The 108,484-nt window shown below is 65.5% G+C and carries 117 protein-coding genes, 1 CRISPR repeat array and 2 riboswitches (2 of these 120 running past the window's edge); of the genes, 38 read left to right on the forward strand and 79 right to left on the reverse strand.

All coding sequences use genetic code 11. The features are described from left to right. Positions 1–283 carry the 5' portion of a CRISPR-associated helicase/endonuclease Cas3 gene (locus B047_RS0109850; protein ID WP_084784985.1) on the reverse strand. 2,261 nt of this gene lie to the left of the window's left edge, so 283 of the gene's 2,544 nt are visible here — the first part of the coding sequence; the start codon lies at positions 281–283; the stop codon falls past the left edge of the window. Between the two features lie 231 nt (positions 284–514). Next, entirely contained in the window at positions 515–1,483 is a 969-nt protein-coding gene (locus B047_RS0109855; protein WP_018466794.1) for a helix-turn-helix transcriptional regulator, read from the reverse strand. Between the two features lie 178 nt (positions 1,484–1,661). On the opposite strand from B047_RS0109855, the gene cas4 reads away from it, so the two are divergent. The 5 genes from cas4 to B047_RS0109880 all read left to right on the forward strand — a co-directional run bounded on the left by cas4 (position 1,662) and on the right by B047_RS0109880 (position 8,827). Then, positions 1,662–2,234, forward strand: a complete 573-nt coding sequence (gene cas4 / locus B047_RS0109860; protein WP_018466795.1) for a CRISPR-associated protein Cas4 — start codon at positions 1,662–1,664, stop codon at positions 2,232–2,234. Beyond that, on the forward strand, positions 2,234–3,214 hold the full coding sequence (cas1, locus tag B047_RS0109865; protein ID WP_018466796.1) for a CRISPR-associated endonuclease Cas1: 981 nt from the start codon (positions 2,234–2,236) through the stop codon (positions 3,212–3,214). The genes cas4 and cas1 overlap by 1 nt, the downstream gene beginning before the upstream one ends. Positions 3,215–3,223: 9 nt before the next feature. Continuing rightward, the gene (cas2, locus tag B047_RS0109870) at positions 3,224–3,505 is read left to right on the forward strand and encodes a CRISPR-associated endonuclease Cas2 (protein ID WP_018466797.1); all 282 of its coding nucleotides are present in this window, start codon (positions 3,224–3,226) and stop codon (positions 3,503–3,505) included. Positions 3,506–3,748: 243 nt separating this feature from the next. After that, positions 3,749–4,712: direct repeats of the CRISPR family, unit length 36 nt; unit sequence GGCGTAAGCTCGAGATACTCCGTAGGAGATTGAAAC. Positions 4,713–5,049: 337 nt separating this feature from the next. After that, positions 5,050–6,585, forward strand: a complete 1,536-nt coding sequence (locus B047_RS0109875) for a S8 family peptidase (protein ID WP_026234785.1) — start codon at positions 5,050–5,052, stop codon at positions 6,583–6,585. 310 nt (positions 6,586–6,895) lie between these two features. Beyond that, the gene (locus B047_RS0109880; protein ID WP_018466799.1) at positions 6,896–8,827 is read left to right on the forward strand and encodes a DNA topoisomerase subunit B; all 1,932 of its coding nucleotides are present in this window, start codon (positions 6,896–6,898) and stop codon (positions 8,825–8,827) included. A gap of 91 nt (positions 8,828–8,918) precedes the next feature. Here B047_RS0109880 and B047_RS0109885 read toward each other — a convergent pair whose 3' ends face one another. Next, the gene (locus B047_RS0109885) at positions 8,919–11,075 is read right to left on the reverse strand and encodes a glutamine synthetase III family protein (RefSeq protein WP_018466800.1); all 2,157 of its coding nucleotides are present in this window, start codon (positions 11,073–11,075) and stop codon (positions 8,919–8,921) included. 509 nt (positions 11,076–11,584) lie between these two features. Here B047_RS0109885 and B047_RS0109890 point away from each other — a divergent pair. Genes B047_RS0109890 through B047_RS0109920 form a run of 7 tightly spaced genes read left to right on the forward strand, consistent with a single transcriptional unit; the run spans position 11,585 to position 22,755 of the window. Further along, positions 11,585–12,130, forward strand: a complete 546-nt coding sequence (locus B047_RS0109890; protein WP_018466801.1) for a hypothetical protein — start codon at positions 11,585–11,587, stop codon at positions 12,128–12,130. A 43-nt stretch (positions 12,131–12,173) separates the two neighbouring features. Next, positions 12,174–14,513 carry a hypothetical protein gene (locus B047_RS0109895; protein WP_157205880.1) on the forward strand — a complete coding sequence of 780 codons (2,340 nt, stop codon included), beginning with the start codon at positions 12,174–12,176 and terminating at the stop codon, positions 14,511–14,513. 2 nt (positions 14,514–14,515) lie between these two features. After that, on the forward strand, positions 14,516–16,894 hold the full coding sequence (locus B047_RS0109900) for an ABC transporter substrate-binding protein (protein ID WP_018466803.1): 2,379 nt from the start codon (positions 14,516–14,518) through the stop codon (positions 16,892–16,894). A 20-nt stretch (positions 16,895–16,914) separates the two neighbouring features. Beyond that, a complete protein-coding gene (locus tag B047_RS0109905) occupies positions 16,915–17,985 on the forward strand; it encodes an ABC transporter permease (protein ID WP_018466804.1) in 1,071 nt (356 codons plus the stop codon). Continuing rightward, entirely contained in the window at positions 17,982–19,394 is a 1,413-nt protein-coding gene (locus B047_RS0109910; protein ID WP_018466805.1) for an ABC transporter permease, read from the forward strand. Before B047_RS0109905 ends, B047_RS0109910 begins: the two co-directional genes overlap by 4 nt. A gap of 40 nt (positions 19,395–19,434) precedes the next feature. After that, a complete protein-coding gene (locus B047_RS18550; RefSeq protein ID WP_018466806.1) occupies positions 19,435–21,468 on the forward strand; it encodes a dipeptide ABC transporter ATP-binding protein in 2,034 nt (677 codons plus the stop codon). A gap of 9 nt (positions 21,469–21,477) precedes the next feature. Further along, a complete protein-coding gene (locus B047_RS0109920) occupies positions 21,478–22,755 on the forward strand; it encodes a S41 family peptidase (protein WP_018466807.1) in 1,278 nt (425 codons plus the stop codon). An 18-nt stretch (positions 22,756–22,773) separates the two neighbouring features. Here B047_RS0109920 and B047_RS0109925 read toward each other — a convergent pair whose 3' ends face one another. From B047_RS0109925 to B047_RS0109945, 5 genes are all read right to left on the reverse strand, one after another. Then, entirely contained in the window at positions 22,774–23,976 is a 1,203-nt protein-coding gene (locus B047_RS0109925) for an anion transporter (RefSeq protein WP_211209149.1), read from the reverse strand. Positions 23,977–24,041: 65 nt separating this feature from the next. Further along, the gene (locus tag B047_RS0109930) at positions 24,042–25,229 is read right to left on the reverse strand and encodes a glycosyltransferase family protein (RefSeq protein ID WP_018466809.1); all 1,188 of its coding nucleotides are present in this window, start codon (positions 25,227–25,229) and stop codon (positions 24,042–24,044) included. 67 nt (positions 25,230–25,296) lie between these two features. After that, a complete protein-coding gene (locus tag B047_RS16645; protein ID WP_018466810.1) occupies positions 25,297–26,589 on the reverse strand; it encodes a S41 family peptidase in 1,293 nt (430 codons plus the stop codon). Positions 26,590–26,675: 86 nt separating this feature from the next. After that, entirely contained in the window at positions 26,676–26,846 is a 171-nt protein-coding gene (locus B047_RS17925; protein ID WP_157205881.1) for a hypothetical protein, read from the reverse strand. 198 nt (positions 26,847–27,044) lie between these two features. Next, positions 27,045–28,025, reverse strand: coding sequence for a tetratricopeptide repeat protein (locus B047_RS0109945; RefSeq protein WP_018466812.1), 981 nt, complete (start codon positions 28,023–28,025; stop codon positions 27,045–27,047). Between the two features lie 43 nt (positions 28,026–28,068). Between B047_RS0109945 and B047_RS0109950 the strand changes: the two genes are divergently transcribed. From B047_RS0109950 to B047_RS0109960, 3 genes are all read left to right on the forward strand, one after another. Then, positions 28,069–29,220 carry an MFS transporter gene (locus B047_RS0109950; RefSeq protein ID WP_018466813.1) on the forward strand — a complete coding sequence of 384 codons (1,152 nt, stop codon included), beginning with the start codon at positions 28,069–28,071 and terminating at the stop codon, positions 29,218–29,220. A gap of 210 nt (positions 29,221–29,430) precedes the next feature. After that, on the forward strand, positions 29,431–31,398 hold the full coding sequence (gene thrS, locus B047_RS0109955) for a threonine--tRNA ligase (RefSeq protein ID WP_018466814.1): 1,968 nt from the start codon (positions 29,431–29,433) through the stop codon (positions 31,396–31,398). Positions 31,399–31,491: 93 nt separating this feature from the next. Continuing rightward, positions 31,492–31,660, forward strand: a riboswitch (SAM riboswitch). 47 nt (positions 31,661–31,707) lie between these two features. Further along, positions 31,708–32,955, forward strand: a complete 1,248-nt coding sequence (locus tag B047_RS0109960) for an O-acetylhomoserine aminocarboxypropyltransferase/cysteine synthase family protein (protein ID WP_026234791.1) — start codon at positions 31,708–31,710, stop codon at positions 32,953–32,955. 337 nt (positions 32,956–33,292) lie between these two features. Here B047_RS0109960 and B047_RS0109965 read toward each other — a convergent pair whose 3' ends face one another. The 9 genes from B047_RS0109965 to B047_RS0110005 form a co-directional block, all read right to left on the reverse strand. Next, on the reverse strand, positions 33,293–34,972 hold the full coding sequence (locus B047_RS0109965; RefSeq protein WP_026234792.1) for an NADPH-dependent assimilatory sulfite reductase hemoprotein subunit: 1,680 nt from the start codon (positions 34,970–34,972) through the stop codon (positions 33,293–33,295). A gap of 12 nt (positions 34,973–34,984) precedes the next feature. Continuing rightward, on the reverse strand, positions 34,985–35,734 hold the full coding sequence (cobA, locus tag B047_RS0109970) for a uroporphyrinogen-III C-methyltransferase (RefSeq protein ID WP_018466817.1): 750 nt from the start codon (positions 35,732–35,734) through the stop codon (positions 34,985–34,987). Further along, positions 35,731–36,417, reverse strand: a complete 687-nt coding sequence (locus tag B047_RS16650; protein ID WP_018466818.1) for a precorrin-2 dehydrogenase/sirohydrochlorin ferrochelatase family protein — start codon at positions 36,415–36,417, stop codon at positions 35,731–35,733. The genes cobA and B047_RS16650 overlap by 4 nt, the downstream gene beginning before the upstream one ends. A gap of 33 nt (positions 36,418–36,450) precedes the next feature. Then, positions 36,451–37,200 (reverse strand): sulfite exporter TauE/SafE family protein, encoded by a 750-nt coding sequence (locus tag B047_RS0109980; protein WP_018466819.1) that lies wholly within the window; start codon positions 37,198–37,200, stop codon positions 36,451–36,453. 1 nt (position 37,201) lies between these two features. After that, a complete protein-coding gene (gene sat / locus B047_RS0109985; RefSeq protein ID WP_018466820.1) occupies positions 37,202–38,353 on the reverse strand; it encodes a sulfate adenylyltransferase in 1,152 nt (383 codons plus the stop codon). Positions 38,354–38,431: 78 nt separating this feature from the next. Then, a complete protein-coding gene (locus B047_RS16655) occupies positions 38,432–39,142 on the reverse strand; it encodes a phosphoadenylyl-sulfate reductase (protein WP_052606096.1) in 711 nt (236 codons plus the stop codon). After that, a complete protein-coding gene (gene cysC, locus B047_RS0109995) occupies positions 39,139–39,675 on the reverse strand; it encodes an adenylyl-sulfate kinase (RefSeq protein ID WP_018466822.1) in 537 nt (178 codons plus the stop codon). Before cysC ends, B047_RS16655 begins: the two co-directional genes overlap by 4 nt. Continuing rightward, complete coding sequence (locus B047_RS0110000; protein ID WP_018466823.1) at positions 39,672–40,238, reverse strand: hypothetical protein; 567 nt, start codon at positions 40,236–40,238, stop codon at positions 39,672–39,674. The genes cysC and B047_RS0110000 overlap by 4 nt, the downstream gene beginning before the upstream one ends. 126 nt (positions 40,239–40,364) lie before the next feature. After that, positions 40,365–40,496: riboswitch (SAM riboswitch) on the reverse strand. Between the two features lie 319 nt (positions 40,497–40,815). Next, positions 40,816–42,237, reverse strand: coding sequence for a PEGA domain-containing protein (locus B047_RS0110005; protein ID WP_040779661.1), 1,422 nt, complete (start codon positions 42,235–42,237; stop codon positions 40,816–40,818). 179 nt (positions 42,238–42,416) lie between these two features. On the opposite strand from B047_RS0110005, the gene B047_RS0110010 reads away from it, so the two are divergent. Both B047_RS0110010 and B047_RS0110015 read left to right on the forward strand, forming a co-directional pair. After that, the gene (locus B047_RS0110010) at positions 42,417–43,067 is read left to right on the forward strand and encodes an FAD-binding oxidoreductase (protein WP_018466825.1); all 651 of its coding nucleotides are present in this window, start codon (positions 42,417–42,419) and stop codon (positions 43,065–43,067) included. Between the two features lie 13 nt (positions 43,068–43,080). Continuing rightward, entirely contained in the window at positions 43,081–43,956 is an 876-nt protein-coding gene (locus tag B047_RS0110015; RefSeq protein WP_018466826.1) for an alpha/beta fold hydrolase, read from the forward strand. Position 43,957: 1 nt separating this feature from the next. Here the strand turns inward: B047_RS0110015 and perR are convergent, their stop codons facing one another. The 7 genes from perR to B047_RS0110050 form a co-directional block, all read right to left on the reverse strand. Then, positions 43,958–44,356, reverse strand: a complete 399-nt coding sequence (gene perR, locus B047_RS0110020; protein WP_018466827.1) for a manganese-dependent transcriptional regulator PerR — start codon at positions 44,354–44,356, stop codon at positions 43,958–43,960. Positions 44,357–44,447: 91 nt separating this feature from the next. Beyond that, a complete protein-coding gene (gene hemC, locus B047_RS0110025) occupies positions 44,448–45,341 on the reverse strand; it encodes a hydroxymethylbilane synthase (RefSeq protein WP_018466828.1) in 894 nt (297 codons plus the stop codon). Positions 45,342–45,349: 8 nt separating this feature from the next. After that, positions 45,350–45,643 (reverse strand): hypothetical protein, encoded by a 294-nt coding sequence (locus B047_RS16660; protein WP_018466829.1) that lies wholly within the window; start codon positions 45,641–45,643, stop codon positions 45,350–45,352. Positions 45,644–45,690: 47 nt separating this feature from the next. Then, the gene (locus B047_RS0110035) at positions 45,691–46,116 is read right to left on the reverse strand and encodes a hypothetical protein (RefSeq protein WP_018466830.1); all 426 of its coding nucleotides are present in this window, start codon (positions 46,114–46,116) and stop codon (positions 45,691–45,693) included. Positions 46,117–46,172: 56 nt separating this feature from the next. Continuing rightward, positions 46,173–47,993, reverse strand: a complete 1,821-nt coding sequence (locus B047_RS0110040) for a menaquinone biosynthesis decarboxylase (protein WP_018466831.1) — start codon at positions 47,991–47,993, stop codon at positions 46,173–46,175. A gap of 51 nt (positions 47,994–48,044) precedes the next feature. Continuing rightward, positions 48,045–48,374 (reverse strand): YraN family protein, encoded by a 330-nt coding sequence (locus tag B047_RS0110045; RefSeq protein WP_018466832.1) that lies wholly within the window; start codon positions 48,372–48,374, stop codon positions 48,045–48,047. Further along, entirely contained in the window at positions 48,371–49,855 is a 1,485-nt protein-coding gene (locus tag B047_RS0110050) for a PASTA domain-containing protein (protein WP_018466833.1), read from the reverse strand. The genes B047_RS0110045 and B047_RS0110050 overlap by 4 nt, the downstream gene beginning before the upstream one ends. Before the next feature lie 156 nt (positions 49,856–50,011). Between B047_RS0110050 and B047_RS16665 the strand changes: the two genes are divergently transcribed. Beyond that, positions 50,012–50,803, forward strand: coding sequence for a class I SAM-dependent methyltransferase (locus B047_RS16665; protein WP_018466834.1), 792 nt, complete (start codon positions 50,012–50,014; stop codon positions 50,801–50,803). Positions 50,804–50,945: 142 nt separating this feature from the next. After that, the gene (locus B047_RS0110060) at positions 50,946–51,362 is read left to right on the forward strand and encodes a DUF3197 domain-containing protein (protein ID WP_018466835.1); all 417 of its coding nucleotides are present in this window, start codon (positions 50,946–50,948) and stop codon (positions 51,360–51,362) included. Here B047_RS0110060 and B047_RS0110065 read toward each other — a convergent pair. The 5 genes from B047_RS0110065 to B047_RS0110085 all read right to left on the reverse strand — a co-directional run bounded on the left by B047_RS0110065 (position 51,352) and on the right by B047_RS0110085 (position 56,645). Beyond that, positions 51,352–51,681, reverse strand: a complete 330-nt coding sequence (locus tag B047_RS0110065; RefSeq protein WP_018466836.1) for a metal-sulfur cluster assembly factor — start codon at positions 51,679–51,681, stop codon at positions 51,352–51,354. The two genes, B047_RS0110060 and B047_RS0110065, sit on opposite strands and share 11 nt — an antisense overlap. A gap of 134 nt (positions 51,682–51,815) precedes the next feature. Further along, complete coding sequence (locus B047_RS0110070) at positions 51,816–53,171, reverse strand: N-acetylmuramoyl-L-alanine amidase family protein (RefSeq protein ID WP_040779664.1); 1,356 nt, start codon at positions 53,169–53,171, stop codon at positions 51,816–51,818. Positions 53,172–53,273: 102 nt separating this feature from the next. After that, positions 53,274–54,206, reverse strand: a complete 933-nt coding sequence (locus B047_RS0110075; RefSeq protein WP_018466838.1) for a VWA domain-containing protein — start codon at positions 54,204–54,206, stop codon at positions 53,274–53,276. Positions 54,207–54,347: 141 nt separating this feature from the next. Beyond that, complete coding sequence (locus tag B047_RS0110080; RefSeq protein WP_018466839.1) at positions 54,348–56,378, reverse strand: (Fe-S)-binding protein; 2,031 nt, start codon at positions 56,376–56,378, stop codon at positions 54,348–54,350. Between the two features lie 15 nt (positions 56,379–56,393). Then, positions 56,394–56,645, reverse strand: a complete 252-nt coding sequence (locus tag B047_RS0110085; protein WP_157205882.1) for a hypothetical protein — start codon at positions 56,643–56,645, stop codon at positions 56,394–56,396. A 151-nt stretch (positions 56,646–56,796) separates the two neighbouring features. Between B047_RS0110085 and B047_RS0110090 the strand changes: the two genes are divergently transcribed. After that, a complete protein-coding gene (locus B047_RS0110090) occupies positions 56,797–57,042 on the forward strand; it encodes a hypothetical protein (RefSeq protein WP_018466841.1) in 246 nt (81 codons plus the stop codon). Here B047_RS0110090 and B047_RS0110095 read toward each other — a convergent pair. From B047_RS0110095 to B047_RS0110115, 5 genes are all read right to left on the reverse strand, one after another. Further along, positions 57,039–57,500 (reverse strand): CAP domain-containing protein, encoded by a 462-nt coding sequence (locus B047_RS0110095; RefSeq protein WP_018466842.1) that lies wholly within the window; start codon positions 57,498–57,500, stop codon positions 57,039–57,041. The genes B047_RS0110090 and B047_RS0110095 overlap by 4 nt on opposite strands. An 81-nt stretch (positions 57,501–57,581) precedes the next feature. Continuing rightward, the gene (locus B047_RS0110100; protein WP_018466843.1) at positions 57,582–58,031 is read right to left on the reverse strand and encodes a divergent PAP2 family protein; all 450 of its coding nucleotides are present in this window, start codon (positions 58,029–58,031) and stop codon (positions 57,582–57,584) included. 51 nt (positions 58,032–58,082) lie between these two features. Further along, positions 58,083–58,979 carry a bifunctional methylenetetrahydrofolate dehydrogenase/methenyltetrahydrofolate cyclohydrolase gene (locus tag B047_RS0110105; RefSeq protein ID WP_018466844.1) on the reverse strand — a complete coding sequence of 299 codons (897 nt, stop codon included), beginning with the start codon at positions 58,977–58,979 and terminating at the stop codon, positions 58,083–58,085. Between the two features lie 83 nt (positions 58,980–59,062). Then, a complete protein-coding gene (gene nusB / locus B047_RS0110110) occupies positions 59,063–59,515 on the reverse strand; it encodes a transcription antitermination factor NusB (protein ID WP_018466845.1) in 453 nt (150 codons plus the stop codon). Beyond that, positions 59,505–59,843 (reverse strand): Asp23/Gls24 family envelope stress response protein, encoded by a 339-nt coding sequence (locus tag B047_RS0110115; RefSeq protein ID WP_018466846.1) that lies wholly within the window; start codon positions 59,841–59,843, stop codon positions 59,505–59,507. Before B047_RS0110115 ends, nusB begins: the two co-directional genes overlap by 11 nt. Positions 59,844–59,955: 112 nt before the next feature. Here B047_RS0110115 and B047_RS0110120 point away from each other — a divergent pair, with 112 nt between their 5' ends. The 4 genes from B047_RS0110120 (at position 59,956) to B047_RS16670 (ending at position 64,525) form a co-directional block, all read left to right on the forward strand. Continuing rightward, positions 59,956–61,908 (forward strand): alpha-amylase family protein, encoded by a 1,953-nt coding sequence (locus tag B047_RS0110120; RefSeq protein WP_018466847.1) that lies wholly within the window; start codon positions 59,956–59,958, stop codon positions 61,906–61,908. 151 nt (positions 61,909–62,059) lie between these two features. After that, positions 62,060–62,845: a dihydropteroate synthase gene (folP, locus tag B047_RS0110125; protein ID WP_052606111.1), complete on the forward strand. Its 786-nt coding sequence runs from the start codon at positions 62,060–62,062 to the stop codon at positions 62,843–62,845. Then, positions 62,838–63,191 (forward strand): dihydroneopterin aldolase, encoded by a 354-nt coding sequence (folB, locus tag B047_RS0110130; protein ID WP_018466849.1) that lies wholly within the window; start codon positions 62,838–62,840, stop codon positions 63,189–63,191. Before folP ends, folB begins: the two co-directional genes overlap by 8 nt. Next, positions 63,188–64,525: a bifunctional folylpolyglutamate synthase/dihydrofolate synthase gene (locus B047_RS16670; RefSeq protein ID WP_018466850.1), complete on the forward strand. Its 1,338-nt coding sequence runs from the start codon at positions 63,188–63,190 to the stop codon at positions 64,523–64,525. Before folB ends, B047_RS16670 begins: the two co-directional genes overlap by 4 nt. Before the next feature lies 1 nt (position 64,526). On the opposite strand, the gene folK is transcribed toward B047_RS16670, so the two are convergent. Further along, the gene (gene folK, locus B047_RS0110140) at positions 64,527–65,021 is read right to left on the reverse strand and encodes a 2-amino-4-hydroxy-6-hydroxymethyldihydropteridine diphosphokinase (RefSeq protein WP_018466851.1); all 495 of its coding nucleotides are present in this window, start codon (positions 65,019–65,021) and stop codon (positions 64,527–64,529) included. A 266-nt stretch (positions 65,022–65,287) separates the two neighbouring features. Here folK and B047_RS0110145 point away from each other — a divergent pair, with 266 nt between their 5' ends. After that, positions 65,288–66,727, forward strand: a complete 1,440-nt coding sequence (locus tag B047_RS0110145; protein WP_018466852.1) for an NAD-dependent succinate-semialdehyde dehydrogenase — start codon at positions 65,288–65,290, stop codon at positions 66,725–66,727. Here B047_RS0110145 and B047_RS0110150 read toward each other — a convergent pair. Beyond that, the gene (locus B047_RS0110150) at positions 66,724–69,165 is read right to left on the reverse strand and encodes a glutamine--tRNA ligase/YqeY domain fusion protein (protein ID WP_018466853.1); all 2,442 of its coding nucleotides are present in this window, start codon (positions 69,163–69,165) and stop codon (positions 66,724–66,726) included. The genes B047_RS0110145 and B047_RS0110150 overlap by 4 nt on opposite strands. A 105-nt stretch (positions 69,166–69,270) precedes the next feature. Here B047_RS0110150 and B047_RS0110155 point away from each other — a divergent pair, with 105 nt between their 5' ends. Both B047_RS0110155 and B047_RS0110160 read left to right on the forward strand, forming a co-directional pair. Next, positions 69,271–70,173, forward strand: coding sequence for a pseudouridine-5'-phosphate glycosidase (locus B047_RS0110155; protein WP_018466854.1), 903 nt, complete (start codon positions 69,271–69,273; stop codon positions 70,171–70,173). A 19-nt stretch (positions 70,174–70,192) separates the two neighbouring features. Further along, the gene (locus tag B047_RS0110160; RefSeq protein WP_018466855.1) at positions 70,193–71,110 is read left to right on the forward strand and encodes a helix-turn-helix domain-containing protein; all 918 of its coding nucleotides are present in this window, start codon (positions 70,193–70,195) and stop codon (positions 71,108–71,110) included. Between the two features lie 23 nt (positions 71,111–71,133). Here B047_RS0110160 and B047_RS0110165 read toward each other — a convergent pair whose 3' ends face one another. Genes B047_RS0110165 through B047_RS0110180 form a run of 4 tightly spaced genes read right to left on the reverse strand, consistent with a single transcriptional unit; the run spans position 71,134 to position 74,288 of the window. Continuing rightward, positions 71,134–72,201, reverse strand: a complete 1,068-nt coding sequence (locus B047_RS0110165) for an ABC transporter ATP-binding protein (protein ID WP_018466856.1) — start codon at positions 72,199–72,201, stop codon at positions 71,134–71,136. After that, complete coding sequence (gene modB / locus B047_RS0110170) at positions 72,156–72,848, reverse strand: molybdate ABC transporter permease subunit (RefSeq protein WP_026234794.1); 693 nt, start codon at positions 72,846–72,848, stop codon at positions 72,156–72,158. Before modB ends, B047_RS0110165 begins: the two co-directional genes overlap by 46 nt. Beyond that, positions 72,841–73,701 carry a molybdate ABC transporter substrate-binding protein gene (gene modA / locus B047_RS0110175; protein ID WP_018466858.1) on the reverse strand — a complete coding sequence of 287 codons (861 nt, stop codon included), beginning with the start codon at positions 73,699–73,701 and terminating at the stop codon, positions 72,841–72,843. Before modA ends, modB begins: the two co-directional genes overlap by 8 nt. A gap of 56 nt (positions 73,702–73,757) precedes the next feature. Continuing rightward, on the reverse strand, positions 73,758–74,288 hold the full coding sequence (locus B047_RS0110180) for a PadR family transcriptional regulator (protein ID WP_018466859.1): 531 nt from the start codon (positions 74,286–74,288) through the stop codon (positions 73,758–73,760). Positions 74,289–74,333: 45 nt separating this feature from the next. On the opposite strand from B047_RS0110180, the gene argB reads away from it, so the two are divergent. Then, a complete protein-coding gene (gene argB / locus B047_RS0110185) occupies positions 74,334–75,080 on the forward strand; it encodes an acetylglutamate kinase (protein ID WP_018466860.1) in 747 nt (248 codons plus the stop codon). 17 nt (positions 75,081–75,097) lie between these two features. Beyond that, positions 75,098–76,138: a zinc-binding dehydrogenase gene (locus tag B047_RS0110190; protein ID WP_018466861.1), complete on the forward strand. Its 1,041-nt coding sequence runs from the start codon at positions 75,098–75,100 to the stop codon at positions 76,136–76,138. Between the two features lie 36 nt (positions 76,139–76,174). On the opposite strand, the gene B047_RS17240 is transcribed toward B047_RS0110190, so the two are convergent. After that, a complete protein-coding gene (locus B047_RS17240; protein WP_169336598.1) occupies positions 76,175–76,651 on the reverse strand; it encodes a GNAT family N-acetyltransferase in 477 nt (158 codons plus the stop codon). A 51-nt stretch (positions 76,652–76,702) separates the two neighbouring features. Beyond that, entirely contained in the window at positions 76,703–78,031 is a 1,329-nt protein-coding gene (locus tag B047_RS0110200) for a hypothetical protein (protein ID WP_157205883.1), read from the reverse strand. Between the two features lie 345 nt (positions 78,032–78,376). Here B047_RS0110200 and B047_RS0110205 point away from each other — a divergent pair, with 345 nt between their 5' ends. Beyond that, the gene (locus tag B047_RS0110205) at positions 78,377–78,949 is read left to right on the forward strand and encodes a LabA-like NYN domain-containing protein (RefSeq protein WP_026234795.1); all 573 of its coding nucleotides are present in this window, start codon (positions 78,377–78,379) and stop codon (positions 78,947–78,949) included. 11 nt (positions 78,950–78,960) lie between these two features. Next, positions 78,961–79,941, forward strand: coding sequence for a hypothetical protein (locus B047_RS16680; protein WP_018466865.1), 981 nt, complete (start codon positions 78,961–78,963; stop codon positions 79,939–79,941). Positions 79,942–80,195: 254 nt separating this feature from the next. On the opposite strand, the gene B047_RS0110215 is transcribed toward B047_RS16680, so the two are convergent. From B047_RS0110215 to B047_RS0110225, 3 genes are all read right to left on the reverse strand, one after another. Continuing rightward, the gene (locus B047_RS0110215; RefSeq protein WP_018466866.1) at positions 80,196–80,714 is read right to left on the reverse strand and encodes a ribonuclease FAU-1 family protein; all 519 of its coding nucleotides are present in this window, start codon (positions 80,712–80,714) and stop codon (positions 80,196–80,198) included. A 26-nt stretch (positions 80,715–80,740) separates the two neighbouring features. Beyond that, positions 80,741–81,760 carry an NAD(P)/FAD-dependent oxidoreductase gene (locus tag B047_RS0110220; RefSeq protein WP_018466867.1) on the reverse strand — a complete coding sequence of 340 codons (1,020 nt, stop codon included), beginning with the start codon at positions 81,758–81,760 and terminating at the stop codon, positions 80,741–80,743. 177 nt (positions 81,761–81,937) lie between these two features. Continuing rightward, positions 81,938–82,546, reverse strand: coding sequence for a helix-turn-helix domain-containing protein (locus B047_RS0110225; RefSeq protein ID WP_018466868.1), 609 nt, complete (start codon positions 82,544–82,546; stop codon positions 81,938–81,940). Between the two features lie 252 nt (positions 82,547–82,798). Between B047_RS0110225 and B047_RS0110230 the strand changes: the two genes are divergently transcribed. The 4 genes from B047_RS0110230 to B047_RS0110245 are packed head-to-tail and all read left to right on the forward strand — an operon-like array spanning position 82,799 to position 86,436. After that, the gene (locus B047_RS0110230) at positions 82,799–84,253 is read left to right on the forward strand and encodes a UDP-N-acetylmuramoyl-L-alanyl-D-glutamate--2,6-diaminopimelate ligase (RefSeq protein WP_018466869.1); all 1,455 of its coding nucleotides are present in this window, start codon (positions 82,799–82,801) and stop codon (positions 84,251–84,253) included. A gap of 60 nt (positions 84,254–84,313) precedes the next feature. Continuing rightward, on the forward strand, positions 84,314–85,060 hold the full coding sequence (locus B047_RS0110235) for a Nif3-like dinuclear metal center hexameric protein (RefSeq protein ID WP_018466870.1): 747 nt from the start codon (positions 84,314–84,316) through the stop codon (positions 85,058–85,060). Continuing rightward, the gene (tmk, locus tag B047_RS0110240) at positions 85,061–85,666 is read left to right on the forward strand and encodes a dTMP kinase (protein ID WP_018466871.1); all 606 of its coding nucleotides are present in this window, start codon (positions 85,061–85,063) and stop codon (positions 85,664–85,666) included. It abuts the gene before it with no gap. Between the two features lie 2 nt (positions 85,667–85,668). Continuing rightward, on the forward strand, positions 85,669–86,436 hold the full coding sequence (locus tag B047_RS0110245; RefSeq protein ID WP_018466872.1) for a glutaminyl-peptide cyclotransferase: 768 nt from the start codon (positions 85,669–85,671) through the stop codon (positions 86,434–86,436). Positions 86,437–86,468: 32 nt separating this feature from the next. Here the strand turns inward: B047_RS0110245 and B047_RS0110250 are convergent, their stop codons facing one another. The 4 genes from B047_RS0110250 to B047_RS0110265 form a co-directional block, all read right to left on the reverse strand. After that, complete coding sequence (locus B047_RS0110250; protein ID WP_018466873.1) at positions 86,469–87,284, reverse strand: carbohydrate ABC transporter permease; 816 nt, start codon at positions 87,282–87,284, stop codon at positions 86,469–86,471. A 69-nt stretch (positions 87,285–87,353) separates the two neighbouring features. Continuing rightward, entirely contained in the window at positions 87,354–88,259 is a 906-nt protein-coding gene (locus tag B047_RS0110255) for a carbohydrate ABC transporter permease (RefSeq protein WP_018466874.1), read from the reverse strand. A 59-nt stretch (positions 88,260–88,318) separates the two neighbouring features. Then, the gene (locus B047_RS0110260) at positions 88,319–89,581 is read right to left on the reverse strand and encodes an extracellular solute-binding protein (RefSeq protein WP_026234796.1); all 1,263 of its coding nucleotides are present in this window, start codon (positions 89,579–89,581) and stop codon (positions 88,319–88,321) included. 198 nt (positions 89,582–89,779) lie between these two features. After that, the gene (locus B047_RS0110265) at positions 89,780–90,736 is read right to left on the reverse strand and encodes a prohibitin family protein (protein WP_018466876.1); all 957 of its coding nucleotides are present in this window, start codon (positions 90,734–90,736) and stop codon (positions 89,780–89,782) included. A gap of 62 nt (positions 90,737–90,798) precedes the next feature. On the opposite strand from B047_RS0110265, the gene B047_RS0110270 reads away from it, so the two are divergent. Genes B047_RS0110270 through B047_RS0110280 form a run of 3 tightly spaced genes read left to right on the forward strand, consistent with a single transcriptional unit; the run spans position 90,799 to position 92,981 of the window. After that, positions 90,799–91,209, forward strand: a complete 411-nt coding sequence (locus B047_RS0110270) for a ketosteroid isomerase-related protein (RefSeq protein ID WP_018466877.1) — start codon at positions 90,799–90,801, stop codon at positions 91,207–91,209. Further along, positions 91,206–91,796, forward strand: a complete 591-nt coding sequence (locus B047_RS0110275) for a GNAT family N-acetyltransferase (protein ID WP_018466878.1) — start codon at positions 91,206–91,208, stop codon at positions 91,794–91,796. The genes B047_RS0110270 and B047_RS0110275 overlap by 4 nt, the downstream gene beginning before the upstream one ends. A gap of 9 nt (positions 91,797–91,805) precedes the next feature. Beyond that, positions 91,806–92,981 carry a MalY/PatB family protein gene (locus tag B047_RS0110280; RefSeq protein ID WP_018466879.1) on the forward strand — a complete coding sequence of 392 codons (1,176 nt, stop codon included), beginning with the start codon at positions 91,806–91,808 and terminating at the stop codon, positions 92,979–92,981. Here B047_RS0110280 and trmB read toward each other — a convergent pair. The 30 genes from trmB to rplD all read right to left on the reverse strand — a co-directional run. Continuing rightward, positions 92,978–93,913 (reverse strand): tRNA (guanine(46)-N(7))-methyltransferase TrmB, encoded by a 936-nt coding sequence (gene trmB, locus B047_RS0110285; protein ID WP_026234798.1) that lies wholly within the window; start codon positions 93,911–93,913, stop codon positions 92,978–92,980. The two genes, B047_RS0110280 and trmB, sit on opposite strands and share 4 nt — an antisense overlap. Positions 93,914–94,075: 162 nt before the next feature. After that, positions 94,076–94,555, reverse strand: coding sequence for a bL17 family ribosomal protein (locus B047_RS0110290; protein ID WP_018466881.1), 480 nt, complete (start codon positions 94,553–94,555; stop codon positions 94,076–94,078). 11 nt (positions 94,556–94,566) lie between these two features. Next, entirely contained in the window at positions 94,567–95,541 is a 975-nt protein-coding gene (locus B047_RS0110295; RefSeq protein WP_040779668.1) for a DNA-directed RNA polymerase subunit alpha, read from the reverse strand. Positions 95,542–95,582: 41 nt separating this feature from the next. Beyond that, on the reverse strand, positions 95,583–96,200 hold the full coding sequence (rpsD, locus tag B047_RS0110300) for a 30S ribosomal protein S4 (RefSeq protein ID WP_018466883.1): 618 nt from the start codon (positions 96,198–96,200) through the stop codon (positions 95,583–95,585). Positions 96,201–96,214: 14 nt separating this feature from the next. Continuing rightward, positions 96,215–96,610: a 30S ribosomal protein S11 gene (gene rpsK, locus B047_RS0110305; RefSeq protein ID WP_018466884.1), complete on the reverse strand. Its 396-nt coding sequence runs from the start codon at positions 96,608–96,610 to the stop codon at positions 96,215–96,217. 218 nt (positions 96,611–96,828) lie between these two features. Continuing rightward, a complete protein-coding gene (gene rpsM, locus B047_RS0110310) occupies positions 96,829–97,209 on the reverse strand; it encodes a 30S ribosomal protein S13 (protein ID WP_018466885.1) in 381 nt (126 codons plus the stop codon). Positions 97,210–97,220: 11 nt separating this feature from the next. Further along, the gene (gene rpmJ / locus B047_RS17645) at positions 97,221–97,334 is read right to left on the reverse strand and encodes a 50S ribosomal protein L36 (RefSeq protein WP_027892158.1); all 114 of its coding nucleotides are present in this window, start codon (positions 97,332–97,334) and stop codon (positions 97,221–97,223) included. A gap of 18 nt (positions 97,335–97,352) precedes the next feature. Continuing rightward, a complete protein-coding gene (gene infA, locus B047_RS0110315) occupies positions 97,353–97,571 on the reverse strand; it encodes a translation initiation factor IF-1 (protein WP_026234799.1) in 219 nt (72 codons plus the stop codon). A gap of 23 nt (positions 97,572–97,594) precedes the next feature. After that, complete coding sequence (gene map / locus B047_RS0110320; protein ID WP_018466887.1) at positions 97,595–98,368, reverse strand: type I methionyl aminopeptidase; 774 nt, start codon at positions 98,366–98,368, stop codon at positions 97,595–97,597. A gap of 9 nt (positions 98,369–98,377) precedes the next feature. Continuing rightward, positions 98,378–98,953: an adenylate kinase gene (locus B047_RS0110325; protein WP_018466888.1), complete on the reverse strand. Its 576-nt coding sequence runs from the start codon at positions 98,951–98,953 to the stop codon at positions 98,378–98,380. A gap of 81 nt (positions 98,954–99,034) precedes the next feature. Beyond that, complete coding sequence (gene secY / locus B047_RS0110330) at positions 99,035–100,360, reverse strand: preprotein translocase subunit SecY (protein ID WP_018466889.1); 1,326 nt, start codon at positions 100,358–100,360, stop codon at positions 99,035–99,037. Between the two features lies 1 nt (position 100,361). Then, positions 100,362–100,838: a 50S ribosomal protein L15 gene (rplO, locus tag B047_RS0110335; RefSeq protein ID WP_018466890.1), complete on the reverse strand. Its 477-nt coding sequence runs from the start codon at positions 100,836–100,838 to the stop codon at positions 100,362–100,364. Continuing rightward, on the reverse strand, positions 100,838–101,017 hold the full coding sequence (gene rpmD, locus B047_RS0110340) for a 50S ribosomal protein L30 (RefSeq protein ID WP_018466891.1): 180 nt from the start codon (positions 101,015–101,017) through the stop codon (positions 100,838–100,840). The genes rplO and rpmD overlap by 1 nt, the downstream gene beginning before the upstream one ends. Then, positions 101,017–101,490 carry a 30S ribosomal protein S5 gene (gene rpsE / locus B047_RS0110345; protein WP_018466892.1) on the reverse strand — a complete coding sequence of 158 codons (474 nt, stop codon included), beginning with the start codon at positions 101,488–101,490 and terminating at the stop codon, positions 101,017–101,019. Before rpsE ends, rpmD begins: the two co-directional genes overlap by 1 nt. Positions 101,491–101,511: 21 nt before the next feature. After that, complete coding sequence (gene rplR, locus B047_RS0110350) at positions 101,512–101,850, reverse strand: 50S ribosomal protein L18 (protein WP_018466893.1); 339 nt, start codon at positions 101,848–101,850, stop codon at positions 101,512–101,514. 12 nt (positions 101,851–101,862) lie between these two features. Next, positions 101,863–102,402: a 50S ribosomal protein L6 gene (gene rplF / locus B047_RS0110355; protein WP_018466894.1), complete on the reverse strand. Its 540-nt coding sequence runs from the start codon at positions 102,400–102,402 to the stop codon at positions 101,863–101,865. Positions 102,403–102,508: 106 nt separating this feature from the next. Beyond that, on the reverse strand, positions 102,509–102,904 hold the full coding sequence (gene rpsH / locus B047_RS0110360; protein ID WP_018466895.1) for a 30S ribosomal protein S8: 396 nt from the start codon (positions 102,902–102,904) through the stop codon (positions 102,509–102,511). Between the two features lie 152 nt (positions 102,905–103,056). Beyond that, positions 103,057–103,326, reverse strand: coding sequence for a 30S ribosomal protein S14 (rpsN, locus tag B047_RS0110365; RefSeq protein WP_018466896.1), 270 nt, complete (start codon positions 103,324–103,326; stop codon positions 103,057–103,059). 17 nt (positions 103,327–103,343) lie between these two features. Next, positions 103,344–103,892 (reverse strand): 50S ribosomal protein L5, encoded by a 549-nt coding sequence (gene rplE / locus B047_RS0110370; RefSeq protein WP_018466897.1) that lies wholly within the window; start codon positions 103,890–103,892, stop codon positions 103,344–103,346. Position 103,893: 1 nt separating this feature from the next. After that, positions 103,894–104,283 carry a 50S ribosomal protein L24 gene (gene rplX / locus B047_RS0110375; protein ID WP_018466898.1) on the reverse strand — a complete coding sequence of 130 codons (390 nt, stop codon included), beginning with the start codon at positions 104,281–104,283 and terminating at the stop codon, positions 103,894–103,896. Next, positions 104,283–104,651: a 50S ribosomal protein L14 gene (gene rplN, locus B047_RS0110380; protein ID WP_018466899.1), complete on the reverse strand. Its 369-nt coding sequence runs from the start codon at positions 104,649–104,651 to the stop codon at positions 104,283–104,285. Before rplN ends, rplX begins: the two co-directional genes overlap by 1 nt. Then, positions 104,648–104,941 carry a 30S ribosomal protein S17 gene (rpsQ, locus tag B047_RS0110385; RefSeq protein WP_018466900.1) on the reverse strand — a complete coding sequence of 98 codons (294 nt, stop codon included), beginning with the start codon at positions 104,939–104,941 and terminating at the stop codon, positions 104,648–104,650. Before rpsQ ends, rplN begins: the two co-directional genes overlap by 4 nt. 136 nt (positions 104,942–105,077) lie before the next feature. Then, positions 105,078–105,275 (reverse strand): 50S ribosomal protein L29, encoded by a 198-nt coding sequence (gene rpmC, locus B047_RS0110390; protein WP_157205884.1) that lies wholly within the window; start codon positions 105,273–105,275, stop codon positions 105,078–105,080. Next, positions 105,253–105,678 carry a 50S ribosomal protein L16 gene (rplP, locus tag B047_RS0110395; RefSeq protein ID WP_018466902.1) on the reverse strand — a complete coding sequence of 142 codons (426 nt, stop codon included), beginning with the start codon at positions 105,676–105,678 and terminating at the stop codon, positions 105,253–105,255. The genes rpmC and rplP overlap by 23 nt, the downstream gene beginning before the upstream one ends. A 3-nt stretch (positions 105,679–105,681) precedes the next feature. Then, positions 105,682–106,446: a 30S ribosomal protein S3 gene (gene rpsC / locus B047_RS0110400; protein ID WP_018466903.1), complete on the reverse strand. Its 765-nt coding sequence runs from the start codon at positions 106,444–106,446 to the stop codon at positions 105,682–105,684. Further along, a complete protein-coding gene (rplV, locus tag B047_RS0110405) occupies positions 106,436–106,777 on the reverse strand; it encodes a 50S ribosomal protein L22 (RefSeq protein WP_018466904.1) in 342 nt (113 codons plus the stop codon). The genes rpsC and rplV overlap by 11 nt, the downstream gene beginning before the upstream one ends. A gap of 53 nt (positions 106,778–106,830) precedes the next feature. Then, complete coding sequence (rpsS, locus tag B047_RS0110410; protein WP_026234801.1) at positions 106,831–107,109, reverse strand: 30S ribosomal protein S19; 279 nt, start codon at positions 107,107–107,109, stop codon at positions 106,831–106,833. A gap of 38 nt (positions 107,110–107,147) precedes the next feature. Continuing rightward, the gene (gene rplB, locus B047_RS0110415; protein ID WP_026234802.1) at positions 107,148–107,978 is read right to left on the reverse strand and encodes a 50S ribosomal protein L2; all 831 of its coding nucleotides are present in this window, start codon (positions 107,976–107,978) and stop codon (positions 107,148–107,150) included. Between the two features lie 149 nt (positions 107,979–108,127). Then, entirely contained in the window at positions 108,128–108,418 is a 291-nt protein-coding gene (locus B047_RS0110420; protein WP_018466907.1) for a 50S ribosomal protein L23, read from the reverse strand. Beyond that, positions 108,415–108,484, reverse strand: the 3' portion of a protein-coding gene (rplD, locus tag B047_RS0110425) for a 50S ribosomal protein L4 (RefSeq protein ID WP_018466908.1). 563 nt of this gene lie beyond the right edge of the window; the window shows 70 of its 633 coding nt (coding positions 564–633); the start codon falls outside the window, past its right edge — the gene reads right to left on this strand; it ends in the stop codon at positions 108,415–108,417. The genes B047_RS0110420 and rplD overlap by 4 nt, the downstream gene beginning before the upstream one ends.

Raw genomic sequence — 108,484 nt, forward strand, 5'->3', positions numbered from 1 at the left:
GGTGGATGGCGGGCCGGTACACCTCGCCGAAGCCCTGCCGCTCGAGCAGCTTTGCGATGTCCTTTGCCACGCTGTTGGTCAGGGCCCGCATCGGGAGGACGTGCAGCAGCCGCGTCCCCAAAAGGGCATCGCGAGCAGGGGCAGCCGGGCTGGCCGGCAATGCCTGGGTGAAGCCCAGCGCGCTCCCCACGGATTTCCCTATACCTGTAGGGGCATGGAGCAGCACCGATCTTCCACGCCTCAGGGTGTTCGCTGTCTTGGTTTGGAACTCCCGGAAATCCATCGAACCTCCGCTCTATTCAGGATGCAAAACCCCTGTCGCAGCGTCGGGCGACAAGGAACGGTTCCCTATTACAGGTAAACTATACCCAGTTTGAAATACCGGGGTTAAATGTCACTGCACAGTCCAGACGGGTGCCTCTTCTGCTACGCTGGCTCGTGATCGCACACGGGGATGACAGCCCCGCCAAGCGTGAGGGGGTGATCCCGCCGCACGACCTGGCCCGGGGACAGCTCATTGGTTCAGGTAGGCAAGCTCGAGGCAGTGCCGGCGCACCTTCTCGCGCAGGTGGTCAGGCGCGAGAACCCGCAAGCCCTTCCAGGAGGCTACCCACCACACCAACTCCTCGGTTATGGGCACCGTGAGCTTGTAGATCAGCGACCCGTCGTCCTGGGGAAGCAGCTCCCGGCTGGGGTGGCGCTGAACCTCGGCGGCCGCCTTGGCGTTGTGGGCCGGGAAGTGCAGCACGACCTCCTCGGGCTCGCCGTCGCCGCCGAAGGTTCCGAAGCTGCGCTCGACGTAGGCCTGGGGGTCGAAGTCGGGCTCGGGGAAGGTCAGGGTGTCGGGCACCTTCTGGCCCTCGCGCCAGGCTACCGCGACCTTGGCCTCGAGGATCCGGTCGAGGCGCAGGTGCATCAGGCCGCCGCCCGGCTTGTGGCTGAAAGTGTGGCTGCGGCCAGCGAGGTAGTAGTGTCCGTTCCAGAAGATGATCCGGTAGGGCTCGAAGGTGTGCTGGTTGAGGCTGCGCTTGACGTTGGTGGGTCTGTAGGTGAGCTCGAGCACCTTGCGCTGCTCGATGGCCGCCACGACCCGCTGATACACATCCGGGGCAATTTCGTCGTAGGAGTGGTAATAGACGACCGAGGAGCGCGCGAGCTTACTACCGATGAGGGTTTTGCGCAAGACCTCGAGGGCCTCAGCGGCATAGGGCGTGAGGCGGCGCACGCTCTCCACCGCCGCCACCAGGTCGTGGGCTTGCTGCGCGCTGAGGCTGAACTCGAGGCGCTCGGCGTCGCGGTTGCGGCTGGCCAACCGGAAGCGACCGCGCTCGCGCACGATGTTGTAGCCCCGGTTTTCACAGCGCTGGATCACCCGGTACACGCTGGCTCGGCTGATGCCCAAATGCTCTGCCAACTCGACCGCGCTCAGCGCCGCGCCACCCTCGAGGCGCTGGATCAGACGGATGTCGTTCTCGTTGGTCATGGCGGTCCTCACACAACCGGCAACGTGGGGCTCGAGGCCGCCCGCTCCGGCTATTGCGATCCGTTCTTAGCTAATCATGACCGATCCGGGGCCTGGACCAAGTTCATCGTTCCCGGCCGAGCTTCGCGGGGCCTCGAATTCGCCCGATGCTGCGACAAGGCTTTGCTAAAGCTGGCCTATGGACGAGGCCCACTACCTACCCGTCTCCAAGGTGAACACGGCGGTCTTCTGCCCCCGCCGGTTCTACCTCGAGTACGTCCTGGGCGAGGTCCACCGCAACCACCACGTCATCGAGGAACACCACCTACACGCTCGGGCCTATACCGAGCGGGGCGAGCGCAGCGGGGTGTGGGTCTGGTCGGACCGGCTGGGGCTGGTGGGGGTGGTGGATCGCATCGAGTACGCCGGCGGTGAGCCCGTGCTGGTGGAGTACAAGAAGGGGCGGGCCTTCCCGCAAGCCAACGACTCCGACGCCGTGCAGCTCGCCGCCCAGGCGCTGTGCCTGGAGGAGTCGCGCGGCGAGCGGGCGCGCCGGGGTGCCGTCTACTACCACGCCAGCCGGACCCGCCGCGAGGTGGCGCTCACCCCCGAGCTGCTGGGCCGCGCCGAGGTGGCCGTGGCCCACATGCGCCAGCTCCTGCAAAGCCCCAGGCCGCCGGGGGTGGCGGTGCCACCTAGCAAGTGCGCGGGGTGCAGCACCCGGGAGGCCTGCCAACCCGAGCTGCTGCGCCGGGAGGAGGGCGGGGGCTGATGGGTGTGGTCTACGTGCTCGAGGACGGCTACCTCGCCAAGGACGGCGGCACTCTTAAAGTCTCGAAGCGGGACCCGGGCGGCGGCGAGACGCTGCTGGAGAAGCCCCTGATCGGCGTGGAGGAGATCGTGGTGCTCGGCAACGCGGTGGTCACACCCGCCCTCCTCAAGCACTGTGCCGAGGAGAACATCGGCCTGCACTACGTCTCCACCAGCGGCAGGTACTTCGCGGGGCTGACCCGCACCCCCGCCAAGAACGCCCCGGCGCGGGTGGCCCAATTCGCCGCCCACCTCGACCCCGCGCGCAAGCTGGCCCTGGCCCGGCGCTTCGTGCTCGGCAAGCTTCGCAACAGCCTGACCCTGCTGCGTCGCAACGGCGCCGAGGGCTGGGAGGGGATCCGGTGGGCCATCGGCGAGCTCGACAAGGCGGCGGACGAGGGGGCGCTGCGCGGGCTCGAGGGCAACGCCGCCGACGTGTACTTCCGCTCCTACGCCGCGCTGCTCCCGGAGGGCTTCCGCTTTTCAGAGCGAAACCGCCGCCCCCCGCGCGACCCCGCCAACAGCCTGCTCTCGCTGGCCTACACCTTCCTGGTCAAGGAGTGCGAGAGCGCCCTGCAGGTTGCCGGGCTCGACCCCTACGTGGGCTACCTGCACGAGGTCCGCTATGGGCGGGCCAGCCTAGCGCTCGACCTGATGGAGGAGTTCCGCAGCATCCTGGCCGACTCGGTGGTGCTGTCGCTGCTCAACAACCGCCGGCTCACCCTCGAGGACTTCGACGACGCCGAGGGCTACCCCAAGCTCCGCAAGGAGTCGTTCCCCAAGTTCCTGCGGGCCTGGGAGGAGCGCCTCACCGACCGGGTACGCCACCCGCTGCTGGGCAAAGCCTACAGCTACCGCCAGACGGTCCTGGTGCAAGCACGGGTCCTGGTCAAGCACCTGATGGGCGAGCTACCCGCCTACGAGCCCTTCACGGTGCGCTAGGGGTGCAGCATGGAGCTCTACGCCATCGTGGCCTACGACACCCCGTCCGACTCCAGGCGGGCCAAGCTTGCCCGCCTGCTCAAAGGCTTCGGCGAACGGCGACAGTTCAGCGTCTTCGAGTGCCGGCTCCGCCGCGAGCACTGGGCGCTGCTCAAGGCCAGGATTGAAGACCTGGTGGACAAGGACGAGGACGTGCTGGCCGTCTACTTCCTCCCCCCCGAGGCCGTGGGGCGCACCTACCGCATCGGGCACGAAGCCGTCAAGCGCTTGGACGAGCCCGAGTTCATCTAGAGCCCTCGAGCGCGAACGCCACTTCACCCGACCCCGGCCCCCGGGCCGGGGTTTTTCCCGTCCCCGGCAGGCCAAATTCCATCTCGAGTGCCCGCCTCGGTCAGGTGCCGCGTGCGTCACCGTGCCCGACGGCAAAAACGGCCCCTCGAGGTCCCGCGAGGCACTGGCTCGAGGGGGCGCTCGAGGCCGCATGCGAATTCGAGTCCGAGAAGGCCGACCTGCATTTGCCTTTTTCGGGAGGCTGGCGTAAGCTCGAGATACTCCGTAGGAGATTGAAACCCGCATCCTGGCCGCCGGGAGGCGATGGGGCAAGGCGTAAGCTCGAGATACTCCGTAGGAGATTGAAACCTCCGGGAGCTTCCCGGCCTCGACCTGAGCGGGGCTCGGCGTAAGCTCGAGATACTCCGTAGGAGATTGAAACGGGGTAGCGTCCACGATGTCCACCGGCGTCACCACGGCGTAAGCTCGAGATACTCCGTAGGAGATTGAAACGTGAACTTCTTCCGGGTGCTGCGCTCTCAGCCCGACGGCGTAAGCTCGAGATACTCCGTAGGAGATTGAAACATGATACGGGGTAGCTTCAGCGGACTACGCCAACTCGGGCGTAAGCTCGAGATACTCCGTAGGAGATTGAAACTGGGTGCGGGCCGCTGAGTTCGCTGCCATGCAGTGGCGTAAGCTCGAGATACTCCGTAGGAGATTGAAACAAAAAACTGGAAAGGAGATACCGTGAGCGATAAACGGCGTAAGCTCGAGATACTCCGTAGGAGATTGAAACTGCCCTCCTGATGGGGAAGGCCGAGGGCCTGGAGGGGCGTAAGCTCGAGATACTCCGTAGGAGATTGAAACTACATCCGCCCGCCCAGGGACGACATGCCCATCAGGCGTAAGCTCGAGATACTCCGTAGGAGATTGAAACAGGATCTACGCAGACAACCTATTCGTCAAAGGTCGCGGCGTAAGCTCGAGATACTCCGTAGGAGATTGAAACGCGATCAGGATGCGCCGGTCCAGGCGGTGGGCGATCGGCGTAAGCTCGAGATACTCCGTAGGAGATTGAAACCTGCTGTGCCCGTGCTACACCCCAGGCGAGCCTTGGGCGTAAGCTCGAGATACTCCGTAGGAGATTGAAACTAGCGCCAGATCCATCCGGTTCCATATCAGTGCCCATGGCGTAAGCTCGAGATACTCCGTAGGAGATTGAAACATGGTCTGGCAGGCGCCTCGTGCCACTCGTGGGCCAGCAGCGCATAGCAGGCTATATCCACGAAGCCGTAGGACCACTTCCAGTCCTGGCGGCGCACACCCTCGAAGGTGAAACCCAGGCGCTTGGCCAGCTGCCCGCGCAATCTGCTCCTTCTGCAGCCTTTGGAAGGTGGCAAAGGCCAGCTCGAGGCTCGGTACTTTGGTCTGAGCGACGCCGTGGAAGTGCTTTATGAGTTGCATCTAAAGAGGCGCTAATCCATCGGGCAGTTGACCAAGATCCACTCAGCGGTTTAGGATCCTGGACGGGCTTCAAAACCCAAACCGTTATGGAGGTTGATATGCGTCGATTTACGCTGTTGGCCGCGGTCTTGCTGGTACTAGCTGCCTGTACCTCCAGTCCGCAGGTCGCCGAGGACACCGGGGTCCCCGTCTTGGGGCTGGACAACCCCCAGGCGATCCCTGGGCAGTACATCGTGGTCTACAAGAAGGACGCCAGTGTGCTGCCCGCACTGCAAAGCCTGAAGGCAGGCTTGAGCGCGGGCGCGGTGCAGAGCCAGGCCCTCCAGAGCCTGGGGCTCGAGGGTGCCCAAGTGCGCCAGGCCTACACTACCGCCTTGCAAGGCGTGGCCGTGCGCCTCTCCGACGAGCAACTCAGGCGCCTACGCCAGGACACGCGCGTCGCCTACATCGAGGCCGACCAGGTGATGGAAGCCTGGGCCACCCAGAGCCCGGCTACCTGGGGCCTCGACCGCATCGACCAGCGCGACCTCCCGCTGTCCAATAGCTACACCTACAACTACACCGGCGCCGGGGTCCACGCCTACATCATCGACACCGGCATCCGCCGCACCCACGCCGAGTTCAGCGGGCGCATCGGCAATGGCTACGACGCGGTGACCCCCGGCGGCAGCGCCGACGACTGCAACGGCCACGGCACCCACGTCGCGGGCACCGTGGGCGGCAGCACCTACGGCGTGGCCAAGGGCGTGACCCTGCACCCGGTGCGGGTGCTCGACTGCAACGGCTCGGGCTCCAACTCGGGCGTGATCGCCGGGGTGGACTGGGTCGCCCAAAACCACGTCAAGCCCGCCGTCGCCAACATGAGCCTGGGCGGCGGGGCCTCCAGCGCCCTCGACAGCGCGGTCAACAACGCCATCGCCGCCGGCGTGACCTTCTCCATCGCCGCCGGGAACTCCAACGCCAACGCCTGCAACTACTCCCCCGCTCGCGTCGGCAGCGCCATCACCGTAGGCTCGACTACCTCCTCCGACGCCCGCTCCTCCTTCTCCAACTACGGAAGCTGCCTCGACCTCTTCGCTCCAGGCTCCTCCATCACCTCGGCCTGGTATACCTCCGACACCGCCACCAACACCATCAGCGGCACCTCGATGGCGACCCCGCACGTCGCGGGTGTGGCGGCGCTCTACCTGCAGGCCAACCCCAGCGCCACCCCCAGCGCCGTAGCCAGCGCCATCGTGGGTGGCGCCACTTCGGGCCGGCTCTCGAGCATAGGCAGCGGCTCGCCCAACCGGCTGCTCTACTCCCTGCTCGGCGGCAGCACGCCCCCGCCGCCCTCGGGTGAGACCTACACCGGCACCCTCAGCGGCAGCGGCGCGTACAACTACCACCCTGGCTCCACCGGCTTCAGCTACAGCGGCGGCACCCTCAGGGGCACCCTCACTGGCCCCTCCAACGCCGACTTCGACCTCTACCTGCAAAAACGCAACAGCTCGGGAAGCTGGAGCACCGTGGCCCGCTCCGAGAGCTACACCTCGAGCGAGAGCATCACCTACTCGGCCAGCTCGGGCACCTACCGCTGGCTGGTCTATTCCTACAGCGGATCGGGCTCCTACACCCTGAGCGTGCAGAAGTAGGCAGAAACCCCTGCCCCACTCCCCTCGAGCCGCCCTCGAGGGGAGTTTTCTCTGTGGGACCGGGCGTTCGACTTACGACGCACCCACTTCGCCCCTATCGGAATTAGGGGCAGCCTCACGATGTGCAAAATCAATGAAGAAAGCAATCCAGGACAAGCTTCACCTCGCTACGCAAAATCATGAAGCCCGTATGCATCGACTCGAGTCCTTCCTGATCACTCAATTTTATCCCGTTTAGAAGGTCATTTTCATCATCTCAGGCAATGTTCAGTTTTATTATGTTTTTTGCGTAATATGCTATAATGTCCGGGTGAGCACTGAGATCACCGCAAACTACGACGCATCCCAGATCAAAGTCCTGAAAGGTCTCGAGGGGGTTCGCCACCGCCCCGCCATGTACATCGGCGGGACGCAGTCGGATGGCTACCATCACCTCTTCAAGGAAATCCTGGACAACGCGGTAGACGAAGCCCTGGCCGGTTACGCCACCGAGATTATCACCACCCTGCACCCCGACGGCTCGATCACGGTCGAGGACAACGGGCGCGGTATCCCCGTCGACATCATGCCCGAGGAGGGTAAGCCAGCCGTAGAGGTTATTTACACCGTCCTGCACGCAGGAGGCAAGTTCGAGGAGGGCGCTTATAAAGTCTCGGGCGGCCTTCACGGGGTGGGAGCCAGCGTGGTCAACGCCCTGGCGGAGTACACCATCGTGGAGGTCTTCCGCGAGGGCAAACACTACAAGATCGAGTTCAGCCGCGGTGAAGTGACCAAGCCGCTCGAGGTCGTGGGCAGCGCGCCGGGAGGCAAGCGCGGCACCCGCGTGACCTTCATGCCCGACCACACCATCTTCGACCCCGGCCTCACCTTTGAGGCCAGCAAGCTCAGAAACCGGCTGCGCGAGGTGAGTTTCCTGGTAGCAGGCCTGCGGCTGGTCTTCAAAGACGAGCAACACCAGAAGGAAGAGGTCTTCTTCGACAAGGGCGGCGTGGCTTCCTTCGCCCGCTTTCTGGCGGGGAACGAGGAGTTGCTCTATGACAAAGCGGTGCTCTTGCAGGGCGACGTGGAGAACGTGAGCGTAGACGTGGGCCTCATCCACTCCAGGAGCTACAACGCCGAACTGGTGACCTACGCCAATATGATCCCCACCCGCGACGGCGGCACCCACCTCTCCGGCTTCAAGACCGCCTATACCCGCGCCATCAACGCTTACGCCAGGAAGGCTGGGCTGGTCAAGGACCTCGAGCCCACCGGCGAGGACCTGTTGGAGGGCATCTCGGCGGTGATCTCGATCAAGATCCCCCAGCCGCAGTTCGAGGGCCAAACCAAGGGCAAGCTCCTCAACCCCGAAGCCCAGACCGCCGTGAGCAAGGTAGTCTACGAAAAGTTCTCGGAGTACTTGGAGGAAAACCCCCGCATCGCCAAGCTGATCTACGAAAAGGCCCAGCGCGCCGCCCAGGCCCGTGAGGCCGCCCGTAAAGCCCGTGAATTGGTGCGCCGCTCTAACCCCCTCGAGTCCGACGACCTCCCCGGCAAGCTCGCCGACTGTCAATCCGAAGACCCCGCCGAGTCCGAGCTGTTCATCGTGGAAGGCGACAGCGCAGGCGGAAGCGCCAAGAGCGGGCGTGACCGCCGTTTTCAGGCCATCCTGCCCCTACGCGGCAAGATTTTGAACGTCGAGAAGGCCGGGCTTTCCAAAGCCCTCAAAAACGCTGAGGTGCGGGCCATGGTAGCGGCCATTGGCGCGGGCATCGGCAACCGGGACGGCGAGGAAGCGCACTTCGCCATCGAGAACCTGCGCTACCACAAGATCATCATCATGACCGACGCCGACGTGGACGGCTCGCACATCCGCACCCTGTTGCTGACCTTCTTCTACCGCTACATGCGCCCCATCATCGAGCAGGGCTACCTCTACATAGCCCAGCCCCCGCTCTACGGCCTGCGCGTGGGCAAGAGCAAGGAAGTGCGCTACCTCTTCGACGACGAAGCCCTCAAGAAAGCCCTGGCCGAGATCGGCGACAAGAGCTACGAGATCCAGCGCTTTAAGGGCCTGGGTGAGATGAACGCCGAGCAACTGTGGGAGACCACCATGGACCCGGCCAGGCGGGTGCTCAAGCGGGTGAGCATGGAAGACGCCCTCTACGCCGCCGAGATCTTCGAGAAGCTCATGGGCTCCGACGTGCAACCGCGCCGCGAATTCATCGAGGAAAATGCCCGCTTCGCCCAGCTCGACGTCTGATACCAGATTCAGTCGGCCGCCCCGCTTTGGCGGGGCGGCCGACTGAAGGGAGGGCTCTAGGATTCAAAAAGATAGCCCCTTGAATCCGGTATCACTTCACGAACAGCATCTCGCGGTAGCTGGGCAAGGGCCAGTGCTTGTCGGCCACGATGCGCTCGAGGGCATCGGCGGCCTTGCGCACCTCCTGCATGGCCGGGAGTACCTTATCGCGCATGTGGTAAGCCTTCTCGTGCACGCTGTCGCCGCCCAGCTCGGCGTTCTGCGCCTTGAGCTTCTCGAGCGCGTCGGAGAGGGCATCGACAGCCTTGCTGACCTGCTCGACGGTGCGGGCGAGGGCCTTCGACTTGACCCCTACCCCCGAAAGCTCGGCCAAGTAAGCCAGGGCACCGGGCAGGATCTGGGTCTGGGCAATCCACTCGGTCGTCTCCCCCTCGATGTTGACGGTCTTGAAGTACTGGTCGAACATGATCTCCTGGCGGGCCTCGAGCTCACGCTTGTTGAGCACGCCATACTTGGTGAACAGCTCGATGTTCTTCTCGTCGGTCAGGCGCTCGATGGCCTCGAGGGCGGTACGCAGGTTCAAAAGACCGCGCTTGGCCGCCTCCTTGTGCCAGGCTTCGGAGTAACCGTCGCCGTTGAAGACGATGCGGCTGTGCTTCTTGTAGGTGGACTTGAGCACTTCCTGCAAGGCGGCCTCGAAGCTCTTCTTTTTCTTCATCAAGGCCTCGACCTCGTCGGTAAGCGCGTCGATGGACTCGGCCACGATGGTGTTGAGCACGGTGATGGGCATGGAGATGCTCTGCGAAGAACCCACCGCACGGAACTCGAACTTATTGCCGGTGAAGGCGAAGGGCGAGGTACGGTTGCGGTCGCCCGCGTGGCGGGGCAGGGGCGGCAGCACGGGGGTGCCCAGGCCCAGCAGGCCAGCCGACTTGCCCGCAATGCTCTTGCCGCTCACCAGGCGCTCGAAGATATCGGTGAGTTCGGAACCCAGGAAGATCGAGAGGATGGCGGGCGGGGCTTCGTTGGCGCCCAAACGGTGGTCGTTGGAAGCCGAGGCCACGCTGATGCGCAGCAGGTCCTGGTGCAGGTCCACCGCGCGGATCACCGCCGCGCAGAAGAACAGGAACTGCATGTTATCGTGCGGGGTGTCGCCGGGCTCGAGCAGGTTCATCCCGGTATCGGTGCCCATGCTCCAGTTGCAGTGCTTACCTGAGCCGTTGATGCCCGCAAAGGGCTTCTCGTGCAGCAGGGCCACCATCCCGTAACGGCGGGCGGTGTTCTTCAGCGTCTGCATGATGAGCTGTTGGTGGTCGGCGGCGATGTTGGAGTGCTCGAAGATGGGCGCGATCTCGTACTGGCCGGGTGCAACCTCGTTGTGGCGGGTCTTGACCGGCACACCCAGCGCATAAAGCTGGTGTTCAACGTCGGTCATGAAGGAGAGCACCCTATCGGGGATGGAGCCGAAGTAGTGGTCCTCGAGTTCCTGCCCGCGCGGGGGCTTGGCCCCGAAGAGGGTGCGCCCGGTCATGACCAGGTCGGGGCGACGGTAGTAGAACTCCTCGTCGATGAGGAAGTACTCCTGCTCGGCGCCCAGGGTCGAGGAGACCTTGTTGGCGTCGGTTACGCCGAAGAGCGCCAGGGCCCTGAGGGCCGACTTGTTGAGCGCCTCGATGGAGCGCAGCAGGGGAGTTTTGAGGTCGAGGGCCTCTCCGGTCCAGCTCGCAAAGGCGGTGGGGATGCACAGCGTCGCGCCGTTGGAGTGGCGCAGGATGAAGGCCGGAGAAGTGGGGTCCCAGGCGGTGTAACCCCGCGCCTCGAAGGTGGCCCGCAGGCCGCCGGAGGGGAAGCTCGAGGCGTCGGGCTCCCCCTGGATGAGGTCCTTGCCGCTGAACTGGGCAATGGCCGAGCCGTCGCTGGTGGGTGAGACGAAGGAGTCGTGTTTCTCGGCGGTGGCTCCGGTGAGGGGGTGGAACCAGTGGGTGTAGTGGGTGGCTCCTTTTTCCAGCGCCCAGGTCTTCATGGCCAGCGCCACGGTATCGGCGATGGCCGGGTCGATGGGAGCTCCGCGCTCCATGGTGGCCTGCAAGGACTTCCAAACCGGCTTGCTCAAGCGCTGCCGCAACTCCTCGGGAGTAAGCACGTCGCGGGCGAACACCTCGTTCACCACGTCGCTGGGGAATTGCCGGGACATGCCGTCCAAACGCCAGTTGCGCGCCGCCGAAACAACATCGAATTCGTGGTTCATGAGCTCTCCGTTCTCCTTAGCCCTCAAGCCTCGTTTATGGGTAAACCGCACAGCCCTGACAATCTGTGCATATCGTTTTCCCATATCTTGACTTAAGACGGGATTACCCATCCCACTGTGCAGCATATCATGCATTTAGAGCATTTTGTCTAGTAGTTTTTGAGCAATTGACTACTCGTTGGTGAACACCGCGCATATTTTCATGCACGGTGACGCTGGGGGCTGAAGACCAGTCACCAGTCATATGGTCGGAGCAAGCCCAGCAGCCTCAGCCTTACGTCAACGGAGAATTGTGGTAACGCAATAAGTCATTCAGCCTAACGCAGGGCGATGGTGCTGCCCTCGTCAAACCAACATCGCTCCTCGGCAGGGAGGGGAGGCCCTCAGTTACCAGACTCGGTGAGCTCGTCATCTTGAATCCGGTATAATCCACATCCACCACCCGTCTATTGCACAAGGTATTGGCCCCCCTATTTTTCCGGGCGCCAGAGGCTCTATCCTGACAACAAATGAAAACAAAGGTGGTAGTCCCATTCTTTGGGCAGGGGCTTTTCTTCAGCCTCAGCAAGTGGCTGGTGGCAGCGGGTCTGGCGGTGACGCTGGGAGCGGCGACCCCAGGGCAGCCCTCCACTCAGGCCGATCCCTCCTTCTTCGCTCAGGCGGGCGACACCGAGCGGCTGCGCAACGCGCTGAGTCAGTTGCGCAACCTGGCAGGGCCGCTCGAGGCCGACCGGCTTCTGCTGGCTGAGCTGCGCAAGGACTTCCCCGACGACATGGACGAAGCCCAGGCCTACCTCGAGCGCCTCAAGGAGCTGGCCCTCAAGTCCGATCCGGCGCGCCTGGGGCCGCTGGCGACCCGCATGGTGGAGAAATCCCCACCCTACCTCAAGTGGCGCGACAAGGAGTACACCACCGCCGAGGAGGCGGCTAGGGAGTATGCCAGGAGCGGGGCCAGGGAGTTCCAAAACCTCTTCAACCAGTTCAACAACGCCGTCTTGCAGACGGTGGTCACCCACATCGACGCCCTGCTGAGTCAGCTCGAGTCGCTGCGCTAAACCCCCAACAACCCTAACCCCCTCTGCCTAGTGGAGGTAATAAATGCCCAATCGTCTGCTTGGAGCTTTATTGAGCACCGGGGTTTTGGCTCTGGGCTTAGGGATGGCCCAAAACATCGGGGGCTTCCCTCAGGAGGTACGCGCCGGTAGCTTGCCGGGACCCGTCGACTTTCTCAAGCCCATCGGACCTCACCTCTCCGGGCGGCTTTGGCTGCTGACGCAAGGCATGGAGCCCCGCCTCGCAGCGGCGCTGGCCGGGGAGCGCGAGGGTGAGGGCTTCCGCAGCGAGTATCAGCGGGTCCTGGGCCTCTTCCGCTCCTTCACCAATCCCCTTCTGCAAGCCCCAGGCGCGGCGGCGCTGGTGCCTTACCGCGAACCCGGACCCGCCTTCAGCCGGGGGGTGCTGGTGACCCGTGACCTGGGCGATATCCCCATCCAGACCGAACCCCATTTGGCCGTCAACCCCAAAGACCCCGACCACCTGGTGATGGGCGTGATCGACTACAACATGGCCTCGCTGGTGAGCTACGTCAGCCAGGACGGTGGAGCCAGTTGGGAGGGGCCTTTCCAGGCTCCCTACCTGCTCGACGACCTGGGCAGTGGTGGTGACCCGGTGCTGGCCTTCGACCGCCAGGGTCGCCTCTACATGACCGGCATCTCCATCGGCCTGGAGGAGTTCACGGTAGGACCCTTCGCCCTGTTCTCGTTGGTCTCGAGCATGTCCGTCGCCCGCTCCGACGACGGGGGCTTCAACTTCCCCAACACCTATTCCTCTGCCCGCAGCGACGTCATCACCGACAAGCTCTCCACCGACCGCCAGGGCCGGGTGCGCGGGGAGGTCTCGGTAGGCTTCCTCGACAAGCCCTGGCTGGCCGTGGGCCCCAACCCCAAAGACCCCACCAAAGACATCGTCTATGTGGTCTACACCGACTTCGAAACCGTCTACGAGCCGCTGTACGTGGACGAGATCCTTACCCTCTCGGCCCGCGAGACCCGCACCACCATCCGGCTGGTCAAGTCCGAAGACGGGGGAGCGACCTGGAGCCAGCCCCTCGCCGTGAGCCCCACCGTGCGCGAGACCTACGGCGAGGGCGACGGCGCCCCCGGTGACGGCGAAGCGCTGGGTACCCGGCGGGTGGTGCAGGGCGGCAACGTGGCCGTAGGCCCCGACGGCTCGGTCTACGTGGCCTACTTCGACTCCACCAACGACGAGAGCTTCAAGGGGCAGGGTGAAATCTACATCGCCCGCTCCACCGACGGCGGCAACACCTTCTCTAGGCCGGTGGTGGCCTCGAGCTTCAATGAAATTCCATTCCGTGCGCGCACCAACAACTTTCGCTTCTGGGCCAGCGGCTTCCCCCAGATGGCCATCGGGCCGCAAGGGGACGTGTACATCGTCTACGCCGCGCGGCCCAGCGACAAGAGCGCCGACGACGCCGACATCTACCTGGTGCGCTCGCAGGACGGAGGCAGGAGCTTTGGCCGACCCAAGCGCCTCAATGCCGATGAGACCAGCCGGGTACAGTTCTTCCCCGCCATCGCCGTCGACCCCAAAGGGGTGATCCACGTGATGTGGGGCGACACCCGCGACGACCGCTCGCAACTGCGCTACCACATCTACTACACCCGCTCGGAGGACCGGGGCGAGAACTGGGGCTTCGAGATCAAGGAACAGAACCTCAAAAGCGGTGACGTGCGGGTTACCGACTTCCCCTCCAACCCCAACAAGGGCTTCCCCGGCGGGCAGTTCATCGGGGATTACTTCTCCATCCGGGCCACCGACGAGGACGTGTACATGCTGTGGGCCGACAGCCGGCTGGGCGAATTCGGCGGCTTCAACCAGAAGATCGGCTTCGCCCGGCTGCGCTCGCTGCGCCAGCCCGAGATCTTCGCCTCGCCCTCGGCAGGCCCCGGCGGGCAGAGCGTGACCTTGCAGGGCTTCAACTTCCAGCCCGACTCCACCATCTTCGTGCTGCTGGGCGACGGGGTGATCGCCAGCACCCGCTCGAACCTCGAGGGCCGCTTCACCACTACCTTCTACATGCCCGTCACGGGCGAGGGGCCGCAGAACCTGCGCGTGGTGGACGCCTCGGGCAACCTCGCCAGCGGCTCCTTCTTCACCGAGTTCGGCTTCAACAACGTGCAGACCCTGCTGCGCCAGCTCCAGCAACCCTCCCCTGCCGCCAACACCCCCTCCAGCGACCCCCAGCTCGCCAAGCTGCTCGCGGAGATCCAGAAAAACCAAGCCCTCTACCAGCAGCTGCTCGCCCAGATCCAGCAGCTTCAGAAGAGCAATCAGGAGCTCTACACCCAGGTAATGAAGCGGCTCGAGGCCTTGCAGAAGGAAGTTCAGAAACTTCAGCAAACCCCGCCGAGGCGATAACCATGCTGCGTAAGATGCTGCCTTACCTGACCCTGGCCGCCTTAGCGGTGGTCCTGGGGCAGGGCGGGGGATACAAACCCCCGCATCAGAAGCCAGGTCCATCGGCCGAGCGCCTGGTCTTCCGGGCCTTCAACGCCGACCGCGCACCCCTCGACCTCAAGGCCGGGCAGATGGACCTCTACCTCTTCAGCCTCAAGACCACCGCCGCCCAGGAACTGCGCGGCACTCCGGGGATCAGGCTCTACCAGGCCCCGGCCACCAGCCTCTCGCTCATCCTCAACCCCGCACCCGCTCCCCAGGGCCAGCTCAACCCCTTCTCCATCAAGGAGGTGCGCCAGGCGGTGCAGTTGCTGGTCAACCGCGAGTTCATCGCCCGCGACATCTTCCGGGGCAACGCCTTCCCCATGATCACCCACCTCTCCCCGCGCGACTTCGACTTCCTGGCCATCTACGACCTCGACCGGGGCTCGGGCATCCGCTACGACCCCGAGCGGGCCAGGAGCCAGATCGCCCAGGCCATGCGCCAGGCCGGGGCCGAGCTGGTGGGGGGTCGGTGGCAGTACCGGGGTCAGCCCATCCGGCTCAAATTCATCGCCCGCGTGGAGGACGAGCGCCGCGAGATCGGCGACCTGGTGCGCTCGGAGCTCGAGAAGGCCGGTTTCACCGTAGCCATGAGCTATCAGACCTTCGCGCCTGCCGTGCTAACGGTGTATTCCTCCGACCCCAAGGCGCTGGAGTGGCACCTCTACACCGAAGGCTGGGGCCGGGGCGCGCCGCAGCGCTACGAGTTCGGCAGCATCAACAGCTTCTATGCCCCCTGGCTGGGCAACATGCCCGGCTGGCAACAGGCTGGCTTCTGGCAGTACCAGAACAAGGAGCTCGACGAGCTGGGCAAGAAGCTCTTCACCGGCGACTTCAAAAGCGAGGCCGAGCGCAACCAACTCTACCGTCGCATGACCCAGCTCGGCCTGGAGGAGTCGGTGCGGGTGTGGCTGGTCACCGCCGTCAACACCTTCCCCGCCCGCGCCGAGCTCACCGGCATCACCGAGGACCTGGTGGCCGGGCCGCGCAACCCCTGGGCGCTGCGCGAAGCCTACGTGCCGGGCAAGGACACCGTGACGGTGGGGCATCTGTGGGTGTGGACCGAGCGCTCGACCTGGAACCCCATAGGCGGCATCGGCGACGTGTATTCCAGCGACATCTACCGCAACCTGGCCGACCCGCCGCTGTGGAACCAGCCCTTCACCGGCGAGACCAAGCCCTTCCGCGCCGACTTCAAGGTGGAGACCGCCGGGCCTACGGGCAAGCTGGCCATTCCGAGCGACGCGGTGCTGTGGGACGCCGCCAGCACCCGCTGGAGGCCCGTGGCGGCGGGCGCCCGCGCCACCAGCAAGGTCACCTTCGACTACTCGCGCTACTTCAGCAGCAAGTGGCACCACGGCCAGCGCATCAGCATGGCCGACGTGCTCTACTCCATCGCCCAGGGCTACGAGCTGGCCTACAACCCCGAGAAGTCCAAGATCGAGGTGGCCATCGCCGTCACCAGCCGACCCCTGCTCGAGACCTTCAAAGGCTTCCGGGTGGTAGAGCAAAACCGGCTCGAGGTCTACGTGGACTTCTGGCACTTCGAGCCCTCGCTGATCGCGGGCTATGCCCTGCCTTCGGGGGTGGGCACCCCCTGGGAGCTCTTGGCCGCGATGGACGACCTGGTCTTCAAGCAGCGCCGCGCCGCCTACACCGACACCGCCGCCGCCCGCTTCGACGTGCCCTGGCTGAGCCTGGTGCTCGACAAGGACGCGCGGGCCGTGGTGCGCACCCTGCGGCAGTTCAGCGACAGCGGCTACGTGCCCGAGGGCGTGTTCGAGCTTGGAGGGCGCAGCCTGGTGAGCGCTCAGGAGGCCAAGGCCCGCTACCAGGCGGCCATCGAGTGGTTCAACAAGTACGGCCACCTGGTCATCTCCAACGGCCCCTTCTTCTTAGCCCGCTACGACCCGCCCGCCCAGTACGCCGAGCTGCGGGCCTTCCGCGACCCCAGCTACCCCTACAAGCCCGGCGACTGGTTCCAGGGCGAGCCCCCCGAGCTGGCCATCACCCGCGTGGACGCCCCCAGGGTCTCCATCGGCAGGAGCGCCGAGGTCAAGGCCAGCCTGCGCGGCCCCGGCACCCTGGGCCTGCGCTATTTGCTGGTAGACCCCGCCAGCGGCAAGGTGCTGGCCCAGGGCCAGAGCAAAACGGCCAGAGCCGGAGACTTCAGCGTGACCCTGGACGCCAACGCCACCAGAGGGCTCAAGCAGGGGCTCTACCGCCTCTACCTCGCCGCCTACAGCGACAGCCTGGCCTCGGTGGCCGAGCGCACCGTGGACCTCAACGTGGCGCCGTAACCACCCCGCTTCCCATCGCAATGCTCGAGCCCTCCCTCCTCCGCCCCCTGCTCCTTCGCGCCCTCACCCTCTTCGGGGTGCTCATCGCCGTACTGGTGCTGCTGGCGGTGAGCCTGGGGGCCACGGGTTTTTCGGACAAGATCCTGCAGGCCACGGTGGGCGAGGAACTGCGCGCCCTGCGCACCTCGCTGACCCAGACCATCCGCGATCCCGACCAGCTCGAAGCCGCCCTCGAGGCCAGGCGCAAGGAGCTGCTGGCCTCGTACGGCCTGGACAGGCCTTGGTACACCCGCATCCCCGGCATGGTCTGGCGGGTGCTTACCCTCGACTTAGGCGAAGCCCGCAACCTGCGCAGCTACGACGGCTCGAGCCGCATCGCCGACATCGTGCTCGAGCGCCTGCCCAACACCATCGTGCTCCTGACCACCGCCACCGTCATCACCGCCGTCATCGGCATCCTGGCGGGGGTGTGGATGTCGACGCGGGTGGGCTCGAGGCTCGACCGCTTCATAGCCTACCTGGCCGCCGTTTCCTACGCGGTGCCTACCTGGTGGCTGGGGATTCTGCTGGTGCTGGTGCTGGCCTTCAAGCTCGAGTTGTTGCCGCCAGGTGGGATGTATAGCGCCCCCCCACCCGAAGGGGGCCTGGCCCGCTTCCTCGACCTGCTGTGGCACTCGATCCTGCCGGTGCTCACGCTGGTGCTTGCCAGCGTGGGCCCCTCGATTTACTCCATCCGCACCCTCACCCTCAACATCGCCCAGGAGGATCACGTAACCGTGGCGCGAGCCAAGGGCATGCCCGAGCCCGTCGTGCGCAACCGCCACATCCTGCGCGTGGCCGCCCCGCCCATCGTGACCGGGCTGATCCTGGGGCTCGCCGGAAGCCTGGGGGGCTCGATTTTGGTGGAAACCATCTTCGACTGGCGCGGCATGGGGCGGCTGTACTACGACGCCATCGCCGGAACCCCCGACGAGGGCCTGATCGTAGCGCTCACCTTCATGTTCACCCTGCTCTACGTCATCGCCCGGCTGATCCTGGAAGTCCTGTACGTCTGGCTCGACCCCAGGGTGCGCTACGAGGGGGGCCCGTGAGGCTGGGGTTGCGCACGGTGTTGCGAGAGTTGTGGGCCACGGGGGCCGGAAGGGCGGGGCTACTGCTCTTTGGACTGCTGGTGCTGGCGGCGCTCTACGTGACGCTCACTTACCCCCGCGACTTCGGCCCCCGGCGCTGGAGCAACCCGGCCATCTGGGGTGACTACCCCAAGGCCGCGCCCCCGGCCTGGATCAACCTGCTGGGCCCCAAGCGGCCCGAGCACCGCATCCTCGAGGCCCGCTCCCCCACCCGCAGCGAGGGCAACCGCAGGGTCTACGCGCTGAGCTTCGACTTCCAGAGCGACCAGCCCCCCACCTTTCTCTCCTTCTCGCTGGCCGACGTGACCTACCAGGCCCGCCCGCCCACCGTCGAGGCAGTGCTCATCCGGCCCGACGGGGGCAGGATCCCCCTCTATCGCACGGTGATCTCCGGCCCCTTTGTGGGCGAGAATCCACCCTACCGACGCCACCAGGACGAAGCCCTGCGGGCGGCGCTGGATAGCGAGCCCGGCGCCATCGAGGCCACCTACGACTACCTGGTGAGGCAAGCCCCCGACATCGCCTACGACGCAGTGCAGCGCCAGTTGCCGCTGGCGCTGTTCGGGCGCTGGGTGGACGGGGGCTTCGTGACGCTCAAGGGAGCCTACCGGCTCGAGGTCACCCTCAGCGTGGACGACCCGCGCGATTCGGTCGGCCTGGTACGCTTCGTCGCCGGAGGGGCAGTCTATGGCCTCATGGGCACCGACGCTCAGGGCCGCGACCTGACCCAGGGCCTGCTGTTCGGGCTGCCCATCGCGCTGCTGATCGGGCTGGCGGTGGCCACGCTGAGCACCTTGCTGGGCACCGCGCTGGGCCTCATCAGCGGCTACGCCGGCGGGCGTACCGACCTCTTGATCCAGCGGGCTGCCGACGTCGTCAACAACGTGCCGGTGCTGCCCCTCCTAATCTTCATGGTCTTCGTGCTGGGGGCGCGGCTGTGGTTGATCCTGCTGGTGCTGGTGCTCTTTAGCTGGCCCGGCCTCACCATCTTGGTGCGTTCGATGGTGCTCTCCCTGCGCACCTCGCCCGAGGTGGAGGCTGCCCGCGCCCTGGGGGCTTCGCGCAGCCGCATCATCGTCCACCACATCTTCCCCCACATCGCCCCCTTCATCTTCGCCACCCTCATCTTCTCGGCCCCCTCCGCCATCCTGGCCGAGGCCGGGCTGAGCTTTTTGGGCCTGGGCGACCCCACCCTGCCCACCTGGGGCCAGATCCTCGAGCAGGGCTTCCGCACCGGCGCGGTTTATCTGGGCTACTGGTGGTGGATCCTCCCCCCCGGCCTCTTGATCGTGCTCACCGCCATCACCTTCATGCTGATCTCGCTGGGCCTCGAGCCCATCGTGAATCCCCGCTTGCGGAGGGGGCCGTGATGAGGCCGTCGTACGGCGTAAGACCCTCCGAAGGAGACCCATGCCCCTGCTAGAAGTCCAGGACCTCATCCTGCACTACGCCACCCCTAAGGGAGCGGTGCGGGCGGTGGACGGGGTTTCCTTCACGCTCGAGGCCGGCGGGGAGGTGCTGGGCCTGATCGGGGAGTCTGGCAGCGGCAAAACCAGTTTGGGCCTGGCGCTGATGCGGCTGCTGCCCAAGAACGTGGCTCGCTACCAGGGCCTTGTGCGCTTCCAGGGGCGCGAGGTGATGACCCTCCCCGAGGCCGAACTGCGGCGCAGCCTGCGCTGGAAGGGCATCTCGATGGTCTTCCAGGGGGCCATGAACGCCTTCAACCCGGTGCTGCGGGTGGGCGACCAGGTGGCCGAGCGCATGTGGCTGGAGGGCATCCCCAGGCCCCAGGCCAAAAAAGAGGTGGAGCGGCTTTTAGAACGCGTGGGGCTGCCCGCCGAGGTCTATGGCCGTTACCCCCACGAGCTTTCGGGCGGGATGAAGCAGCGGGTGGTCATCGCCATGGCCCTGGCGCTCAAGCCCCCGCTGGTCATCCTTGACGAGCCCACCAGCGCGCTCGACGTGATCGTGCAGGCCCAGATCGTCAACCTGCTCAAGGACCTCAAGCGCGACCTGGGCCTGTCGATGCTCTTCATCACCCACGACCCCGCCCTGGCCGCGGACCTCTGCGACCGCGTAGCGGTGATGTACGGCGGGCAAATTCGCGAGCAGGGGAGCCTCGAGGCCCTCCTCACCCGCCCCCTCGACCCCTACACCCAGGGCCTCCTCGCCAGCATCCCCCGGCTGCACTCCGACACCCAGCCCGGCTTCCTGCGCGGCGCCCCGCCCGACCTGATCCGCCCGCCCGAGGGCTGCCGCTTTCAGGAGCGCTGCCCTCACGCCTTCGACGCCTGCAAGAAGCCGCCCGAGCTCCTCGAGCCCACGCCGGGCCATCAGGTGCGCTGCTGGCTCTACCACCCCGACTACCGCGTCGCCGGGCTCCCTCAGCCCACCCTCTCGGCAAGGACCCCACCCCCCCTGCGGCCCAGCCTCCCCGCTGCCCAGCCCATCCTCAGCGTGCGCGAGCTCAAGGTGTACTTCCGCGCCCGCAGCGGCTTCTTCGGCTCCATAGTGGTGAAAGCGCTGGACGGGGTGAGCCTCGAGCTCGCCAGGGGCGAGACCCTGGCGGTAGTGGGCGAGTCGGGCAGCGGCAAAACCACCCTGGGCCGGGCCACACTGCGCCTGCTCAGCCCCACCTCGGGCCAGATCTACTTCGACGGCCAGGACATCACCCGCCTGCCCGAGAAGGAGCTCATCCCCTTCCGCCGTCGCGCCCAGGCCGTCTTCCAGGACCCCTACGCCGCGCTCAGCCCCTACATGAGCGTGCGCCAAATCGTGGAGGAAGCGCTGCTGGTGCACGGGGGCTTCAGCCCGCGGCAGCGCGAAGCGAAGGTGCACGAGGCCCTCGCCCAAGTGCGGCTCTCCCCCGCCGCCGAGTTCGCCGCCAAGTTCCCCCACCAACTCTCGGGCGGACAGCGGCAACGGGTGGGCATCGCCCGCACCCTGGTGCTCTCGCCCGAGTACGTCGTGGCCGACGAGCCGGTCTCCATGATCGACGCCTCCTCCCGCGCCGAGATCCTCTACCTGCTCAAGGAGATCCAGCTCGAGCGCGGGCTGAGCTTTCTCTACATCACCCACGACCTGGCCACGAGCCGCCACTTCGCCGACCGCATCGCGGTGCTGTACTTGGGCCGCGTCGTCGAGGTGGCAAAGGCGGTGGAGCTGATCGACCGGCCCCATCACCCCTATACCCGGGCGCTGCTCGAGGCCGTCCCCGAAGCCAACCCCAAGAACCGGCTCGAGCGGCGCAACGTGGTGCAGGGCGAGCCGCCCAACCCCGCGCGAGTGCCCTCCGGCTGCGCCTTTCACCCGCGCTGCCCTCTGGCTATCCGGGGGCACTGCGAGCACGTGCGGCCCGAGCTGGAGCAGGTCGCCCCCGGGCATTGGGTGGCGTGTCATCTTTTCCCCGCCCAGGCGACGGATAATGCGAGAAAAGGGAAGTGAGGGGGAAGCATGAAGCGATTGCTGGTGCTCGTAGCACTCTTGGCAACAGCCTTCGGGTTGGGGCAGAACCATAACCCGGCAGGTCAGGCCCAGCCCCCTGCCCAGGACCCCCCCTGCGGCAGCATCGACAACTCCGGGGTGAGCGCCGAGAGCACCACCGGCTTCCCCCAGGCGCTGCAAAAAGCCGAGGACCGGGCTAATGTGTTGGATTTGCTGCTGGCAAAGATCTGGTTCTACTACCTCGACCAGGACTTCGAGGGCAAGGACTGGGAGAAGGTCAGCGCCCAATACAAGGCCCAAGCCCTTCAGGCCAAGAGCGAACGGGCTTACTACGACGCCCTGCGCGGCCTGGTGGGCGAACTCGACGGGGTGTTCCTCAGCGCGACGCAGCTCGAGGCCCAGTCCAGGCTCTCGCAGTCGCGCTCTGGGCAGGGGGGCATCGGCACCCTGATCTCCTCCTCCGAATCCCGCGAAGGCCTCACGGTGCGCTGGGTTCTGCCCGGCAGCCCCGCCGCCCGCGCCGGGATCAAGGCCCGCGACCGCATCCTGGCCGTCAATGGCCGCAACTGCCCTTCCACCGACCGCATCCGCGGCCCCGAGGGGAGCACCATCACCCTCAGCATCAAGTCGCCCGGCCAACCCCCGCGCGATGTGGTGGTGCAGCGGGCCCAGGTCAACTACCCCCCCACCATCATCGAGGCCAAGCGCCTCGAGGCCGACCCCGCGGTGGGCTACTTGTGGGTCAGCGAGTTGGGCGGGGAGCAGATACCGGCGGCGGTGGAGAAGGCCCTCGGCGAGCTTAGCGCGGGCGCGCCCCTCAAGGGCCTGATCCTCGACCTGCGGGGCACGGGGGGCTCGGGAATGCGCACCATGCGCTACCTGCTGGGCCACTTCATCAGCGGGGTCAAGTACGGCTTCGAGGGGCCGGAGTTTTACGAGCGGCGCAATATTCCCGCCCGTAAACCCGATCTGAGCCAGATTCCGCTGGTAGTACTCGTAGACCGCGGCACCACCGACTCGGCCAACATGAGCGCCGCCGTCTTGCAAATGCGCCCCAACACCACGCTCATCGGCGAGAAGACCGGGGGCGGCAACCGCTACTACCAGGGCCACGAACTGCCCGATGGCTCGGTGTTCTTCATCGCCCAGGGCCGCTTTGTGCTCCCCGGCGAGAAGCCCATGGAGCAGGAGCAGCTGACCCCGAGCGTGCTGGTGCTGCAGGACTGGCTCGAGTTCACCGAAGCCGATGACCCCTACATCAAAGCCGCGCTCGAGCGCTTGAAGTAGAAGGCCGATGCGTACCCCTCAGCGGTAAATCCAGAAGTAGGCCATCCCCAGCGTCAGCAGCGTGAGGGGTAGGCCAAAGCGCAGGTGCTCGAGGAAGCTCAGGCGCTCTCCCTCCCGGCGGGCGGCCTCGGCTACGATCAGGTTGGCTACCGAGCCCAGCAAGGTCAGGTTTCCAGCCAGGGTCGAGGCGGCGGCCAGCAGCAGCCAGCCCTGGGTGTCGCCCAGCGGGATCAGGGGGTGCAGCAGCAGCACAGCGGGCACGTTGGAGATCAGGTTGGAGAGCCCCGCCGTCACCCACAGCAGGCCCCAGGACGAAGCGGCCAGGGGTTGCAAGGGAGCCAGCATCCCCAGCAACTTTACTGCCTCGGTGACCATGAACAGCCCCGAGAACATCACCAGCAACTCCCAGTCCACCCGCAGGAAAAAGCGCTCCGAACGCAATCGGCGGCTCCACAGCAGGATCCCAGCAGCCACGAGCGCGGCTTGCGCCAACGGATAGCCGAGCACGAAGGCCGTCAGCAGCGCCAGCGTCACCCACACACCCTTAAACAACAACCCCCGATTCAACCGAAAGCGCATCTCGGGCAGGGGGGGCAGGGGCTTCGTCGAGCGCAACTCGGGGTAGAGCACGCAGAGCAGGCCCACCTGGAGCGACAGCCCCACCAGGGCCACCGGGGCCAGCGCGCCCGCAAAGTCGAGGTAGGAAATCCTGGAGAACGAACCCACCAGGATGTTCTGGGGGTTGCCGGTGAGGGTGGCGACCGAGCCCAAGTTGGTGGCTCCGGCCAGGGCCAGCAGGTAAGGCACGGCGGGCAGCCGCAGTCGCCGGGTCATCTCCAGCACCAGCGGCGTGAGCAAAATGGCGATGGTGTCGTTGAGGAAAAGCGCCGAGAGCACCCCGGTGGCGCAGGTCAGCCACACCAGCAAGCCCAGGGGGGTGCGGGCCAGGTGTACCAGGCGACCCAGCACCAGCTGGAAGAAGCCCGCGTAGCCCAGATGGGCGTTGAGCACCATCACCCCGAACAAAAAGGCCAGGGTGTTGGGATCGAGGGCCCCCCAGGCCGACTCGAGGTCGAGCACCCCCAGCACCATCAGCAAGGCCGCTCCGCTGAGGGCGATGGCCGCCCGGTTCATGCGGTAGCCGGGCAGGTAGCCCAGCCCCAGACCCAAGTAGGTCAGGGAAAGCGACAAGTAAGCCAGCCAGAGCAGCGCGGTCTCCATAGGGCTGTGGAAGAGCATGGCGTCGAGGGCTGGCTCGAGTCAATAGCGTGGCGGGACGTTCTGGCTCATCTTTCGCCCGACAAAACCACCTCCACCAACGCGTCGGCGCCGGGCCTGGCCTCGAGTTCCCTCAAGCGCTGACGGATACGGGTCTGGGAGCCGGGTTGCAGCGCCTCGAGCGCGGTGCGGGCCACGTCCTGGGGGCTGAAGATGCCGCGCAGTTCGGGGTAGAGCCGTTCGCCGAGGTACTGGTTGGGCAGGGCCAGGTGGGGGATGCGGGCCTCGAGCCGCCGCACGATCTCGTGGCGCAGCCACTTTCCACCGGGCAGCAGCCCGATCCAGTGCAGCAGGCCCTCGATGGGCACGGGGATGGCCTCGGGCTTGTGCAAAGGCAGCAGGACCACCGCCGGAAGGCCCAGAAAGCCCATCTCGAGCGTGCTGGTGCCGGGGATGGTCAGGGCCAGCTTGGCCTGGCGCATCGCCCCGTAACGCAGGTCTTCGTCGAGTACGGCCACCTCGAGCCCCCCCTCACTCACCACCCGGTCGCCCTGCAAGCTTCCGCCCACCCCACCAAACTCGCGCACCAGCCGGGCCGAGAGCCCCTCCTCGATGGAACGACGGGTCAGCAGGCGGCTTTTGACCCAGGCGAAGCGCAGGTGGGGCTGGGCGGCGGCGATGTGCTCGGCGGCGGCCAACATGAAGCCCAGCATGTACTTCACCGCGAAGGGGCGGCTGCTGGGGAACAGCAACACGTCGGCCCGGGGCCAGGAAGCCCCCGAGCGCAGGGCGTCCTCGAGGGCATCGACGACCAAGTTGCCCACCGCCTGCACCTGCTCAGGCCGCGCACCACGGGCCAGCGCCTGTTGCACGCTGCGCTCGGAGTCGAGCAGATAGGCCCTCAGGCCCCGCCGCCAGGCCCGCCCGTTGAAGCTGTAGGCGTAAGCGGGGTAGCCAGTAGCCCGCCCCAGCAGCACCGCATCGCGGGGGGCTCCGCCCAGCATCAGCACCACGCCCCGGCCTGCGCCTTTGCGCCGGGCCAGCCGGGCCAGAAACTCCGTACGACCCGAGATGGCGTCGAGCGGCAACTGCCGGGCCTTGGTCTCCTCGGTGCCGGTGGCGAACTGGTCGCGGATCAGGAACAACTCGATGCGGGCTTGCGGCACCCGCTCGCGCAGCCGCCGCAACACCGGGGGCACCCAGGTCGAGAGTTCGCCGGGGCCATTGGTCAGCAGGAGGATCTCGTCCAGCGCCATCGGGCAGATTGTATCGCCCCAGCGGGCATCTGTAGCCACCGCAGGGCCCTGAGACCGCGGGCGGGCCTCACCTTGCTAGGATCTGAACCCAGCCGGGCTGGGAGGGTTGAGGAAAAGGCGGCTCGGTCACCACGATCCCCAGCCGCTCCAGGCCAGCCTCCAGCAGCAGGTCCCGTCCCCTGATCAGCGCTTCCAGGTCGTCGGGGAGGGGTTGGTCAGGCGTCACCGCCTCGGCGTAGGGTCTGCCATCGCGGCGCAAGACCTGAGTGGTGGTGATCTGCAGGGCCCCCCCGTTGACGAGGTTGTAAAAGCCGGTCACGGTGTTGCCCACCCCGGCGGTGACCTCCCCGATCACCGGGTATCCCGCGTCTTGCAAATCGAAGGCGAAGTACTCGGCGCACGAGCCGGTGCTCTTATTGACCAGCACCACCGCCGGGCCCCTCCAGCGGGCGGGCTCGAGGGTATAGAGCACGCTGCGCTTCCCTGCGATGCTCACGTAGATCTGGCCCTCCTGGAAGCCATATTCAATGGATCCGATGGCCCGCTGTAATCGGCGGTAGGTCTCGCCGGTGAAGGCGGCAGCAGCCGTCAAGCACTCGCTCACCAGCCCCCCGCCGTTGCCCCGCAAGTCCACGATCATGGCCCTCGCTCCTGCCGCCTGAGCCTGGCGCACCAGTTCATGAACCCGCGTACCGATCACCTGCGAGCCCAGAAAGCTGGGGATGCGCAGCACCGCCACGCCCCCCTCCCGCAAGCTGAGGCTGGGCAGGCGCTGCAGGTTGATGCGGGCCGGCTGCACCGACAGTTCCAGCGGCTGATTACCCCGCAGCACGCTCAGCCACAAGGGCTGGCCGGAAGCGGTGGCCTCGCTGAGGAAGGGCGCCCGGCGGGCGACCTCCTGGGGAAAGGGCTGGCCGTCAACCGCTACGATGCGGTCTCCCCGCCGCAATCCGGCCCGCTCGGCAGGGCTGTCGCTGTACACGTCGAGCACGATGACGCCCTCGTAGGCCTCGAGGTAGCCCAGCAGCACCCCCAGGCGTGGCCTGTCGCTGGTCCCCCCGCTCAGGGTAGCCTGAAACTCCCTGTAGCGCTCAGGCGAGTAGTAGTTGGTATGACGGTCGCCCAGCTCGTGCAGCAACTCGAGCAGCACCTCTACCCCGGTCTCGTAGGCGCACTCGGTCTGATCCCTGCAAGCCGCCTCGAGGCGCAGCCGGTACTTCTGGGTCAATTCGGCCGGATTGAGCGGAGAAACCCCGTAGTAGACGGTATTGAGCAGCCCGGAGGCCTGCTCGAAAAGCTGCTGGGCCGGGCCGGCCAAGGCCAGGCCCAACGCCACAACCACAGCGAGCAGTCGGGGCATAGCCTCTATTGTATTGACCCGGCGGGGCTCTTCCACGGAAGCTGGCGCACCATGTCCTGTGTATTAAGCCGCCATCGGCTCACGGGCTACTCGTCCAACCTCGAGGCCATAGCATTGGCCGCGCCGATCAACAGCACCAGCCCTCCGCCGGCCATCGAAGCCCCCCTCAGCCCTTCGGCCAGGGAGATGGCATAAGCTCCCCCCACGATCAACCCAACACCGATCATCGCAATCAAGCGCGAAATCCACCGCCGCACGTACACCTCCTAACTCACAGCCAAGCCTAGAAGGGGCGGAGTGGTGATTGTGTGATTACTTGCCTCAATTAGAGGCGGGGTTAAGCCCAGTTAAGCCTTAATTCCCGTCGGCGGTCGAGGATCCGGGCCTAGGACCAAGGCGTATTGCGTACGACAGGCACCTTGCGTTTAGCGCTCGGTGTTCGGCTATCAACATTTTTAGCCCAGCCTAAAGGGGCTGCGCTGCCCCGCCAGGGCGATTTCGCGGGCTTCCTGGGGCGCCCAGGAGAGGGCCAAGGTGGCCTGGTAGGCCCGCAGGGCCTTCTCTCGCTGGCCCAGGGCGTCGGCCAGCTGGCCGTAGCGGGCCAGGGTGTAGCCGGGCAGGTAGGCTGGGTGCTGAAAATCGCCGTGGACGAGCTGTTCCAGCAACGCGAAGGCGTCCTCGAGCTGCCCCGCAGCCAGGTAGATTTGGGCCGCGCAGTAGGTGGCCTCGGGGCCCTCTACTTCCCCAAGTTGGCTCAGCAACAGCGCCCAGTCGTCGCCCTCCTCCAGCCGCCAGGCCCTGTCCAGCACGCTGCGCTGCCGCTCGGCCTCGCTGGGGTAGTGCTCTTTGGCAGTGAGGGCGTTGGGGACGAGCTCGAGCAGCAGCGCGTAGTCCAAGGCGTCGGCCAGCACCACGTAGCGCCCCTCGGGGAGGCTTTGCAAACAGGCGGCCACCTGCTCCATACGCCGGCGCCGGTGGCCGGTGGCCGGGCCCTCGCCAAACAGGCGGGCCAAGCTCTCGAGGTACTCCCGTAGGGGTCGGAGGACCTCGGGCTTGGCCCAGTCGGCGGGGGTCTTGGGCTGGGTCAGCACATCCCGGAGGGCGGCCTCGAGCCCGGCGGCCCGCTCGAGCAGTTCCCGGCCCTTGGGGTATTGGGCCAAGGCTTCGCGGAAGAGCTCTCCCTCGAGCTTGAGGTGCTCGAGGGTATCGAGGGCCTCGAGCGCGATGCCCCTGGCTTCGGCCCAGGGCAGCAGGTGGAAGAGGGAAAGCTCGCCCGCCTCACGCCACTTGCCGGCTGCGAGTTCCTGCGGGCCATAGGAGGCCAGGAGTATCTTGGTAGGGCTGTGGGCCTGGACCAATTCCCGCAGCGTCACCGCGTTGTAGCGCGGATGCAAGAGGTGAAAGGGACCGAGCGTGGCAAGGATCAGCGACGACATCTGGCGTATCATAGACTTCAGCGACCGCAATTACCGTCTGGCGATGCTCAATGGGTGGTTCGTCTTCCTGGGCGACGCCTTTTTCAACGCCTCCATCGTGCTATCGAGCTTCGCCGCCAAGCTGGGCGCACCCAACAGCGTCATCGGGCTACTCCCGGCCCTGCTGGGCGCAGGTTCGATGATCCCTCAGGTTTTCGTCGCGCCCTACGTGGCCCGCCTCCCGGTCAAGGTGCTGCTCTACCGCCGGGTGGCGGTGCTGCGGGTCTCGAGCCTGGCCTTCATCGCCCTGGCCTCCTTCGTGCTGGGACACCGCCCCGATTTGCTGCTCGCGTGCTTCGTGCTGGGGCTGGCCCTCAACGGCCTGGTAACGGGCTTTTCCTCGCTGCCCTTCTGGGAAACCGTGGCCAAGACCATCCCCATGGAGCGCCGGGCCGCCCTCTTCGGCGGGCGCAACCTGGTGGGGGGAATGTTGGCCTTCCTGGCGGGGCTGCTGGTGCGCTACCTGCTGGGCACGCCGTTGCCCTTTCCCATCCCCTACGCCATCCTCTTCACCCTGGGCACCTTGTCCTTCGGCGTTGGCTGGTACCTCTTCGGGCTCAGCCACGAACCCCCCGACGAGGGCCGCCCCGCCGAGCGCATCCACCTAGGCCTACCGCTGAAGGACTTCGCCTTTCGGCGCTTCCTGCGCGTGCGGGTGCTGTTTGCGCTGGCCTCCATGACCGAGCCCTTCTACGCCGCCTACGCGGTGCGCGGGCTGGGGCAAAGCAGCGAAATCGGGCTCTACCTCACGCTCTACACCCTCTCCAGCGTGCTCTCCAACCTGCTGTGGGTGCGGCTTTCCCAGCGCTACGGCTCCAAGCTGCTCATCCTCAGCGGGGCCAGCCTGGGCGTGGTGACCCCCATCCTGGCCCTCCTGCTGCCACCGGGTGCTTACGGGCTGGTGTTCGTGCTCCAGGGCACCTACCTGGCCGCGCTGGGGCTGGGCACCACCACCTACTTGCTCAACACCGCCGATCCCCAAAACCGCAGCTCCTACATCGGGCTGGCCAACACCGTCGTCGGCGTCGTCTCCTTCTCCCCCGTGCTGGGGGGCCTGCTAGCCGACCGGCTCGGCTACGCCGCACCGCTGCTGCTGGCGGCGGTCTGCTATGGCTGGGGGCTGTACGCGGGGCGCAAGCTCGAGGGGGGGGTTTGAGCAGTCGACCATTAGCTAAAGGCTATAGGACGTACGCCCCCGGCCACCGAGCCCCAATTTGACGCTAGCTCCCCCAGGCCCTACACTGGCCTGCAAGATGCCCGGTCCCGCTATCACTACCCGACGCCGGGGGGACTCCTAGGCCGCAAGGTTTCGGAGGTCCTCCCGGCTCGCGTAGAATGCGAGCCGGATTTTTTTAGCGGAGGAGTGATGAACCTAGTACTGCCCGACGGAAAACAGCTCGAGCTCCCCCAGGGTGCGACGGCCAAAGACGCCGCCCAAGCCATCGGGCCGGGGCTCGCCAAAGCCGCCATCGGCGCCATCGTGAACGGTGAGCTCTACGACCTGCTCAAGCCCTTGCCTTCAGAGGCCAGCGGCGCGAAGATCAAGATCCTCACCGAAAAAGACCCCGAGTTCGCTCAGCTCTTCCGCCACACCCTCGCCCACGTGATGGCTCAGGCCGTGCGCGAACTCTACGCCGAGCGGGGGTTCAAGCCCGAAGACGTCAAGCTCGCCATCGGGCCGGTGATCGAGAACGGCTTCTACTACGACATCGACGCCCCCACACCCCTGCGCGAGGAAGATCTGCCCATCATCGAGGAGAAGATGCGCCAGATCGTGGCGGCCGACCTGCCTCTGGAGCGCTTCGTCCTGCCGCGGGAGGAAGCCTTAAAGCGCTTCGAGGGGGTGGACCCCTACAAGACCGAGCTCATCCAGGACCTTCCCCAAGGCGAGGAGATCAGCTTTTACAAGCAGGGAGACGAGCGCTACGGCTTCACCGACCTCTGCCGGGGACCCCACGTCCCCAGCACGGGCCGCATTCCGCCACACTTCAAGCTCACCTCGCTGGCCGGGGCCTACTGGCGGGGCGACTCCAAGCGTCCCATGCTCCAACGCATCTACGGCATCGCCTTCCGCTCGAGGGAAGAGCTCGAGCACTACCTCTGGGCTCAGGAAGAGGCCAGGAAGCGCGATCATCGCAAGCTAGGAGCCGAGCTCGATCTCTTCACCATCAGCGAAGAGGTGGGCAAGGGCTTACCTCTGTGGCTGCCCAAGGGGGCTTTCATCCGGCGGCAGCTCGAGCAGTACATGTACGAAAAGGAGCAGGAGCACGGCTACCACTACGTCATCACCCCGCACATCGCCAACTCCAAGCTCTACTACACCTCCGGGCACCTCCCCTACTACAAAGACGACATGTACGCTCCCATCGAGATCGAGGGCGAGGAATACTACCTCAAGCCCATGAACTGCCCGCACCACCACATGATCTACAAAGCCCGGCTCAAGAGCTACCGCGACCTGCCCCTACGCCTGGCCGAGTTCGGCACCGTCTACCGCTTCGAGCTCTCCGGCACGCTCTCAGGGCTGGCCAGGGTGCGCGGCTTCACCCAGAACGACGCCCACATCTACTGCTCCAAGGCCCAGGTCAAGGAGGAATTCATCCGGGTGATCCAGCTCTTCGACGAGGTCTACAAGGACTTCGGCATCAGCGACTACTGGTTCCGCCTCTCCCTGCCCGACTTCGAGAACAACCCCGAGAAGTTCGGCGAGCCCGGCCCCCACTGGGACGAGGCCATCACCGCCATCCGCTCGGCGCTGGAGGAGACCGGCGCTCAGTACGTCGAAGGCATCGGAGAAGCCACCTTCTACGGACCCAAGCTCGACGTGCAGCTTCGCACCGTATTGGGCAAAGAGGAATCCATCGCCACCAACCAGCTCGACTTCATCAGCGCGGGGCGTTTTGGCCTCGAGTTCACCAATGAGCGGGGCGAGAAAGAGACCCCGGTCATCATCCACCGCGCCATCATGGGTTCTTTCGACCGCTTCTTCGCCTTCTACCTCGAGCACACCGCCGGAGACTTCCCCCTGTGGCTCTCCCCCATCCAGGCCGTGATCGTCCCCATCGCCGACCGCCACCTGGGCTACGCCCAACAGGTCGCCGCTCAGATGCGCAAAAACAAGCTCCGCGTCGAGATCGACGACCGCAGCGAGCGCATGAACGCCAAGATCCGCGATGCCGAGCTTCAGAAAATCCCCCTGATCCTGGTAGTCGGCGACAAGGAAGCCGAAGCGGGCACGGTAAACCTGCGCGAGCGGCACGTCAAGGAACAGCGCACGCTGCCGGTGAGCGAGCTGATCGCACAGATGCACAAGCGGGTGCAGGAGCGGAAGTAGGGACGCGGGGGGCGGGTCTCCGTCTTGACGCCGCCTTGCCCAACCCCTACCATCGGGGCTAACCCTGAGCTTCAGGGCCACAATCAGCACGTTCTTCTATCCAGAGCAGTCGAGGGAACGGCCCGACGACACTGCGGCAACCTGTAGCCACGCTCGCCCATCTGCGGTCGGGTACACGCCCCACCCATAGCCGAGCCGGCGGCTACGCTTGGTGCTAATTCCGCCTCAGGGCCTCACCGCCAGGCCCGGGGAAAGATAGAAGAAGGGCCTGTGCCCTTCTTCGGAAGAACGTCCGAGGAGGGGATTTTTGTGGACTTTTCAACCCTGGCCGTACTCAGCGGAATACCCGACGACCCCCATCACGCCGTGGGAGTGCCCATCTACGCGGCGGCAGCCTACAGCTTCGCAAGCCTCGAGGAGGGCGCGCACAAGTTCGCCACGGGCGAGGGCTACACCTACACCCGATTGCAAAACCCCACTGTGGCCGCGCTCGAAGAACGCCTGAGCGCCCTGGAGGAGGCCATCGGGGCGGTATGCCTGGCTTCGGGGCAAGCCGCCAGCTTCGCGGCATTGCTCGCTTTGGTGCGCTCGGGGGACGAGATCGTGGCCAGCCCTGGGCTCTTCGGCGGCACGGTGGGGCTCTTAAACCAGGTCTTCGGCCTGATGGGCCTCAAGGTGCACTTCGTCGCCCCCGAGGTGGGGGCAGTACGGGCGGTGCTCAACGAGCGCACTCGAGCGGTCTATACCGAGGTGCTGGGCAACCCCTCGCTCGAGCTGCCCGACTTGGAAGGGCTGGCCCGGCTGTGCGAGGCGCACGGCGTGGCCCTGATCGTGGACAACACCTTCGGGGCGGTGGGTGCGTTGGCGCGGCCCCTCGAGCACGGCGCCCACGTCGTCACCCACAGCCTGACCAAGTGGGCCAGCGGGCACGGCTCGATTTTGGGCGGAGCAGTGCTGGCCCGCTCGAGCGAGATCTGGCGGCGCTATCCGCAGTTCACCACGCCCGATGCCCAGGGTCGCGTTCCGTGGGAAGCCCTTGGCCCGCGATGTTTTCTCGAGCGCGTGCGGCAACTGGGCCTATCGCTGGGGGGCATGGTGCTCTCGCCCTTCAACGCCTATTTGCTCTTCCAGGGGATCGAGACCGTCGAGTTGCGGGTGGAGCGCTCCTCGAAAAGCGCCCTCGAGGTCGCCTCATGGCTGCAGGAGCAGCCCCAGGTGGCCTGGGTGCGCTACCCCGGCCTGAAGGGCGACCCGGCCCATGCCCGGGCCTCGCAGTACTTGCGGGGCGGCTTCGGCAGCATCCTGACCTTCGGCGTGAAAGGCGGGCTCGAGGGAGCCAGCCGCTTCCTGGCCCACCTCAAACTTCTCCAGGCCCCCAACGTGGGCGATGCACGCACGCTGGCGGTTCACCCTTGGACCACCACCCACTCTCGCATCCCCGAGCCCGCCCGCCTGGCCGCGGGGGTAAGGCCCGAGATGATCCGCTTTTCGGTGGGCCTCGAGAGCCCCAAGGACATCCAGGCCAGGCTGGCCGAGGCGCTGGCGGCGGTGGGCTAGGGGGGATCGTTCTACGCTAAGTACACCGTCGTAGAGACACCTGTACCCCGTACCCCACCCTCTCCGCGAATCCGGGTACCCCAGGCATCTATGCGACGGTGTACTAATACCAGATTCGGTCAGTTCGTTCCCATTCGGGAACAAACTGACCCGACCGAAGGGAGTGCTCTGGGATTCAAAAAGATAGCCTCTGGGTTTTGGTTTTGAAGAGTATCTTTTTGAATCCGGTATAAGTGCTTCGCTGGATTTTCCTGCATCTTGAACCCCCACAAGAAGCGTTTGTCCGCACGCTGATGGGAACGCGAAGCGTGGGTACTTAAACCGGAACCCTTCACTCCTACGCCGAAGCCAGATTGCCAAAACGCTCCCTGAGCGTCTCCACGCCCACGCGGTGGCAGTAGTCCCCAAAGGCTTCGCCCTCGAGCCGCTCGCGCTTGTAGGCCTCGAGGACCGGCTCGAGCCGGCGGGCAATTTCCTCGCGCCCCACGTTGTCGAGGTAGAGCTGCCCCAGTCGGGTTCCCAAGGGGCTGCCGCCCAGGTAGACGGTGTAGGAGTTCAGGCTGCGGCCCACCAGCCCCACCTCGGCGCTGTAGGGCCGGGCGCAGCCGTTGGGGCAGCCGGTCATGCGCACATGGGGGATGGGGCCATCGTGTAGCTCGAGCCTCTTCAGCACAGCGTCGAGCTCGCGGATCACCTGGGGCATCACCCGCTCGCTCTCGGTGATGGCCAGGCCGCAGGTGGGCAGGGCCGGGCAGGCCATGGCGTTCTGCACGACGAGCGGGAGCGTGCCGGGAAGGGCCACGCCGTGGTTGCGCAAGATGGCCTCAACGGCGGCCTGATTGGAGGGATCGAGGCCGACGAAGAGGAGGTTCTGCTGGGCGGTGAGGCGCACCTCGGGGGCAAATCGCTGCACCACCTCGCGGATCGCCGCACGCAGATTTTCCTTGACCCGCCCGTTCTCCACAAAGAGCCCGAAGAACAGCCTGCCGTCGCCCTGCTCATGCCAGCCCAGGTGGTCGTCGCCCGAGAGCCACGCCAGCGCTCGGGCTTCGGGGAGGGCGTAGCCCACGTAGCGCTCGACCTCGGCCTTGAAGCGCTCGAGGCCCCAGGCCTCGACGAGGTACTTCATACGGCTATACTTGCGGTCATCGCGTCGCCCGTGGTCGCGCTGCACCTTGACGATGGCCTCGACGACCTCGAAGAGCTGCTCGGGCCCAACGGTGGCGAGGGGTTTGGCCAGCACGGGGTGGGTTTCCTTGGCCCCGTGGCTCTGGCCCAGCCCGCCACCTACCAGCAGGGTGAAGCCCTCGAGCCCCCCCTCCCCCACCACCGGGACGATCCCGATGTCTTGGGTGTAAACGTCCACACAGTTGTCGCCGGGGAAGGCGAAGCCGATCTTGAACTTGCGCGGCAGGTAGGTATCGCCGTAGAGGGGTTCGTTTTCCTCGAGGCTCGCCGCTCGCTCCCCATCGAGCCAGATCTCGTAGTAGGCGCGGGTTTTGGGCTTGAGCCGCTCGGAGAGCTCTTTGGCGTAGCGGTATAACTCAGCGCGCTGACGGTCGGCAAAAGGCGCCGGGCAGGCCACGATGTTGCGCACCACATCCCCGCAAGCCGAGAGGGTGGTGAGCAGGTTGCGGTTGAGCACCTGCACCAAGGGCTTGAGGCCCCCCTTGCGCACCCCGTGGTACTGGATGGCCTGGCGGGTGGTGAGGCGCAGTGTCGCGTTGCCCAGCTCGTCGGCCAGCCGGTCGAGGGTGAGGTATTGCTCGGGCGTGAGCACCCCGCCGGGAATGGCCACCCGGATCATGAAGGAGTAATCGGGCCCCAGGCCCTGGGCTCTACGCGCCTTGCGCACATCGCGGTCGTCCTGTTGGTAGATGCCGTGAAATTTGAGGATCTGGTAGCCCTCTTCGCTGAAGTGGTCGCTGCCATCGTGCAGCTCGGCGTCTACCGGCCCGCGCAGGCGATTGCTGGCGATCTTCACGTATTCGACTTTGGACAGCTTTGCTTCTGACATGGCCTTTTCTCCCTAACCCAAAGCGCCGGCGACGGCACGCCCCGCCGCCCGCAAGCGCTCCCTCAACCGCACCACCTGCCCGATGACCCACACGGCGGGGGATTGCACCTCGACCCCTCCCGCGGCCACCTCCCCCAGCGTGGCCATCACCACCCGCTCCTGGGGGGTGGAACCCTTCTCGATGAAGGCGATGGGCTCTGCGGGGGAGCGCCCGGCCCCGATCAACCCCTGGGCGATCTGGGCCCGCGCCTTGACCCCCATCAGGATCACCAGGGTATCGATGCGGGCGTAAGGGGCAAGCTCGGGCAACACCCCCCCTTGCGCATGCCCCGAGAGCACCGCCAAGCCCCCCGCCACCCCGCGCATCGTGAGGGGGATGCCGGCCAGCCCGGGCACCGCCAGGGTCGAACTCAGCCCGGGAACCAGCTCCACTGCGATGCCCTCTTCAGCCAGCAAGGCCCACTCCTCCCCCCCGCGACCGTAGACCAGGGGGTCGCCCCCTTTGAGCCGCACCACCTTGCGCCCAGCCCGGGCGTGGAAGAGCAGTTGCCGGAAGATGTCTTCCTGCACTCGCTCCTGCTCCCCCTGCTCCTTGCCCACGTAGACCCTCTGTGCCAGCGGGTTGATCAACCCCAAGACCTCCGGGCCCACCAGGCGGTCGTAGAGCACCACCTCGGCTTCTCCCAACACCCGCACCGCCTTGAGCGTGAGCAGCTCGGGGTCGCCAGGACCCGCCCCCACCAGATAGACCTTGCCCTTCACGGCGTCACCTCCGGTGCGGATACCGACGCTGGTACTGCTGCATTCCCCTCCCGCGGATGTGGGTTGGGGTTGTGGCGCAAGGCTTCCAGCAACACCGCGCGAGCGGCCTGGACTTCCCCCCGCGCCGCCAACTCCAGCGCGGGGCTGTCGATCATGCGGTACCAGGCGGCCTTGCGGGCCTCGAAGTCATCGGGGAAGGTCTCGGCGACGATGGCGCGGAACGGGCGCAAAAGCCGCAGGTATTCGGCGTACTCGGGGCCGTACTCCCGGGCCAGCCGCTGCTTGATGCGCACCCCCAAGGCGGGGGCCACCCCGCTGGTGGAGACCGCGATCACCAGCTCGCCCTGGCGGTGCACCGCGGGCAGGATGAAATCGCAGTGCGCGGGGTCATCGACCGCGTTGAGCCAGATGCCGCGCTCGCGGGCCTCTCGGGCCACTTCGGCGTTGAGCGATTGGTCCGCGGGGTGCGAGATCACCAGGCAGAAGCCTCCGAGGTCGCCCCGCTGATACCCCCGCCGCAGCCAGCTCAGTCGGCCCTCTTGGACCAGGGGCTCGAGGCCGGGGTGCTCGCCGGGGGAGAGCAGCGTCACCCGGGCCCCCACCCCCAGCAAGCCCCGCACCTTGGTCTCCGTCTCCCAGCCGCCCCCCACGAACAGCACGGGGCGGTCTCGAAGGTCCAGCATCACGGGGTAATAAGCATGAGGTAGCGTCATGGTTCACCGAGCCAGACTCGGCGCGCTCCGAAGCACCAGATGCGAGCCGATAAACATCAACCACAGCAAAAGCCCCAGCCGGAAGGGGCGCTGGGCGATTCGTTGGGCCAACCAAACCCCAGCCAGCGATCCCAGCAAGCCACCCGCGGCGATTTTGAGCAGCAGAGCGAAGTCGGCCTGGCCCAAGGCCGCGTGAAGCCCGCCGCCGATGGCCGAGAGGATCAGGCCGAAGCAGATGTCGGTTCCCACCACTTCCTTAGGAGCCAAGCGGGTCGCGCTCATGAGCAGCAGGGTTCCCAAAGCGCCCGCACCCGCCGAGGAAAAGCCCACCTCGAGACCGATAAACGCCGCAATCAGGACGATCCAGGCGGGATGGAGACTGCGCGGGCGGATCTTCTTGAAGGTAAGCGCTAGGTTGATCAGGGCCACGGCGATGATGGTCAGGCCGATGACCAGCAAAACAGTATCCTTGTGACTTTTGAGCGAACCCAACAGGAGGCTCCCCGCCGCCACCGCAGGCACCCCCCCGGCCAGCAGCCAAGTCAGCGCCCGCAGGTTGACCTGCTTGCGGGCAAAGTAAACCAGACCGGCGGGGATCTTGGCGAAGACTGAGAACAGCAGCGCCGTGCCCACCGCAACTTCAGCAGGTATGCCCAGAAAGAGGATCAAGACAGGAGCAGTAATGGTTCCGCCCCCCACCCCCGAGAGGCCGATGCTCAGGGCGATCACGAAACCCACGAGGACCTCGAGCACCCTAGGCCCCCCTCAGCGCTTCATCCCGGTAGGCCGCACGCAGCACCTCGGCCACCTCGGGGCGGGTGAACTCCGGCGGTAGCGCAGCCCCCGAGCGCAAGAGCTCGCGCACGCGGGTTCCCGAGAGGGTGAGGTGGTGCGCGCTGTCGTGCGGGCAGGTACGTGCGGAGACGATGGAACCGCAGGTACGGCAGTAGAAGGTGTGCTCGAACTTGAGGATCGTAATGCCGATTTCCCCCGGAGCGAAGGCCTCGAAGATCTCCTGCGCGTCGTAGGTGCCGTAGTAGCTGCCCACCCCGGCGTGGTCGCGCCCGACGATGAAGTGGGTACAGCCGTAGTTCTTACGGCTGATGGCGTGCAAAATGGCCTCGCGCGGCCCGGCATAGCGCATGGCCGCCGGGTAGACCCCCAGCAGTACCCGCTCCTTGGGGTAGTAGCGCTCGAGCAGCACCCGGTAGGCCTCCATCCGCACCCTGGCGGGCACGTCGTCTTGCTTGGTGGCCCCCACCAAAGGGTTGAGGAATAGGCCGTCAAGGTGCTCGAGGGCCACCTTATGCAAGTACTCGTGGGCGCGGTGGATGGGGTTGCGGGTCTGGAAGGCTACCACCGTCTTCCAGCCCTTCTCGTGGAAGATCTGGCGGGTCTCGAGGGGGGTGTAGTGGTGTTGGGGGAATTCCCCCCGGTCCAAGCGGAACAGGCTCACCCGCCCGGCCAGGTTGACCTCACCCTGACGCAAAAGAGCAGCCACGCCAGGGTGGGCCGGGTCGGTGGTGCGGTAGACCTCGAGGGCCTCTTTTTGCCGGTCCGGGGTGTACTGCTCAAAGACCTCGAGCAGGCCGAGGGTCTGGCCGTTTCGGGTGAGCCGCACCTTTCCCCGATAGCTGCGGGCCTGGTCTTTGGGCACGCTCAGGGTGATCGGAATGCTCCAGGGTAGGCCGTTCGCTAAGCGCATTCGCTCGACTACGCTCTGGTAGTCGGCCTCACCCAAGAATCCCTCCAGCGGGGAGTAGACGCCGGTGGCGATGAGCTCGAGGTCGGCGTAGCTGCGCTCAGCGAGCTCGAGCGCGGGGAGATGGGCGTATTCACGAGGATCGACTGGCAACAGGCGGTTCACCAGGGTTCCACCGTGCGGGGCGATGCGCCCTTGGCTCATGGCCGAACCTCCGGTTGGCTTTTGTAGACAAAATTTATCAACTTTTTCATCGCAAAAGACACTCCTCGGCGTGCGGCGCTAAAGCGCCTTCTCCCCCACCCACAGCCCGCACTCGGTCTTGCCTTTGCCGTCCCAGCGGCCCGAGCGCGCATCCTCACCGGGACGCACCGCTCGCGTGCAGGGCCAGCAGCCGATGCTCAGGAAACCCGAGGCGTACAGGGGGTTGACCGGCAGGTCGTGCTCGCGGGCGTAGGCCTCCAGCCTATCGCGCGTCCAGTAAGCCAGCGGGTTGATGCGCAGACGCTCCCCTCGCTCGAGGAAGCCGAGAGAGGCCCGGGTCGAAGCCTGGTCGCGGCTTCTGGCGTTGAGCAAGGCACTGGGGTTCTTCTGGGCCAGGTAGTCGCGCAGGGGGGCCACCTTGCGTACGGCGCAGCAGCCGTCGGGGTCGCTGCGGTAGCGCTCTTCCCCCCAGGGCTCCTCAGCTAGGCCGGCACTCAAGGTGACGAAGCGCATCTGGGGATAGCGGGCCTCGAGGCGATCGCGGGTTTGCAAGGTCTCGGGAAAGTGGTAGCCGGTGTCCACGAACACCACCTCGCCGGTGTACCCCGCTTTAGCGGCCAGGTCGATGAGCACGACGCCGTTGAGGTTGAAGGCGCTGGTCATGAGCAGATCGGGGTAATTCTCCAGCGCCCACCCGATGACGGCCAAAGGGTCGGTTTGCGCGTTCCAGACATCGGGGGTTAGAAGCTGCGCAGAGGCCCGCCCCTGGGCGTTCGACGTCGTTTTCACGTCCTCACCCGCACTTCGACACCCAAGCGCTCGAGCGCGCTCAACAGGCGGTCGAGGCTCTCCTGGAGGCTTAGTTGATCGGTCCGCAGGTGCAGATCGGGGTTCAGGGGGGGCTCATAGGGGTCGGAAACCCCGGTGAAATTGGCGATCTCTCCCCTGAGCGCCTTGGCATAAAGCCCCTTCACGTCGCGCTCGATCAGCACCTCCAGCGGCGCGTCTACGAAGACCTCGAGCTTCTTGGGAGCCTGCGAGAGCACTTCCTCGCGGGTAAGCCGGTAGGGGCTGATCGCGCTCACCAGCACGATCACGCCGTGCTTGGCCAGCAGATTGGCCACGAAGCCGATGCGCCTTATGTTGGTGTCGCGGTCCTCACGGCTATAGCCCAGCCCCTTCGACAGGTGCTCGCGCACCACGTCACCGTCGAGGTGCTCGACCTTCTGGCCCGCTTCGTAGAGGTGAACCTCGAGGGCTTTGGCCAGCGTGGTCTTGCCCGCGCCGGAAAGCCCGGTAAACCAGACCACCACCCCGCTCATGCCTCGGCCCAACCCGTGTAGCTTTCCAGCAGCACCCGCCAAGCATCGCGGGCCGCCGCGTCTGCCGCCAACGCCACCACCGCCAGCACCCAGGCCGCAAAGCCAGGGTGGCGTAGCGTCACTTCCTGATCAGAGCCGATGCGGGCGAGAAGCCGGGCGGGGCTGAACTCGACCTCCACCGGCTGCACCACGCCCTCGAGGTAGGCCCACCCCGAGGCTGAGTCCCCTGAAAGCTCCAGCGACGCGCTCGAGCTGCGCTCGGCCCCTACCAGGCGAAGCTGGAGGCTGCTCCCCTCGTGCTGGGCATGCAGGGCAAGGACTCGCCCGCTGCTGGACAGCGAGCCCAGAAGCTGGCCCTGGTGAGCCTCGAGGTATACACCCTCGCCGAAAATCGCCCCACCCAGCCGCCCGGTGAGCCGCTTGCCATCCCAGGCAAGCTGCACGCGGTAGCTCATGCCAGGACGCCGCACCTCGCCGTGGATGCGTTGCGCGGCTGAAAGAGCCTCGGGAAGTGAGGGGTGCTTCTTGAAGTTATGGGCGGGTTCTTGGTCCAAAAAGCTCATGCTGTGCTCCCATAGCAGACGATTCCAATTGCCAACGGCCAGCGACGAGGCCAGGACAACAGCGCCTGGAACACGAAAGCACGCGCATGATCTGAGGCTTAGGCATAGTTTCGAGCACAAGAAACCCCCTTATCTTTCCCGGATGATGTCCGGGCCGGAATTGGCACCTACGCAGAGACGCTTCAGGTTGCTGGCTGAAAGCCCCTACGGGTTGCCGCAGCTTCGCAGGGCCGTTCCCTCCGCTGCTCTGGATAAGACCTGAGGGTGTTGCCACACCCATCCCGGCTTTGCGCCGGGATGGAAGGTAGGTTAGCATAGGTGACAAAACTTGTAAACAATTGCCGAGGCCGAACACCTCAACCCTGGCCAAAAGACGAATCATACCAGATTCGGTCAGTTCGTTCCCGAATGGGAACGAACTGACCCGACCGAAGGGAGTGCTCTAGGATTCAAAAAGATAGCCTCTGAAGGTCTTTGGTTTGGGTGATTATCTTTTTGAATCCGGTATCACGAGCCACAAGCGTTCCTCAAGGCAAAGGACCGGGGTGCTCGCCCGGTCCTTTGCCTGCCGCAGGGCCTAGAAGTTCAAACGGCTGAGGTTGGCGCGGATGGTCTCGTTCTCGCCGCTACGCAAGCTGACCTCGGTGACGAAGACCCGGTAGCCGGGGGACAGCAGCACGACCTGGTGGCGACCGGGGCTCACGTCGAAGCGAACGGTGCCGCCGGGGCCCACGGTGCCAAGCTCCGCCCCGTCTACGAAGACCCTGGCCTCGACGTTGGCGGAAATGGTGAGCTGGGCACGCAGGGGGACGAGCTGGGCGTTGATGCGGGTTTCCTGGCCCCGCTCAACGCGCACCGTGGTGCGGTAGTCGGTGTAGCCGCTCAGGCTGATCCGCACGTCGTAGGTGCCCTCGTTGATCTGCACCGAGTAAGGGGTGCGGCCCACCCGCTGGTTGTCGATGTACACGTCGGCGCCGCTGGGGCTGGAGCTCACGCTGAGCACGCCGGTGCGCCGGGAGGGGTTGAGGCCGGCGTTGATGGTGGTGGTCTGGCCAGGGGCGATCACCACCGAGGTGCGGAAGGTGTCGTAGCCATCGAGCCGAACTTCAATATCCGCCCGCCCAGGGTTGATGCCGATGCTCAAGGGCGTATTGCCCACGAAGCGGCCATCGACGTAGACCTGGGCTCCTTGCGGGCTGGAATTGACTACCAGGGTGCCGGTGCTGGGGCGGGTGCGCTCGAGGGTGGCGTTGATGTTGACGGTCTGCCCGGGGTTGACGTTGACCGAGGTGCGGTAGGTTTCGTACCCAGCCAGCCGCAATTCGACGTCCTGACGACCCGGCGTCACGCGGACGGTGACGGGGGTACTGCCCACGAAGCGCCCGTTGAGGTAGAGCTGGGCTCCCTGGGGAGTGGAGTTGACCACCAGGGTGCCGCTGATGGGCTGGGGCTGAGCACGGCCCACGGTGAAGAAGGCTACGTCGGTGGTCCAGTCCTGTTCGGGCACCGGGGTAACCACGATGGCGATGGCCCGGCCCAGGGCATCGGCTCCGCGCACCAAGGGGCGCAGGCTCGAGTCGATGATGCTGCCGATGTTGAGCGGGCGCTTGGAGGCCACCGCCAGCACCCGGTGCTGGCCTTCAGGGCCGTCGATGGTGAACTGGTAGCGGGCGCCCACCGGAGGATAGCGGCGGGTCTCTCCGGCCCGCAGGAAGTTGTCGCGGTCGTAAGGGTTGGGCAGGATGGGCGAGATCTCCCCGTTGGGGTAAACCCCGAACAAGTAGACGTAAGCGTCCTGGTTGACCGAGACGTTGATCACGATCTTCTCGCCGATTTGGTAGGTGGGGTTGCCGCGTCCGGTGGGGTCGCGGTCCACACCAACCTGTACCTGCAAGTCGGTAGGCACGGGGTTGACGACGATGTTCTGAGGGCTGAGCTGGGGCTCGGCGTGGGCTACGAGGCCCAGTCCCAGCATTAACAGCGCTATAGCACGCTTCATTGACTCACCTCCGAACCTAGCCTAGAGCAGCTTTCTTCAACTTCATGAGAGCGCCGTCAGCCGAAGTTTAGGTCACGGCACCACATTCATCCCGTACTCACCGCACTCTTCAGTTATCTCATAGTTTTCCCAATTTCATCCCATCTGGCCGGACTGCTGGGGTAGGGTAAGGTAAAAGCATGGCTGTCCTCGAGCTCTGCGCCGACGACCAATACCTGGTGGTCAGCGGCGACACGCCGCTGCTGGAAGTCTGGGACTCCCTGCCGCAGGGGCTCTATCCCCCCTTTCCCCCGGTGGAGTTGCCCGGCGGAGTGGGCGGATTGCTCGCACGCGGGGGCTTCGGGCAGAACTTCTTCTTCGCCGCCGAGGTACTGGGACTGGAGTTTCGCACCCCCAAAGGCCGGGTACTGCAGGCCGGGGGCAAGGTGGTCAAGAACGTGCAGGGCTACGACCTGGTGCGCCCTTTCGTGGGGAGTTTTGGCGCGCTGGGCGAGGTGCTGCGGGCGACGCTGCGGCTGCGCCCGGGAAGGGAGCGGGTGTTCGTACGCAAGACAGGCAGGCTCGAGGGGCTGCGCCTCGAGCCCCGCTTTGTATGGCAGGAGGGCGAAACGCTTTACGCCTTCACCTTTGGGCACCCCAAAGAGGTAGCCGCCTTCGAGCAAGCTTTCGGTGGGGAAAGGCTCGGCGGCAGCCTGGACTACCGCCCGCTATTTCCCAGCGGCATGGGCGTGGGAGAAGGGTCCGTGCGCGACCTGCGCATGAACTGGGCCGATGGGGGCAAGCTCCCGACGATGCCCCAAGCCTTCAAGGACCTAGCCGAGGTGCTGTAGAAAGGCTCATGAGATGAAGCCCCAGTTCAAGGTGCCCCCTATCCTGGAGCCCCACCGTCGCGAGGTACAGGCCGGCAGCCTCAGGCTTTTCCTCTACGATGCCGCCCCGCAGAAGCCCTCCCCCCTGCTTCTGCTGCACGGGCTGGGCGACGAGGCCGACTCCTGGCAGCGCCTGATCCCCCTGCTCGCCCCCCACCGCCGGGTGATCGCCCCCGACCTGCCGGGCTTTGGCCGCAGCGACCATCCCCACCGGGCCTACACCCTGCGCTTCTTCACCCAGACCCTTCGGGGACTGCTCGAGGCCCTCTTTCCCCAAGGCAACTCCGGCGTCACGCTGGTGGGCAGTTCGCTGGGGGCGGCCATCGCCCTGCGCTTCGCCCTCGAGCACCCCGAGCGCGTAGAACGGCTCTTCCTGCTGGACGGCCCCGCCCTCAGGGGTCGGCTCAACCCGCGCCTGCTGCTGTTCTTGCTGCCTGTACTGGGCGAGCGGCTCTACAACAGCTTTCGTCGCGACCAAGATTTGGCCTATGCTAGCCTGCGGCCCTACTACCACGACCTCGAGGCCCTCCCCTCCGAATTGCAGACCTTCCTGCGCGAGCGGGTTTGGGAGCGGGTCTGGAGCGACGAGCAGCGGCGGGCCTACTTCTCCACCTACCGCTGGCTGATGTGGCAGGCCTTGTGGGGCCTGTTCAAGCCCCAGGAGTTGCGCAAGCTGAAGATCCCGACCACCATCGTCTGGGGCGAGCAGGACCACATCGCCCCCGCCGATTCCGCCGGGGCGCTGGCCGAAGCGATCCCCGGCAGCCGCCTGCTGATGCTGAGGAACTGCGGCCACCTGCCCCAGCAAGAAAAACCCGAGGAGCTATCCCGGTTGCTCCTCGAGGGTTAGTTCAGGATTGCAAATCGGAGCGGCAGCGCTCACAGACCCCCTCGTACTCGACCTGGACGCCGGAGATATCCAGGTGAGGGTACTGCGTGCGAGCCTGGGCCAACAAGTCGGGCAGGTGCACGTGCAGGTCGTAGTATTCACCGCAGCGGCTGCAGATCATGTGCAAGTGACCGTCGAGGTTGGCCTCGTAGCGGGTGGCCTCGCCGCTGCGGGTCAGGGGGAGCAGGTAACCCTCTTCGACCAAGGCCTCGAGGGTACGGTACACCGTGCCCAGGCTGATGCTGGGCACCAGCTTGCGCACTTCCTGGTAGACCCAAGCGGCGTCGGGGTGGTGTCCCTTCGCACCGCGCACCACCTCGAGCACTGCTTTACGCTGCCGGGTCAGACGTTTCATCACCATGGCTCTATAAAGTATAGCGGCCCGCCGGGACAAATGTCAGTAATCCCGACTTACTTGCGGTAGATTGCCCCACCAGACACGTATTACGATCCTAACCGCTAATCTCGACTCCCGCCAGCAATTCCCTGCCCCCCTGCTCCAGCAGATCCAAAGCCAACTCGTCGCCCAGCTCCACGGCTTCGGAGGCGTCACCCTCGATCTCGGCGCGGATGATTTCGCGGCCATCGGGGGAAACCACCACACCCTCCAGGCGCAGCAAGCCATCGTCCTCCACGGTAGCCAACGCACCCGCCGGAGCAGCAAGCCCCATCCCCAGGGCCTTGACAAAGGCCCGTTCGGCATAGACCCGGTCCGCCGAAGGGCGGTGGTTGAGGCTGTAGGCCAATTCCTCGGCCCAATCGTCCCCCCGGCGCACCTCGAGCCCCAGCGCCCCCTGTCCCGCCGGGGGCAGGATGACCTCGGGGCTGAGCATCTGGTCGATACGGTTGTGCAAATCCATGCGCAGCAGCTCGGCAGCCCCCATCACAATCGCATCGTAGTCGCCGCTGCCCAGCGCCGCCAGGCGGTCGTCGAGGTCGCCGCTCAGAGCCTTGACCTGCAAGTCGGAGCGGAAAGCCAGCAGCTGAGCCTTGCGGCAGAGGGTGCTGGCCCCCACCACGGCCCCCTTAGGAAGGTCCTCCAGGCGCTTGGCGCTGCGGCCCAGAAAGGCCTCGCGCGGCTCCATGCGGCGGGTTACCGCTACCAGGTGCAAATCCCCGGGGGTTTCGGCGGGAAGGTACTTCATGGAGTGCAGGGCGATATCGATCTGGCGGTTTTGCAACGCCTGGCGCAACTCGGCTGCCGTGGCATCCTGACCAACCTTAGCCTGCACAGTTCTGACCTTGAACTCCGCCTCAGGCCAGTTCTCCTTCAGCAACTCCACCACGTAGCGGGTCTGGGCTTGCGCGAGCAGACTCCCCCGCGTGCCGATGACGATAACGCGCATACAGGGCTTTATATTAGCGGATTGCCAGAGGAAGGAGGCAGGTCATATCCCCCCGACCAGGCAAAGCGGCTTCTGTAGGGCTCGGGTAGGGCTTCGGGCAGCACCTTGAAATCCCCCTCCGCCACCTCGGCCAGCCCCCTGCCCACCAGGGTGCGCAGGGTCTGGCTCACATACTGCTGCACCCGGCGCAGCGGCAGGGCTTGCGCGCCGAGTTCAGGCCGGTGCATGTCCAGGAATGCACGGTGAAAGGCGGGCAGTTCGTCGAGGGGAATGGCGGCCTCGAGTTCAGACCACAGCAGCATACCCCCATGCTGTGCCCCCTGAAGGCATAAGTCAAACCCACCGGCAGCTATCTCTGCTTCCCCACCACGAACACCAGCTCATCTCCCTTGCGCACAATGAAAAGCAGCGCCGCTTTGCCGCTATCGTCGCGGAAGTCGTAGCGGGTGCGGGTCTCACCCCCGATCTGCTGGGTCTGCGGCCAGCCCTCCTGCAAGTAACCCGCCGAAGCGAAGCTGGTCATGATCTGCATCACGAAGGCGTCGTGCAGGCGGCTGGCGATGCCCCTGGCGGCGTAGACCTCGAGGTCGAAGCGAGCCGCATCGGGAATCCGCGCGACGATGGCCTCGCTTCCCTTTCCCGCCTTGAAAGAGCCGCTGGGGAAACGCACCCCCGAAACCAGGCTGCTCTGAAGGGCCGCCACGGTGGTCACCTCCACCAGGGTCTGGGCCAGGGCCGAGCCAAGCAGCAGCAACAAAGCGATGCGCCACTTCATGCCTTCAGCTTACCCGCAAGGGGAGGGACTCGAGGTTCAGATGCCCTTTATCTGGCTCAGCCCATCGGGGCTACCTCGCCTCGAGGCCGCGCGGGCAGCCCCAGCTTTGCCCAGCGCTCGTCCACCCGGCGCACCACCTCGGGGCTCATGACGATCTTGGGCGGCCAGCGACGCGTGAAGCCTTCCTCGGCTAGCTTGCGGGTGCCGTCGAGCACCAGCACCGGGCCTTCGGCGCCCGGCAGCACCCAGGCGTCGCGCTCGGGGTCGATGTTGTTGAGGATGGCCCACAGCAGCTCGTCGGGGTCTAAGGCGGTGTCGTCGTCGGTGAGGAGCAGCAGGCGAATCCCAGCGCTCTGAGGGGTCGCCAGCAGTTGCTCGGCCAGGGCGCGGGCCTGGCCTGGGGCGGTCTTGGCGAAGGTGGCGGCCCAAATACCGGGCCACTGCTTTTGCCGCACGCCGGGCAAGGTGGGAAGGGTGGGGTGGACCCTGGGGGTGAAGGGCAGCTCTCCCCCCTCCTCCGGCAGCTTGCGGGTGCCGTCGAGGATGAGCTTGCCGCCGTAGCCCATGGAGCGGCTCGAGTGGTCGAGCACATCGATGGGACCACGCGAGATGAGCGTATCGCGGCCCGGAACGGCGTGCTTGAGGGCCTCCATGAGCGCTTCGAAGCCGGGTTTGAGCCTGGTTCCGGCATCGAGCACCACCATCACCTTAGCGAACATCATCTGGCCCAGGCCAAACATGCCGTTGGCGACTTTATAAGCCTGGCCGGGGTAAGCCTTTTTGATCGCCACGTTGACCCAGTTGTGGGCCACGCCCGGGGGAGGCATGTGGTAGTCGGCGACCTCGGGCAAGATGAGCTGGGCGGCGGGCAAGAACAAGCGCTCGGAGGCTTCGATCAGGTAGGCGTCCTCCATCGGGGGGCGGCCCACGATGGTCGCGGGGTAGACCGCGCCCTTGCGGTGGGTGAGGGCGGTGACGTGGAAGCGGGGGTAGAGGTCTTCGAGGGTGTAGAAGCCGGTGTGATCGCCGAAGGGCCCCTCCACCACCAGTTCCTCGGCGGGATCGACGTAGCCCTCGAGCACGAACTCGGCCTCGGCGGGCACGGGGAGGTCCACGGTCACGCCCTTCGCCAGCTCGACCCCCGCCCCGCGCAGGAAGCCGGCCAGGTTGAACTCATTGACGCCGGGGATGGGGGGCACCGGGGCGGTGGCCGCGTAGGTCAGGATGGGGTCGCCACCCAGCGCCACGGCGACCTCGAGGCGCTTGCCCAGCTTCTTGGCCTTGTCGTAGTGACGCCGGCCCACCTTGTGCAACTGCCAGTGCATGGCGGTGCTCCTGCGATCGAGCACCTGCATGCGGTACATGCCCAGGTTGAGCTCGCCCGTCTCGGGGTCTTTGGTGATCACCAGCGGCAGCGTGATGAAGGGGCCGCCGTCGAGGGGCCAGCACTTGAGCACCGGCAGGCGCGAGAGGTCTACCGCCTCGCCCCTGAGCACCACCTCCTGCACGGGGGCACGAAGGACCCGCCGCGGGAAAAAGCCCCTGAGCTCGCCCAGCTTGGGCAGCAGGCCGAACACGACCCTGAGGCCCCCCTTGCCGGGATCCAGCTCCATCAGCTTGGCGACCCGCTCGCCCAGGGCGTCCAGGCTGGACACGCCCATGGCCCGCGCGGTGCGCTCAGCGGTGCCGTATCCCCCGATGAACACGGGGAAGTCGCGGCCTTCCACCCTCTCAAACAGGAGGGCTGGGCCACCCCTCTTGACCATGCGGTCGGCGATCTCGGTGATCTCGAGCTCGCAGGAAACCTCCTCACGCACCCGCAAGAGCTCGCCGCGGCGCTCGAGGTCGTCGATGAAGGCTTTGAGGTTGCGATACATCTGCCCCAGGTTATCGCCTGGAGGCAGGGACGAATGTGGGGAGGCGGGTCTTCAGGGCTCGATGGGCAGGTGCTCGAGGCGGAACTTCCGGGGCGTGCCGTAGATGAGCACCGCCTCAAAGCGCAGCGGCAGGTCGTCGCGGCGCAGCAGGTAGAGCGCCGAGCGGCGGATGCGCCCCAGCTTGCCCGGAGTGATGGCCTCCAGCGGGGCGCCGAATTGCTGGTCGCGGCGCTGCTTGACCTCGACGGCCACGTAGGTTTCACCGTCTTTCATCCATAGGTCGATCTCGCCATAGGGCGTACGCCGGTTGCGCTCGAGCAGGGTGTAGCCCTTAGCCAGCAGGTACTCGCGGGCGATGGCTTCGGCCCAGGCGCCCTTCATGGCTGAGGAGGATCGGTGAACTCCTGGTAGAGTTGGCCGTTGACGTACCAGCGAATCGTGGCCCGTCCCTGCACCGGCACCCCGCCGGGAGGCTCAAACTTCCAGCCAGGGGCGGTGGGGCCCTCGAAGATCACCACCGGATCGGGCCGTGTGTCGTCCTGGAGGGTGATGCGCACCTCAGAGCCCTCGAGTTCGGGCGGCAGGGTCAGGCTGAGCTGAAGGTTGCGCACGCCAGGTTGCTCCGTCTCGCCGGGCTGGGGCGGCTCGGGCACGTCCTGGGCGAAGGGCGGGCCATCGGGCACCGTGGCTTCGGGCTGACTGCTGACATACACGTTCACGCCGGCCTCCCTGGGAAGCAGCGTCCCTGCCGCGGGCTCCTGTCGCACCACCTGACCCTGGGGCGCTCCGCTGACGACCGAGCGGAAGTTGCCCTTGAGCTCGGCCACGTCCAGCAGGTACTTCGCGTCGTCCTGGTTCAGGCCCACCAGGTTGGGCAGTACCGTTTCGGGGCGGCGGGAGCCGGGGCCGGCGGAGACCAGCAGCCCGACCGGCTTCCCCGCCGCGAGGGCGCTGCCGGCCACAGGGCGGCTGGTCAGCACGGTACCCTCCAGGGCGGGCGCATTTATCCTGACGACGCTGCCCAGAACGTAGCCTGCTTCCTGCAAAGCCCTCTGCGCATCCGCGAGGGAGCGCCCGGAGAGGGTGGGCACGGTGCCGCGCTTGTGCTTGTTGATGGTGAGGGTGAGCTTACGCCCCGGCTTGACCTGGCTGCCGGGCTCGGGGGTCTGCTCGAGCACGGTGTCCTCGGGACGGGTGAGGTCACTGCCCTCGCCGAACTCGAGCCGGAGCCCCCAGCCCCGCACGGTCTCGAGCACCTCGGTAGCGGTCTTGCCGCTGAAGTCGGGGAGGGTGTACTCGGGCGGGTTGAGGTAGCGCTGCACCGCCATGGCCAAGCTGCCCACCCCCAAGAGCAAGAAGAGCAGGCCCGGCAGCCAACCCCAAATTCCCGCCTTGGGCAGCGGAGCACGGGTTTTGGGCTGGGCTGGAGGTTTGAGCGGCTGGGGCTGGCTCGGAACAGAGGGGGTAGCCAGCACGTTGCGGGGCCGCAGGTCCAGCACCACCGGGCGACCTTCCTGCTCGGCGAGTTCGAAGTCGCCGGGACCATAGCCGAAGGGCTCGAGGGCTTCCTGGATGGGCTTGAGCCTGGCCCTGCGCAGGGGATGGCGGGTACCCTCAGGCCAGAAGGCGTAGTAGCGGCCGGGCTTGTTGGAGATCTCCAGCCCCTCGGGAAGGGCCTGATGCTCTTCCAGGCGGCGCAAAGCGTTACGGTAGCCCGCAAAGACGGCCCGGGCTTCAGGGGTGTGCACATCGAACCAGTAAAGCTTCCCCTGCCGCCCCTGGAGGGCAACCTTGAAGGCTTTGATGAAGCCCTCCTCCCAGAGTTCCTCCAGCACCTGATATTTACCGTCCAACACCGGCATCAGCGCGATTATACCCGCTGCGATGAGAAGCAGAGGAAAACCCCCGAGCCCAGCGGGTTCGGAAGTACAGCCTTTACCTGATTGCAGATGCCTTGGCGCTGGGCAATGGGCTTACTTGGAAGGAAGCGTTAATCTTGTTATCATAACGCCCAGAGCATGACCCCCATCAGCCGGGTCGCCCATGCCTACGACCGCACGCGGTATCATCCGCCCGAAGTCTCCGGGCGTATCGCCACGGCCATCACCGCTCCCGTGGAGCGGGTGTTCCGCGAGCCGCACTTCCTCGAGATCGGCGCGGGCACGGGTCGCATCGCGGTGCCCATCATCGCGCGGGGCTACCGCTACACGGCGCTGGACATCAATCCAGCCATGCTCGAGGTGCTCAAGAACAAGGTGGCCGGCGTAGCCCGCAAGGCCCGCCTGGTCGAGGGCGACGCGCGCGAGTTGCCCTTCGAGCGCGAGAGCCTGCACGCGGTGATCGTGGTGCACTTCTGGCACCTGCTCGACGACTGGGAGTTGGCGCTGCGCGAGGCGCTGCGGGTGCTCAAGCCGGGGGGCTTCTTGTTCGAGGGATGGGACCAGGCGGAGGGCGAGAGCGAGGACTGGCGCATCCAGCAGAAGTGGGGCGAGATTCTGGGGCGGCTGGGTTACTCCCTCGAGCGGGGCCGCCACCAGCGGCGCCTGGGGGAAGTCGAGCGCGCGCTCAAGCAGCTCGGCCTCGAGCCCAAAACCAAAGCCGTAGCCGACTGGGTCGAGCCGCGCAGCCCCAGAGCCAGCTTGGAGATCATCAAGGACCGGCTCTACTCCTTCACCCAAAGCGTCCCCGAGGAGATCTTCCGCTCCTCGGTGAGGGAGCTGGAGCGGTGGGTCATGGACACCTACCCCGACCCCGACCTCGAGTACCCCACCCACTGGAAGTTCGTCGTGCGCACCAGCAGAATTGTGTGATGGAACGAGGCTGTAGGCCGGGCACGGCAGTCACCACGTCGCGCACATCACCGGGTTGCGCAAGCGCATGGGCTGGTGAGGGCAAGGTCGGGGCGGCGGGTAGCTTTGCCCCGCCGGGCAAGGCGGTAAACTGACGGCGGTTATGGAACTCAATCTAGTCGGTTTGCGTGCAGCCCCCAAGGAAACCCTCGAGGACCTCCAACAAGCCCTCCGCAGCGCTTCCTTCAACCGCCTGGTGGTGACGCTGGTCACCGACTGGCAGGATCAGCGCAAGCAAGCCCGCTACGCCGTTTTCGCGCGAGGCGGGCTCAAGACCCCGGTGCTCAGCCTCGACGCCTTCGGCCCGGCTTTCGGGAAGCCGGGCGAGGAAGCCCTGGCTGCGCTGGTGCAGTGGCTGCGGGAAAAAGGCGTCACCCACTTCTACGAGGCGGTCCTGCCGCCCTCGGAGTACTCAGCCCTCTTCCTCGAAGACCCTGAAGAGGTCTACAAACGCCTGGTGGCCGCGGCCAACCCCATCGACCCCGCGCTCTACCTCGACCAGGTCAGGTTCAGACGTTAAAGCCGAACATGCGCATCTGGCGCTTGCCGTCCTCGGTCATGCGGGCCGGGGTCCAGGGTGGGCTCCAGACGAAATCCACGTTGACCGTGTGAACCCCAGGGAACTTCATCACCGCGATCTCGGCATCGGCCTTGACGATGTCCTGGGCCGGGCAGCCGATGGCGGTGAGGGTCATGGTGATGTCCACGACCCCATCCTCCTTGACCTCGACGTCGTAGACCAGCCCCAGATCCACGATATTGACCGGGATCTCGGGGTCTTTAACCACCTTCAAAGCCTCGAGCACCTGCTCCTGGGTGGGTAACACCGCTTCGCTCATGCCGCTCAGTATAGCCAGCCCTTTTCGGAGCAATAGAGGGGCTTTTCACCCTCGAAGGGGTGGGGGAAAACCCAGAGGCCAGCTTTTTGAATCCCGGAGCACTCCTTTCGGTGATGAACCAACCGAATCCGGTATTAATGGGCGGGATAGTCGTGCTCGAGGTACTCCAACACCCCACGGGCGATGCCGTAGGCGATGCGGTCGAGGTAGCGCGGGTTGCGGAGGTTGAGCCCCTCGATGGGGTGGGTGACGTAGCCCATCTCCACCAACACCGAGGGCACGGGAGCGTACTTGTTGACGAAGAAGTCGGAGGTGCGCAGCCCCCGGTTGGCCGCGGTGGTGCTGGAGAGCAGGTAGCCCAGCAGCTTCGTCCCCAGGCTACGCGAGAGCTCAACCCGGCGGCTCTGGCCCAAGGAGAGGGGTGAGGCGGGCTGGGGGAGGAGGGGGGGCGGAGCCGGAACAGGCTCGAGGGGCTCGAGAGATCCAGGGTTGGGACCCTCTCCCTGCGTACGGGCTTGCGGCCCGTCCTGAGGGGAATCGCTTGGGGCCCCGGGGGTTGGCTCGAAGACGCCCATGGCCACCTCGGGGGTCACGGGCAAGGGCGTGGTCTCGGCGGGCGCAGGCTCAGGGAATGAGGGGTCGGGGGGTGGGGCAGGTGGAACCGGAGTCAGAGGGGTCTGGGCCGGCGCTGGCTGGGGCAGCACCTCTAGCGGCAGGGCTGCTGGGTATACGGGCTTGCTCGAGGGACCAAAGTAGTAGACCTCCAAGCCGCACCACGCATCCTCCTTGCCCCTGGGCGCAGCGTTGGCGTGGATGGAGACGAAGAGGTCCTTACCCTGAGCCAGGGCCACCCGCCGTGAGAGGTCGGTGCGTTTGTCCGAGGAAAAGGCGCTGTCGTCCTGGCGGGTATAGGTCACCTCGACCCCGGCAGCCTCGAGCAGGCTGCCCACCCGCCGAGCAACCTCGAGGTTGACCTCCTTTTCGATCACCAGGCCTATCGCCCCGGGGTCAGGGCCGCCGTGCCCGGCATCCAGCACCACCGAGAAAAGCCTGCCCGAAGCCTTGACGAAGCTGAACGGAGGCAACTGCGGCAAGGGCGCAGGATCCACGAAAGCCCCCGAGATGTCTAGCACCAGCCGCTCCCTATTCGTCCCCGCAGCTGGGGCGAGTCCGATTTTGCGGAAGCCCCAACTCCTTCCCACCCCCTGCGGCGTGAGCAGGGTGACGAGCGCGTCGTCTTCCCGCTGCTCTAAGATATAGCCGCTCAGCTCGGGCGTACCCACCTGTCTGACCTCGGGCTTGACGCTTTGATGGGGCAGCGTCACCCGCAGCGCCGGCCCCAGGGGCTCGAGGCGGAACGGAGCCCCCGGCGGAATCTCCAGCACCACCCGTGTATAGCCCGCCTGGTCCCCGATACGCGGAGGATTGAGTTCTGCCGCCCAGGTCGGAGGAGTCAGCAAAGCAAAGCAGATCAACGCGGTTCTGAACATGGCTCTCAGGGGCCAGTGTACGCGCCAAGCATCCCCCTTGGGGTGAATTGGGTTTTTTATGTGGCCTTAAGCTGCCTCTCAGCCGCGCCAGTGGGGTGCGCCTCACACCACCCTGCGCCGCCAATTCGACACCAGCAGGCTCGAGGCCAGCGTCAAAGCGGCCAGCAGGCTGACCGCGCCGCTCACCTCGGTGCGGGTGGGCTTCCATCCCACCACCTTGCCCAGCTTGCGGTAAGCCTCATAGAGTGCCTGGGCCGACTCGGCGGCATAGTATTCCCCACCCGTAGCCTGGGCTATAGCACGCAGGGTATGCTCGTCAAAGGCCATCCAGTTGTTGAAGTAAAAATCATCCTCGCTCTGGCGCCTGCCCAGGCCGATGGTGTGGACTACCACCCCCATCTGTTTGGCCTGTTCGGCGACCTCGAGCGGCTCCACCCCCCAGTTGTTGCGCCCGTCCGACAACAGCACCACGGTCGAGGGCCCCAGCGGCTTGCCTGCTTCGTCGAGCGGGAACTGCAGCAGGCTCTCCCGCAGCCCCTCGCCGATCGCCGTCCTACGGGCGAGCTCGAGGTTTTCGATCCGCTCGAGGACCCGCTGGTGATCGGTGGTGAGGGGGACTTCGGTGGTAGCGTACCCCGCGAAACTCACCAACCCCACCTTGGCCCCGGGCGGCAGGGCCTTCACGAAGCTCTGGGCCGCGGCCTTGGCCGCCTCGATGCGGCTGGGCTCGATGTCGGTGGCCCGCATAGAGAGGCTGATGTCGATCGTCAATATGACCCCAGCCAGGTTATCGGGCATCAGAAGGGTGGCCTGGGGACGAGCCAAGGCCACAATACCCAGGGCCAGGGCCACGAGGTACAACCCCGCCCCCAGGTGCCGCTTCCAGGGGGACTGGGGAATGGGGGCAAACTGAGCGGGGTTGGGGAAGAGCACGTAGGCGCTCGAGGCCGCCCTGCCGATCCTGCGGCGATACTCCCACACCAGGACGGGCAAAAGCAATAGCAGCAACAGCAACTGCGGCGCCTGAAAAACCATGATTACCCTCGAGGATACCGCTCGAGTTTGTAGTTTTGGTGAAGGCGCGATGGTGGGCCGGAGCACGCTTCAAGCGTGCTCCGAAAGCACCCGCGAACATGCCTGAGGTGGCCATTGACATCGGCTACTTCTGAAATAGGTCTAGCCAGTGGCCTCCTTGCCCTTGCGGATGCCCTGCAGCACCAGTTCGGAGAGGTCGAGTACCTGCGGGGCCTGGCCCTCGGGTTCCTGGGCAGTTTCCACATTCATCATCTGCATGCAGAAGGGGCAGCCTACGGCGATGGTGCTGGCTCCTGTGGCCTTGAGTTCGCGGTAGCGGTTGGCGCTCACCCGCTCGGTGCCCGGCTCCTCTTCCTTCCAGAACTGGGCCCCTCCGGCTCCGCAGCAGAAGGAGTTCTTGCCGTGACGCGCAGGCTCGGTGAGCTTGAGGCCCACGTCCTTGAGCACTTCGCGGGGCTGGGCGAAGACCCCGTTGTGGCGTCCCAAGTAGCAAGGGTCGTGGTAGGTCACCTCGCCATTCACCGGAAGCGGCTGCAGGCGCCCAGCGTCGATGAGTTCGGCGATGTACTCGCTGTGATGCTTGACCGTGTAGACCCCGCCGAAATCTTTGTACTCGTTGGCCAAGGTGTGGAAGCAGTGGGGGCAGGTGGTGACGATGGTCTTGGGTTTGGCCTCCATCGCGGCGTTGAGGGTGGCCACGTTTTCCTCAGCCAATTGGGCGAAGAGGTACTCGTTGCCGGCGCGGCGGGCGGCGTCGCCAGTGCACTTCTCGCGCTTGCCCAGGACAGCCCAGCTGGTCCCCGACTCGTGCAGGATCTCGGCGAAGGCCCTGGCGGTCTTCTGGGCCCTGGGGTCGTAGCTGGGCGCGCAGCCCACCCAGTAGAGCACCTCGGCCTCGGGGTTCTGCTCCACGGTGGGCACCTCGAAGGGCAGCCCCTCGGCCCAGGCCATGCGCTTGTCGGGGCTCATGTTCCAGGGGTTGCCGTTGCGCTCCATACCCCTGAAAGCCTGGGAGAGTTGGGCGGGGAACTCGCCTTGCATCATCACCCGCTCGCGACGCACGTCCACGATGTGCAGCATCTGCTCGTTGCCCACCGGGCAGACCTCGACGCAGGCGTTGCAGGTGGTGCAGGCCCACACCGCTTCGTCGTTGAGGGCGAAGTCCATCAGCGCCCTGGGGCTGGGCTCCCCTTTAGCGAAGGCGGGGAGGATCTGGTTGAGCTCGTAGCGCTCGCTGATCAGGATGGCGGCGGGACTCAGGGCCTTGCCGGTGGTATAGGCCGGGCAAACCTCCTGGCAGCGGTTGCACATGATGCAGCTATAGGCATCGAGCAGCCGGGGCCAGGTGAAGTCCTCGAGCCGAGCCACCCCCAGCCCATCCTCCTCGGCCTTCTCGAAGTCTATGGGCAGCAGTGCTCCGGGTTTTTCCTTCTTGAAGGCGATGTTGAGCGGGGCCAAAAACAGGTGAATATGCTTGGAGCGGGCAAAGTAGGGCAAAAACAGCAGGATCGAGCCCAGGGCGAACCACCAAAAGAGGTGCTCGAGAAAGATAATCTCGCGCTCCTCGAGGTTGCCCAGCAGGCTTCCGATGGCCGAGGCCACCGGCTGGTAGGGATCTGGCCCCACGTCGGCGGCCTGAGACGACTTGGAGAGCAGCCTCGAGCCCACGTGGAAGGCGATGAAGGCCCCCACGATCCCCGAGTCGCGGGGAATCCCCAAGCGTACGCGCTCGTGCAAGGGAACGTTCTCGCGCCAGGTGAAGTCTTTTGGCCGGGTCACGTAGCGGCGCAGCATGAGCCCTGCGATGCCCACCAGGATCAGTGCGGTCAGGATGTCGGCCACCAAGTTGAAGCCGTTCCAGAACCAGCCATCCCGTGTCTGGAGAGGGAAATAGCCCTCGAGCACGTCCACAAAGTTGACCAGCAGATAAAACACGAAGCCGAAAAACACGAAGGCGTGCAACAGCGAAACCCAGGGGCGCTTCTTGAAGACCGTCTGCTGGGTCAGCACCAGCCACAAGGCCCGGCCCAGCCGTACAGGCAGCCGGTCGAAACGGTTTTCGGGCTTACCCCGCGCAATGGCCCTGTACACGCGATAAAACGCCATCCCACCGAAGTAAGCGGAAGCGGCAGCCAGGAGCAGAAAGAGGATTTTCTCGGGTACGCTCAGCATCAGGCCTCCAAAAACTTATACTTGGTATAAGATTATATCCCGGACCTCGCTATAGTCTAGCCTCTTAGGTCTCACACCGTACGCAAGGGGCTGGGCCTCGAAGTGGCTTTCATTGACCAGGGTGTAGTAAGGACCGACCACGTCCCCCATGACCCTCGAGAGGGGGTAACCCATGCGCTGCCCGGTCGCCAAAGCCTCTCTCACCAAGGCCAGGGCCTCACGAGCCTTGCCAAAGTGGAGCTGGAACACCTCCCGAAGCACGATCATGACAACCTCCTCGGTCTTGCCGAAGCGCTGCGGTCCCTCTCGAGGGCGGACCAATCAGGGCGAATACTGAGCATACCCCCGCACCGTGGTCGCGCCTTGGCCCGATTCCAGACCCGCCCCCGGCATGAATGATGGGGAATAATGGGCAGCGATGAGCACTATCGCCGTCGCCTGGTTTTTGCTGCTGGCCTTTTCGGCCTTCAACCTCTACGCCGCCTATCGTCTGCTCAAAGCCCGCAACCTCACCAACCTGATCTGGATCCCAGTGGTGGGCACCACCATCCCCATCCTGCTGTTCGCCTGGAAGCCGGGGGGCCTGACCCTGCTCTCCTTCCCGGTGCTCCAAAGCATCGCGTTCTACCTGCTGATCACGATTGCCAACCGCAAGACGCCTTAGCGGGGCTGGGCCAGCACCACGGCCCAGGCGTTGCCCACGGGGGAGAAGCCCGCGCCGAACTCCTTGTAGTAGAGGTTCATGATGGCGCGGCAGTGCACACCCGAGCGCAGCCACCAGCGCACCGCCCTGGCCGGGCTAGGGCTTCTTCCCTTGAAGATGATCTCCGACATGCGCGTGTAGCGATACCCGGCGCGGCTGAGGCGCACCCGGGGGCCCACGCCGCCGTAGTAGTGGGAGAGGAAGCCCTTGCGGCCCATGTTGAGGGCGTGGCCCAAAGCCACCTTTGCCAGCGTCGCATCATACTTCAAGGGCGGGAGGGGGGAGCCACCCCCGCCCCCCGGACAGCGCACCCCCTGCACCCTGGCCTGGTTGATCAGGCCCAGTAGCTGAGCCTCGAGCGATGCGGCCAAAGAAAAGCCGCTCAGCAGCAGCACTCCCAGCATGACCCAGCGCATCATTGCCCCACTCCTCGGATTACCCGCCGAGTATAACCCAAGGGCAGGGAACAGGAGGGCTAGGGTCGGGGGTTCGGATCTGGCTCAAAAAAAGCTAAAGCTCAGCCAGGCAAAGAGCCCACCCAGGATCGCCCCTACTACGACCTCGAGGTAGGTGTGGCCCAGCAGTTCTTTGAGGGGTTCCTGCTCGGGGCCGCGCTGGATGACGGTGCGCAGCTCCTCGAAGAGGTCGTTGAGGCGGGCGGCGTGCATCCCAGCAGCACGGCGGATGCCGGTGGCGTCGTACATCACGATGCTGGCCAGCACCACCGCGACGGCGAAGAGGGTGCTGCCCCAGCCCTCGCTCATGCCGATGCCCACCGCCAGGGCCACCACCGTCGCCGAGTGGGAGGAGGGCATCCCGCCGGTTTCCATCAAGCGCTCCCACTCCCAGCGACGCTCGATGTAGTAGTAGATGAACAGTTTGAGGATCTGGGCCAAGGCGGTGGCCAGCAAAGCCGTCCAGAGCACCTGGTTGGAGAGGAGTTCAGCCATAGCGGGTTGACTCGGGCTATTCTACAGGTCTGCCCGTTTTGAGGCGATCGTCTAGCGACTTCGTGAGCCGGGTTCGCCGCGCGAGAGGATCATCCCAGGCTCACCCCTGCGGCGCACGGCGGCTTTCACGGTGTTGAAAAGCAGCATGGCCACCGTCATGGGCCCCACCCCGCCGGGCACCGGGGTGAGTGCCGAGGCCACGCGCGCCACTTCCGGGACGCAGTCGCCCGCCAGGATGTCGCGGCCCTGATCGTTGCGGCCTACCCGGTTCACGCTCACATCGATGATCACCGCGCCGGGGCGCACCATTTCGGGGGTGATGAAACCGGCCCTTCCCACCGCCGTCACCAGGATCTCGGCCCGGCGGGTGATCTCGGCCATGTTCTGGGTGCGGGAGTGGGCGATGGTCACGGTGGCGTTCTCGCGTAGCATCATGGCGGCAAGGGGTTTGCCCACCAAGTTGGAACGGTTGACGATGACCACTTCCTTGCCCGCGACGGTGATGCCGTAGTGCCCAAGCAGGCGCATGATGCCCGCCGGAGTGCACGACTCCAGCGCCTCCTGCCCACTCCACAACCGCCCGGCGTTCACGGGGGTGAGGCCATCGACGTCCTTGGCGGGGTCGATGGCCTCGAGCACGGCCTGCTGCCGGATCTGCCGGGGCGTGGGGAATTGCACCAGGATGCCATCGATCCCATCGTCGGCGTTGAGGCGAGCGATGTGCTCAAGGAGGGCCTGTTCACTGGTGTCTTCGGGGAAGACGTCCACCTGGCTGCTGAGGCCAATCTTCCGGGCTTGACGGTCCTTGAGCCGCACATAGGACACTGAGGCCGGGTCCTCCCCTACCCGCACCACCCGCAGGTGGGGTACGTAGGGCAGGTGGGCTAGCTGAGCCTTGAGTTCTTCGTAAACGGCTTCGGCCACAGGAGGGCCGGCAAGTTCGAGCATGCAAACACCCCTCGTTGAAAGTTTAGCGTTTGGAGGAGGGTGGACGGTGCAAGCACCTCTGCCCCCTCCCGCCAAACCTCGCTTCAGGCCCCGGAGGAAGTCTGGATTTCCCCTGCCTCGATGCGCTTGAGCAAGCGGGCCAGCACCCCGTTGACGAAGCGACCCGAGTCCTCGCCGCCGTAGCGCTTGGCGATCTTGACCGCGACCTCGATGAGGGGGGGGTAGGGGGTCTGTTCGTAGAGCATCTCGTAGGCCGTCAATCGCAGGATAGCCAGATCGGTCTTGGCCATCTGGCCGAAGCTCCAGCCCTCGATGGTGGCCTCGAGCGCCGCATCGACGGCGATGGCCTCTCGTCCGTAGCCTTCGATCAGCTTGCGGGCAAAATCCAGGCCCTCCTGGTCCAATCGGTCACCGTAGGTCTCGTCGTCGTCCTCGAGGTCCTGCGTGGCATGCTCCCAGGCGGCCTCGAGGTCCCCCCCACCGTTGGTGTACTCGAAGAGTACCCTAAAAGCCAGTTCGCGCGCCTTACGCCGCACCGCCGCCCTCCCGGTACTCTACCGCCACCACCGTGAGGTTCACGGCTCGCACCTTGAGGCCAGTCGAAGCGCTCAGGGCCTCGGCCACGAGGCGCTGAGCGTTCCTGGCGAGTTCGGGGATGGGCTGGCCGTAGTCCACGCTCACGTTGAGATCGACGCTTAAGGAATCCCCCTCGCGCTCGACGCGCACCGGCTTACCACGCCGCCCGGAGAACATCTCTCCCACGCTGCGAGCCCCAGACTGGACCAAGCGCAGGCCTTGCGCACCTTCCAAGGCCAGCGTCACCAGCCCCACCAGGGCGTTGTCGTAAAGGTCATAGTCCACCATAGGGCTATCATAATGCCGCGAGCAAACGAGAAGGCGGTTGTCGACCCCCATGTGGAGCGGTTTTCCGGGGTGCTTTCGGGAAGCGGGGCCTTTGCAGTAGCCTGAGTGACCGATGTTCTCCACCCCGCTCCCTGCCGAACTGCGCCCTTTGCTCGAGCGCCTGCTGACCCTGGCCCAAGATGAGCTCTCAGGCGGCGACCTCGAGACCTTCAGTCTGCGCCTGGAGCGCTACCTACCCGACCTCCACGCCGGCCTGACAGCGGTATACCCCGACGCGGAGGGGCTGCTCGAGCGGCTGCTGCCCATCCTCACCGCCGCCCACCAGGCCCGCAGCGCCGATCTCAGGCGCCTCGACGCCAAGCGCCTGCTGGCCCCCGACTGGTTCCAGCGCCCAGAGATGATCGCCTACGTGGCCTACACCGAGCGCTTCGCCGGGACGCTGAGGGGCGTTGAGGAGCGGATCGACTACCTCGAGGAGCTCGGCGTGCGCTACCTCCACCTCATGCCCTTCCTCAAGCCGCGCCCCGCCCCCCACGACGGCGGCTACGCGGTGATGGACTACCGCGCGGTGCGCGAAGACCTGGGCACCATGGCCGACCTCGAGGCCCTCACCGCCAAGCTGCGCGCGCGGGGCATCGCGCTGTGCTGCGACCTGGTCTTGAACCACGTGGCCCAGGAGCACGAGTGGGCGCTGCGGGCCCGCAGGGGCGAGGCGAAGTATCAGCGCTACTTCCACATGTTCCCCGACCGCACCCTCCCCGACGAGTACGAGAAGACCCTGCCCGAGGTCTTCCCCGACTTCGCTCCGGGCAACTTCACCTTCGACGAGGAGAGCGGCCAGTGGGTCTGGACCACCTTCAACCGCTGGCAATGGGACCTCAACTGGGCCAATCCCGAGGTCTTCCTCGAGTTCGCCGACCTCATCCTCTGGCTCGCCAACCGCGGCGTGGAGGTCTTCCGCCTCGACGCCATCGCCTTCATCTGGAAGCGCCTGGGCACCAACTGCCAGAACCAGCCCGAGGTGCACGCCATCACCCAGGCCCTGCGTGCCGTGGCCCGCATCGTGGCCCCGGCGGTGCTGTTCAAGGCCGAGGCCATCGTGGCCCCCGACGACCTGATCCACTACCTGGGTCAGGGTCCTCACTTCGGCCTGCTCAGCGATACCGCCTACCACAACAGCCTGATGGTGCAGATCTGGTCGAGTCTGGCCTCGCGCGACGTGCGGCTGATGAGCGAGGCCCTGCGCCGCTTCCCCCTCAAGCCCACCAACACCGCCTGGTGCACCTACTTGCGCTGCCACGACGACATCGGCTGGGCCATCGCCGACGAGGACGCGGCGCGGGTGGGGCTCTCCGGCGAGGCTCACCGCCGCTTCCTCTCCGACTACTACTCCGGGCGCTTCCCCGCCTCCTTCAGCCGGGGGCTGGTCTTCCAGGAAAACCCCCGCACCGGCGACCGGCGCATCTCGGGCTCGGCAGCCAGCCTGGCGGGCCTCGAGCAGGCCCTGGAGCGGGGAGACCCCCATCAGCTTCACCTCAGCCTCGAGCGCCTGCTGTTGGGCCACGCCGTGGTGCTGGGCTTCGGTGGGATTCCCCTGTTGTACATGGGCGATGAGCTGGCCCTGCTCAACGACCATTCCTACCTCGAGGAGCCCGAGCACGCCGAGGATAACCGCTGGGTCCACCGCCCGCACATGGACTGGGAAAAGGCTGCCCGCGCCAAAGCCGACCCCACCTCGCCGGAAGGCCGCATGTACCACGGCCTGCGACACCTCATCCGCGTGCGCCGCACCACCCCCCACTTCCACGCCGCCCTCGAGGCGCAGATCCTCGAGCCGCGCAACCCCCACGTCTTCGGCTACGTGCGCCGCCACCCGCTGGGCAACCTGGTGGCGCTGTACAACTTCAGCGAAGAGGTCCAGTACTACCCCGCCGAGGTGCTCTGGCAGCAGGGGCTCGGCCTGCCTTTCGACCGCATCAGCGGCCAGCTCGTGCCCATCGAGCACCACCTGGTGCGGCTGGAACCCTATGCCCGGCTGTGGATCACGGATGAGAGTGATCGATAGCAGGAGCAGGCCCCGTGCCCGTCCCTACCTCTGGCTTCTGACCTTCGAGGCGTACGACGTACAACTGGCGTTTTGCGTTTTGCGTCTGTAGCATAAACCCGTGCTTTTACACCTGCGCCAGCATACCCTCGAGCTCTCGAGCCCCCGGCTGATGGGGGTGCTCAACCTGACCCCAGACTCCTTCTCCGACGGGGGCAAATACCAAGGACTCGAGGCGGCCATCAAGCGGGCCCGGCAGATGGTGGCCGAAGGAGCCGACCTGATCGACATCGGCGGCGAATCCACCCGCCCCGGAGCCCAGCCGGTGGACGCCGAGGAGGAGAAGCGCCGGGTGCTGCCGGTGCTCGAGGCCCTCTTGGAGCTGGAAGTGCCCATCAGCATCGACACCCGCAAGCCGGAGGTGGCCGCCGAAGCCCTGGCCCTGGGGGCTCACCTGCTCAACGACGTGACCGGGCTGCGCGACGAACGCATGGCCGCACTGGCCGCCCGCTACGAAGTCCCCGCCGTGATCATGCACATGCCCGTCCCCGACCCCGCCACCATGCAGCAGCACGCCCACTACGCCGACGTGGTGACCGAGGTCAGGGAATTCCTGCAAACCCAAGCCCGCAAAGCCCTGGAAGCCGGGGTGCCGCAGGTAGTGCTCGACCCCGGCATCGGCTTCGGTAAGACGCTGGAGCACAACCTCGAGCTCATCCGCCGCTTAAACGAGCTGGTCACGCTGGGCCATCCGGTGCTGCTGGGGGCCAGCCGCAAGCGCTTTGTTGGCACCCTGAGCGGGGTGGAAGTGGCCGAGCAGCGGGTGATGGGAACGGTGGCGGCCCACCTCTTCGGCGTGAGCCGGGGAGCACGCATCCTGCGGGTTCACGACGTGAGGGCCCACCGGGAGGCGCTGGCGGTGTGGAATGCCCTGGCTCGGGAGGTCGTGCATGGGTAGGGTCGTGCTCGCAGGCATCGAGCTATACGCCCGCCACGGCGTACACGCCGAGGAGGAGAGGCTGGGGGCGCGCTTCGTGGTGGACGTGGAGATGGAGGTGGCCTTCGAGGGGAAACCCGACGTCATCACCTCTACCGTGGACTACGGCGCGGTCTTTCGCTTCGTACAGAAGCTCGCGACCGAGCAGCGCTTCTACCTCATCGAAGCCCTGGCCGATCACCTGGCCGAGGAGATCATGAAGCGCTTTGCCGAGGTGCAAGAATTGGTGGTGCGGGTGCATAAGCCCCACGCCCCCCTGCCCGGCGTGGTGCGGGATGTGTTCGCACAGACCTCGAGGCGGCGATGAACTACGGCGAAGCCCTGGGCTACACCGCTTCCCTGCTTAAGTTCGGCATCCAGCTCGGCCTGGAGCGCTTTCGTGAGCTTTTACGACGGGTGGGCGACCCCCACACGGCCTTCCGCGCAGTCCACGTGGCCGGGACCAACGGCAAGGGTTCGACCACCGTCTTCATCGCCTCGGTGCTGCGCGAAGCGGGCTACCGCACCGGCTGCTACCTCTCGCCCCACCTCTTCGACTTCCGCGAGCGCATCCAGGTGAACGGGGTCCTGATCCCTCCCGAGGCCTTCGCCCGGCAGGTCGAGCGCCTCAAGCCCGTGGTCGAGGCGCTGGCCCAGGACGAGCGCTACGGCCAGACCACCGAGTTCGAGCTGATCACCGCCGCGGCCTTCGGTCACTTCGCCGAGGAGGGGGTGGAGGTGGCGGTGCTCGAGGTGGGCTTAGGGGGGCGGCTCGACGCCACCAACGTCATCCCACCCCCGCTGGTCGCGGTGATCAGCAGCATCGGCCTCGACCACCAGGAGCTGCTGGGCCACAGCCTGCGCCAGATCGCGCTCGAGAAGGCCGGAATCCTCAAGCCGGGCGTTCCCGTGGTGACGGGCGTAACCCAGGGCGAAGCCCTGGAGGCCATCGAGGAAGTGGCCCGCCAGCAGGGATGCCCGTTGCACCGAGTTGAACCCGCCGCGCAACGCCGCGCCGACGGCTACGCTTACTACGCCTCCGATGCCCGCGGGCTTTCGATCTGGCTGCCCGAAGCGCCCCTCATCGGGCTGCGCCTGGCGCTGCAGGGCCACTTCCAACACGCCAACGCCGCCGTGGCCGCCGCTGCCCTCAACCGCTTGCGAAAGCAGGGGCTGGCGATCCCCGAGGAAGCCCTGCGGCAGGGCCTCGAGCGAGCCCGTCTGCCGGGCCGTTTCCAGGTCCTGCGCATCCAGAATCCTCCCCGCACCCTGGTACTCGACGTAGCCCACAACCAAGACGGCGCCCGCGCGCTGGCCGAGGCTCTGCAACACGCTTTCCCCGGCCAGAAGGGGCTCTTCGTGGTGGGCATGAAAAACAACCACGACCCGGCCGAATTCCTGCCACCCCTCAAGGAGCACGTCGGGCGCTTGTGGGTCAGCCAGCCGCGCACCAACCCCCGCCCGCTGGAGGAGCTGCTCGAGGTAGCCCACCACCTGCACCTGAGGGTGCAGGCCATGCCCAGCATCCCGGCGGCGCTGGAGCAGGCGCTCGAGCGCGCCACCCCCGAGCAGCCCGTGGTCCTCACCGGCTCCTTCCTCACGGTGGGCGAGTTGCCCGAGCCCTACCGCAGCCTGGCGCTGGCGGGGCAGGAGGGGTTTTGACCTACAGCCGCAAATCGGTGGGGCGTATTCCTGCGGTGTCCAGTTTCCCCAGCAGCGCCTCCACGCTCTGGTCCAAGCCCGGCACTACCCACCCCGGCGCGATGTCGGCCAGCGGAGCCAGCACGAAAGCCCGCAGGTGCATGCGGGGGTGGGGGATCACCAGTCCGGGTCGTTCTAGACGCAAGTTGTCACACAGCAGCAGGTCGAGGTCGAGGGTGCGCGGGTCATTGGGCTGCCGCCGAACCCGCCCCTCCCGGCGCTCGATGTCCAGCAGGCGCTCGAGCACTTCCGTGGGCTCGAGTTCGCTCCTGAAGACCGTTGCCGCGTTGAGATAGGCCCCTTGACCGACAGGACCGCCCAGCGGATCGGTGTCGTACACCCGGCTCAAAAGCAGATCGAGCGCCCCCACCTCCTGCTTGAGCAGCTCCACCCCGCGCCGCAGATACCCCAGACGATTCCCCAGGTTGGAACCCAAAGCCACGGCATAGCGATGCACGGCAACAAAGTATCACGAGACCCGCACAGCATTTGGCTTCGAGAGCAGAGGAGGGCGGGCACGGGGGCCTATCCCTATGCCCTAATACCGGATTCAAAAAGATACTCTTCAAAACCAAAACCCAGAGGCTATCTTTTTGAATCCCAGAGCACTCCCTTCGGTCGGGTTAGTTCGTCACCATTCGGTGACGAACTAACCGAATCCGGTATAAGATTGCAGGTTGATGCACCCCCCGCCGCCCGCTCGAGGATCAGAATAGGATTGCCATGAGCATCAAGGAGATCACCTTCAACACCAAGGCCCTCGTCGGCGGCGAGTGGGTCGGTACCACCCGATCCTTTGCGGTGCATAGCCCCTACTCGGGCGAGGTCATCGCCCAGGTGGCCGACTGCGGCGAGGCCGAGGCCCGGCGGGCCATCGAGGCCGCAGTCGTGGCCTTCGAGACCTGGCGCGACGCCACCGCCTACGAGCGCGCCGCGCTGATGAAGCGGTGGCATGCCCTGATCCTGCGTGACGAGCAGACCCTGGCCCAGACCATCGCCATGGAGATGGGCAAACCGGTCAGCGAGGCGCTGGGCGAGGTGCGCTATGCGGCCAGCTTCATCGAGTGGTACGCCGAGGAAGCCAAGCGCATTTACGGCGAGACGGTGCCCAGTCAGTTCGCCCACAAACGGTTGTTGGCCATCAAGCAGCCGGTGGGGCCGGTGTACGGGGTGACCCCCTGGAACTTCCCCGCCGCCATGGCCACCCGCAAGATCGGCCCTGCCCTCGCCGCGGGCTGCACCTTCATCCTCAAACCCGCCGAGCAGTCCCCCCTCACCGCCATCAAGCTGGCCGAGCTGTGGCTGGAGGCTGGCGGGCCACCCGGAGTCTTGCAGGTGCTCACCACCTCCGACCCCGTGGCCCTCACGCGGGTGATGATGGCCGACGAGCGCATCCGCAAGATCACCTTCACCGGCTCGACCGAGGTGGGCAAGATCCTCACCCGCCAGAGCGCCGACACCCTCAAGCGCATCTCCATGGAACTCGGCGGACACGCCCCCTACCTGGTCTTCGAGGATGCCGACCTCGAGCAAGCCGTCAAGGACGTGGTGGCCTGCAAGTTCCGCAACGCGGGCCAGACCTGCGTGTGCACCAACCGCATCTACGTGCAGCAGAGCGTCGCCGAGGCCTTCAGCCAGAAGCTGGCTCAGGCTGCCGCCGGGCTCAAGGTGGGCGACCCCCTCGACCCCAGCACCCAGATCGGGCCGCTGGTGGACCGGCAGGGCCTCGAGAAGGTCAAGGCCCACGTCGAGGATGCCAGGGCCAAGGGTGCCGCCGTGCTGACGGGAGGGGAGGCCACAGGCGGGCTGTTCTACGCCCCCACCGTGCTGGCGGGTGTGCGGGAGGACATGCGCATCATGAGCGAGGAAACCTTTGGCCCCGTAGCCCCGGTGATCCCCTTCAAAACCGAGGAGGAAGCCATCCGGGCCGCCAACAACACCCCGTACGGCTTGGCGGCCTACCTCTGGACCAAAGACCTGAGCCGGGCCATCCGGGTAGCCGAGCGGCTGGAATACGGCATCATCGGCCTCAACGACGCGGTTCCTTCCACCGCCCAAGCCCCCTTCGGCGGGGTCAAGCAAAGCGGCTTTGGCCGCGAGGGCGGGCACTGGGGGCTCGAGGAGTACCTGTACGTGAAGTACATCTCGGTGGGGATGGTTTAGCCCGTCAACTTGCGACCGAGCAACTCCCGCAAAAGCTGCGGGTTGGCCTGGCCCTGAGTCTCGCGCATCACCTGGCCTACGAAGAAGCCCATCAGGCCGACCTTTCCGGCGCGGTAGGCGGCCACTTTGTCGGGGTTGGCGGCCAGGACTTGCTCGACGAGGGCCTCGAGTGCGCCCGCGTCGCTGAGTTGACGCAGGCCCTTGCGCTCGACGATGGCCACGGGGTCTTCCCCGCTCTGCTGGGCTTCGGCCAGCACGTCCTTGGCGATGCGGGTATTGATACTGCCCTGCTGGAGCAGCCGGATCAGGGCCGCGAGCTGAGCGGGGGCGACCCTGACTTGCTCTTCACGGATGGCCGGGCCCAGGTCGTTGACCACCCAGCTCGCCAGCGCACCCACCTCACCGTGTTTCGCGGCTTCGTCGAGGTAGGCCTCGAGCCGGGGCTCCCGCGCCAGGACCAAGGCCTCGGCCTCCCCTACCCCCTCGGACTTGAGGCGCTCGAGCCTGTTGCGCTGCTCGGCGGTGAGTTCCGGCACCTCTCGGTGTACGGGCCCCGCCCCTCCCGATAGGCGGTGGCCTTCGCGGCGTCTGGCCTCTGGCGTCTTGCGCTCCTCGGCCTCTTTTCGGCGTACGGGCCCTGCCCGTCCCGCTTGGGGATCGCCCGTGCCCCAGGTGTCCTTCAAGGTCACGATGCGGTTGAACACCAGCGCCTCGGGCCTCGAGTCCACCGGATCGCGCCAGAAGTAACCGCTGCGCTCGAACTGGTAGCGGGTGTCGGCAGGGTCGCCCACAACGCTGGGCTCGACGTAGCCGTGGGCGACCTCGAGGCTACGCGGGTTGACGAAGCTGAGGAAATCTCGGTCTTCCGTCTCCTCGTCCTCCTGCTCCTTGGCCTCGGCTTCGGGGTGGGGCACGGTGAAAAGCCGGTCGTAGAGGCGGAACTCGGCTGCGAGCGCACGTGAGGCGCTGACCCAGTGGATCACGCCTTTCGCTGCACGAGCTCCGCCGTTGGCGCCCTCGTCCAGTAGGGTGCAGCGCAGCTCGGCAACCTCCCCAGTTTCGTTGGTGATGAAGCGATCGCAGCGGATGACCCCCGCTCCGCGCAGCCGCACCGTCCCGCCAGGGGTGAGGCGCTTGAAGCCGGGGGGTGGGTCTACGGCGAAATCATCTTGCTCGATGTAAAGCTCACGGGTGAGGGGCACGGGCCGGGTGGCTTCCTCGGGCCTGACCCGCCGCCCGCCGGGCAGGGCCACCAGGCCGTCGGGCGATTCCTGTACCACGTCGTGGGGCCAGTAGGCCAGGTGCAGGGTCTGCTCGTAGCCCTCGGGCAGGTTCTCCAACACTACCTTGAGGGGACGGATCACGGCCATCACCCGCGGGGCGCGGTGATTGAGGTCGTCGCGGATGGCGTGCTCGAGCAGGCCGATGTCCACGGTGCGGTTGGTGCGCGAGATGCCCACCTGCGAGGCAAAGCTGCGAATGGCCTCGGGGGTCACGCCCCGGCGGCGCTGTCCGGCCAGGGTCGGCATGCGCGGGTCGTCCCAACCGCGCACGTAGCCGCCTGCGACGAGCTTCTTCAGCTTGCGCTTGGAGACCACGGTGTACTCGAGGCTGCGCCGCCCGAACTCGTACTGATGGGGGCGGGGGGTCTTGTCCAGGGGGGGGTGACCCCAGAGGTGGTCCATCAGCCAGTCGTAGATGGCCCGGTTGTCCACGAACTCCAAGGAGCACAGGCTGTGGGTCACGCCGTCGAGGGCGTCGGAGGTGGCCTGGGCGAAGTCGTAGGAGGGGTAGATGCACCACTTCCTACCGGTGCGGTAGTGCTCGGCGTGGACGATGCGGTAGAGCACCGGGTCGCGCAGCTTCATGTTGGGGCTGGCCAGGTCGATCTTGGCCCTGAGCACGTGGGCCCCATTGGGGAACTCTCCTGCGCGCATACGCTCGAAGAGCTCGAGGTTCTCCTCCACGCTGCGCTCGCGGTAGGGGCTGGGCGTGCCGGGTTTGTCCACGCTGCCGCGCAAGCGGGCCATCTCCTCGGGGGAAACGCTGTCTACGTAGGCCTTGCCCATCTTGATGAGCCGAAGGGCCATCTCGTAGAGCTGTTCGAAGTAGTCGGAGGCAAAGCTGGTCTCATCCCACTCCCAGCCCAGCCAGCGCATGTCCTCGATAATCGAGTCCACGTACTCCTGCTTCTCGGTCTCGGGGTTGGTGTCGTCGAAGCGCAAACGGCACACCCCGCCGTAGTCGTGGGCGATGCCGAAGTTGATGTAGCTGGCGATGGCGTGTCCCAGGTGGGCATAGCCGTTGGGCTCGGGCGGGAAGCGGGTCACCACCTTTTCATAGCGGCCCGCCTCGAGGTCAGCGTCGATGATCTCGGTGATGAAGTTGGGGCTGACCATGCGGCGACGGGACTCAGGCGGGTTCTTCACGGTGCTCATAAGTCACTGACTCCAAGCATACACTCTGCTCGAAGGAGCAAAAGGAAGGGCGATACCAAGCCAGCCGATAGCCTGACCCCACCCGCCAACGCTATTCTTAGAGACATGCACCTGCACCCTGAAGTTGAGGAAGCCCTGGCCAGCAAGCAGCCGGTAGTAGCCCTCGAGTCCACCGTCATCACCCACGGACTGCCCCGCCCCACCAACCTCGAGCTCGCCCGCAAACTGGAGCAAGCCGTGCGCGAGGAAGGGGCCGTGCCCGCTACCATCGCCATCCTGCAGGGTGAAATCTGGGTGGGGCTCACCGACTTTCAGCTCGAGACCATCGCCTTTGCCAGCGGCGTGGAAAAGGCGAGCCTGTGGAACCTGGCGGCCATTCTGGCCCAGCGCAAGCACGGGGGAACCACGGTGGCGACCACGGCCTTCCTGGCCCACAAGGCGGGGGTCTCGGTCTTTGCGACGGGGGGCATCGGGGGCGTGCACCCTGCAAGCAGTGGGCGGGCTTCTTACGATGAATCCGCCGACCTCTTCGAGCTTTCGCGCACCCCCATCCTGGTGGTCTCGGCAGGGCCCAAGAGCATTCTCGACCTAGCGGCGACCCTCGAGCGCCTGGAGAGCTACGGCGTGAGCCTGCTGGGCTATCAAACCGATAAGCTCCCGGCTTTCCACACCCGCGAATCCCCCTTCGACCTGCCCGCCAGGGTGGAAACCCCCGCCGAGGCCGCCGCCGTCTTCGCCCAGGCCCGTCGCCTACTGCCCAGCGCCACGCTGGTGATGAACCCGGTTTCGCAGGGGCTGGAGTGGGCACAGGTGCAAAGCTGGATCGAGCAGGCCAACCAGGAAGCCGCGCGCGGCGGCATCCACGGCAAGGCCCTGACCCCCTTCCTGCTCTCGAGGCTGGCCGAGCTCTCGGGTGGGGTCACGGTAGAGGTGAATTTGCGGCTGCTGGAGGAAAACGCCCGCCTCGCGGCCCGCATCGCCACGGCTTTGTCCCAGCTCAGGGCTTAGGGGCTTAGAATGTTCCGAGATGTGTGAACTCGGATACCGCCTGCGCCAGGCCCGTGAGGAACAGGGCCTCGAGCTCGCCCAACTCGCCGAGCGGCTCAAGGTGCGGCGGGCCATCCTCGAGGCGCTGGAAGAGTGCCGCTACGATGAGCTCCCGGAGCCCCCCCTGGCGCGGGGTTACCTCAAACGCTACGCCCAGGCCCTGGGCCTCGATCCCAAGCCCTTGCTGATGCTCTATCCGGCCAGCCCAGCCCCCACCCCCACCGACGAACTGCCCCCCCAGAGCCGAATTCCCACCCGTACCCCGCGCAGTTCCTGGCTGTGGGTGCTTCCGGTTCTGGCGCTCCTGGGAGGGGGGGTTTTCTGGTGGTATTCCGCTCGTCAGGGACACTCCAACGAGGCCACGCCCACAACCCAGGTCGCTCCCGTCGTCAAGCGGGTAGTGTTACGGGTGAACACCGAGCCTGCTGGCGCACGGGTCTACCTCGATGGTTTCCTGCTGGGCAACGCCCCCATCCAGGCTCCGGTCGAAGTGGGTGAGCGGGTGTTGCGGGTCGAGGCCCAGGGGTACGTTCCCAAGCAGCAAACCCTCAACCTCTTCGCCGACCAGAACCTCACGGTGCGGCTCGAGGCCGTCAAGCCCTCTCCAGCTCCCCCAAACACCTCTCCCCAATCCACCCCCCAGCCCAGCGCCAACACGCTGGTCCTTCGGATCGAACAGCCCTCCTGGATTCGCGTCACCTCGCTCGATGGACGCCAGCTCTACGAGGGCATCGCCCCCGCAGGTACCCAGCTCACCTACCCGCTGCCGGTCAACGTGCGCACCGGCAACGCTGGAGGGGTGCGGGTGATCGTGCAGGGTCAGGACCAGGGCCTCATGGGTGCCGTAGGGCAGGTGGTGCAGCGCCGTTTTGACAGCCCGCCCACGTCCAATCCGTGAATCCGGCATAAAACGTACGACTCCTATCCTGGCACCAGATGCAGATACTGCGGCTTGAGCGAGACCTCGATGGTCCGACCTACCTCGAGGCCCAGCCGCTCCTGCACGTGACGCGGCAGCAGCAGGTCGAGCTCTAGCTGGTGTATGGCCGTAGCCTGTCCCGACAGGGGATCGTCCAGCGGGCCGCTAAAGCGCCCGCGCAGACCCAGGCCCTCGGGCTTGAGGCTCAGCAGGATGCCGCTGAGGAGGTTGTCCTGCACGGGAAGTTCGCGCCTGCGGTCCGGGCGCACCACGATCACCTCGTCGGAGCGCACGCAGGCCACCACCGCTTGGCCCAGGCGGGCCCAGCTCGGGCGCTTGGCCCGCAGCCGCACGCCGTTGCAGGTAATCCAAGCGTTCTCGCCCTCGAGACCCTCTACCACTCCCCGCAGGAAGTTGCGAAAGCCCACCAGCCGGGCAGTGTTCAGATCGACGGGATGGGCGAAGACCTCGGTGCTGGAGCCCTGCTGGATGAGCCCCTTAGCCCCCAGCACCGCCACCCGGTCGGCCTGCTGGGCCAGCCAGGGGTCGTGGGAGGCGGCCAGGGTGGGGATGTTCAAGTCGCGCAGCGAGGAGAGTACCTCGGAGAAGACCTCCTCGCGCGTCGCTAAGTCGAGGGCGCTGGTAGGCTCGTCGAGCAGAAGTAGCTCTGGCTCACGGGCCAGGGCTCGGGCCAAGGCCACGCGCTGCTGCTGCCCGCCCGAGAGCTGGCGCGGATAGCGCGGGGCCAGCGAGGCGATGCCCATGAGCTCGAGGAACTCCAGTGCCTTCGCCCGGCGCCGCGCGGGCGGCAGGTGGGCCAGCGGGAAGGCCACGTTCTCCAGCGCGGTGAGGTGCGGGAAGAGCGCGAAGTGCTGGGGCAGGTAGCCCACCGGGCGCTGTTCAGCCCGCAGGCCCGCGAAGGGCTGGCCCCGGGCGGGCAACAGCCCCGCCAGGGCCTTGAGCAGGCTGCTCTTGCCCACCCCGCTCTCCCCCAGCAGCACGGTGAAACCCTGAACCTGCAGGGTTATCTCGAGGCGGACGGGGTGCTCGAGGGTATAGCGGACTTCCACCAATCCTCCAGGCTACGCACAGCATAAAGCAGGGCAAGGCTGGTCAGCAGCAGCACCCCCGAGGCCTGAGCCGCCCTATCAAAGCGCAGCGCCTGCACCTGGTCGTAGATGTAGATGCTGACCACTTGCGTTTTCCCGGGCATACTGCCACCGATCATCAGCACAACCCCGAACTCCCCCAAGGTGTGAGCAAATGCCAGCAGTGTGCCCGAAAGGATGCCGGGCCAACTCAAGGGGAGGATCAGCTCGAGCCACAGCCGGGGCCAGCGTGCCCCCAGCGTACGCGCTGTCTGAAGCAAGTCGGGATCCAAGGCCCGAAACGCCTCGCGGTAGGCAGTGAGGGCAAAAGGCAGGCTGAACAGCACCGAACCCACGACCAGGCCCTCGAAGCGAAAGGCCCATTGAATCCCCAGGTACTCGGCCAGTGGGCCATTTTTGCCCAAGAGCAAAAGCAGGTAGAAGCCCAACACGGTTGGCGGCAGGGTTAGGGGCAGCAAGACCACCGACTCGAGCAGGCGCTTTCCCAGAAAACGCTTGTGCACCAACAGCCAGGCTAGGGGTATCCCCAGCAAAAGCAGCAAAACGGTCGAAGTCAGGCAGACCTTTAGGCTAAGCCATAAAGCTTGCCAGAATGCTTGGTCATTCATCGGGCTTTTCCCCAGGCAAAACGAATCCGTAGTGCCGCAGGACAGCGCGTGCAGGGGGCGTGGCAATGTAATCGTAGAACTTACGTACCGCAGGCCGGTCCTGCCCCTTGAGCACTACGTAGTTTTGGTTGAGCCGCAGGTGACTCGAAAGCGGGGCCAGCCAGTACTTCCCCTTCTGCTCCAGCGTCGGGCTTTTGGCGATGGAGAGCGCCAGGATCCCCACTTTTGTGCTGGCCATGGCCAGCTGTGCAGTCTGGGCTATATTTTCGCCGTATACAAAATCGAAACGGGGCTTGCCTCGCTGCAAAACTGCCACGCTGTAAAAAGCGGGAATTCCGGCAGTCATCTCCTCCCACTCTGCCTCACGGGTTTTCTTGAGCAATCCAAAGTGCTCCAGCAGCGTGACCGCAGCCCGTCCATAAGGGGCGTGCACGGGGTTGGCAATCGCCACCTGCGTCACCTGCTTGTCGAGCATTAGCTTTGGGCCGAGCTTTTGCGGGTCGAGTCCTTGGGCCACGAGTTCATTGGCCACCCAGATCACTATACGGCCCACCGCATAGAGCTTGCGGCTGCCGGGCACCGTCATTCCAGCCTGCTCCAGACGCAGTGGAAAAATTTCGTCCGCTGAAAAGTAGATGTCGGCAGGCAAGCCTTGCAGAATTTGGGTATAGAACTTCCCTGAAGAGCCAAAATTCAGTTCAACCTTGATCTCAGGGTTGGCCGCTTCAAAAGCCTTGGCGATCTCCTCGAGCGCAAACTGCAGATCGGCGGCAGCCACCACCCGCACCACGTTGCCCTGAGCCTGAACCAGCCCCAACCCCAGCATCAACCAGCACAGCAGCACCCGTAGCATCTCATCCCTCCCTACCGTGAACCATGTAGTTACAGTGTAACTATACAGCATGGCCCTCAAGGTGGGTCATCCTCCAGGAGTCGCTCGACGTAGCGTAGCCCAGCCTGGGCCATCTCCAGACGCCACAGCAGCGAAACCCGCACCACTCCCCTGGCACTCTGGCTCAAAACCTCCAAGCTCTGGAGTTGGGCTCGGTAAACCTCGCGCTGAAGGGTGAGCAGGTCGCGGCAGCTCCGGCCTGAACGCAGCAGGAAAGCCAGTTTGAGCCGCAGGTCCGAGCGTCCAAAGCGTAGGCGGGTTACCGGGAGCCGCAACCACTGCTCCAGCCGCTCGCGCCCACGGTCGCTGATGCGATAGAGCACGCGCGGCGGCCCACCCTCCCCGGCCTCCCGACCTACCTCAACGATAAAGCCCTGCTGCTCGAGGTGCTCGAGCGCACGGTAAACCTGGGGGCGCTGGATGCGCCAAATCTGCCCCAGCTCACTCCCCGCCCCGAACAACGCAGCCAGCCGGAAGCCATGGGTTTCGCCCTCGGCCACGGCGGCCAGCACCGCCCAATCGCTGGTCGAAAGCTCTGGCTTGGCCACCGAGCACAGCCTAGCAGAGCTCGGCGGGTAGGTTAAGATGTCGGGGTGGAAAAACTCCTGGTCAAGATCGGCGGCAGCCTCAAGGGGGCAGCCGAATTGCTCGACGAGGTTGCCGCCTACCCCGGCCCGCTGGTGCTGGTGCACGGGGGGGGGCCCAACATCGGGGAGTGGCTGAGCCGACTGGGCTTCGAGACCCGCTTCCATAACGGCCTACGGGTGACCCCACCTGAGCAGATGGAGGTCGTGGAGATGGTACTCTCGACGCTGGGCAAACAGCTCGCCCACGGGCTCAGCATCAGGGGGCGCAAGGCAGTGGCCCTCACCGGGCGCGACGCCGGGCTGCTCGAGGCCCGCCTGATGGACCCCGAGCTGGGCCGGGTGGGCGAGGTGAGCGCGGTCAGGGCTGAGGTGCTCGAGCGCTTGATCCAGGCGGGCATCACGCCGCTGGTGGCCCCCATCGGGCTCGATGCGGAGGGAGCGCTCAACATCAACGCCGACACCGCCGCCGGGGCCATCGCCGGAGCCCTCTGCTTGCCCGCCGTCTTCCTCACCGACGTGGTAGGCGTGCTGCGCGACCCCAAGGACCCCGCTACCCGCTACGCCCGGCTCACTCGAGGCGAGGTGCGAGAGCTCATCGCTCAGGGCATCGTCTCCGGCGGCATGATCCCCAAAGTAGAAGCCGCGCTGGGTGCCCTGGACCAAGGCGCCCCCTGGGCCGCGATCGCCCGGGGCGAGCGGGGCGTTTTGCAGGGCGTGAGGAGCGGGCAGGCCGGGACCCGCGTCGTACTGTAGCCGATATAATCCCCCTGATGCGAGCCATCCTGATGGAAAGCCGAGGCGGCCCGGAAGTGCTGCGTTACGGCGAGATCGAGCCCCCCCGCGCGGGAGCAGGCCAAGTCGCGGTGCAAGTGCGGGCGGTGGCCCTCAACCACCTCGACGTATGGGTGCGCAAAGGCACCGCCAGCCCCAAACTGTCCCTGCCGCACATCCTCGGCTGCGACATCGCCGGAGTCGTGCTGGAGGTGGGGCCTGGGGTGGAACACCTGCAGCCCGGCGAAGCGGTGGTGGTCAACCCCGGCATTTCCTGCGGGCGCTGTGAACGCTGTTTGAGCGGGCAGGATAACCTCTGCCCGCACTACCAGATCCTGGGTGAGCACCGTTGGGGCGGCTATGCCGAGGTGGTGGTGGTCCCACAGGCCAACGTGCTGCCCATGCCGCCCAGGCTGGGCTTCGTGGAGGCCGCCAGCATCCCCCTGACCTTCCTCACCGCTTGGCAGATGGTGGTGGACAAGCTCCAGGTGCGCCCCGGCGAGGACGTGTTGGTGATGGCAGCAGGCTCGGGGGTCTCGGTGGCGGCTATCCAGATCGCCAAGCTGCACGGAGCCAGGGTCATCGCCACCGCCTCCAGCGAGGCCAAGCTCGAGGCCGCCCGCGCCCTGGGCGCCGACGAGGGCGTGAACTACCGCGAGGCGGGCTGGAGCAAGCGCGTGCGCGAGCTCACCGGCGGCAAGGGGGCCGACGCGGTGGTGGACCACACCGGGGCGGAGTTCTGGCAAGAAGTCCTGCGCTCAACCGCCTGGGGCGGGCGTATCGCCGTGGCCGGAGCTTCGTCGGGCTACGAGGCCCTCACCCCCATGGCCCACATCTTCTACCGCCAGCTCAGCATCTACGGCTCGACCATGGCCTCCAAAAGCCGCCTCTTCCCCATCCTCCGCTTCGTCTGCGAGGGCAAGCTGAAGCCTGTGGTGGGTGAGGTGCTGCCCCTCGAGCAAGCCGCCGAGGGGCACCGGCGGCTCGAGGAGCGCAAGGTATTCGGCAAGGTGGTCCTGACGGTGGAGCCCAGGGCCTAGGGCCAAGGTGTCCCGCGGCTTTCGTACAACCCGCGTTCAACATCCTCGCAACACCTTCTCCAGGCACAGCGTGGGGTACATCACGCCTTTCCAACCAAACACCGAGCGCTTGAACTGCCGGTAGCCCCACTTACGGTACAGGCGCAGGGCTGGCGTATTGTCGGGCTCGACCATCAGGGTAATGCGCTCCAACCCCCGCCTGCGGGCTTCCTGCTCGACGCGTTGCAACAGCGCGCTGGCGATGCCCAGGCGGCGGTAGGCGGGCCGGACCTCGAGCGCCTGGAGGTAGCCGCTGCGCTCATCGGCCAGATCGGGATCGGGATGGTCGAAGAGCAGTTGCACCGTCCCCACCATCGCCTCTCCCAACACAGCGACCCACAGCACCCGCTGCCCCACGAAATGGGACTCCACCTCTCCCCGCACGATCTGGTAGCTGACCTCATCCTCTCCACGCCAGGCCAAGAAAGCCTCGGCCTGGTGGAGATGGAGCGGGGTGATCTCGAGGGCAGCCATGGGCGCACCGGGCTCCTGCATCAATCATAGGGGTACACGGGTCAACCTCCCTCAATAACACTCCTTTCCCACGCAATTCTCCCGTACCACGTTGGGCCCTTGCACGAACTCCTTAGGACCCACCAGACCCACCAGGCCTCCGGATCCGAGGGTGCGGATCTTGTTGCCCTCGAGGGTGTAGCGCCCCACCTGCCCGAAAGCCCGGTTCTCACAGTTGCCTATGGCGGTGTTGGCGTCGATGAGGTGAAAACCGGTGGCGTAGTTGACCCGGTTGTTGCGGATGATGTGACCCACGTTGGTGTAAATGAAGCTTCCCCAGCGGTTGGAGCAGCGCCCGTCGTTCTGGGTGAACCACTCCACTCGCCCCTTCACCTCGTTGTTCTGCACCAGCACCTGCTCGGCAGTGAAGCCCACCGCCGTGTGGGTACCCGCAAAGGTATTGCCATCGGCCACGATGAACTGCCCGTTACGCTGTTCATGCTTCTGGATGCCGTTGGCAGGCTGGTCGAGATCCTGGCTGAAGTCGTCGTTGGTGAGAAACAGCAGGCCTCCACTGCCGAAGGAGGCGGCAAAATTAGCCTTGATTACCCCGCCACCGTGCAGCCCGTCGAGGTAGACGGCGTAGGGCGAAGGCCCCTCGAAGCTGCCCCCGCGAATCCACACGTTATCGATAAGGGCGTTACCCGAAACCAAGCCGGGGTGGTGCACACCGGGCTCGAGCTTCAAGGTCGTGCCCACGAAGCTCAGGTTGTCGAGCACCACGTCCCGGATGCCCGCGATGCGGACAAGGGGGGTGGGAATCTCCCCGTAGCCGTCGAAGGTGAGGTTCTTGAGGTAGATGTTGCCGGGGCGGTTTTGCGCGGTGCGACGACAGAGGGCGTGGTTGGGATCGTAGTCCTTGACGATGCAGTCGACGAATTCGACATAGCTTTTAATGGCCGGGTCCTTCGAGCCTTTGGGTATGGCTCCGTAGCCCCCGCTCAGCAGCGCCCGCCCCTGGATGCGCACGGTGCCGGGCTCGTCGGCCACGATCTGGATGTTGCTGTAGCCCCGCGTCACAAAGGACTGCCGGTAGACCCCGGGTCGCAACTTGATGGTCACGCCCGAATCGCCGTAGCGGTCGATCGCCTCCTGAATGCTATCTTTAGGAGTGAGCTCGAGCACCCGCGCGAAGGGTCTAATCCCTCCGATGGGAATCCCGCCCGGCGCGTCGGGGTTGAGGGGATGGCGGGCCCACCAGGCCTCCACCGTGCTGCGGTAATCCACGTTCACACGGGGAACCCCCGGCCCCTCGGCGGGCACGGCTTGGCCCAACACCACCCTCACGCCCAGCGCCAACCCCGTGGCGAGAAGCATCCAAGCTCTGACAGTGACGCTCATAGTGCTCAATCTACAAGCACGCCGTCTGAGTTTTGTGGCTTTGGACATAGGCCAGGGCCCTCCGCACCGCATGGGGCTCGGATTCGTTCAAAAGATAGACTTCGACCCCCTGCGCTAACAAAGCCTTGAACAGCTCCGGAAAATAAGCTCAGTTCATAGGCAGGCAACCTCCGGCACAGCGCCCGAACCCCCTCCGGATCACTGAACAACAGCGCGACCCGATCGGCTTTTCCCGGACCCAAGCGCAGCAGGGGTTCCTCCAGGCGACCCGCGTAAAACAGCACTTCATCCAAGTGATGCACAACTTCCACATTATCGCCTCTTGAGCCTGTTATGATTGAGTTCGTGAAAGTTGCACTCTTCATTGACGGTTCGTATATGTATAACGCCGCCAAACGGCTGGGTTGGAACGTAGATCACCGCCGGGTGATCGCCCAGTTCGGCCCCGCCGATGACCTCTATAACGCCTTCTACTACGCTCCCCTGACCGATCCGGACGACGAGCGCCAGCAGAAATTCCTCGACGCCCTCATCTTCATGGGCTACACCGTGCGCAGCCGGGAGGTACACGGAGAGCCGCGTTTCGAGGCGCTGTTGGCCACCGATGCCCTCACCACCGCCCCTCGCTGGGACCGCGCCATCGTGGCCACCGGAGCCAGCGAGTTGGCGCACACTTTCTCCGCGCTGCGGGCCATGGGCAAGGAGATCCACCTGCTGGGCGTACCCGAGCTCACCGACCTCGAGCTGCGCAACCAGGCCGACCGCTACCTCGACCTGCGCGAGATGCGCGAAGCCCTCGAGCGCCAGAGTGGCGGGCGGCGGATGTACCCCGCCATTGAATCTTTACCCGAGAACCAGGAGGAAACCCAGCCCACACCCGCTCGAGGGGTCTTCGACTCCCTCGAGGACGAGTTGTAGGCGCCCTATCCGTGAGAGCGCACTCCCTGACTGAGCTCCAGGCTCAGCCCAGCCGCCACGCCCTGGCCCTGGGTGTGCTTTTGCTGGCCCTCTTGTTGCTGTTCAGCCAGGGCCGGCCTCTGCCCCTGAGTGATCCCTGGCAGCGGCTGTCCCTGCGGCAAATCCTGGTGGGCCTTGAGCCCTCCCGCCGCGAGGCGATCGTGAGGGAGTACCTCTCGCTCAAGGCTTCAGCCCAGATCCTAACCGGGCACCCTGGCGCGAGGGCCGTGAGCCGCCTACTGCGCCTGGAGTTCTACAACCAAAGCCGCAATCGCCCTTCAGCCTTTGGCCGCCCCGAGGAGGCCCTGGCCGCCTCCAGACGCTGGCTCGAGGCCATCGGAGCGCTCAAGCGGGGCCAGCCCCCCGACACCCGAGACCTGCCGCTGGCCCTGGAGCGCGTGCTGCCCTACCGCCAGGAGATCGGCCAGGCGGCCCAGAGGCTGCATTTCCCCTCGGGGGTGCTCGCAGCAATAGTGGACAACGAGGAGTACGGCGGGGGTAAGGCTTTAGGCTTGTCGAGGGGAATTCGCTCCCTGGCCGACGGACTAGCCGAGAGCCTCAGCGAGAGCACCGGCAGCGCGGGACCGCTGTCGCGCACCCTGGGTCTGGCCCAGATGTCCTGGGAGGACGCGCTCAAGCAGCAGCGGCGCCTCAAGCGCTTCGCAGCCTGGCCCTATGCCAGCTTCCCACGCACCGAACTCGAGGCCCGCCAGGCCCTGGAAGATCCCGTCAAGAACCTGCTGCTTACAGCCTCGAGGCTGCGCGGCTATTTCAACGCGGCCCTGGGGCTTTCCTGGAGCAACACCCGCTATCTGGCCGGACACTGGCTCTACTACCTCGGCCCGGCCTGGCACAACTGGCCTACCGGAGCCCGGCAGCAAGCCACCTGGCCCTACGCCTTCCACGGTTTCTTCAAGGGGATGTTCTACCAAGCGCTGTTCGCGGTTCGCTAAAACGAACAACTGCCGCATAGGGCAGTTGTCGTCTTCGGGAAGGCTGGCTTCTAGCCCAACACCAGGGGCCTCAATAACGGTGGCGCTGCCCCCTCGCACCCGCCCAATAAGCGCAAATCCAGATGTCCCCTCGCCTTCCCTCGAAGCCCCACACCCCATATTGGATTGCATGGGCTGTCGAACTTCGAGGCGATGCTAGCGTAAGCACCGTTACAGCAGCGTTACATCGGCACGGGTCGTCGATGGCCATAGCGCTAGATGCGCTCGAGCCACTCCCCCGCCCTGCCCGGCGGTAGGACTGGCCATTCCCCCCGCAGCATATGGCGCTCGACCTCCGCGACAGCCTGGGTGGCCCGCTCCACCCACTCCGCCGGATAAAGCGGGGCCTTGGCTGCGAACTCCTCGAGGTCGAAAGCCTGGCAGCGGTGGTCGGCTCTGCACTTCACGTCGAGTTCAAGGTCGTACTGCCAGATGCGCTCGGGCTCGAAGCGGGGGGGAGTCTGGATGTTCCAGTAGTACTCGAGCACCCTACCCTCGGCGTCGAGGTCGGGGCCACCCGAGTACCAGCGCCCCTCGAAAAAGGCCACGTAAGCCTGGTGGTCCACGCGCAGCACCCGCCCTTTGCTTTCGTGGTGGAACTCGAAGCCCAGGGGCATGTACAGCAGCACCGCCCCCCCGCGCACCTCGCGCACCTCGGCCTCCCACCAGTAGTGCAGCCGCTCCTGGGGGTACTTCCAGAACTCCAAGCGCACGCGCTGGCCTGGCTCGTACACCTCAGCCCTCCAGCGAGGAACGAGGATCAGTGCGCAGCCGCCGGGGTCGGCGCCTCGTCGCGTTCGGAGGAGTGACCGGGGTTGACCTTGAGTTCGGGGTGAGCGTAGGCGGCGGCGTAGTTGGCCGCAATGGAGGCCTCACCAAAGCCCAAGCAGATCAACGGCAACTTGCCGTTGTAGCTCGCCACGTCGCCGCAGGCGAAGATGCCGGGACGGCTGGTGCGCATGGTCGAATCGAGCACTTTGATCTTCTTGTTGCCCTCCATCTCGAGGCCCCACGTCGCCAGCGGCCCCAGCTTGGAGAGGTAGCCGGCCAGGATGACCACCGCGTCCACCCCCAGCACGGTCTCCTCTTTGCTGACGTTGTTGAAGATCACCGCCTCGCGTACCCGCTCATCGCCGCGGATCTCCTTGAGTTCGTAGGGGGTGAGAATACGGACCTCCCCCGCCTCGGCAGCCTCGATCATCTGGTTGACGGTGGCGGCGTGGGCGCGGAATTGCTCGCGGCGGTGGATCAGGGTGACCTCGGCGGTATCTTTGAGGCCCAGCGTCCAGTCGGCGGCGCTATCGCCACCCCCCACGATCAGCACGCGCTTGCCGGCGAATTCGGCCTTGCTCTTGACCGCGTAGTAAACCCCCTTTCCCGTGAACTCAGCCTCGCCGGGGCAGCCCACCTTGCGCGGCTCGAAGGCCCCCACCCCCGCCGCGATGATCACCGCGCCGGTGGCGTAGGTGTGACCGCTGGAGGTGGTGATGTGGAAGTCGCCGTTTACCTCCTCGAGCTTCTCCGCCCGCTCGCCCAGGGTGTAGATGGGCTTGAAGGGCTCGAGCTGTTGGATGAGGTTGTTCACCAGGTCCTTGGCGAGAATCTTGGGGAAACCCGCGATGTCGTAGATGTATTTTTCGGGGTACAGGGCCATGAGTTGCCCCCCCGGCTCCGGCAACGGGTCGATGATCCGCACCGTGAGGTCGCGCATCCCCACATAGAACGCTGCGAAGAGTCCTGCCGGCCCAGCTCCGATCACGGTCACGTCGGTCCGCAACATGGTGAATAAGATAACACAAGGACTCCGGTTTGGTATACCGTAAATTCGCAGTACCCCCCCAACCCCTCTCCTCGCGGCTAAGGTGCGCGCTTCTCCTGACAAGATGCGCCCGCGCTCGCTTCCCGGCGGCAAAACAGGACGGCTGAAAGCCGCCCATTATGCCTTCACGCCGATAGTTTATGCAGCCTGCTGGGCCAGGTCCTCCAGGCCGCGGATGTTCTCGAGCACCAGTTTGCCGTAGCCGGACTTGATGTAGCCCTCGCGCGAGAGCTCGCCGATGACCTTGGTCACGGTCTCGCGCACCGAGCCGACCGCCGAAGCGATCTCGTCGTGGGTGGCGCGCACACCCACACGGCCACTGCTCTCGCGGAAGGCGATGGGGGTGTTGGAGAGCTCGAGCAAGGTGGCGGCGATGCGGTTCTTCAGGCGCTGGCCCGAGAGGCGCTGGATGGTGCGGTAGGTCTGGGTGAGCGCGTTCACCAGGTGCCGAGCCAGCTTCACGGTCTCCTCGGGGGTAAGCTCTTCCGGCGAAACGATGTCGATGCGGGTGCGGGTCACCGCCTCCGCGAAGTAGCTGCGCTCATCGCCCGAAAGCACTTCCTCGCCAAAGTACTCGCCCGGACGCGCGAAGCGCAACGTCAGGGCATTGCCCTCTTCGTCCACGCTCTGGAGGCGCACCAGCCCCTCGCGCACCCGGTAAAGCTTGTCCTTGGGGCCCGGCTTTCCGGGGTATAGGATGATTTCTCCAGCGTGGAAGCCGATGGTGTCAATGATGCTGTTTTGCATTTATTCATCGCCTCCTTGATCCATAGCTTAGTCCTTAAGTACCATTTTGTAAATAGATATGTTGATTATTTCCTGAGTCCTTGCTGAGACCGCCCAAGATCAGCATGCCGTCTTCAAGACCTTCTACGCGGCCAACCTGCCGTCGGATTTCCCTTTGAGCCTACCCGGTGGCCATCGAACGACTGGGGCCCTCTGGTGGGTCGGGCGACATCCGGACAGACGGGCCTCGAGGCCAGGAAATACAATGCTGGTGTGGTTACCTTACGCGATCTGTTCGCCCTGCTGGGTCGCGAAGCCCCGACCCTGCCGGTGCGGGGCGTGACCCATGACTCGAGGCTGGTCGAACCCGGCTTCGTGTTCGTGGCGATCCGGGGTGTTCCCCTGCAAAGTCGAGCGCCGCTGGACGGGCACGACTTCATCCCGCAAGCGCTTGAGCGCGGCGCCGTGGCGGTGGTCGGAACCAAAGAGCTAAAGCTGTCCGTCCCCTACTGCAAAGTGAGCCATGATCGGGCCGCCCTAGCCGACCTGGCCGCGGCTTTGTGGGGCTATCCAGCAAGGCAGCTCGAGCTGGCCGGGGTGACCGGCTCCAAGGGCAAGACCACCGTGGCGGTGCTGCTGCACCACCTACTCCAGTCGGCGCGGTCCCCGGTGGGGCGGCTCTCGACGGTGGGCGTCAAGATCGGCGCGGAAGAGCTGTTCCTCCCCGGCCACTTCACCACCCCCGAAGCCCCGCAGGTGCAGGAGGTGCTGCGGCGCTTCGTGGAGGCTGGGTGTCGGCAAGCGGTGCTCGAGGTCTCCAGCCACGCCATCGCGCTCGAGCGCGTGCGCGGGCTGGAGTACGCGGTGGGTATCTTCACCAATCTCTTCGAGGACCACCTCGACTTGCACGGCAGCATGGAGAACTACTTCGCCGAGAAGAAGAAGCTGCTCGAGCGCTCACAGTGGCGCGTGGTGAACAGCGACAACGGCTGGACCCGCCACCTGGCCGACGGGCCCAGCACCTGGAGCTACGGCTTGGCGGGCGACTGGCGGGCCGAGAAACTGACGGAGGGTGCGGGGGGGCTCGAGTTCGAGGTGTGCTCCCCCATCGGCTCGTTCGCGGTTCAGCTCCCCATGGTGGGGCGCTTCAACGCCGAAAACGCCCTGGCCGCCCTGGCCGCCGCCGCACGGATGGGCCTCTCGGTGGAGGAGATGCAGCGTGGCCTGGCCAGTTTCCCCGGCGTTCCTGGCCGGATGCAACTCCTGCAGGCCGAGCCCTTCCGGGTCATCGTCGACTTCGCCCACACCGGCGACAGCCTGAGGGCTGCGCTCAAAACCCTGCGCCCCACCACCCGTGGCCGCTTGGTGGTGGTGATCGGAGCGGCGGGCAACCAAGATCCCAGCCGCCGCACCGGCATCGGCCAGGTGGCCGCCGAACTGGCCGACTTCGCCATCTTCACCGAAGAAGATCACCGCAGCGAGAACCTGGGGGCCATCCTGCGAACCATGGCCCAAGCCCACGGCGATCCCAGGCGGCACGTATGCATCGGCGACCGGCGGTCAGCCATCCGCCATGCCGTCGAAAACGCCCGATCCGGCGATACCCTGCTGTTCTCGGGCAAGGGGCACGAGCGCACCCTCGAGCGCGGCACCGAGACGATCCCCTGGAACGAGGTGGAGGAAGTGAGGGCTGCACTGCGCGGGTATCGGGTTCAAGGGGATGGGTAAAGGGAGGCGTGGGGCTCGTGCCAAGGCGCCTTGCGTTCCCCTGGCAGTAGACTTATATCCATGCACCGCGACATCCTCGTCCGCTGGCTGGACGAATTTCTCAAGAGCAGGGAGATCACCCAACAAATGCGCGACCCCTCGCTTAACGGGCTCCAGGTCGAAGGGAACGAGCAGGTTCACAAGGTCGGCGCAGCGGTAGATGCCGCCCAGGCCACCATCGACAAGGCCCGCGAGCAAGGCGTGGACTTCATGATCGTGCATCACGGACTGTTCTGGGGCGGGGCTATGCCGGTGGTGGGCATCCACAAGCGGCGCCTCGAGGCCCTCTTCCAGGGGGGCATCAGCCTCTACGCCTCCCACCTGCCCCTCGACGTGCACCCCGAGGTGGGCAACAATGCCGTGATCGCCCAGGCTTTGGGGCTGCAAAACCTCGAGCCCTTCGAGGTGGGGTTCATCGGCAGCTTGTTCCGGCCCCATACCCTTTCCGAGATCGGCGACCGACTGGGCCAGATCACCGGGATGCAGTGCCTCATCCACCAGGGCGGCCCCAACGAGGTCACCCGGGTGGCGGTGATCTCGGGCTCGGCCTCCGACTACGTGGCCCAGGCCAAGGCCGCCGGGGCCGAGTTGCTCATCACCGGCGAGCCCAAGCACCAGAACTTCCACCCCACCTTCGAGCTGGGCATGAACGCCATCTACGCCGGGCACTACGACACCGAGACCTTCGGCGTGAAGGCCCTGGCCGAGCGCATCGAGCGCGAGTTCGGGCTGCCTTGGGTCTTCCTCGAGCACCCCACGGGGCTTTGAATGGCGGGGCTGTTCATCAGCTTCGAGGGGCCCGAAGGTGCGGGCAAGAGCACGCAGGTGCGACTGCTGGCAAAGTGGCTGCGCGCGCAGGGCCGCGCGGTGCTCACCACCCGCGAGCCCGGCGACGGCGGCGCGGTGGGGGCTGAGATCCGCCGATTGCTGCTGCACCACCACGACATGACCCCCGAGGCCGAGTACCTGCTCTACTCCGCCGACCGCGCCGAGCACGTGCGCACGGTGTTGCGCCCGGCCCTCGAGCGCGGCGAGGTGGTGCTGTGCGACCGCTACCTCGACTCCTCGCTGGCCTACCAGGGCTACGGGCGCGGGCTGCCGCTGGAGTGGCTGCGGGCGGTGGCCGAGGGCGCGACGGGCGGGCTCAAGCCCCACCGCACCTTTTTGCTCGACCTACCGCCCGAGGTGGGGCTGCGGCGCTTCGACAGTCGCGACCGCCTCGAGCGCGAGCCCTTAGCGTTCCACCATCGCCTGCGGCAGGGCTACCTCGAGCTCGCCCGCCTCGAGCCCGAGCGCTTCGTGGTGCTGGATGCCACCCAGAGCGTGGAGGCCATACAACAAAGCCTGCGTTCATCTTTGGTCCCTATGCTGTAGCCATGCGCCGCCTGATCCTGTTCGTCTGTCTGACCCTGCTGCTGGGGGCTTCGGCCTCCGTGACGGCCCACGAGGGCAACGGCTCGGTTCCCGTCTACGGCTTCAAGCTACTCAAGATGTATCCCCACGACCCCACCGCCTTCACCCAGGGGCTCATCTACCACGATGGCTTCCTCTACGAGGGAACCGGGCTCAACGGGCGCTCAGAGATCCGCAAGGTGGACCTCCAGACCGGCAAGGTGCTCCAGCGCCAGCCCCTCCCCTCGGAGTACTTTGGGGAGGGCATCACCCTGTTCGAGGGCAAGATCTACCAGCTCACCTGGACCAGCAAGAAGGGCTTCATCTACGACCTCGCCACCTTCAAGCAGACCGGCACCTTCAGCTACGCCACCGAGGGCTGGGGCCTGACCCACGACGGCCACCAGCTCATCATGAGCGACGGCACCGACCGGCTGTTCTTCCTCGACCCCAAGACGCTCAAGCCCGTCCGCACCGTCAAGGTGACGGCAGGGGGCGAGCCGGTGGTGCGGCTGAACGAGCTCGAGTACATCCAGGGCCTCATCTACGCCAACGTCTGGCAGACCAACCGCATCGCCATCATCGACCCCAAGGACGGGCACGTGGAGGCCTGGATCGACCTCAGCAGGCTCGCCATGCTCATCACCAAGGCCGACGTGCTCAACGGCATCGCCTACGACGAGCAGGGCAAGCGGCTGTTCGTGACGGGCAAGCTGTGGCCCTATTTGTTCGAGATCGAGCTGGTGAGGTAGGTGGTAGCTATCGGCTATGGGCTATCCGCGAATTACCCCTTGACCCCGGTGAGCACCACCCCCTCGATGATCTGGCGCTGGAAGATGAAGAACACGATGAGCACCGGGATCACCGCGAGGCTGCTGGCCGCCATGATCAGGTGCCAAGCGGTACCCGCCTCGCCCGAGAAGAGCGCCACGCCCACGGGCAGGGTGCGCATTTCGGGGGTCTGGATGATCACCAGCGGCCACAAGAAGGCGTTCCAGTTGCCCAAAAAGGTGAAGATACCCAGCGCCGCCAGCGCCGGGCGCACCAGCGGGAAGGCCACCCGCCAGAACACCCCGAACTCGCTCAGGCCGTCGATGCGGCCCGCGTCGAGCAGGTCGCTGGGCAGCGACTCGAAGAACTGGCGCATGAGGAAGACGCCGAAGGCGCTGAGGAGGCCGGGGAACAGGATGCCCCAGAAGGTGTTGACCCAGCCGTAGTCCACGCTCATGACGTACCAGGGGATGATGAGCATCTCGGTGGGCACCATCAGCGTGGCCAGGATCGTCACGAAGATCAGGTTCTTGCCGGGGAAGCGCAGCTTGGCCAGGGTGTAACCCACCAGGCTGTCGAAGAACAACACCGAGACGGTGGTGAGGCTCGCTACGACCAAGCTGTTGAGGAACCAGCGGGGGAACTGGGTGCCAAAGAGCACCTCGCGGTAGTTCTCGAGCGTCGGCTCCCGCGGTAGCCAGCGCAGCTCGAAGAGCTCCTGGAAACTCTTGAGCGAGGTCAGGATCATCCAGACGAAGGGAAAGACCATGGCCAGAGCACCCAGCGTCAGCAGGGTGTAGACGAAGAAGGAGGAAAGGCGTTTATTCATCTCGGGTACCCCGCGCCGGCCCTTTCCCCTCCCCTACCTGGCCGCCTGCCGGGCTGGTGGTGGCGAACATCAGTACTCCACCCTCCGCGACAGCAGCCGCAGTTGGACCAAGGTAATGAGCAGGATGATCCCAAACAGCAGCACCGTGATGGCCGCTGCGTAGCCCAAGTCGAAGCGCCCAAAAGCCTGCTGGTAGATGTACAACGCCACCGTGAGCGTGCTGTGGAGGGGCCCGCCCTGATCGGTGAAACTGAGGTTGACCACCTGGGTAAACAGTTGCAGGAAGCCGATGGTGCCGATCACCGCCGAGAACACCATCACCGGGTTCAAGAGCGGCAGCGTGATGTGGCGGAAAAGCCGCCAATCATCGGCCCCGTCGATGCGGGCGGCTTCGTAGTAGTCGCGGGGGATGTTCTGCAAGCCTGCCAGGAACAGCACCACCTGAAAACCCAGGTTCTGCCAGACCACCACCGCCGTCACGGTGGGCAGGGCCAGGCTGGGGTTGCGCAAAAAGTCCTGCGCCGGGAGCCCAAGCAGCCGCAGCAGTTCGTTGACCACGCCGAAGTTGGCCGAGAGCATCCAGCTAAACACCCAAGCCACCGCCACCGCCGGGGTCACATAGGGTGCGAAGTAGATGGCGCGGAACACGTCGCGCAGCCGCTCGCGGGTCACGGCGTTGAGCAGCAGGGCGATGCCCAGCCCCAATACCAACTGAGCCGGCACCCCGATGAGGGTGTAGAGCAGGGTGTTGCGCAGCGAGCGGGCAAGGAGGGGATCCTGGGCCATCTGGGCGTAGTGCTCGAGCCCCACAAAAACCCGCTTGCTGGGGTCGGCGTTCCAGTCGTACAGCGACAGCCACAACGCCTGGAAGGCAGGCCAGATACGGATGAAGAGGAAGAAGGCCAGCGGGATGAGCAGGAAGGTATAAGCCCACAGGGCTTCGCGGGCAGCCAGACTGAGCTGGAATCGCTTCATAGGAAGGCTTCGGGATGCAGGGGAACGGGGCCTCCGACCCCGTTCCCCTCAACCCTGCTCTACTTGTAGAAACCGTCGAGGATCTTCTGTTCCTCTTCCGCCGCCATCTTCCACGACTGCGCGGGGTCCATGTTCTGCAGGAGCACCCGGTTGATGGCGTTGACGATCACCGTGCGCTGGGCGGCTTCGTCCACGAAGGGAGTAGCCTTGGCATAGGAGAGGCTGAGGATGAAGGGCCCGTAGACGGGGTCGAGCGAGAGCTTGGGGTCTTTGATCAGCTCCTTGCGGGCGGGAAGCTCGCCCACCTTCTCCAACCAGTAGCGCTGCGCCTCCGCCGAGGTGATGAAGTTGAGGAACTTGACGCTGGCCTCGAGCTTAGGCCCCTTGGCCAGCGGGGTGATGCCGTGGAGCCAAAAGGAGCCGAAGTTGGCCTTGCGCCCCCCGGCCTTCTCCAGCGGCAGCTCGGCCACGCCCCAGTTGAACTTGGCCCCGCTGCGGATGGTGCCGATGGCAAAGGAACCATCGATGATCATGCCGATCTTGCCGGCGATGAAACCGTCGCGGTAGCCGTTGTTGCCGGGGAAGAAGTTGGGAATGCCGATGCCATGCTTCTTGACCCAGTCGGTGTACATGGTGAAGGCCTTGAGCCCCTCAGGCCCCCCAAAGAGCACCTTGCGCCCGTCGTCGGAATAGGGCCGCCCGCCCATCTGGCGCAGCAGCACCTCGCGCACGAGGTGGTGGTCCTGCCCGTCCGGGGAGATGCCATAGCCGATCTGGGTGTAGCGGTCGCCCTGCTTGACGGTGAGCTTCTTGCCGGCCTCGATGAACTCGGCCCAGGTTTTAGGGGGCTTGCCGATGCCCGCTTGCTGGAAGAGGTCCTTGTTGTAAAACAGCGCCAGGCTGCGCACCGCGGTGGGCAAACCGTAGTACTTACCGTCGATCTTGGCGCTCTGGGCCATGCTGACAAATTCGCTGTCGATCTGCTTGGGGTTGATCAGGCTCTCCGGCAGCGGAACCAGGTAACCCGCTTTGACCCAGGTGGGCAGCCAACCGTAGAAGAGGTTGACCACGTCGGGGCCCTGTCCTGCTGGGATGGAAGAACCCACCTTCTGCTGGTAGGCGTCGTAGGGGAAAGTCTGATGCACGACCTTGATGCCCGGATTGGCCGCCTCGAAGCGCTTGATCAGTTCGTCGATGGCCTCGATCTTGCTCTTGAAGTCGTACTGCCAATAGGTGATGGTCACCTGGGCCTGAGCGCTCATCAGCCCGAAGGCCAGCAAGCTCACCCACAACGCTCGAGCGTGAATGAAAGATCTGAGCATGAGGAATTCCTCCTTGCGCAAGCAGAAGCTTTAGGTCGAAACCTGCGTGCCCAGTTTACCGCCTTAGCCCCAAGGGATCACAAGTACACTCCCTCACATTGCGCACAAGCCGGAGGCAGGAAGCGGTAAGCCACCATCCGTCAAAGCGTTTTGCGTCTGGCATACGACTGACGCCCGGCCATCGGCCACCAACCCACCTCACCGCGTCGGAGCCGTCTGGTTGAGCGTTTGCAGGTTCCGCAAGTCGAGCAGGTAGTTGCCATCGGCGGGCAGCAGCACAGTGTTGATGCCAGGCGCGAGCTTCTCGGCCACGGTGAGCTGGATGACCTCGGGGGAGCGGCGCAGGGCCTCCCCACGCAACTGGATGGCCCGCGCTTCGCCTTCGGCCTTTAAGATGGCCGCGTCGCGCTCGCCCTTGGCCTGAACCACCGCCCGCTGAGCGTCGATCTCAGCCTGGCGGCGGCGATTCTCCGCGACCTGGACCTGCTGCTCGGCGGTCTGCTTCTCCTCGATGACCTTGGCCACCGACTGGGGAATGTCGATGCGGCGTAGCAAGACCGAGACCAGCTCGACGTGCTGGGCGCCCAGGTCCTCGGAGAGCTCGCGGGTGACGGCGGCCTCGAGCTGGGTGCGTTGGGTACTGATGAGGTCAGCGGCGTTGAACAGGCCCACCGCGTCGCGCACCTTGCTGCGAATCTGGGGCACCACCAGGGTATCGACGTAGCCCGGCCCCACATTTTGATGCAAAAGCGCCGCCTCGCCGCGCTTGATGCGGTACTGCACGGTCACGTCTACCCCGATCTCTAAGCCTTCCTTGCTGCGGGCGGTGATGGCCTCCTCGCTGGGACCGGGTTGCCGCGTGCCGGGGGTGGGCATCGCCAGCGTCACCTCTTTGAGCCGTGCGTCGTAGAGCACCACGCTCTGGATGCCGGGAATCACGATGCGAAAGCCCTCGCCCAGCGGGGTGGGCTGCACCCCGCCGAAGATGTTGAACACCACCCCCACGTGCCCGGCGGGGATCACCACGAAGCTCTGCGACAGCACGGCGGCTACCAGGCCCACGATAGCGACCACGCCGCCCAGGCTGCGCCGCCCAGGTTGAACCAGCAAAACGATCCCGAGGATGAGCAGGGCAATGCCGATGAGTGTTAGCATGTTTTCCTCCTCAGCCCTCAGAATACGGGAGCAAAACGCGTTGACCCAGATAAACTACTCCCGTGAACCACACTCCTGCCGAGACGCTGCTGCGCATGTACTACGACCGCTTCAACGCCCGCGACGTCGAGGGCTTCCTCCAGCTCCTCAGCGACAACGTGGTCCACGAGATCAGCCAGGGGCCTGTCGAGCGGGGCAAGGAGGCCTTCCGGGCTTTCCTCGAGCGCATGAACCGCTGCTACCGCGAACGGGTTTACGACCTGATGGTCATGGTGAGTGCCGATGGCAGCCGCGCCGCCGCCGAGTTCATGCTAGAGGGAGAATACCTCCAGACCGACGGCGATCTCCCCCCGGCCCGCGGCCAGAGGTACACCCTACGGGTGGGAGCCTTCTTCGAGTTCGAGAGCGGCAAAATCGCCCGCGTCTCCAACCACTACAACCTCCAGGACTGGATCGCCCAGGTGTCCCAATGAGCCTACAGCTTCTGGTACTCAGCGCAAACGAGGTCGAAGCCTTTATCCCCGAGCTGGCACGGCTGCGCATCGAGGTGTTCCGCGAGTTCCCCTACCTCTACCAGGGGAGCCTCGAGTATGAGCGGCGCTACCTCGAGAAGTTCCTCCACCTCCCCCAGAGCACCCTCATCGTCGTGCAGGACGATGGCCGGGTGGTGGGGGCTTCCACCGCCCTGCCCCTCTCACAGGCCGAAGCGGAGTTCCAAGAGCCCTTCCGCCAGGCCGGGCTCGAGCCCGCCGAGTGGTACTACTTCGGGGAGAGCGTGCTCGAGCGCCCCTATCGGGGCCGGGGCTTAGGGGTGGAGTTCTTCAGGCAGCGCGAGGCCAGGGCCAGGGCGCTGGGTTACGCCAACACCACCTTTTGCGCGGTGCTGCGCCCCGCCGACCATCCCCGCCGCCCCGCCGACTACCGCCCGCTCGACGCCTTCTGGGAGCGCCAGGGCTACCGCAAGCGCCCCGACCTCCTCGCCCACTTCAGCTGGCAGGACCTCGATGAGGCCCAGGAAAGCCTCAAACCGATGGTGTTTTGGGTCAAGAACTTCCGATAAGCTATCCCCATGCCGCACCCCTTCGACCAGCTCAAGCTCGAGGAGGTCAGGGGCTCCCACTCGGTCAAGTGGAGCCTTTTTCCTCAAGACGTGCTGCCCCTGTGGGTGGCCGACATGGATTATCCCATCGCCGAGCCCATCGTGCAGGCCATTGGGGCCAGGCTTTCCAAGCGCATCGGCTACCCGCAAGGCGCGGGCGATCCCGAGTTGCTCGATGCGATCATCGCCAAACAGGAGCGCATGGGCCTCAAGGGTTTGCAGCGGGAGAACCTGTGGCTCACCAGCAGCGTGGTGCCGGGCATCTACGCCAGCGTACTGGCCCTGAGCAGCGTGGGCGAGGAGGCGATCACCCAGGTACCGGTCTATCACCCCTTCCTGCTGGCGCTGAGCGACTACGGGCGGGTGACTAAAGCCAACCCCATGCAGCCAGGCCCTTCGGGGTGGGAAATCGACTTCGAGCAGCTAAAGAGCCTGGTCACTCCGGCTACCCGTTTGCTGATGCTGTGCAACCCGCAAAACCCCACCGGACGGGTGTTCACCCGCGGCGAGCTGGAGCAACTGGCCGAGTTCGCCCTCGAGCACCGCCTGTGGGTGATGGTAGACGAGCTGTGGGCCGACCTGATCTACGAGGGAGAGCACGTCCCCTTCGCCTCCCTCTCCGAGGAAATCGCCCAGCGCACCGTCACCCTCACCGGCCCCTGCAAAGCCTTCAACACCGCCGGGCTGGGGGGCGGAGTGGCCATCAGTCACAACAAGGCGATCTTAGAGCGCATGCAGAGCGTCAGCAAGGGCGTAGGGGGACACCCCAACGTGCTGTCGATGGCGGCCTGGTTGGCGGCCTTGCAACACGGCCAGCCCTGGCTCCAGGAAACGCTGGCCTACCTCAAGGCCAACCGCGACTTCCTGAGCCGCTTCCTGGCCGAGAGGCTACCCGAGGTGAGGTACGTCCCGCCCCAGGCCACCTACCTCGCCTGGCTGGACTTCCGGGCGCTGGGCCTGGAGGACCCTCACAAATTCGCACTCGAGCAGGCCAGGGTGGCCCTCAACGACGGCGTGATCTTCGGGGAGGGATTCAAAGGTTATCTGCGGCTCAACTTCGCCACCAGCCGACCCCTGCTGCAGGAGGCCCTGGAACGCCTGGCAGGGGCGCTGAAGGGGTCGATGATCGATCGCCAAGGGCACTAATACGACCGCTGAAGCGCCTTCAGTCCCTGTCCCTCGAGCCAGCCTACCAGCCAGGCCACCGCCTGCTGCACGCCCTTGGTCACCAGCGGGGCCCCGAAGCGGCTGATGCCCACGTATAGCCCGTGGGTGCTGGGGCGGGCCTCGAGCAGCACATCCTGGGTGAGATCTTCCTCCTCGAGGTGGGTGAGGAAGAGGTAACCGCCGCCGAGCTCGCGTGCGGCCTCCAGCAGCACCGCCGTGCCGCCGTCGAAGCGGATGACCTGTTTGTCGAAGGACGTGAGTTCGGGCAGGGTGCCCTCCATCAGGGCGTGGGCCATTTCAAACCTCTCGAGCAGGGGCCAGGGTTCGGGGTCTTCGCCGGTCTTGGTGAAGACCGCGTGGTAGAAGCTGCGGCCCTGTTCCTTCCACTTCAGGGCGTACTTGGTCTGCAAATGGTGTTCGGGCGGGGGCGGGGTCTCGACGGCGAAGAGGCCGCTGGCACGGGCTTCGGCCTGGGCAAATTTCCAGTATTCCTCGTGGTCGGTGGTCAGCAGCAAGGTGCCACCCTCCGCGAGCCGGGTGGAGAGGCGGCGGAAGAAGGAGCGTTGCAGCAGGCGGTTCTCCTCGTGCTTGGCCTTGGGCCAGGGGTCGGGGAAGTTGACGTAGACTCGGCTCAGGCCGCGCAGGGGAACGAGGTTGCGCAGGGCAAAGCTCGCCTGGCCGTGATACAGTCGCACGCTGGCGATGTTCTCCCGCCGCAGCCGCTTGAGGGCGCGGGCCACGCTGGCCGCCGAGATCTCCACGCCCAGGATGTTCCACTGCGGGTGGCGTCGGGCGATCTCGGCGGTGAAGCGGCCATCGCCGTGGCCGACCTCGAGCACCAACTCCCCTTCTCGGCCCCAAACTTCGGCGGGGGAAAGGGGAAAATTCAGGGTCCCAGGACGCAGCAGCAACACGCTTTCACCTTCGCGAAAAAACGCCAAAGGTTTTTGGCCTTCGGCGTTCGGAAGTGCCCTTGGCTTGTTTTCCCTCACCTGGGGCCCCCACAAGAAGCGTTCGTCCGCATGCCAATGGAAACGCGAAGCTTCTCGTGGGGGGCTTAGGCACTGGGCAGATCAGTCCACCAGCTCGACGAGCGCGAGCTGGGTGCCGTCGCCCCGGCGACGCTCGGCCAGCTTGAGCACGCGGGTGTAGCCGCCCGGACGGGAGGCGTACTTGGGGGCGATCTCGTCGAAGAGCTTGCGCACGAGCTTGGGGTCGTGCAGGTCGCGCAGCAGCAGGCGGCGCAAGTGGTTGCGTTGCGAGACGGCCTTGAGCTCCTCGGGGGTGGCCATGCGCTCGCCTTCCTTTAGGGGACGGGGCTTGCCATCCTTGTCGAGGGGCTTGGTGAAGCGCACGCCCTCGGGCACGCTGAGGGTGGGGGCCTTCTTGGCGGTGTTGATCAGGCTATCCACGAAGCCGACGAGCTCCTTGGCCTTGGGGATGGTGGTGGTGATGCGACCGTGCTCGAGCAGCGCCTTGGCCTGGTTGCGGGCCAGGGCCACGCGGTGCGACGAGCTGCGGTTCAACTTTCGTCCAGACTTGAGGTGGCGCATGTTCTAAACTCCTACTCTCTGAGATCCAGCCCATGCTGCATCAGCACAGCCTTGATCTCTTCGAGGCTGCGCTCACCGATGCCGGGCACTTTCTTGAGTTCGCGTTCGGACAGGGCCAGCAGGCTCTCCACCGACTCGATGCCTTCTTCCTTGAGGTTGTGCAGCACACGGGTGGTGAGGCCCAGCTCGTCGAGGGTCAAACCGGTGGAGGGCACGGCGGGTTTGCTGGGGCTGCCGGCCTCGCGGGAAGGGGTGGTGAAGGCAGAAGCGCTCAGCGAGGCCGCCGGCTTCTCCTGGGCCCTGATCACCGGGGACTGGTCGAAGAAGCTGAGCTGATCGCGCAGAATCCCCACTGCCTGCTGGAGCACCTCCATGGGGGAAACCGAGCCATCGGTCCACACCCGCAGGGTGAGCTTGTCCAGGTCGGTACGCTGTCCCAGACGGGTGTCTTCGACCTGGTAAGCCACGCGCTTGACGGGGGAGTAGTGCGCGTCCACGGGGATCGAGGAGATGCGGTCCTTGATGCCGTGGCGCTCGGCGGGCACATAGCCCACCCCCTCGTCCACCCGCACTTCCAGCACCAACTTGGCCCCAGCGCTCAGCGTGGCGATGTAGAGGTCGGGGTTGATGATCTCGGCGTCGGAGGGCACCTCGAGGTCGCGGGCGTAGACCTCCTTAGGGCCCTGGGCGCGCAGGGTGAGGGTCTTGGTGCCGGGGGCGTGGAACTTAACCACCAGCTCCTTGAGGTTGAGGATGATCTGTACGACGTCTTCTTTGACCCCGTTGATGGTGGAGAACTCGTGTAGAACGTCCTCAATGTAGACGCTGGTCACGGCGGTGCCGGGAATCGAAGACAGCAGAATGCGGCGCAGCGGGTTGCCGATGGTCACGCCAAAACCCCGTTCCAGGGGCTCGAGCACGAACTCGCCGTAATTCCCCTCGATCCGGGCGTTGAACACCGGAGCCTTGGTCTTTGTGCTTTCCAAGATCAGACCTCCTTGGGAGGCGCGGATAGCGCGGCTATCGGCTACCTCGAGTAGAACTCGATCACGAGCTGCTCGTTGACCGGGATGGATAGGGCCTCACGCTCGGGCACCCGCAGGAAGCGGCCCTTCATGGTATCGGGGTTGAACTCCAACCAGGGGAAGGACTTGCGGCCCTTGAAGCGCTCGACGTTGGCCTGGATGAAGGCCAGCTTCTTACCCCTCTCGCTCACGGCGATCTCGTCGCCCTGCTTGAGGCGGTAGCCGGGCAGGTCCACCTTCTGACCGTTGACCAGGATGTGGCCGTGGCGCACGAACTGGCGGGCCTGGCGGCGGGTGGAGGCGATACCTAAGCGGAAGACCACGTTGTCCAGGCGGGACTCGAGGAGCTGGAGGAAAACTGTGCCGGTCACGCCCTTCTTGCGGCTGGCCTCCTCGAAGAGGTTGCGGAACTGCCGCTCGCCCACCTCATAGATAAAGCGCAGCTTCTGCTTCTCACGCAGACGCACGGCGTAGTCGGAGGGGCGGCGGGTTTTCTTCTGCCCGTGCTGACCGGGCGAGTAGGGGCGGCGGTCGAGGTACTTCTGGACCTTCTCGGTCTCGGCTACGTTGATGCCCAGCCGACGGGCGATTTTGACAACAGGACCTGCGTAACGACCCATCGTTCAATCACTCCTTAGGCGATCTTGCGGAATTTCTTGCGCGGACGGCAGCCGTTGTGGGGGGTGGGGGTGTCGTCGACGATGGAGCGAACCTGAATCCCCGAAGCCTGCAGGGCGCGGATGGCCTGCTCGCGGCCCGCGCCGGTGCCCCGCACCACCACATCCACGCTGGTCATGCCAAAGCCCTGGGCCTTCTTGGCGGCGTCCATGGCCGCGAGCTGGGCGGCGTAGGGGGTGCCCTTGCGGCTGCCCTTATAGCCGATCACCCCACCCGACGACCAGGTCACGGGGTTGCCGTCGGCGTCGGTGATGGTAACGATGGTGTTGTTGTAGGAGGCGTGGATGAACGCCCGCCCACTGGTCACATGACGCTTGACTTTCTTCTTGCTTGCCTTCTTCGGTGCGGCCATACTCTCCTCGGTTGCACCCACGTTGAGCGAAGCTTCGTTCCGCCGGAGGCTGTTGCGACTTGGGTGCGCCGGGTCGCGCTCTAAGCGGAAACCCCAAAACCGGGGGCTCAACGCTAGTCAGGAGTCTCTGCTGGCCCAAAGTGGGACTTCATTCCAGCTTTGTACTTCCCAGTTGCCTCGCTCCCAAAACCCAAAACGGATCTCAGAAGCCCTGACGTCTACTTGCGGGGGGCCTTCTTCTTGCCGGCCACGGTCTTGCGCGGGCCCTTGCGGGTGCGGGCGTTGGTGCGGGTGCGCTGACCACGCACGGGCAGGCCACGGCGGTGGCGCAGGCCACGGTAGCAGCCGATGTCCATCAGGCGCTTGATATTGGCCGCCACCTCAGCGCGCAACTCGCCCTCGGTCTTGTAGTTGTTCTCGATGTACTCCCGCAGCTTGGCCACCTCGGCTTCGCTGAGGTCCTTTACCCGCACCGAGGGGTCTACCTGGGTGGCCTCGAGGGCCTCCTTAGCCCGGTACGGACCCACCCCGTAGATATAGGTGAGGGCGATGTCCACGCGCTTGTTGCGGGGGATTTCGACGCCTGCAATACGAGCCATTCCTCTCTCCTTTATCCTTGCCGCTGTTTGTGCTTGGGTTCTTCACAGATCACGAATACCCGACCGTGACGCTTCACGATCTTGCACTTGTCGCAGATCTTCTTGACCGATGCTCTGACCTTCATGCCTGTCTCCTTCGCAAGCTACTTCCTGTAGACGATTCTGCCCCGGCTCGGGTCATAGGGGGTGACCTCCACCACCACCCGGTCGCCCGGCAGGATGCGGATGTAGTTCATGCGCATCTTGCCCGAGATGTAGCACAGGATTTCGGGGCCGCTGTCGAGCTGAACCCTAAAGGTGGTGTTGGGCAGGGCCTCTGAGATAACCCCTTCCATCCGAATCGTGTCTTTGTCCTTCGCCAAGCGCTTCTCCTTCCCCTCGCTCTTTAGCGCACCGCAACCGACCTCGGACTCCCGGTGAGGAGTCTTGGGCCGGCTTCGGTGATCGCTACCGTGTTTTCGTAGTGGGCGGCCAGGTTACCCTTGCCCGCGCTGGCCGTCCAACCATCCTCCAATATTACCACCTTGGCGGGGAAAAGCGTAACCATTGGCTCAAACGCCAGGGTCATGCCCGGACGCAGCTTGGGGCCCTGCCCGGCCTTGCCAAAGTTGGGCACCTGGGGGTCTTCGTGCATCGAGCGACCCACCCCGTGCCCCACCATCTCGCGCACCACCCACAGGCCGTGCCCCTCGATGAACTCCTGCACGACGGCGGCCACGTCGCCGATGCGGTTGCCCACCTTCATGGCCTCCAGCCCCGCCCAGAAGGCCTCCTCGGTGACCCGGATGAGCTTCTCGGCCTCGGGCGAGACCTTGCCGATGGCGTAGGTGCGGGCCATGTCGGTGGTGAAGCCCTGGTAGGTAAAGGCGAAGTCCACCTTCAGCACGTCCCCCTCCTTCAGCAGGCGCTTGTCGGGGAAACCGTGCACCACCACCTCGTTGAGCGACATGCAGGTAGCGAAGGGGTAGGAGCCCTGGTAGCCCATCTGGGGGGCCACGCCGCCGCGGGCCTTGATGGCCCTGGCCACGAAGTGCTCGAGCTCGAGCGTGCTCACGCCGGGCCGGATCAGGGGCTCGAGTTCGGCGAAGATCTCGGTGTGCAAGCGGCCAGTCTCGGCCATGCGCTCGAGTTCCCAGGGGCTTTTGATAACGATCGCCACGTGTCTCCTTCAGTGCAAATCGTGGTTCAGGGCCGACTGGATGCGGCTGTAGACCTCGTCCATGGAGCCCAGGCCGTCGATGGCCTTGAGGTTGCCGGTACGGGCGTAGTAGTCCACCAGGGGTTGGGTCTTCTCCGCGTAGACGGCCAGGCGCTTGCGGATGGTCTCCTCGTTATCGTCGGAGCGGCCCTCGGCCTGGGCGCGCCCCAGCAGCCGCTGAATGAGCTCCTCACGCGGCACGTCCACCAGGAGCACGCCCCGCAGTTCGACCCCCAGCTCCTCCAGCAGGCGGTCCAGAGCCTCGGCCTGAGCATGGGTGCGCGGGAAGCCGTCGAAGATGATCCGGGGTGTGGGCATGGCGGCGATCTCTTCCTTTACCAGCTCGAGGATCAGCTCGTCGGGCACCAGGTCGCCCCGGTCCAGGATCGGCTTGACCTTCTGCCCCAGCTCGGTGCCACGGGCAATGTGGCTGCGCAGGATGTCGCCGGTGGAAAGCTGGCGGTAACCCCGCTCAGCCGCCAGACGTTTGGCCTGGGTGCCTTTTCCGGCCCCAGGCGGTCCTAGGAAGATAACCGCTTCGCCCATAGTGAGTATCCCTTTAGTGGCCTCCGGTGTTCTCACGGCGCTACGCCGGTCAAGTTTGCGGCGAGCCCGCCGTGAGGGGGCTCAGAAGCGTGTGCCGGTGCGACCGCGGATGCGGCCTTTGGACAAGAAACCTTCGTAATTGCGCAGCATGAGCTGCGACTCGATCTGGCGCAGGGTATCCAGCGCCACGCCCACCACGATCAGCAGGCTGATCCCCGAGAAGGACACCAGGCTAAAGCCGGTGGCCTTGAGCACCAGCGTGGGAACCGCCGCCACCGCTGCCAGGAATAGCGCCCCCCACAGCGTCAGGCGGGATACGATGTGCTCGAGGAACTTGACCGTAGGCTCTCCCGGCCGAATGCCGGGAACGAAGCCACCGTACTCGCGCAGGTTCTCGGCGATGCGCCGGGGGTCGAACTGCACGGCGGTGTAGATGTAGGTAAAGCCGAAGACCAACAGCACCTCGATGATGAGCCCGGAGAGGTTGGAGGGGTTGAAGAAGTGAGCGACGGACTGGGCTACCTGGCTCTGGGTCAGCGAACCGGCGATGAAGATGGGCACCTGCAAGAGCGCAGCGGCGAAGACGATAGGGATGACCCCCGCCGCGTTGACCTTGACCGGGATGTAGGTGGCCTGCCCGCCGTACACCCGCCGCCCCACCTGCTTGCGGGCGTACTGCACGGGGATGCGGCGCTCGGCCTGGGTGATGGTGGCCATGAAGGCGAAAGCGATCACCAGGAAGGCGATGAAGAAGAGCAGCGCGACCAGATTAGCCTGCCCCGCCCCCACCAAACCGGCGGTTTGAGCGATGCGCAGCGGCCACCCGGCCACGATCCCGGCGAAGATGATCATGCTGGTACCGTTGCCCACCCCGTATTCGGTGATGCGCTCGGCCATCCACAGCACCAGCGCGATCCCCGCGACCTGGGTCACCACCACGATGAAGTGGAAGAAGAAGCCCGGCTCCCAGCCTGGAAGCAAAAACTGTCCGTTGTTGGAGGAGAGGAAAGCGGTAGAGAGGAACAGCGCCTGCACACCCCCCAGCGCCACGCCCGCGTAGCGGGTGTAGCGGTTGATGATGCGGCGGCCTTCTTCGCCTTCTTTTTGCAGCTTCTCGAGCGCCGGCACCACCGTGACCAGCAGGTTCATGATGATCGAGGCGGTGATGTAGGGCATGATGCCCAACGCGAAGATGGAGAACTGCTCGAAGTTGGAGCCCGAGAAGAGGTTGATGATGCCCAGTGCCCCCCCGGCCTGGGTGCCCAGGTACTCCTTGATCTTGGTGTAGTCCACGCCGGGGGTGGGGATGAAGGCGCACAGGCGGTAGGCCGCCAGCACCATCAAGGTGAAGATGATCCGGGCGCGAAGCTCGGGGATGAAGAGGGCATCCCGAAAAGCCCGGAGCATATTAGGCTCCCTCGCCGCTGCCCTCGAGGGCAATGGCCTCGCCGCCGGCGGCCTTGATCTTCTGGGCTGCGGCAGCGGAGAACTTGTGGGCCGTCACCTTCAAGGCGGTGCCGATCTCGCCGTTGGCGAGCACCTTCACCGGGTAGCCCGGGCGCACCAACCCGGCGTCGGCCAGGGCCTCGGGGGTGACTTCACCCTGGGTGAACGCCTTGGCGATGGCGCCGACGTTGACCACCTGGTACTCCACGCGCTTGATCTCGCCGGGTACCTGGCCGCTCATGCCGCGCTTGGGCAAGCGCATGAGCAAGGTCGAGCGCCCACCCTCGAAGCGGTTGGGGTTTTTGAGGCCGCCCGAGCGGGACTTCTGGCCTTTGTGGCCGCGCCCGGCGGTCTTGCCGTGGCCCGAGCCGGGGCCACGCCCCACGCGCTTCTTGCGCTTGTTGGCCCCTTCGTTAGGGCGCAGGTCGGATAGCTTCATTATTTATCCTCCACGATGGTCACCAGGTGGGCCACCTTGGCGATCTGGCCGCGGATGGCGGGGTTGTCGGCCAGCTCGCGCACACGGTGCATCTTGGTCAGGCCCAGGGCCTTGAGGGCGGCTTTCTGGTCCTTAGGGTAACCGATGGGGCTCTTGGTCAGCTTGACGCGGATCGCCATCAGGCCACCTCCTCCTTGCGCAGGCGCTTGACATCCTCCCAAGTCTGCAGCTGGCGCAGCGCCTCCATGGTGGCGTAGGCGATGTTGACGGGGTTGCGCGAGCCCAGCTCCTTGGTGAGCACGTCGGTGACACCGGCGAGCTCGAGGATGGCGCGGGGCACCATGCCCGCGATCACGCCGGTACCGGGAGCCGCCGGACGCAGCAGGATGGTCGAGGAGCCGTGGGTCACCTGGATTTCGTGGGGGATGGTGCCGCCTTGCAGGGGCACCTCGACCAGCGAGCGGCGAGCGTAGTTCTGCGCCTTCTGCACAGCGATGGGCACTTCCTTGGCCTTGCCCAGGCCCAGGCCCACCCGGCCCTGGCGGTCCCCCACCACGACCAGCGCCCCAAAGCGGAAGCGGCGGCCACCCTGGTAGGTTTTAGCGGTGCGGCGCACCACGATCATCTTTTCTTCGAAATCGGTCTCGGGCATTCTTTGCTCCTTCGGAGGCTTCTAGAATTCCAATCCGCCCTCGCGGGCTCCGTCGGCCAAGGCCTTGACGCGCCCGTGGTACTTGTAGGCCCCCCGGTCGAAGACCACCTGGGTGATGCCTTTTTCCTTGGCGGCCTTGGCGATGGCCTCACCAACCTTCCTGGCGACTTCGGTCTTGTTGCCCGACAGGCCCAAGGCCTTGCTCGAGGCCGCGGCCAGCGTCACGCCCTTGGAGTCGTCGATGATCTGGGCGTAGATGTGCTTTAGGCTGCGGAAGACCGACAGGCGGAGCCGTCCCGAAGCCTTGACCGCATTGCGCACGCGGAATTTGCGGCGATCAGCAGAAGAGAGTTTGGACATGGCTCATCCTCCTTACTTGGTGCCGGTCTTGCCGGGCTTGAGCTTGATGGGCTCGTCGGCGTAGTAGATGCCCTTCTCGTGGTAGGCGCTGGGCTTGCGAATCGAGCGCAGGTTGGCCGCGGTCTGGCCCACGAGTTGCTTGTCGATGCCCCTGATGACGACCTTGGTAGGCTCGGGCACCTCGAAGGTGATGCCCTGAGGGGGCTCGACGATCACAGGGTGGCTGTAACCGACGGTGAGCTCGAGGTTCTTGCCCGTGAGCTTGGCGCGGTAACCGATACCCTTGATCAGCATCTCGCGGCTGTAGCCTTCGGCCACGCCCTTGACGGCGTTGGCGATGAGGGTACGGGTGAGGCCGTGCAGGCTCTTGTGGCGGCGCTGGTCGGTGGGGCGCTCGACCCTGACGCTGCCGTCTTCGACCTTCACCTTGAGGTCGGGATCCACGGCCACGTTGTTTTCGCCCTTGGGGCCCTTGACCTTGACGCTGGCGTAGGCCACTTCCACGGTCACGCCCTTAGGCAGGGGGATGGCTTGCTTACCAATTCGAGACATGGCTCTTGTTTCTCCTTCTAGGGGCCCTCGAACAAGCGCGATGACCTTGTTCGGCAGTTGATGTCAACCTCGGGCCGGCCCCAAATCTGCTCGTTTGGGGTCTCGATTACCACACCTCACAGATGACTTCGCCGCCCACGCCCAGTCTGCGGGCTTCACGGTCTACGAGCACACCCTTGGAAGTAGAGATGATGGCCGTGCCCAGACCCCGACGCACCACGGGCACGTTCTCGGCGCTGACGTAGACGCGCCGGCCGGGGCGGCTGACGCGCCGGATGTGCTGGATAACCTTCTCGCGGCGGGGGCCGTACTTGAGGGTCAGGCGCAGGAAGGGCTTGCCGTCGATTTCGATGCGCTCGAGGCCCTTGAGGTAACCCTCGCGCACCAGAAGCTCGGCGATCTGCTCCTTAAACTTCGAAGCCGGTACCTCCACGCTCTCCTTGTAGACCATCAGACCGTTGCGGATCCGGGTCAACATGTCGGCAATTGGGTCGCTGTACATTCTTACTCTCCTCTTACACCTCGAGCAGGGCTACGCAAGTCAGGTCTTGAGCCATTTGTGCTCAACCGTGCGACTTGGGGAACTCCTCCCGGCTCGTAGGTTCAGGCCAACCTGCGGTCTCGGAGCAAACCCTCCGACCGGCCAGGCCACCTCTACCAGCTTGCCTTCTTCACGCCGGGCAGCAACCCCTTGTGGGCCATCTCCCGAAGCTGGATGCGGCTGATACCGAAGTAGCGCACGTAGCCCTTCGCCCGCCCGGTGAACACGCAGCGATTCTTGTGGCGGGTGGGGCTGGCGTCGCGGGGAAGCTCGGCCAGCGCGGCCCAGTCCCCAGCGGCCTTGAGGGCAGCTCGCTTGGCGGCGTACTTGGCAATGGTCTTCTGCTTGCGCTTCATCTTCTCGACTTGCGACTTCTTCGCCATTGACTCACCTCCTTCCCTTACTTGCGGAACGGGAAGCCCAAGAGCTCGAGCAGCGCCCGCGCTTCCTCGTCGGTCTTGGCGGTAGTCACCACGGCGATGTCCATCCCACGCACGGCATCGACCATGTCGAAGGTGATCTCGGGGAAAATCGCCTGCTCGCGCAGCCCCAGGTTGTAGTTGCCGCGCCCGTCAAAGCCGCCCGGGTTGATGCCACGGAAGTCGCGGATGCGGGGCAGGCCGACGGTGAGGAGTTTTTCGAGGAAGATCCACATGCGGTCACCCCGCAGGGTCACCCGCAGACCGATGGGCATCCCCTGGCGCAGCTTGAAGTTGGAGATCGACTTCTTGGCCCGGGTGATGGCTGGCTTCTGGCCGGTGATGAGGGCGAGTTCCTGCCCAGCCTTCTCCAGGATGCGGCTGTCTTCCTTGGCCTCGCCCAGGGCCTGGTTGACCACGACTTTCACCAGGCGGGGAACCGCCATCACGTTGTCGTAACCGAAGCGCTTCATCAGCTCGGGGACGACTTCGGTCTTGTACTTGTTGCGCAGGTATACCTCGAGCGCCATCTCACTTCTCCTTCGTGTCCAAGGCGCCACCGCAGTGCACGCACACGCGGATACGGCGGGTCTTGCCACCCTCGTCAACTTCCTTCTTGCGCACGCGGGTAGGCTTGCCGCAATTGGGGCAGACCGGCATCACCTTGGAGACGTGCAGCGGGCCTTCCTTCTCCACGAAGCCGCCCTGGGGGTTGCGGGGGTTGGGGCGCACGGCGCGCTTGATGATGTTGATCCCCTCCACCACCACGGTCTGTTCCTTGGGGTTGACCGCGAGCACCTTGCCGGTCTTGCCCTTGATGCCGGGCTTAAACTCGCCGGTCTTAGGGTCGGTGCGGTCCTTGCTGCCGGAGATCACCAAGACGGTGTCCCCCTTCTTCACGTGAAGCTTGGCCTTTTCCATCACAGCACCTCGGGGGCCAAGGAGACGATCTTCATGAAGCCGCGCTCACGCAGTTCGCGGGCCACCGGGCCGAAGACGCGCGTGCCGCGAGGCTCGTTCTGGTTGTTGATGATCACGGCGGCATTGGTGTCGAAGCGAATGGTACTACCATCGGCACGGCGGATCTCCTTGGCGGTGCGCACCACCACGGCCTTGACCACCTCGCCCTCCTTGACCATGCCGCGCGGGATGGCCTCCTTGACCGAAGCCACGATGATGTCGCCCACGCTGGCGTACTTGCGGTTGGAACCCCCCATGATGCGTATGGCCGCGATCTTGCGGGCTCCGGTATTGTCGGCCACGTCGAGTACGGTTTCGTTCTGGATCATGCTTTACCACGCTCCTTGCGAAGCAGGTAACGCTCGATCAGGTCCATCCGCCCTTCCTCGATCTTTCTCACTACGGTGAAGCGCTTTCTGGCCGACATCGGGCGAGATTCCCTGATCTCGACGACATCGCCCAGCTTGTACTCGCCCTTCTCGTCGTGGGCGAGGTACTTTTTAGAGCGCTTGATCACCTTGCCGTAAATGGGGTGGGGGAACTGGCGCTCCACCAGGACAGCGACCGTCTTTTGCATCTTGTCGCTGACCACCACACCGGTCAGGTTTTTTCTCGGCATCCTCAATCTTCTCCTTTATTTCAAGAGCCACAGGCCGCACGCGCTGCAGGGCCCAAGCAGTCCAAAGGGCGAGTATACAGCAACGCTGCCCGGTCGCCAAGGGCTTGCCCTGCCCCCGCCGAGCGGGGGCAGGGGGCTACTTCTGCTTCTCCGTCAGGACGGTGAGGAGCCGGGCAATCTCACGCTTGGTCTCGCGCACGCGGTGGTTCTTGTCGAGCTGGCCGATGGAAGCCTGGAAACGCAGCTCCATGAGCTCTTTCTTCCGGGCTGCCACCTCCTTCTGCAATTCGGCCACCGAGAGCTTGCGCATCTCACTGAGCTTCATCGTAGGCATCACGTCTCACCACCTTCGTCAGGACGGGGAGTTTGTGCCCAGCCAGGCGCAGGGCCTCACGGGCCTGCTCCTCGGTCACGCCCGCCACCTCAAACATCACCCGGCCAGGCTTGACCACGGCCACGTAACCCTCGACATTACCCTTACCCTTACCCATGCGGACTTCCAGCGGCTTCTTGGTAAAGGGTTTGTCGGGGAAGATGCGGATGAAGATCTTCCCACCGCGGCGGAAGTGGCGCACCATGGCCACACGGGCAGCTTCGATCTGCTGAGCGGTGATCCAACCGGGCTCGAGGGTTACCAGACCCCACTCGCCAAAGGCCACGTAATCGCCACCCTTGGCGGCGCCGGTCATGCGTCCCCGGTGGGCCTTGCGGTACTTCATGCGCTTGGGCATCAACATGGCTTACTCACCCCCTTCCCGGCTGCCACCCCCGCTGCGGCGCACAGCCGAGCGGCGACGGGGGCGGCCCTCCTCACGCTCGCGCTTGGGTGCGGTGGGGCGGGGAGGCTGAGTGGCGGCCGCACCCACCTTCTTGCCGCCGATGACCTCACCCATGAAGACGTAGGCCTTCACACCCAGCGAGCCGTAGGTGGTCTCGGCCCGGGCGGTGCCGTAGTCGATGTTGGCTCGCAGGGTGTGCAGCGGCACGCGGCCCTCGGCGGCCCACTCCACGCGGGCTTGCTCAGCCCCGCCAATGCGGCCCGAGACCACGATCTTAGCCCCCTGGGCCCCGCTCTCGCGCACGCGCTGCACGGCCTGCTTGATGCTGCGACGCACGGCGAAGCGTCGCTCGATCTGCTCAGCCACGCGCTGGGCCACCAGCGGCGCGGAGAGGTTGGGGTTGCCCACTTCCTGAACGTTGAGGGCCAGGGTCTTGCCGGGGAAACGCTTCTGCAGGCTCTCGCGTAGGCGCTTGATGGTCTCCCCGCCGCGACCGATCACCACGCCGGGCTTGGCGGCGTAAACGGTGACGGCGATGTTGTCGGCGGCCCGCTCGATGTCGATGCGGGCCAAGCCGGCGGGCCGGAGCTCTTTCTCGATCTGGTCGCGGATCTGACGATCCTCGACGAGGGTCTTGGCATAGGCTTTCTTGCCGGCGTACCAACGCGACTCGAATTCGCGGGTAATACCCAGGCGCAAGCCCACGGGGTTGATCTTATTTCCCATCTTTCTCCCCCACGACGATGGTGATGTGGCTGGTGCGCTTCTTGATGATGTGGGCCTGCCCGCGGGCCCTGGGCAGCACGCGCTTGAGCGCGGGCCCTTCGTCCACGTAGGCGGCTTTGATCACCAGTTGGTCCTCGAGCATGTCGTAGTTGTTGATGGCGTTGGCCGCAGCCGACTCGAGTACCTTCACCACGGGCTCAACCGCCCGCTTGTTGGTGTACTTGAGGATGGCCTTGGCCTCGTCCACACCCTTGCCCCGGATCAGGTCCACCACCAGGCGGGCCTTGCGGGGCGACATGCGGATGTAGCGAGCGATAGCTTTAGCTTCCATTCCCTGCATTCTCCCTTCGGTCGCCCTTCCGGCTCAGCCGGAAGGTGGCGGACTCACTTCTTGGTGGCCTTGGTGTCCTTTCCGTGCCCACGGTAGGTGCGGGTGGGGGCGAACTCGCCCAACTTGTGCCCTACCATCTGCTCGGTGATGTACACCGGGACGTGCTGCTTGCCGTTGTACACCGCCAGGGTGTGGCCGATCATCTCGGGGACGATGGTGCTGCGGCGGCTCCAGGTCTTGATGACCCGCTTCTCACCCTTGGCGTTCATCGCTTCCACCTTGTCGATGAGGTGGGCGTCGACGAAAACCCCTTTTTTCATGCTACGCGGCATAGTTTCTCCTACTCACACCGATAACGGTGCGGAAATCTTTATTTCTTGCGCCGGGCAACGATGAGGGCGCTGGAGGGCTTCTTCTTCTTGCGGGTCTTGAGACCTTTGGCCTGCTGGCCCCAGGGCGACACCGGGGGACGGCCCCGGGGCGCACGGCCTTCACCACCGCCGTGGGGGTGATCCACGGGGTTCATCACCGTACCACGCACGTGACCCTTGCGGCCCTTGTGGCGGGTGCGGCCCGCCTTACCCAGCACGATGTTCTTGTGGTCGGCGTTGGAGACGGTGCCGATGGTGGCATAGCTCTCGGCGTGCACCTTGCGCAGCTCGCCGGAAGGAAGGCGCAGGATCACGTAGTCGCCTTCGCGGCCCTGAACCTGCACGCTGGTGCCGGCGCTGCGGGCCATCTTAGCCCCCTTGCCCGGCTCGAGCTCGACCGCGTGGATCACGGTACCCACCGGGATGAAGCGCAGGGGCAGGGCATTGCCCGGCTGGATCAGGGCCTCGGGGCCGCACATCACCTCCGAGCCCACTGCCAGGCCATCGGGGGCCAGGATATAGCGCTTCTCGCCATCCTTGTAGTGCAGCAAGGCGATGCGGGCGGTACGGTTGGGGTCGTACTCGATGGCGGCCACTTTGGCCGGGATATTGGCCTTGTCGCGGCGGCGGAAGTCGATGATGCGGTACAGGCGCTTGTGCCCGCCGCCACGGAAGCGGCTGGTGATGCGGCCCTGGTTGTTGCGCCCGCCAGTCTTCTTAAGGGGGGCGGTGAGGCTTTTCTCCGGCTTCACCTTGGTGATATCGGAGAAATCCGCCACCGTCATGAAGCGGCGCGACGGAGTGTAAGGACGAAATTTCTTGACTGCCATTCTTCTACCTCACTTGATACGAGCTAACCGAGTCGCTCTGATCCCAAGTGCTTTTGTGCCCCTTCATCGTGCGGTCCGTAGGTTGAGCCGCAACGCTCGGTCTCGAGGCCAAGGGCGCGCACCAGCTCATGGGCCGTGCGCCACTCCCTTTAGATCAAGCCCTCCAGGGCTTCGATCTTCTGTCCAGCCGCCACCGTAACGATGGCTTTCTTGCGGTCGGCTTTCTTGCCCACGAAACGTCCTAAGCGGGCAGCCTTACCCTCGTAGTTCTGAACGTTGACCCGCACCACCTTGACCTTGAACGCGGCCTCCACGGCGTTCTTGATCTCGGTCTTGGTGGCGGTGGGCGCCACCAGGAAGGTGTAGGTGCCCTCGGCGAACTTGGCGTAGGCCTTTTCGGAGAGCACGGGCTTGAGGATCACGTCGAAGGCGGTCTTCATGCCTCACCTCCGCTGGCATTCGGCGCGAACAGGCGGCTTTGCACCGCTTCCCAGGCGGCCAGGTCC

The sequence above is a fragment of the Calidithermus timidus DSM 17022 genome, from assembly GCF_000373205.1.
In the GTDB taxonomy this organism is placed as follows: domain Bacteria; phylum Deinococcota; class Deinococci; order Deinococcales; family Thermaceae; genus Calidithermus; species Calidithermus timidus.

What these genes read in the sequence shown, in the direction of transcription:
- rpsH (WP_018466895.1), bottom strand. Translation starts at nt 102,904, where the DNA reads ATGTACAGCGACCCAATTGCCGACATGTTGACCCGGATCCGCAACGGT.
- B047_RS0110200 (WP_157205883.1), bottom strand. Translation starts at nt 78,031, where the DNA reads ATGAGCGTCACTGTCAGAGCTTGGATGCTTCTCGCCACGGGGTTGGCG.
- B047_RS0110255 (WP_018466874.1), bottom strand. Translation starts at nt 88,259, where the DNA reads ATGAAGCGATTCCAGCTCAGTCTGGCTGCCCGCGAAGCCCTGTGGGCT.
- B047_RS0110070 (WP_040779664.1), bottom strand. Translation starts at nt 53,171, where the DNA reads ATGTTCAGAACCGCGTTGATCTGCTTTGCTTTGCTGACTCCTCCGACC.
- B047_RS0109900 (WP_018466803.1), top strand. Translation starts at nt 14,516, where the DNA reads ATGCTGCGTAAGATGCTGCCTTACCTGACCCTGGCCGCCTTAGCGGTG.
- B047_RS0110080 (WP_018466839.1), bottom strand. Translation starts at nt 56,378, where the DNA reads ATGCTGAGCGTACCCGAGAAAATCCTCTTTCTGCTCCTGGCTGCCGCT.
- B047_RS0109965 (WP_026234792.1), bottom strand. Translation starts at nt 34,972, where the DNA reads ATGTCAGAAGCAAAGCTGTCCAAAGTCGAATACGTGAAGATCGCCAGC.
- B047_RS0110095 (WP_018466842.1), bottom strand. Translation starts at nt 57,500, where the DNA reads ATGATGCGCTGGGTCATGCTGGGAGTGCTGCTGCTGAGCGGCTTTTCT.
- B047_RS0110075 (WP_018466838.1), bottom strand. Translation starts at nt 54,206, where the DNA reads ATGGTTTTTCAGGCGCCGCAGTTGCTGTTGCTGCTATTGCTTTTGCCC.
- B047_RS0110265 (WP_018466876.1), bottom strand. Translation starts at nt 90,736, where the DNA reads ATGCTAACACTCATCGGCATTGCCCTGCTCATCCTCGGGATCGTTTTG.
- cas4 (WP_018466795.1), top strand. Translation starts at nt 1,662, where the DNA reads ATGGACGAGGCCCACTACCTACCCGTCTCCAAGGTGAACACGGCGGTC.
- B047_RS0110220 (WP_018466867.1), bottom strand. Translation starts at nt 81,760, where the DNA reads ATGTTGCGGACCGACGTGACCGTGATCGGAGCTGGGCCGGCAGGACTC.
- B047_RS16665 (WP_018466834.1), top strand. Translation starts at nt 50,012, where the DNA reads ATGACCCCCATCAGCCGGGTCGCCCATGCCTACGACCGCACGCGGTAT.
- B047_RS0110250 (WP_018466873.1), bottom strand. Translation starts at nt 87,284, where the DNA reads ATGAATAAACGCCTTTCCTCCTTCTTCGTCTACACCCTGCTGACGCTG.
- B047_RS0110005 (WP_040779661.1), bottom strand. Translation starts at nt 42,237, where the DNA reads ATGAAGCGTGCTATAGCGCTGTTAATGCTGGGACTGGGCCTCGTAGCC.
- B047_RS0109905 (WP_018466804.1), top strand. Translation starts at nt 16,915, where the DNA reads ATGCTCGAGCCCTCCCTCCTCCGCCCCCTGCTCCTTCGCGCCCTCACC.
- secY (WP_018466889.1), bottom strand. Translation starts at nt 100,360, where the DNA reads ATGCTCCGGGCTTTTCGGGATGCCCTCTTCATCCCCGAGCTTCGCGCC.
- sat (WP_018466820.1), bottom strand. Translation starts at nt 38,353, where the DNA reads ATGAGCCAAGGGCGCATCGCCCCGCACGGTGGAACCCTGGTGAACCGC.
- B047_RS0110035 (WP_018466830.1), bottom strand. Translation starts at nt 46,116, where the DNA reads ATGAAGTGGCGCATCGCTTTGTTGCTGCTGCTTGGCTCGGCCCTGGCC.
- folP (WP_052606111.1), top strand. Translation starts at nt 62,060, where the DNA reads ATGGGGGTGCTCAACCTGACCCCAGACTCCTTCTCCGACGGGGGCAAA.
- rpsC (WP_018466903.1), bottom strand. Translation starts at nt 106,446, where the DNA reads ATGGGAAATAAGATCAACCCCGTGGGCTTGCGCCTGGGTATTACCCGC.
- thrS (WP_018466814.1), top strand. Translation starts at nt 29,431, where the DNA reads ATGAACCTAGTACTGCCCGACGGAAAACAGCTCGAGCTCCCCCAGGGT.
- rpsE (WP_018466892.1), bottom strand. Translation starts at nt 101,490, where the DNA reads ATGCCCGAGACCGATTTCGAAGAAAAGATGATCGTGGTGCGCCGCACC.
- B047_RS0110145 (WP_018466852.1), top strand. Translation starts at nt 65,288, where the DNA reads ATGAGCATCAAGGAGATCACCTTCAACACCAAGGCCCTCGTCGGCGGC.
- B047_RS0110160 (WP_018466855.1), top strand. Translation starts at nt 70,193, where the DNA reads ATGTGTGAACTCGGATACCGCCTGCGCCAGGCCCGTGAGGAACAGGGC.
- B047_RS16650 (WP_018466818.1), bottom strand. Translation starts at nt 36,417, where the DNA reads ATGCTGGACCTTCGAGACCGCCCCGTGCTGTTCGTGGGGGGCGGCTGG.
- cas2 (WP_018466797.1), top strand. Translation starts at nt 3,224, where the DNA reads ATGGAGCTCTACGCCATCGTGGCCTACGACACCCCGTCCGACTCCAGG.
- B047_RS0110290 (WP_018466881.1), bottom strand. Translation starts at nt 94,555, where the DNA reads ATGCGCCACCTCAAGTCTGGACGAAAGTTGAACCGCAGCTCGTCGCAC.
- B047_RS0110325 (WP_018466888.1), bottom strand. Translation starts at nt 98,953, where the DNA reads ATGGGCGAAGCGGTTATCTTCCTAGGACCGCCTGGGGCCGGAAAAGGC.
- B047_RS0110040 (WP_018466831.1), bottom strand. Translation starts at nt 47,993, where the DNA reads ATGTATCGCAACCTCAAAGCCTTCATCGACGACCTCGAGCGCCGCGGC.
- modB (WP_026234794.1), bottom strand. Translation starts at nt 72,848, where the DNA reads ATGAATGACCAAGCATTCTGGCAAGCTTTATGGCTTAGCCTAAAGGTC.
- B047_RS0110275 (WP_018466878.1), top strand. Translation starts at nt 91,206, where the DNA reads ATGAGCCTACAGCTTCTGGTACTCAGCGCAAACGAGGTCGAAGCCTTT.
- folB (WP_018466849.1), top strand. Translation starts at nt 62,838, where the DNA reads ATGGGTAGGGTCGTGCTCGCAGGCATCGAGCTATACGCCCGCCACGGC.
- B047_RS0109890 (WP_018466801.1), top strand. Translation starts at nt 11,585, where the DNA reads ATGAAAACAAAGGTGGTAGTCCCATTCTTTGGGCAGGGGCTTTTCTTC.
- cysC (WP_018466822.1), bottom strand. Translation starts at nt 39,675, where the DNA reads ATGAGCGGGGTGGTGGTCTGGTTTACCGGGCTTTCCGGCGCGGGCAAG.
- B047_RS0110060 (WP_018466835.1), top strand. Translation starts at nt 50,946, where the DNA reads ATGGAACTCAATCTAGTCGGTTTGCGTGCAGCCCCCAAGGAAACCCTC.
- B047_RS0110085 (WP_157205882.1), bottom strand. Translation starts at nt 56,645, where the DNA reads ATGATCGTGCTTCGGGAGGTGTTCCAGCTCCACTTTGGCAAGGCTCGT.
- B047_RS0110120 (WP_018466847.1), top strand. Translation starts at nt 59,956, where the DNA reads ATGTTCTCCACCCCGCTCCCTGCCGAACTGCGCCCTTTGCTCGAGCGC.
- B047_RS0109920 (WP_018466807.1), top strand. Translation starts at nt 21,478, where the DNA reads ATGAAGCGATTGCTGGTGCTCGTAGCACTCTTGGCAACAGCCTTCGGG.
- B047_RS16660 (WP_018466829.1), bottom strand. Translation starts at nt 45,643, where the DNA reads ATGCTGCTGTGGTCTGAACTCGAGGCCGCCATTCCCCTCGACGAACTG.
- B047_RS0110000 (WP_018466823.1), bottom strand. Translation starts at nt 40,238, where the DNA reads ATGAGCTTTTTGGACCAAGAACCCGCCCATAACTTCAAGAAGCACCCC.
- B047_RS0110115 (WP_018466846.1), bottom strand. Translation starts at nt 59,843, where the DNA reads ATGGTGGACTATGACCTTTACGACAACGCCCTGGTGGGGCTGGTGACG.
- rpsS (WP_026234801.1), bottom strand. Translation starts at nt 107,109, where the DNA reads ATGCCGCGTAGCATGAAAAAAGGGGTTTTCGTCGACGCCCACCTCATC.
- B047_RS0110280 (WP_018466879.1), top strand. Translation starts at nt 91,806, where the DNA reads ATGCCGCACCCCTTCGACCAGCTCAAGCTCGAGGAGGTCAGGGGCTCC.
- B047_RS0110045 (WP_018466832.1), bottom strand. Translation starts at nt 48,374, where the DNA reads ATGAAGGGCGCCTGGGCCGAAGCCATCGCCCGCGAGTACCTGCTGGCT.
- B047_RS0109950 (WP_018466813.1), top strand. Translation starts at nt 28,069, where the DNA reads ATGCTCAATGGGTGGTTCGTCTTCCTGGGCGACGCCTTTTTCAACGCC.
- perR (WP_018466827.1), bottom strand. Translation starts at nt 44,356, where the DNA reads ATGGTGATGAAACGTCTGACCCGGCAGCGTAAAGCAGTGCTCGAGGTG.
- rplB (WP_026234802.1), bottom strand. Translation starts at nt 107,978, where the DNA reads ATGGCAGTCAAGAAATTTCGTCCTTACACTCCGTCGCGCCGCTTCATG.
- rplP (WP_018466902.1), bottom strand. Translation starts at nt 105,678, where the DNA reads ATGTTGATGCCCAAGCGCATGAAGTACCGCAAGGCCCACCGGGGACGC.
- rplF (WP_018466894.1), bottom strand. Translation starts at nt 102,402, where the DNA reads ATGTCTCGAATTGGTAAGCAAGCCATCCCCCTGCCTAAGGGCGTGACC.
- B047_RS0110090 (WP_018466841.1), top strand. Translation starts at nt 56,797, where the DNA reads ATGAGCACTATCGCCGTCGCCTGGTTTTTGCTGCTGGCCTTTTCGGCC.
- B047_RS0109945 (WP_018466812.1), bottom strand. Translation starts at nt 28,025, where the DNA reads ATGTCGTCGCTGATCCTTGCCACGCTCGGTCCCTTTCACCTCTTGCAT.
- B047_RS0109925 (WP_211209149.1), bottom strand. Translation starts at nt 23,976, where the DNA reads ATGGAGACCGCGCTGCTCTGGCTGGCTTACTTGTCGCTTTCCCTGACC.
- rplE (WP_018466897.1), bottom strand. Translation starts at nt 103,892, where the DNA reads ATGGCGCTCGAGGTATACCTGCGCAACAAGTACAAGACCGAAGTCGTC.
- B047_RS16670 (WP_018466850.1), top strand. Translation starts at nt 63,188, where the DNA reads ATGAACTACGGCGAAGCCCTGGGCTACACCGCTTCCCTGCTTAAGTTC.
- B047_RS0110225 (WP_018466868.1), bottom strand. Translation starts at nt 82,546, where the DNA reads ATGCAAAACAGCATCATTGACACCATCGGCTTCCACGCTGGAGAAATC.
- B047_RS0110050 (WP_018466833.1), bottom strand. Translation starts at nt 49,855, where the DNA reads ATGCCGGTGTTGGACGGTAAATATCAGGTGCTGGAGGAACTCTGGGAG.
- B047_RS0110155 (WP_018466854.1), top strand. Translation starts at nt 69,271, where the DNA reads ATGCACCTGCACCCTGAAGTTGAGGAAGCCCTGGCCAGCAAGCAGCCG.
- rplR (WP_018466893.1), bottom strand. Translation starts at nt 101,850, where the DNA reads ATGTCCAAACTCTCTTCTGCTGATCGCCGCAAATTCCGCGTGCGCAAT.
- B047_RS0110150 (WP_018466853.1), bottom strand. Translation starts at nt 69,165, where the DNA reads ATGAGCACCGTGAAGAACCCGCCTGAGTCCCGTCGCCGCATGGTCAGC.
- rpmC (WP_157205884.1), bottom strand. Translation starts at nt 105,275, where the DNA reads ATGCCTACGATGAAGCTCAGTGAGATGCGCAAGCTCTCGGTGGCCGAA.
- B047_RS0109875 (WP_026234785.1), top strand. Translation starts at nt 5,050, where the DNA reads ATGCGTCGATTTACGCTGTTGGCCGCGGTCTTGCTGGTACTAGCTGCC.
- cas1 (WP_018466796.1), top strand. Translation starts at nt 2,234, where the DNA reads ATGGGTGTGGTCTACGTGCTCGAGGACGGCTACCTCGCCAAGGACGGC.
- hemC (WP_018466828.1), bottom strand. Translation starts at nt 45,341, where the DNA reads ATGCGCGTTATCGTCATCGGCACGCGGGGGAGTCTGCTCGCGCAAGCC.
- B047_RS0110420 (WP_018466907.1), bottom strand. Translation starts at nt 108,418, where the DNA reads ATGAAGACCGCCTTCGACGTGATCCTCAAGCCCGTGCTCTCCGAAAAG.
- rpmD (WP_018466891.1), bottom strand. Translation starts at nt 101,017, where the DNA reads ATGGCGATCCGCGTCAAGCTGACCAAGAGCCCCATCGGTTACCCTAAG.
- rpsD (WP_018466883.1), bottom strand. Translation starts at nt 96,200, where the DNA reads ATGGGTCGTTACGCAGGTCCTGTTGTCAAAATCGCCCGTCGGCTGGGC.
- rpsQ (WP_018466900.1), bottom strand. Translation starts at nt 104,941, where the DNA reads ATGCCGAGAAAAAACCTGACCGGTGTGGTGGTCAGCGACAAGATGCAA.
- rpsK (WP_018466884.1), bottom strand. Translation starts at nt 96,610, where the DNA reads ATGGCCGCACCGAAGAAGGCAAGCAAGAAGAAAGTCAAGCGTCATGTG.
- B047_RS0110010 (WP_018466825.1), top strand. Translation starts at nt 42,417, where the DNA reads ATGGCTGTCCTCGAGCTCTGCGCCGACGACCAATACCTGGTGGTCAGC.
- B047_RS0109895 (WP_157205880.1), top strand. Translation starts at nt 12,174, where the DNA reads ATGCCCAATCGTCTGCTTGGAGCTTTATTGAGCACCGGGGTTTTGGCT.
- B047_RS0109855 (WP_018466794.1), bottom strand. Translation starts at nt 1,483, where the DNA reads ATGACCAACGAGAACGACATCCGTCTGATCCAGCGCCTCGAGGGTGGC.
- rpsM (WP_018466885.1), bottom strand. Translation starts at nt 97,209, where the DNA reads ATGGCTCGTATTGCAGGCGTCGAAATCCCCCGCAACAAGCGCGTGGAC.
- rplX (WP_018466898.1), bottom strand. Translation starts at nt 104,283, where the DNA reads ATGGAAAAGGCCAAGCTTCACGTGAAGAAGGGGGACACCGTCTTGGTG.
- rplO (WP_018466890.1), bottom strand. Translation starts at nt 100,838, where the DNA reads ATGAAGCTATCCGACCTGCGCCCTAACGAAGGGGCCAACAAGCGCAAG.
- B047_RS0110190 (WP_018466861.1), top strand. Translation starts at nt 75,098, where the DNA reads ATGCGAGCCATCCTGATGGAAAGCCGAGGCGGCCCGGAAGTGCTGCGT.
- B047_RS0109930 (WP_018466809.1), bottom strand. Translation starts at nt 25,229, where the DNA reads ATGGCGCTGGACGAGATCCTCCTGCTGACCAATGGCCCCGGCGAACTC.
- B047_RS0110100 (WP_018466843.1), bottom strand. Translation starts at nt 58,031, where the DNA reads ATGGCTGAACTCCTCTCCAACCAGGTGCTCTGGACGGCTTTGCTGGCC.
- rpmJ (WP_027892158.1), bottom strand. Translation starts at nt 97,334, where the DNA reads ATGAAGGTCAGAGCATCGGTCAAGAAGATCTGCGACAAGTGCAAGATC.
- rpsN (WP_018466896.1), bottom strand. Translation starts at nt 103,326, where the DNA reads ATGGCGAAGAAGTCGCAAGTCGAGAAGATGAAGCGCAAGCAGAAGACC.
- rplN (WP_018466899.1), bottom strand. Translation starts at nt 104,651, where the DNA reads ATGATCCAGAACGAAACCGTACTCGACGTGGCCGACAATACCGGAGCC.
- B047_RS0110245 (WP_018466872.1), top strand. Translation starts at nt 85,669, where the DNA reads ATGCGCCGCCTGATCCTGTTCGTCTGTCTGACCCTGCTGCTGGGGGCT.
- B047_RS0109885 (WP_018466800.1), bottom strand. Translation starts at nt 11,075, where the DNA reads ATGAACCACGAATTCGATGTTGTTTCGGCGGCGCGCAACTGGCGTTTG.
- B047_RS0110065 (WP_018466836.1), bottom strand. Translation starts at nt 51,681, where the DNA reads ATGAGCGAAGCGGTGTTACCCACCCAGGAGCAGGTGCTCGAGGCTTTG.
- tmk (WP_018466871.1), top strand. Translation starts at nt 85,061, where the DNA reads ATGGCGGGGCTGTTCATCAGCTTCGAGGGGCCCGAAGGTGCGGGCAAG.
- B047_RS0110260 (WP_026234796.1), bottom strand. Translation starts at nt 89,581, where the DNA reads ATGCTCAGATCTTTCATTCACGCTCGAGCGTTGTGGGTGAGCTTGCTG.
- B047_RS0110105 (WP_018466844.1), bottom strand. Translation starts at nt 58,979, where the DNA reads ATGCTCGAACTTGCCGGCCCTCCTGTGGCCGAAGCCGTTTACGAAGAA.
- B047_RS18550 (WP_018466806.1), top strand. Translation starts at nt 19,435, where the DNA reads ATGCCCCTGCTAGAAGTCCAGGACCTCATCCTGCACTACGCCACCCCT.
- rplV (WP_018466904.1), bottom strand. Translation starts at nt 106,777, where the DNA reads ATGGAAGCTAAAGCTATCGCTCGCTACATCCGCATGTCGCCCCGCAAG.
- B047_RS0110015 (WP_018466826.1), top strand. Translation starts at nt 43,081, where the DNA reads ATGAAGCCCCAGTTCAAGGTGCCCCCTATCCTGGAGCCCCACCGTCGC.
- B047_RS0110235 (WP_018466870.1), top strand. Translation starts at nt 84,314, where the DNA reads ATGCACCGCGACATCCTCGTCCGCTGGCTGGACGAATTTCTCAAGAGC.
- B047_RS17240 (WP_169336598.1), bottom strand. Translation starts at nt 76,651, where the DNA reads ATGGCTGCCCTCGAGATCACCCCGCTCCATCTCCACCAGGCCGAGGCT.
- modA (WP_018466858.1), bottom strand. Translation starts at nt 73,701, where the DNA reads ATGCTACGGGTGCTGCTGTGCTGGTTGATGCTGGGGTTGGGGCTGGTT.
- B047_RS16645 (WP_018466810.1), bottom strand. Translation starts at nt 26,589, where the DNA reads ATGCCCCGACTGCTCGCTGTGGTTGTGGCGTTGGGCCTGGCCTTGGCC.